The organism is Glycomyces sp. NPDC046736 (genome assembly GCF_040645615.1).
In the GTDB taxonomy this organism is placed as follows: Bacteria; Actinomycetota; Actinomycetes; order Mycobacteriales; family Micromonosporaceae; genus Glycomyces.
In genome coordinates this window covers 225,528-337,752 of record NZ_JBEYYO010000001.1, presented here as the reverse complement: position 1 = coordinate 337,752, position 112,225 = coordinate 225,528, and the positions used below count along the sequence as shown (strand labels likewise).

Below are 112,225 nucleotides of genomic sequence, written 5' to 3'. Positions count from 1 at the left end.
GCTGTGGGGCGGGCTGCTTCTGGGCGTCTGGGGTGTGGGGCTCGTCGGTGCGGGCGTCTTCGAGTCGGACCCGGTGAGCGGCTACCCGCCGGGGACCTCCGACCTGATCGAATACACCATGGTCGGGGCCTTGCACGACTTGTTCTCGGTGCTCGGGTTCGCCGCGCTCATCGGGGCGAGCGTGGTCCTCGGCGTCCGTTTCGTTCGGATCTCGTGGGTGTGGGCGGTCTGCTCCTTCGTCACCGCCGCGGCCTTCGCGGTGCTGATCCATCTGGCGAGCCTCGGGTTCGCCCAGACCGAAGCCTTCGCGCCCTATGGCGGGCTCTATCAGCGGGCGGCGCTCCTCGTCGGCTTCGCGTGGATGACGGCGTTGGCACTGTCGCTTGCGGGCGGGCGTCTCGAATCGAGTGGGCGTTCTTTCGAATGAGACATTCAATCGTCTCGAGGCACTGACGCATCGAGATCCGCATATCCCGCTGGATAATTACCATGCATGCGTTCTGCGACCTCACACCCCATACGACATCGATCAACGCTGATAACTTCCCCACTCGTACGCGTGCGATCGGGGATTGTGAGCCATCCACTGGCCGCGACTATTCGCATCTGAATGATTCTGCTTTACGGTTGATGCTCCGAACCGCGATTTTCGGCGAGGACGTGCTCGCCCCTCGATCCGCAGTTCTGTGCAGTCCCCGACAACCCTGATGCGGGAGCCCGACTCATGTCGAAAATCGTCACCGCCGTCTTCGGCGCCGTCTGCGTCCTCGTGCTGGCCCTCTCGGTCTCGGGCCAGGCGAGCGCGAACGGCACCTCGAACGCCACTTCCTCCGCCAGCGTCGGCGGCCTGCACGAGTGCGTCGTCGACGACGCCGCGGCCCTGCGGTCCGCCGTCGTCGGGGCCACCGGCTGGAACGACACGCAGGTCGCGAACACCACGGACGTGTACATGGCGGCCGCCGAGCGGGGCCTGGGCGACCGGGCCGCGATCATCGGCCTCATGGCCGCGCGGACCGAGTCGCGGATGTACAACTACGCGGACAAGAGCGTCGACGGGTCCCTGTACTACTCGTACGACCGGGTCGGGAACGGCGACGACGCCGTCGGCATCTTCCGGCAGGCGCCCGGCGACGAATGGGGCACCGTAGGCGAGCTCATGAACCCGGGGCGGGCCGCCGGGAAGTTCTACGACCGGCTCGTCGCGGTCGACGGCTGGCAGACCATGGACCCCGGCGAGGCCGCGCAAGCCGCGCTCGGCGCCGACTCCCCGGCCGCCTACTCGCGGTTCCAGGGAACCGCCGAGCAGCTCGTGGCGGCCTTCGACGCGCACGTGACCTGCACGCCGGTCCTCGGCGAGTGGGTGGACCCGCTGCCCGCCGGCGACCTCTGGGGCGGCTACCGCACCCCCGACCGCCCCGGCCACGACGGGATCGACATCGGCGCCGAGAAGGGCGCAGAGATCCTCGCCGCCGCCGCGGGCACCGTCGTCCGCTCGAAGTGCAACGCCTCGCTCGACGGCGAGCCGTACTCGTGCGACGTCGACGGCTCGCCCGAAGTCTTGGGCTGCGGCTGGTACGTCGACATCGAGCACCCCGACGACTCCGTGACCCGCTACTGCCACATGATGTCCCAACCGCTCGTCAAGGTCGGCGACACCGTCGCCGCGGGCCAGCTCATCGGCTACGTCGGCAGCTCCGGAAACTCCGGAGCCCCGCACCTCCACTTCCAAACCCACACCGGCGGCGCCCCCGCCGAATCGGGCAACGCCACCGAGCCCTTGGAGTTCATGGCAAAGCACTCGGTGGTCATCGACTGACCCAGCCTCCAGCCGGGCCGTCAGGTGAGGCCTTCGCGGTCAGGAAGCAGGTCAAAGCCCCACAGCACCATCGATCTGCTCGCGGAGCAGGTCGGCGTGACCGTTGTGCCGGGCGTACTCCTCCAGCAGGTGCAGCAGCACCCATCGCAACGAAACCGGCCCCTCACCGGGCTCGTGACCGATGGCATCGAGATCCGGGGCCTCGGCGGCGAACCGCTCGGCGAACGCCACCTCGGCACGCCAGGCCTGCCATGCCCGCGCCACCGACTCGAGATCGGCCACCGCCTCATCGAACGCCCCGTCCGCAGACGAGAACAACGGCGGCGCCTCCTCCCCCGCCATCACCCGCCGGAACCAGAACCGCTCGGTCTCGGCCGCATGGCGCAAGAGCCCCAACAACGACAACGCCGACCGCCCCACGGCACGACGAGCAAGCGCTTCGGCGTCCAGTCCGCTGCACTTCAACTCCAGAGTGTCGCGATGCCACCCCAAGAACGCCGCCAACGTAGTGCGCTCATCCGCCAGCGGAGGCCGCTGGACACGCTGGTCGCGACCCTGCTCAATAGACATATCACTCGACATCGGGCCACCATAGACGACGGCCCCGACATCTCCGCAGATCTGATTGCGCGTGGCTCCCCAATGCGACTTCGGCCGTCAGGCGAGTCCTTCGCGGTCAGGCCGAGGGTGGGAGGCTTGTTCCTTGGGCTTGGACCACTTGCCATCTGCCCTGGTCGAATACCCAGGTGCGGGTGTAGAGCATCTCCGCTTCGAACGGTGCGCCGCCCGCGAGGCCGGCGAGTTTGATTCGGGCTCGGGTGGCTCCCGTCGAGCCGAACTGGCGGGCGGATCCCTGGACTTGCTCCAGGCTCGTCAGTCGAAGCTGCCCGGAAGCGTGCGACTCGAGGTCTTGCGACCTGTCGTACTCGGCCCCGTCGGGAGCGACGTACACGACGTCAGGGTGCAGCAATGCTTCCAGCGCAGCGACATCGCTCGCCAGTTGCGCGCGTTGGAGTTCAGCCTCGGCGGCCACAAGTGAGTCTTCTACAGGTTGATTCATCACCAACCATCGTCTCACGCCACACCCGGGCGATTCCGCCACGCCCGGCGGTCAGTAGACGTCGCGGACGTAGCGCTTCTCGGCCGCGAGGCGCTTGACGTAGGCCGCGGCGGCGTCGGCGTCGAGTCCTCCGTGGACGGCCACGATGTCGCGCAGGGTGCGGTCGACGTCCTTGGCCATCCGAGCGGCGTCGCCGCACACGTAAAAGTGGGCGCCGTTCTCCAGCCACGACCACAGGTGGTGGCCGTGCTCCCTCATCCGGTCCTGGACGTAGACCTTGTCGCGCTGGTCGCGGGAGAAGGCCGTGTCGAGGCGGCGCAGCACCCCGTCCTCGCGCATCGCTTCGAGCTCGGTGCGGTAGTAGAAGTCGGTGGACCGGCGCTGCTCGCCGAAGAACAGCCAGTTCGCGCCCCGGTCGCCCCTGGCGCGGCGGTCGTGGAGGAAACCGTAGAACGGGGCGATCCCGGTCCCGGGGCCGACCATGATCGCCGGGGCCGCGGGGTCGGCCGGGGGTTTGAAATGCGGCGCGGACTGGACTCTGACCGGGACGAGCGTGCCGGGATCGGCATCGGCGAGATACGCCGAGCACACCCCGCCCCGGGCGATCCCCGAAGGACTCTCATAGCGCAGCACCGAGACCGTCAGCGACACGGTGTTGGGATCGGTGCGCGGGCTGGAGGAGATCGAATACTGGCGTGCCCGAAGGGGTTTGAGCACATCGGCCCAGGCTTGGGCGGTCGCCTCGACGGGGTGCTCGCCGATGAGGTCGGCGGCCTGCCGGTTCCAGGACCACTGGGCGAGCTCGCCGTCGTTGTCGGGGCGCAGCAGTTTGTGGAGGCGGCGGTCTGCGGTCCGGTCGGCGACGAAGCGGAGCAGGTCCGTGGAGATGCGGGCGATGTCGAGGTGCTCGGTCAGAGCCTCGGCGAACGCGACCGTGCCCGGGCCGTCGAGCGTGACGGGAGCAGCGGGGTCGATGCCGGTGCGCGCCAGCCATTCCTCGACGAGGGCGGGCGCGTTCACCGGACGCACGGCGAGCGCGTCGCCGACCTCGTACGTCAGAGGCGTGTCGGACAGGTCGAAGGTGAACCGCCGGACCTCCTTGGCCGCGCCCGGCAGGCTCAGGAGCTGGTTGCCGACGAGCGGAGCGGGCACCGGCTTCGCCGAGGCCACGGCCCGAGGAGCGGCGGGCGCGGCGCTTCGCGAGGACACCGAAGCTTCGGGGACGGCGACGGTCGAGCCGATGTGGGCACCGATCGCGGCCGTCTTGACGGAGGCGCCCGTGGCGTCGGAGCGGGTTTCGGCGAGCGCGCTGAGCACCTGGTCGAGCCAGGCGGCGGCGGTGGTCTCGTACTCGGGCTCGCAGTCGGCGCGCGGGGCGATCCTGGTCGCGCCCAGGGCTTCGAGGCGCTGATCGAGGCGGCGGCCGTGGCCGCAGAAGTCGTCATAGGACGAATCGCCGAAGGCCAGCACCGAGTAGCGCAGGCCCTCAAGGCCTTCGGCGGCGCTGATGCCCTCCCAGAACCCGGCGCCGTTGTCGGGGGCGTCGCCGTCGCCGAACGTGCTGGTGACGAGCAGGACCTCCCCGGCCCCGGAGAGGGCGGCCGGGTCGGCTTCATCCATGCCGCGCAAGGCGACACGGTGCCCGGCGGCGGTGAGCCGCTGCGCGGTCTCGGCCGCGAAGCCCTCGGCGTTCCCGGTCTGGGAGGCCCACAGCACCAGCACGTCCCGACCCGGATTCGGCTCCGCGCCTTCGGCGGGCGCGGCGACACGCTCGCGAGAGAAGTGGCCTCCCAGCAGCCCGTCGACCCACAGCGCCTGCGCGGGACGCAGCGGGGCCGAGGGCGGCAGGACCGGGACGCCGAGGTCGCCGGGAGCGATGCCGGCCAGGAAGCCCGAGAGGTAGATCCGCTCGCGCTCATCGAGTTCGGGAGGCGGCGTGTCGGCGATGCCGAGGGCCGAGGCCAGTGATCCAGGCTGGTCCCCTATGGACTTCTCGGCGGGTACTGGGGTCGTGACGACTACCGTGGCGGCCGACTTGGCCAGTGCCACCGCGCAGACCTTGAACTCGGGCTGGAAGGAGAGCGGGTCGACGGCGTCCGAGGTGACGGCGTTGACGCTCAGATACTCGCCGAACAGGTCGTTCCAGTGGAACGGCGCAAAGCAGCAGCCCGGCTGGACCCGGTCAGTGACCACAGCGGGCAGGATCGCCTTGCCGCGCCGCGAGGCGACCTCGACCGCGTCCCCTTCGGCGATGCCAAGGCGCCCAGCGTCATCGGGGTGGACCTCGACGAACGGACCGGGGTTGAGCCGGTTGAGCTTGGCGACCTTCCCGGTCTTGGTCAGCGTGTGCCACTGATGCTGGACGCGGCCGGTATTGAGGGTGAACGGATAGTCGTCGTCGGGCATCTCGGCGGCGTCGAGGTGCGGGCGCGGAAAGAACACCGCTTTGCCTGTGGGCGTGGGGAACACCGGGCGGCCGCCCGAGTCGAGGTAGCGGATCGGGTTGCGCGCCGGGCCGTCCGGGGCCGCGGGCCACTGCACCGGGCCCTCCTCGCGCAGCCGCTCGTAGGTGGCCCCGCGGACGTCCCACCCGGTGTGCGGGTTGTAGGCGCGCTTGAGCTCTTCGAAGACGTCCTCGGCGCTGGCGTAGTCGAATCCGTTGTAGCCCATGGCGGTCGCGACGCGGGCGATGATCCGCCAGTCGGCCTCGGCCTCACCCGGTGGGTCGGCGGCGGGCCGGGCGAGGGTCAGGCTCCGTTCGGAGTTGATCATGACGCCTTCGGCTTCGGTCCACAATGCTCCGGGGAGGACGATGTCGGCGTAGGCGTTGGTCTCGGTGTCGGTGAAGACGTCCTGGGTCACCACGAACTCGGCGGTCTCCAGCCCGGCGATGACGGTCTTGCGGTTGGCGACCGAGGCGACCGGGTTGGTGCAGACGACCCAGCAGGCCTTGATCTTCCCGGCGGCCATGTCCTCGAACATCGCGACGGTGCCGCGCCCGACGCCGTCGGCGCGGATCGTCCCCGCCTCCAGTTCCCACAGGTCCTCGATGAACGCCCGGTCCGCGTCGGCGAGCACGGACCTCTGGCCGGGCAGGCCCGGGCCCATGTAGCCCATCTCCCTGCCCCCCATGGCGTTCGGCTGCCCCGTCAGCGAGAACGGCCCTGACCCGGGTTTGCAGATCGCGCCCGTGGCGAGGTGGAGGTTGACCAGGGCGTTGGTGTTCCAGGTGCCGTGCGTGGACTGGTTCAGGCCCATCGTCCAGCACGACATCCACGCACCCGCCTCGCCGATCCACGCGGCCGCCGTGCGCAGGTCGGCCTCGGCGATCCCGGTGAGCTCGGCGACGCGGCCCGGGGTGTATTCGGCGAGGAAGTCCGGCATGCCGTCCCAGCCGGTGGTGTGGGCGGCGATGAACGCCTCGTCGATGTCGCCGTTCTCGACCAGGAGGTGGAGCAGGCCGTTGAGGAGGGCGAGGTCGGTGCCGGGCCCCACGGGCAGGAACAGGTCGGCCTTGTCGGCGGTGGCGGTGCGGCGCGGGTCGGCGACGATGAGCTTCGCCCCGGCCTTGACGCGTTCCATCATGCGCAGGAACAGGATCGGGTGGCAGTCGGCCATGTTCGAGCCGATCACGAAGAACACGTCCGCATGGTCGAAGTCGTCGTAGGACCCGGGCGGGCCGTCGGCGCCGAGCGAGAGCTTGTAGCCGGTCCCGGCGCTGGCCATGCACAGGCGCGAGTTCGACTCGATCTGGTTGGTGCCGACGTAGCCCTTGGTGAGCTTGTTGGCCAAGTACTGGGCTTCGAGGCTCATCTGACCGGAGACGTAGAGCGCGAACGCGTCGGGGCCGTGCTCGTCGATGATCGCGCGGAACCGCGCCGCGGTCTCGGCGATCGCCTCGTCGAGCGAGGCCGGGATCGGTTCGGCGCCACGCTCGGGCCGGATCAGCGCGGTCGCGAGGCGCCCGGGGGCGGCGAGCATGTCCGCGGTCGTGGCGCCCTTGGTGCACAACCGGCCCCGGTTCGCCGGGTGCAACTTGTCGCCCGACGCCTTGGCCACGCTCCGCAGACCGCTTGGGTCGCGGGCGATGTCCAGGACCATCCCGCACCCGACCCCGCAGTACGAACACGCCGTCCGCACCCGCGAGTCCTCGACTCCCGCGCCGCCTGCCGCCATAGCGCTCCCTCCACCAGAACCGGTCGGCCTCGACCGTAGGCCGGGTCTGTGACGGACTCATGTCGCAGAAATCGGCGCCATGTTTCACGGCGCTCACCCGGACCCGCGACAGGCGTGAAGAGCCTAAATAGCTCGCATTCGAGTTATATCTCTAGATAAGTGAGAAGCGGTCGGGAGCGCACTTCGCCGGCGCGTGAGGAGGCCGTGGCGAGGCGCGAGGAGCCAGGCGAGCAGGAACAGGCCGGTGATGACCAGGACGATCAGACCTCCGGCGGCCAGGTCGTAGTAGAAGGACAGGTACAGGCCCGCGACGGCGCCGAACATCGCGACCGCCGCGCCGACCGCGATCATGGTGCCGAGGCGGTCGGTGAGGAAGCGGGCCGCGGCCGAGGGCGTCACCAGCAGTGCGAGCACGAGGATGTTGCCCACGGCCTGGAGCGAGACCACGATCGCCGCGGTGACCATGACGTAGAGGACGATGTCGAGCGCCAGAACCGGGAGCCCCGAGGCGCGGGCGGTCTCGCGGTCGAGGCTGACCGCGATGAGCGGGCGGCGCAGCAGGAACGTCACCGCGACCAGCGCGGCCCCGACGATCGCGACGGTGAGCACATCGCCGTCACCGAGGGCGAGGATCTGTCCGAACAGGAACGAGGCGAGGTCGCCGGTGTAGGAGTCCTGGGTCGAGACGATGACGATGCCCAGGCCGAACGCGGCGGCCCAGAACACGCCGATCACCGTGTCCTCCTTGAGCCTGCGGGTCTGGCTGATGAGGACGATCGCCAGCGCCGTGGCGATTCCGGCGACCGCGCCGGACAGGGTCAGGTTGATGTGGAGCACGAAGCCGATCGCCACGCCCGGGAACACGGCGTGCGCGACCGCGTCGCCGATGAAGGCCATGCCGCGCAGCACCACGAAGGCGCCCACCACGACGCAGACGACCGCGGCCATCACCGCGACCGCGAAGGCCCGCTGCATGAACAGGTGCGACCAGGGCTCGGCCAGCCATTCGATCATCGGGCGTCCGTTCCGGCCAGGAGGGCCTTGAGTTCACCGGAGGCGGCCACGCCGAAGGCGCGCAGCCACAGGTCGGGGTCGGACAGCTCGGCGGGCGGGCCGTCGGCGACGACGGTGCGGTTGAGCAGGCACAGGCGCGAACAGGTCGAGCGAGCCTGCGCGAGGTCGTGGGTGGTCATCAGGACCGCGGTGCCTTCGGCGGCGAGGCGGACCAGGAGTTCGGTGAGCAGTTCCTGGGTCGGGACGTCGACGCCGGTGAAGGGCTCGTCGAGCAGCAGCAGTCCGGGTTCGCGGACCAGGGCCCTGGCGACCAGGACGCGTTGGCGCTGGCCGCCGGAGAGCTCCCCCACGGGCCGGTGCGCGAGATCGGCGAGGCCGACGCGGTCGAGCGCGGCCCCGGCGGCGTCGCGGTCGGCCCGGCGGGTGCCCGGGCCTCGGCGAAGCTTGCGGGCCGTCGCTTGGAAGGGCCATCGGGTGCTGTTGCGGGCGTTGAGGACCGCTCCGTGCACGGTGATCGGGAAGTCCCAGGTGAACTCGTGCTTCTGGGGGACGTAGCCGGGCCTGCCGGGGCCGGTCGCGATCGTGCCGCCATCGGGTTTGACCAGTCCGAGGACCGCTCGCAGGAGTGTGGTCTTGCCGGCCCCGTTGGGGCCGATGAGGCCTACCGTCTCGCCTGCGGCGACCGCCAGGTCGACGCGGTCGAGGACGGGTCGGCCGCCGAGCGAGACGGTGAGCGTTTCGGCGCGCAGGGCGTCAGTTCCCATCGGCGTCTCCGGAGGCGTTGCGGCGCTTGCGGGTGGCGAACATGATGGTCGCGCCGACGACGACGGCGATCGCGGCGGCGCCCAGGCCCCACAGGAGCCAGCCGGTGCCGGTGGTGGGGAGGAAGCCGCCGTCGTCGCCGCCGTTGTCGGTGTCCTTGCCTGCGCTGCCGCCCTCGCCGTGGCAGGCGTCGCCGGGGTCGGTCGCGTCGCCGACGGCGAGCTGCACGTTCTTGGTGTCGGTCACGGTCTCGCCGTCGCCGGTGGTGGCGGTGAACTCGACGGTGAGCAGGTAGACGCCCGGTTCGGAGAACGTCCAGTTGCCGTGGGCGTGGGTGTTGCGGGGGACGCTGACGGTCTGCGGCAGCGCCGCCGAGGAGTCGAAGAGGACTTCGGCTCCGCCGAAGGTGTTGGAGAGGAAGAGGGTGAACTCGCCGGGGCCGTCGACGGCGGTGAGGTTCCAGTCCACTGAGCCGGGAACGGCGTCGATCACGGACTTGTCCTGCGTGTTCCAGCCGGGCCACACGATGCCCGCGGCCTGTACCTGCGGGAGCAGGTAGATCTCGTCGCCGGGCGCGCCGAGGAAGTCGTAGCCCTCGGGGATCGGGAACAGCGACGCATCGGGGACGGTGAGGACCACGTCTTCGAGGTCGCGCCAGACCGATTCGGAGGCGGTATCGTCGCGGAGCTGCGCGGTCCAGGTGCCGTCCGCGAAGCGGGGGCCGATGTCGATGTGGCCCTCGGCGATGGTCGTGCAGGAGGTGTCGGCCTGGGCGGAGCCGTTGCGGTCAGCTGGGTCGGCTATGGCCTGGGCCTCTTCGACGGTGGCGGGTGCGGCGGTGAGCGTGTAGGTCGCGGTGGTCGAGGACGCGGCCTGGCCACGGGTGGTGGCGACCGAGGCGTGGCCGACGTTCTCGCGAGCGGCGAGTTCGATCGTGTACCGGCCGGGCTCGTCCACGGCGAGGACCACGGCGGCGGTGGTCCCGGCCGGGATCGCGAACGACTCGTCGTCCTCGGTGGAGGCGAGCGGTTCGGCCAGGCCGGGGCCGGTGAACGTGTACAGCCAGGCGTCGCCGGGGCCTTCGGTCTTATCGAGCGCCAACGTCAGGTCGGTGTCGGCGGCGGAGGCGTCGAGCGTGGGGAAGTTCCCCTCGGCGTCGGCGCCCGCGATCCAGACCAGGTCGCCCGCCTCGCCGAGGAACGCGAAGTCCTCCCGGTCGGGCACGAGCGAGGGGACGGTCGCGAGCGTCGCGGGGCCGTCTATCGCGACGCCGGTCCCGGTGGTGTCGAACTCGGCGATGCCTTCGGGCGCTTGGGCTTGCGCGGCCGCGGCGGGCAGTAGGGCCGCCGCGAGCGCGGCGATCAGGGTCAGGTGTTTTCTCATCGGTCTCCTCCAAGGCAGCGGCTCAGCTCGGAGGCGTTCTGCCGCATCATGTCGATATAGGTCGGGGCGTCTTGGGGCAGGGCGTCGCCGTGCAGGGTGCAGACCTGGACGCCGAGGTCGTCGGCGACCTGGCGCAGCACGGAGGCGCGGGCGTGCAGGTTGGGTTCGACGAACACGGCGGGGACGTCGAGGTCGGCGATGGTCGCGGTCAGTTGCTCGACCTGGCGGGCGCTGGGTTCGGCGGCGGGGTTGGGCACCACGAATCCGGCGATCTGCATGTCGTAAGCGTCGGCGAGGTAGCCGAAGGCGTCGTGGGTGGTGATCAATTGGCGGTGCTCCTCGGGGATGGCGTCGATCGCGGCGGCCACCTCGGCGTCGAGGTCGTCGAGTTCGGCGAGGTAGGCGTCCCGGTGCTGCTCGTAGGTCTCGCGGCCGCCCGGGTCGAGCTCGACGAGGGCGTCGGTGATGACCTGCACGTAGGCCTTGGTGTTGGTGACGGACTGCCACACGTGGGGGTCGATCTCACCGTGGACGTGCTTGCCGAGGACGGCCTGCGGGAGCTGGTAGACGTCGTCGCCCGCCTCGCCGAGGAACGCGAACAGGTCGCCGTCGGGGATCTGCTCGACGGCCTTGGTGGGCACGTCGATCACCACGTCGGCGGCGGCGAGTTCGCCGCGGTCGTCGTCGCGGGCGAAGAACTCCCCGGTGTCGAGGTCGGCGGTGAGGTCGACGTGGCCGCCGTCGATGACCGTGGCCCCGGGCCGGACCTCGCGCGGGTTGACGCCGACGGCGAAGGTGAAGGTCCCGGTGCCCTCCTCGGTGACCGCCCCGGCGTCGGTGAGGGTCGCGGCCATGTCCAGGGTGTACACACCGGGTTCGCTGAAGGTCCAGTTGACGTGCGTGTGCGCGTTGGGCGGCAACGTGATCGCGTCCTCATCCGAGAGGCCGTCGGCGGTGTTCCAGTAGATCTCGGGGGTCCCGAAGGCGTCGGTGAGGAACATCGAGGCCTGGCCGGGACCTGAGTAGCCGGTCAGGTGCACGTCGATCTCGGCGGCGCGGTCCCGGGTCTGGCCGCGGACGCCGAAGCCGAGCCACACGGTGTCGAGGGTGATGTTCTCGACCAACGGGAGCAGCTTGGCGCCGTAGGGTTCGGCGTTCTCGGCGAGGGCGATGTTCGGGGAGCCTTCGGGGACGTTGGTGTCGAAGAGCTTGATGAGCGGGTGGTCTTCGAGGAGGAGGTGGTTGGTGAAGGCGAGGTCGGCTCCGGCGACGGTGGCGGCGTCCCTCGGGCTCGGCTCGTAGGAATGCGGGTCGCCGCCGGGCGGCACGATCGTCTCGACGTGGACCCGGCCTGCGCCGATCTCCTCGACCCAGTTCTTGATCAGTTCGGTGGAGACGACGACTTGGACGCCTCCCGAGTCGGCTCCGGCGCCGGTGCACCCGGCCAGCAGCGCGGCCGCGGTGACGGCGGTCAGGGTCAGCTTCATTCGGAGGTCTCCTTCGATGGCTCGGGTTCGTCGACGACGGGCTTCGGCTTGGCGTTCGCCTTGCGGCGCTTGCGGAGCTTCGCCCAGACGAGGACGAGGAGTCCGAGCGCGATGAGGACGGCCGCCTGCGGCCAGGGCGGCGCCCACAGGGTCTCCTCGTGGCTGGAGGAGGGGATGCGGGACTCGGCGTCGGCGGGGTCGACGGCTTCGGGCCTGACCAGGAGTTCGGCGTCCAGGCGCAGCAGGGGCCAGAGCCGGTCGACTTCGGCGGTGCCCTCGAAGCGGTCGCCGGGGAGGATCTGCGGGAGCTCGGCGACCACGACCTCGCGTTCGAGCAGCCCGAACGGTCCGGAGAAGCGGGCGATGAGCTGGCCCCCGAGCCTGACGTTCCCGGTGTTCTCGACCTCGTAGTCGAAGGTCGCCGATCCAGGCGAGGCCGGGTTCGGCTCGTAGTGGTAGGTCAGGTGGTCGATGTCGGGTGTGAGCGCGGGATCGAGTTCGCCGGAGACGCGCAGGTGCACGCGGGCGCCGACGCGGCGCTCCACGAGGACGGCGTCACCGGTGGCGTCGGTCGACTCCTCGGTGAGGGCCGCGACGATGCCGCCGACGTGGTCGCCGGGGGTCGCGTCGGCGGGGACGTGGAGCGCGAACGGCACGTCGAGGCGGGTCTGCGGGGCGATGGTGAGGACCTGCTCGTTAAACCCGATCCACGACCCGACGTCGACGCTCTCCTGATCGGACGCGAGCAGGTCGAACGCCCCGGACTCGCTGGTGAAGGCGTCGGAAGCGTACAGCCGCAGCGTGATCGGCTCGGTCCCGAAGTTGGAGACCCCGACGAAGTCGACGAGGCTCTGGCCGGGGTCGAGGGCGTAGTCGAAGGCGGCTCGGCCGTCGGGCCCGTCCTGACTGGACGGACCTACGCCCCAGGTGGCCGGGGCCTGGTCCTGCGCGGTCGCGGGAGCGGCGATGGCGAGCGCGGCGACGAAGGTAAGGGCGAGGAGCGCGCGGACTGCGGATCGTGAGGACATGCGGCTTCGGGGGTCTCTCGGTTCGGGGCGGGCGGCCCGGGGAGTGATCGGGCCGCCCGCCGGTGGGGTGGGACTAGCCGACGTCGAAGGTGTAGACCACCTCCGCGGAGGCGACCGCGCCGTCGACGGCGTGGGTGGCGCTCGCCTGGAAGGTGAGCTCGTAGACGCCCGGTTCGGTGAAGACCCAGGTCGGGTGGTGGTGCGACTCGGTGACGGCGGTGCCTGAGGCGTCGCACGCCGGATCGGTGTGGAACCGGGTCGCGCCGGTGGTCGCGTCGTAGACCGCGACGTTCCCGCCGGCCGGGGTGACGGCGTCGGTGAGTTCGACCTGGAGGGCGCCGCCGAAGTCGGCGAGGTCGAGGTCCTCGGTGCTCCACCCGGCCCACAGGAGACCGGCGGTCTCGGTGCGCGGGATGACCCAGTTGTCGCCCGCGTCGAACCGGCACTCGGTGGCGCTCGGGCGGTTCACCAGATGTCCGGAGTGGACGTCGAAGACCACGTCGGCGGGGTCGTGGACGGTGTTCCCTTCGTGGACTTCGATGACGATCGCGTTCGCGTCGTCGTCGTAGGAGAACGCTAGGGCGTCGACGTGCCCCGAACCGATGGTCGCGGCGTGGGCCTGGCCCGCGAAGGCGAGGGCCGCGACGGCGCCGAGTGCGGCGCCCGCTTTGATCACGTTGGCGCGCATGGTCAGCACGCCACGTAGAACCAGTAGTCGACCTCGCCGGTCGAGACCGTCTGGTTCGTGCTCTCCAGCACGCCCTCGGCTTCGACAGTGAGCTTGTACCAGCCGCCGGCCTCGCCGAAGGCCCAGTTCAGGTGGCCGTGGCTTCCCGCGCCGACCTCCCAGGAGCCGGGGCCTTCGGCGGAGTCGAAGAGGACGGTCGGGTCGCCGAGGTCGTCCACGGTGTACAGGTCCGCCTCGCCCCAGGCGTCGTGGACGGTGATGGTGAGCGTGTCGTCGACGAACGCGCCGGTCGGGACCTCTTCGGTGGCCCAGCCCGCGAACAGGAGGCCTTCGACGTTGGTGTCGGGGAGGATCCAGACGTCGTCGCCCTCCTCGCCGAGGAAGTCGTATCCGGCGGGGACCGTGGTCTTGGCAGCGGGGTTGACCCGCAGGACCGTCGAGCCGGGGTCGTGCTCGGCGTCGTTCTCGTCGTCGTGGATGTGGAGGTCGAGCTCGCCGTCCTCGTAGGCGACGCCGAACACGTCGACGTGGCCTTCGTCGACGATGTCGAACGAGGTGTCCTGCGCGGCGGCGGGAGTGGCGACGGCCAGCGCCGCTGCCGCGGCGACGAGCGCCGGGAGGCCGGATCGTTTCAGGAGGGTTCGCATGGGTGTGGTCCTTTCAGGAGATGGACTTTCGGAGGTTCAGATCGCGGTGAAGGTGACCAGCGCGGTGTAGGTGCCGGACTCGATGTCGGTGGGCAGGCCGAGGACCAGGTCCGCGCCGAGCACGGCGGTGCCGTTGCCCGAGCCGGAGGGGGCGGAGGCGAGGAGCTGGGAGGTGGCCAGGCCGGGCCCGCCGTCGAGGAGCCCGGTGACCGCGGGGCCGGGGACGACCGCTTGGGATTCACTCGCGGAGGTGAGGCTCGGGGTCCAGCCCAGGTGCGAGCCGGAGTGCTCGTGGTCGCCGGAGCTGAATGAGGAAACTTGGCCGACTGCGTTCCAGCCTGGGTCGGCCGAGCGGGTGTCGGTGACGGTGACCGGGCGGAGTTCGCCTGCGGCGGTCCAGCGGGTCGCGTCGGGGCTGAGGGCCATCGCCGGGAGCGTGACGGTGCGGTCGGCGGGGTCGACGCTGAGGACGAGGCCGCCCGTGTCGGTGTCGACCTCGGCGGTGATGGTCTGGGTGTGCTCCAGGATCGGGTCGGGGACCGGATCGGGAGCGGGGAGTTCGCCGACGACGAACAGGTAGTCGCGGGGCTTGGACTCGATCGGGGCGCCGCCTGCGGTGGTGGCGGTGGCTTGCCAGGTGAGGCGGTAGACGCCCGGTTCGCTGAAGTACCAGTTGATGTGCGCGTGGGTGCGCGATCGGGTGGTGATCGCCTGCGGCAGCGGGTCCTGCGAGTCGATCTTGACGTCGACGTCGCCGAAGTCGTCCACGGTGAGCATCACAAGGTCGCCGGGTCCGGCGTAGTCGGTGAGGGTCAGGTCAAGGGCATTGCCTTCGAGGGCGCCGTTCGGCACGCCGTTGGTGTCCCAACCCGCGAAGAGCACGCCCCGCTTCTGGACGTCGGGCAGGTGCCAGCGCGTGTCGCCGGGCGAGCCGACCTCGCTGTAGCCGGGGTTCGCGAAGTGGTCGCTCAGGACGGTTTCCGACTCCGGCGCGGCGTGGAAGACCACGTCATCGGGGTCGCGGACCACGGCGGCCGGGGAGTGGAGGCGGGTGTCGTCCTTGGTGCGCAGGTCGAGTTCGCCGTCTTCGAGGGCGGGCGCGAGGACGTCGACGTGGCCTTGGTCGAGGACGAGGCGGCCTTCGAGGTCGGACTCGTCGGGCAGGTCGGGGTCGCCGGGATCGGGATCGGGGTCGGTCGGTTCGCCCACGTGCCAGTGGTAGTCGACCTCCTCGGTCGCGATCGGAGTGCCGTCGGCGAGGGTGCCGCTGACCTTCCAGGTGAGGGTGTACGCGCCTTCGGCGGTGAAGGCCCAGTAGGAGTGGACGTGCGCGGGGACGTTGACTGCGATCGCGTCGGGCAGCCCGTCACGAGTGGAGGCGTAGAGCGTCGGCTGGCCGAAGCTGGAGAGCGACCACAGGATCACCTCGCCGGGACCGGCGACCTCGACGAGTTCCATCGAGAGGGCGTCGTGCTGGAACTGCCCCCGGGCGAGCGGTTCGGTGCTCCAGCCGGGCCACAGCAGGTCGGGGTCCTGAGTGAGCGGCAGCATCCACATCGGATCGCCCGCTTCGCCGAGGAAGCTCCACGCCTCCCCTGCGGGGATGGGGAACTCGGCTTCGGGGAGCACCTGGAGCAGCACGTCGTCGGGATCGCGGTACCGGGTCGCGGCACCGGTGTCGTCCTTGACGCGCAGGTCGAGGCGGTCGCCGTCCATGTAGACCTGCATGGCGTCCACATGTCCGACCGACAGCACGGTCCGATCCGACGCGGGCGCGGCGGCGACCGCCGAAGGCCAAGCCAACTGCAACAAGAACACGGCGGCGACCAGCGCCGACCGCTTGCGGGCGGGTGTCATCAGGATCCTCGTCAGCTCGGGGGCGAGACGATCTCATGATAACGACAATCATTGTCATTAACTAGACCCAACGATCCCCGGCCCCGAGTGAGCTTGAATACCAACAAGATGCGCATATGCAGACATGAACATGCGCCACTAGAACGGCGCCGCGACTGGCCCCGCAGTCGGCCCTAGCTCAGTGCTCGGTTCAGCCGACCCACAGGAACAGGAGGGCGAGGCTGGCGGCGGCGCCCGCGAAGCAGGCCGCGGCCGCTTTCGGACTCGGATCGGCCGTCCCGGAGGTGCGGCCGCCGAGGACCGATCGGAGCTGCTCGCGCAATTCCTCGTTGAACGCCAGGCCGGCGGCGAGGATCAACGCCGAAGGCAGCGCGTAGACCAGGGTGTATCCGATGAGGACGACCACGGCGACCGAGGTCGCCGTATCAGCGTCGATGAGCCGTTCGACGGCCAGGACCATCGGGAACGCGTTGGGCAGGTCGCCGATCGTGGCGAGCGCGCCGAACGGGACCGCGCTCCAGGCGTTCACCCACGGCGGCAGCGCATACCCTTTGCGCCGGCGAGGCCTGAGCCTGCGCACGCCCATCACCACCAGGGCCACCGCGAGGCCGACACACAGCGCGCGCCGCAGCCACAGCGTCAACCCGTCGAGCACCGAGTCGACGACCGACAGTCCGAAGTAGAACATCAGCGCGAAGGCCAGGAACGACACGGCCGCCCCGAGCATGAACGCCCACCCGGTCGGCGCGGGTCGCTTCGCGCCCAACAGGATCACGACGACGATCCAGATCATGGCGGCGTTGACCGAATCGAGCAGCGCCAGACCCGTCAGTCCCCACAGCAGACCACCCGTCACGAGGCACCGACACGCGCTCCGAGGCTGCCCCCGAGTCGTCCCATGCGCACCCCTCCCCGACCTGCGAGCACAGCGGCCGCGTCAGCGGCGACCGGCACCGCCCGACCGCACAGTACCCGCCCCGACCGATCCGCGAACCGCGACCTTGGCGGACCGACGAGGCCCGCCCGAGCAGCGCCGCGACGCTAGGATCAGACATCCATAATGCAGGCCCGCCTCGCGTTCATGTTGCGTCGCTCGGCGATCGCGAAGCCCCGTCTGAAAGCTGCATCCATGTCCGCACCCCTCTCGTCCACCCGCAGAACGACCGTGGAGACGACGGCGATCGTCAGCGCCGTCGCGGCCGTCTTCGCGGCTTCAACGGCCTTCCTGTTCTCCTCCAGAGGCAGCCCCCTGTGGATCGGCTTCGCCGTCGGCGCCCTGCTCGCAGCGGGCATCGGCTGGATCCTGTGGCGACGGGTCCGCTCCTACATCTGCGTTCTCAGGTACCGGAGCCGCATCCGCGGCAACCGCTACATGAACACCGTGATGCTGCTCGGGGCGGTCTCGCGCGCGCTCCCCGACCTCACGCTCGAGGACGTGTACGTCGACGTGGCGCTCCGCAACGACGAGACCGACGGCGAAGGCCAGAAGGTGTACGGCTGGTCGCCGGGACGCCCGGGCGAACGGGCCACGCTCGACGACTTCCTCCTCCGCGGCGACGGCCTTCAGTTCGCGATCTACGGCATGCCGGGCTCGGGCAAGTCCACCCTGCTCAGATCCACCGCCATGCGCATGTCGCGGACGATCCGGCCCCGAGCTCCGATCCCCATCCTCGTGGTCCTCGCCCATCACACCGGCCAGATCGTGGAGGACCCCGACATCGACCTCGCCGAGATCGCCGCCGGAGCGCGCTGGCTCAACCGCGACGACGTCCCCGCCCACGAGGTGCGACGATGGCTGTCCAATGGCCGCTGCGTGATCATGCTCGACGGCCTCGACGAGGTCCCCGAACGGCACCGCCCCGCGATCATGCTCTGGGCCGAGCAGCAGCACGGCGGCTACCAGGATTGCAGCCTGGTCGTCACCTCCCGGGAGCTGGGATTCGAATCGGCGAGATTCGACGCGGCCGACCTGGTGCTGGAGGTCTGCCCGCTGACGCGGGACCAGATCGACCTCTTCGTGGCGAACTGCTACCGCGCCTTCCAGAAGGGAGGCGAGCTGACCGAATCGGCGGCCAAGGTCGAGTCATCCGCGCTCCTGGCGGGACTGAGGGCCGATCCGGCGCTCTACGACCTCGCGAGCACTCCGCTGATGCTGCAACTCATGGTGTTCGTCCACCGCAACAGCGACGACGGCCTGCCCGCGAGCCGCGGGGAGCTGTACGAGCGCATGGTGCAGATGCTGCTACACGAAAGACGCAGCAGGGTCAAGCTCTCCACTCCGTCAAGCCGGCTGGAGCTGGGGCCCAAACTCCGGATCGTGCAGCGCCTCGCATTCGAGATGATGCTCGGCCAATCGGTGCAGTTCGATCCCCTCCCTCTGATCAGGAAACTGCTCGACGAGTTCGACGTGGAGGTGTCGGCTCAGGAGATGCTCCGCGACCTCCGCGAGAACGGGCTGCTCTCCCGGGTGGAGTCGAACTCGGAGACGTACACGTTCGCCCACTTGTCGTTCCAGGAGTACCTGGCGGCGAAGGAGATCCGAGAACAAGGGAAGGTCGGGACGCTGCTCGACCGCATCGGTCAGCGCTGGTGGCGTAATACGGCGCTGTTCTGGGCGAGCGCTTACGATCCGAACCCGCTGATCGAGGCGTGCGCGGAGGCCGGCACCGCGGAGGCCTGGTCGCTCGCGATCGAGCTTCGGAACGAGGCCGAACTCGGAGGGGGCGATATCGACCCGCGGCTGACCGATCGCATCGCAGCGTTCCTGGCCGCGGAACATCCGGTCGACAGCGAGGAACACCAGGTCGCCTGCACCGAAGCCATCAGGCTGAACCTGGGCGACGTCGAATTCTCCAGTGCCGGAACGATCTGCGTCAAGCCGGTGGGCGGCGACCTCTACCGGATGTTCGCCAGAGAGGAGCTGGCCAGGGGATTCCATTCCTCGTCGCATCGCTTCGGGCCCGGCGGCGAGGTCATGGGGCTGTGGCCTTCGGAAGTGAACTCGTTCATCAAATGGCTCTCGCAATTCGAGCACCATGGTTTCAGCTACCAACTGCCTCAGGTCGACACGCGCAAGCAGCTGGAGAACCTCGCCGAGATCCGCCGACTGGAGACAGGGAGCATCAGCTCCTTCTGGGCGATCTGGCACGGACAGGTGCGTCCGTGGAACCTCGATGAAAAATGGATCAAGGGATACCGTCTGTCCGAACAGGAGCTGGACCTCTGGCTCCGCGCAGACTGGCGATTCATGATGAGCCGCTTCGATCTGACCGGACCGCATGAACCGGCCCGTGCCGCCGCGCGGCAGATCAGGAGCGCCTGCGGCGCCCTGAAGGACATCACCGACTGGTACCGGAACCGAGTCGGAAGCACCACACTGCCCAGGGATTCCACTTCACCCTCCGCGAAGGCGCTCGCGGCCTACCGCGCGCACGTCGACTCGTTCACCGGAGTCGTCGACGAGCTGCACAGTTTCGCCGGTGCCGAGTCCGTCAACCTCCTGGCGATGCTGCGACTCATGAACTCGAACCGCAACCCCCCCGAGCCGTGGCCCTGCTGAGGTCCCCGCGTTCCCCGCGGCGGCCGTCAAGGAGCAGTTCACCCGGCTGAAGGACGCGGTTCGAGCAGCGGTGCAGGTCTCGTTCCGCCTGCACCGCGACTGCTATAGCGACAACGGCAACGCCCCGGGATTCCTCGGCACCGCCGGGGCGCTCCTGCTCGCCTGCCGACTTCCGGCCGACGGCACACCGACGGCGTACAAGCTTCCCAGGCGACTGGCCAACGCAGTCGAGGCGCCATTCCTGTCCGTATTCCCTCACGAGCTTCCGGGACTGCTGGACCAGGTTGTCCAAATCCATGGGGCAGACGCGAAGGCCCACCGCCTTCGCCCTCGCCGACTGATCGCCGACATGCTCACCGAAATGCGGCAGCCACTCGCCGACTTGGCCTCACGCCGAGTCGCCGTCGACCTGGAGATGCTCGCTTCAATGCGGATCGCGCTGTACGCAGTCGCGATCTGGAGCGAAGCCGATCTAAACGATTCCCTATGGACCTGCGTAACAGGTCTGGCCGTGATCGAAGCGCGCCATCGCGGCAGGCTCGACATGGACGAGAAAATCGTACTGGTAAGGGAAGACCCGGGCTGAGCACTGCAAGGCCGTGACGGGGCCGTGACGGACCCGACGTGGACATCCCTTCCGGCGAGGCCACAAAAGAGCGCATCACGGCCACGTCGACCGCGGTGATCGGGCCGTCGGTGTCGAGGGTGAAGCCGGACACGGTCTCGTGTCGGGCTTTGAGCTCGGCCCAGATCGCCGCCTCGGTCCAGTCCTCGGGCCGGGTGTCGGGCAGGACCTGGAGGTAGAAGCGGCTGACGGTGTCCGAGCGCATCGAATGCAGCGAGAAGCCGCGCTCGGGGCCGGTAGGCGATCGCGCGGGCGATGGCCACGCGCCGCTGCATCCCGCCGGAGAGCTGCCAGGGGTAGGAGCGGGCGAAGCCGGAGAGGTCGACCATGTCGAGCGCCTCGGCCACGCGCCGGGCCCGTTCGGAGCGCGACAGGACCAGGCGCCGCAGCGGCAGGTCCACATTGGCGCTCACGCGCATCCACGGGAAGAGACTGCGGCCGTACTCCTGGAAAACCACGGCGATGTGCTCAGGCGGTCCCGACACCTTCACGCCGTCGACCAGGGCCTCGCCGCGGGTGGGCTCCAGGAGCCCGGCCACGCAGCGCAGCACCGCTTCGAGCCCACGCCGGTCGCGGTCGGCGCGCGCGGGGCCGACCAGCTGCCCGGGTCGTTGATGTTCGACGTGGTCGAGTGCGAGGGCAGGCCCGTCTCCCATCAAGGCGCCTCAACGGTCAGGAGTCGGCCGTTGGCCAGGCGTATTCGGTGATCGGCGCCCGCGGCGTCCTCGAGGTCGTGGGTGGCGAGCACGACCGTCACACCTCGTGCACGCTCCTCGGCCAGCAGGGCCGAGATCTGCGCTTTGGCCTCGTCGTCCAACCCGGTAGCCGGTTCGTCCAACAGGAGCAGGTCCGACTGCTGTGCGAGCCCTTGAGCCAAGAGGACGCGCTGTCGCTGCCCCCCGGAGAGGGTGCTCAGTCGACGATCGGCGAGGGCGGCGACGCCGAGTCGTTCCATGCACCGCCGGACGATGGAGCGGTCGTCCCCAGTGAGGCGGCGCCATGCCCCTCGATGCGCCCACCGTCCCATGGCCACGACCTGCCAGACGGTGATGGGCAGCGCGTCAGGGACCTCGCTGCGCTGGACCACCAGCGAGGCGCGGCTCGCATGAGTCCGGCGCACCGACCCCGTCGACGGAGGGTGAACGCCGGAAAGGACGCCGAGCAGCGTGGACTTCCCCGATCCGTTGTGGCCCGTCACGGCCGTCACCTGTTGCGCTGGAATCGAAGCGGTCAGTCGGTGCAGGACGGTCGCGGCGCCGTGGCGGGCGCTCACCTCATTCAGCTCGATGGCGTTCGGCATGTCGGGGATCACTCTCAGGGCCGTTGTTAAATGAAAACGATTATCATTATAGTTCCTGCCATGGAATGGTTGACCGATCCCTTCGAGGTCGGCTTCGTGGCACGGGCGCTATGGGGCGGGCTACTCGTCTCCGTGATCTGCGGACTGGCGGGCACCTGGGTCGTGCTGCGCGGCATGGCCTTCATGAGCGACGCGATGGCGCACGGCATGCTGCCGGGCGTCGCGATCGCCTCGCTGCTCGGCGGCAGTCTCCTGCTTGGCGCCGCACTCAGCTCGGTCGCGATGGCCCTCGGCGTCACGGCGCTCGCTCGCACCTCTCGGCTCTCCCAGGACACCGGGATCGGGCTGCTGTTCGTCGGCATGCTCTCGACTGGCGTCATCATCGTGTCCCATTCCCGGTCCTTCGCCGTCGACCTCACCGGGTTCCTGTTCGGCGACGTGCTGGCGGTCCGCGGCACCGACCTCCTGGTCCTGGCCGGGGCGCTGGCTCTCGCGCTGCTGCTCACGATCGCCTTCCACCGTTCCTTCGTGGCTCTGGCGTTCGACCGGCGCAAAGCCGCGACACTCGAGCTGCGGCCCCGCCTGGCCCACGGGCTGATGGTGTCGCTGCTGACCCTGGCGATCGTGGTCTCCTTCCACGTCGTGGGCACGCTGCTGGTCTTCGGCCTGCTGATCGCTCCACCTGCGGCCATGGCGCTGTGGGCCGACCGCATCCCGGCGATCATGATCGGCGCCTCCGTGCTCGGCGGCATCGCCACCGTCTGCGGACTGCTCATCTCCTGGCATCTCGGGACGGCCGCCGGCGCGATCATCGCCGCGTTCGCCGTCGCCTGCTTCTTCGTCTCGGTACTGGCCACGCTGGTGCGCGATCGACTCCGTGTCACCGCAACGCCTTTGAAAGGACACTGAATGCAGATGGGAACGAGGGCGGTCGCCGCGACCGCTGTATGCGCGCTGCTGGCGAGCTGCTCCAGCGGCAGCGGCACACCTCGCGCCGAGGACGAGCCCACCCCGCACGGGTACGTCGAGGGCGCCGAGGAGACCGCCGAAGCACAATGGCGCCTCGTCATCGCCGAGGCCGCGACGGGGGCGGTCCACCTCTTCGACCCGGTGACCGAGGAATCGACTCAGGTCGCCACCGTCGACGGTGCGCTGTCGGCGGGGACCGACGGCCGCTTCGTCTACATCGGCGGCGACTCCGGAACCCAGATCATCGACAGCGGCGTCTGGACCGTCGACCACGGCGACCACGTGCACTACTACAAGGCCGAACCCAGATCGGTCGGCGCGATCGAAGGCACCGGATTCGCACCGGTCGGCGACCCGGCCGTCACGGTCCTCAACTCCGAGCGCGAAGTGCTGCCGCTCGACCGCGGCGCACTCGAAGACGGAGAGGTCTCACCGACCGGTGAGCTTCGGGCGCAGGCGGCCCTCGCATACGACCAGCGCTTGCTGGCCGTCGTCGACGGCGCGGTCCAGGTCCTGGGCCGCGACGGGACCTTCGAGTCCGAGCTGGCCGAGCCGTGCCCGGACCCGCAGGCCGCGACCGTCACCAGGCGCGGCGCCGTGTTCGCCTGCCGGGACGGCGCACTGCTGATCAGCGGTGAGGACGACCTGACCGCGGAGGCCGTCCCCTACCCCGAAGGGGGTGTCGAGGGCGGCTTCCACCACCGCCCCGGCACCGCGATGCTGGCCGCCCGCAACCGGACCGGCGACGTCCTGGTACTGGACCTCGAGGAACGGCGGTGGCGGGAGCTCGATGCGCAGAACGCGGTCGCGGTGAGCGCAACCGGCGAGGACTCCCCCGTCCTGGTGCTCACCGAGGACGGCGCGCTCCACTCCTTCGACCCCGCCACCGGTGCCGAGCTCGCCCGGATCGAGCTGACGACCGTCGCTGAGAGCGCCTCGCCGACGATCCAGGTCGACACCGCTCGCGCATATGTCAACGACCCTGACGGCAACGCGGTCTACGAGATCGACTACCGCGACGACCTGCGCCTGGCGCGCACCTTCGATCTCGACTTCCAGCCCGACCTCATGGTGGAGACCGGATGGTAGCCGGGTTCAAGCGACGCGCACTGGTGTCGCTGCCGCTGATCGCCGCGGCCGGTCTGTCCGGCTGCGCCGCATTCGGTTCCGACCGGTCCGGCATCGTCGTCACCACGAACATCCTGGGCGACCTCACACGGAACGTCGTCGGCGACCAAGCCGAGGTCACCGTGCTGATGGGATCGGACGCCGACCCCCATTCCTTCGGCGTCTCCGCGCAGCAGGCGGCCTCACTCGAAGGGGCCGAGCTGCTGGTGCACAACGGACTCGGGCTGGAGGAGGGCGTCTTCAGCCATGTCGAGGCGGCCGTGGCGTCCGGAGTGCCCGATCTGGCCGTCGGCGAGCACGTCGACCCGATCGACTACACCGCCGACGAGTCGGCCGGGCGACCCGATCCGCACTTCTGGACCGACCCCGTGCGAGTCGGCGACGCCGTCGACCTCATCGCCGACCAGGTGATCGAGCACGTCGAAGGCGTCGATGCGGCGCAAGTCCGCGCCAACGCCGACGCGTACCGGAAGCAGATCGACGACCTGCACGAGTTCGCCACCGAGCAGTTCGGCACGATTCCCCAGGAGCATCGCAAGCTCGTCACCGACCACCACGTCTTCGGGTATCTGGCGCAGCGCTACGACTTCGAGATCATCGGCGCGGTCATCCCCAGCGGCACCACACTCGCCTCACCCAGCGGATCCGATCTGAAGGACCTGGCCGACGCCGTCGCCGAATCCGGTGTCCCCGTGGTCTTCGCCGACGCCTCGCAGCCGGACCGACTGGTCCAGGCCATGGCCGAAGAGGCCGATGTGCGCATCGAGATCGTCCCGCTGTTCACCGAATCGCTCACCGGACCCGGCGGGGGTGCCGGGACCTACCTGGAGATGGCCCGGAGCAATACCGAGGCCATCACCGCAGGCCTCGGCGCGGCATGATCCGTCCGCGCCGTGCGAATCCCGTTCAACGACAAGAGAAGGCAATGCGCATGAGAATTCGTACCCTGGCGGTGCCCCCGCTCCTGGCCGGCGGGCTCCTGCTCGCGGGCTGCTCGGCCCCTGCCGAAGAAACCGCTGAGGAGCAGCCGATCGAAGTGGCCGACGCCGTCGTCGTCACCTATGACGGCGGCATCTACGTCCTCGACGGCACCACCCTCGAAGTGATGGCGGACCTCCCCCTGGAGGGCTTCAACCGCCTCAACCCCGCCGGAGACGGACGGCACGTCCTGGTCTCGACCGCAGACGGCTTCAGGGTCATGGACGCGGTCTCAGCCGAACTGACCGATGCCGAGTTCGCCGCTCCCAAGCCCGGTCACGCGGTCAACCACGCCGGTGTCACCGCGCTGTTCGCGGACGGCACCGGGGAGGTCACCGTCTTCGACCCCGACGACCTGGGCGACGGACTGCCGGAGGCCGAGACCTACACGACAGAGCAGCCGCACCACGGCGTGGCCGTGCAGCTCGAGAACGGCGAACTGCTGGTGACCCTCGGCGACGAGGAGACCCGCTCGGGCATCGCGGTGCTCGACGCCGACCGCAATGAGGTCACCCGCAGTGAGGAGTGCCCCGGCGTGCACGGCGAATCGGCCGCGCTCGACGAGGCGATCGTCGTCGGCTGCGAGGACGGCGTGCTGATCTACCGAGACGGCGCCATCACCAAGGTCGACAGCCCCGACGAGTACGGCCGCATCGGCAACACGCGCGGGCACGATGATTCCCCCTTCATCCTCGGCGACTACAAGGTCGACCCCGACGCCGAGCTCGAACGCCCCGAGCGGGTGTCCATCATCGACACTCAAACCGGCGAGCTCCGGCTGCTGGATCTGGGCACCAGCTACAGCTTCCGGTCCCTGGCTCGCGGTCCGGAGGGCGAAGGCCTGCTGCTGGGGACCGACGGGGCGCTCCACGTCATCGACATGGAGCAGGCCACGGTGGTCGAGTCCTTCCCGGTGGTCGAGGCATGGGAGGAACCGCTCGAATGGCAGGAGGCCCGCCCCTCCGTGTTCGTCCGCGGCGACACCGCTTTCGTGAACGATCCGATCGCCTCGAAGATCTACGCGGTCAACGTCGCGACCGGTGAGGTCACCGCAGCTACCGATCTGCCGAACCCGGCCAACGAGATGACCGGCGTCTGAGCGACGCCGACCCACTTTCGGCCGCCGCAGGCCCGGTCGGGCCTGCGGCGGCCCCTGAAATCCGATCTACGTCTCATGACGGAACCACGAAAGCGGCTCCCCGCGTACCACGATCACGACGCTCGTCCCGGCCCGCGCCAACGCCCCGGCGATGCCCGAACTGGCAGGCGTCTCCGCAGTCTGGTCGCTACGCGGTTACGCGCTCTTCGGTCGGCTGCTCGGATGGCTTGCGTTTCCTGAGGAGGACGAGGCCGTAGACCAACAGCGGCAGGCCGACCAAGAGCAGCGGGATGATCGAAGTCGCCTCGTCGCCGGTCCCGGAGCCGTCCCCAGAGGAGGGCCCGAACCAGATCCCGTTGGCGTCGACGAGCGCGTGCAAGACGATGCCGAGCCAGATGGTGTTCGTCCGCAGCAGCAAGGCCGCGAACCCCACGCCGAAACCGAACGCGTAGCCGACCTGGACCAGCGTGGTGCCCAGTTCGGCTCCGTTGAAGAGGTTGATGAGATGGGCGAGGCCGAACATCAGCGATGAAACCATGACCGCCATGAGGACGCCGTTCGGTCGCGATCGCCACGCCACCAGCAACGGCAAGAGCACAAGACCGCGAGTGAGCACCTCTTCGAAGAAGCCGACGAGGAACACGTTCGGGACCGCGATGCTCAACCACTTCGCGTCGAACTCGAACTGCGACTGCTGTGCCTGAAGCATGAAGAGCACGACGATCATCAGGGCGGGGAACCACGCGAGTTTGAGCGTGCCCCGGGCGAGGGGCCCGGCGAGGCCGACGGTCCGCCACCACCCCAGGGCCAGCACGATCGCGAGGACCAGCAGGGCCGCGAGCCCTTCACCGATCAGGTCCCTGGCCTCCCGCGCGTACACGGACCCGCCGATGCCGGAGAGCAGCAGGCGGGGCACGAACTGCTGGAACGCGAACACGAACGCGAGCAGGACGAGGGCCGACCACACCGGGTGCCGGAATACGACCTCGGCCCATCTCGGTGTGCTCGCGCCCCGAACGATCTCGGCCCGCGATTCGGCCATGCGTCCACTCAGATAGTCCGTGTCCATAGTGTCGGATGGTAGACAACCACGGACCGGGAGGAGACCACTCGAGCACATCCCGAGGAGCTCCACGCAAGGTCGAACGTCGACGCAGGACCACCACCGGCGGGCACGACGCCCACCCGAGTGAGGAAAGCCGAGGCGGCGGGCAGGCCGCCGCCTCGGCCGAGTCGATCAGAGCGCGCGGATGTTCGCGGCCTGCATGCCCTTCTGGCCGCGTTCGACGTCGAACTCGACGTGCTGGTCTTCCTCGAGGTTCCGGTGACCGGAACCGCTGATCGCCGAGAAGTGCGCGAACACGTCCGCCGACCCGTCGTCGGGGGCGATGAAACCGAAGCCCTTGTCAGCGTTGAACCATTTCACGACGCCAGTGGCCATGTCGTGTCTCCTTCATTTTCATTGTGATTGACCGCGATGCGGTCGAGGAGCGCCGGCGGTGCCGACGCGATGGTCATGGTGATCGGGTGAGCGAACCTGCGAGAGGTTCGACGGACGCGATCAACTCCAACTCCAGCACCACGGACGCGTCCTGGAGCGATTCATGGACACCGAGCGCCTGCGCGCACGGACCGTGCAGCGAGTAGCGGCTGTCGGCGACCGACGCGTAGCCGGCGAACTCGCCGTCCATTGTGGCGGCGTATAGGTCGTCCGCGGCTCGCTTCCACAGGATTCGGCCTTGTGAAGCGGTATGTGGTGAAGTTGAAGAGATGTCTACCTGATTCGTTGAGTGTTGAAACGTCGCTCCGTCATGGAGCAGATGACGTTGAGAATGCTCGAAACATGTCGAACATATGAAAATCGTCAGGGCGAACTGGTCGCATGCGACGATCAAGTTCAGTTGCGGTCGAAGAGCGGCGAAATCAGCCGCTGAGATTCAGCGTACACCAATGCTCAGGCCGCGAAGCCGTCGGTGCGGCGGTCCCAGGCCCGGTGTGCGGCGATCGCTTCGGCGAAGTCGTCGAGGAACGCGTCGGGGACGTCGCCGCCGTCGGCGGCCGCGGTGATCACCCCGGAAGCGGCGGGGTCGATCCGCGCGGTCTCCAGCAGCTCGGTCCCCGTACCGAACGCGGCGATCGCCTTGCCGTGCTTGAAGGCCTCGGCCACGAAATGGACGGCGCCCCCGTCGCGGCTCAGGGCCTCGACGCTGTCGGTCCCGGCGGGGACGGCGACGGCGTCGTAGAGAACCGAGGCCATCGTGGGGAGGGCGCGGTCGACCATGACGTCCTCGCCGCTCGCGGACCGGACGGTGCCGTCGGTCAGGCCGATGACCTCGGGGACCGCGCCGCGGCGGTGCAGGTCGGCGACGAGGCGGGTCAAGCCCGTACCGTCCACGCCGTCCGCGGCGAGGATCGCGACCTTGCGGGTCGCGACCGACCGCACCGGGTCGGTGAGCTGCGACAGCGCCGGGGAGGTGGGTCCTTCCGGTTGCGCGCCTTCGGTGGGTTCGGGCACGCCGACGCCCGCGGCGACTCGCTGTGCGAGCTCCAGGTCCACGAGGCGGATCTGGTCGACGACGCGGGCGCGGATGTCCTTGTCGGTGACCTTGCCCAGCTCGAACCGGAACGCGTCCACGATGTGCTCGGCCTCCACAGGGGTCATCGAGTGCCAGAACAGCGCGGCCTGGCTGTAGAAGTCCTTGAACGACTCCGAGCGCTCCCTGATCTTGGCGCCCTCGACCTTCTCCTCGTAATGGCGGTATGAGCGCTCCGCGCCCGGCGCGGGGCTGTCGCCGGAGATCGAGTTCTTGTTGTACGAGGTCTCGGAGGTGTGGATGCGGTGCTGGCCGTAGCCGTCGCGCTGGTCGTTGTGGACCTCGGCGACCGGCCGGTTGACCGGCAGGTGCGCGAAGTTCGGGCCGCCCAGGCGGATGAGCTGCGTGTCCAGATAGGAGAAGTTGCGGGCCTGGAGCAGCGGGTCGTTGGTGAAGTCGATGCCCGGCACCACGTTCGCGGTGTGGAACGCGACCTGCTCGGTCTCGGCGAAGAAGTTGTCCGGGTTGCGGTTGAGCGTGAGCTTCCCGACCGGGCGCACCGGGACCTGCTCCTCGGGGATGAGCTTGGTCGCGTCGAGCAGGTCGAAATCGAACGCCTCCTCGTCCGCTTCGGGCACGAGCTGGACGCCGAGTTCCCATTCGGGGAAGTCCCCGGCCTCGATCGCGTCCCACAGGTCGCGGCGGTTGAAGTCAGGGTCCGCGCCGGAGACCTTCTGGACCTCGTCCCACACCAGCGAATGCGTCCCGAGCGCGGGAGTCCAGTGGAACTTCACGAACGTGCCGTGCCCGGCCGAATCCACCAGGCGGAACGTGTGGACGCCGAAGCCCTGCATCATGCGGTAGGAGCGCGGCAGGGCGCGGTCGGACATGAGCCACATGATCGCGTGGAGCGTCTCGGGCTGGAGCGACACGAAGTCCCAAAGCGTGTCGTGCGCCGAAGCGGCCTGCGGGATCTCGTTCCTCGGTTCGGGCTTGACCGCGTGCACGAAGTCGGGGAACTTCGCGCCGTCCTGGATGAAGAACACCGGGAAGTTGTTGCCGACCAGGTCGTAGTTGCCTTCCGCGGTGTAGAACTTGGTCGCGAAGCCGCGCACGTCCCGCGGCGTGTCCGCCGAGCCCCTCGAACCGGCGACGGTCGAGAACCTCACGAACACCGGCGTCTCCTCAGCCGGGTCGGTCAGGAACGACGCGGTGGTGAACTCCCCCAGCCAGTCCTCGTACGGGCGGAAGACGCCGTACGCGCCCGCGCCGCGCGCGTGCACCACGCGCTCAGGGATGCGCTCGTGGTCGAAGTGGGTGATCTTCTCCCTGACGTGGAAGTCCTCCATCAAGGTCGGGCCCCGGCCGCCGGCCTTGAGCGAGTCGTCCGTGTGATCGACCCGCACCCCCTGCTGGGTGGTCAGCGCCTCGTCGGCGTCGACGACCCGGTCGCGGTCGAGCTGCTCGTCCTTGCGGTCGCGTGCGGCCTCACCGGTCATGACGATCCCCCTTCGTCGTTTCCCCCACAGGTACCTACCCGCGGCGGGCGATGTTAAACAGCGGTCACCGGGCCGCCGCGGGTAGGTACCTGAGCGGGTCGGGTGTTTGACCTGGTCGTTTCGGGGAATTACGCATTCGTGTGGCGAATCGTGATCAGTGTGGCCTGTGGGCTCGCGGTCTGCTGGGCGGCCGCCGGGTGCGGGACCGGCCAGCGCGGCGAGGAGGCCGAAGCGGCCGCGGACGCGTTCGTGACGGCGCTCGCCGAGGGCGACGGCGCGGCGGCGTGCGGTCTGTTGTCGCCGGACGCCGCGGAGCAGCTGGCCGCCGAGGAGGGGAAGCCCTGCGAGGCGGCGGTCCTCGAGCAGGGCCTGCCGACGGATTCGGCCGAGGAGACGGACGTGTGGGGGGACCGGGCCCAGGTGCGGACCGGTGGCGACGTGCTGTTCCTCGTGGAGCTGGCCGAAGGTTGGAAGGTGGTCGCCGCGGGGTGCGCGCCGCAGGGTGAACGGCCGTACGAATGCGAGGTGGAGGGCTGATGAGACGGGTGATGTTCACTGTGTATCTGGCGTTCACCGCGGTCGGGCTCGGGTACGCGATCGTCGTCGGTCTGCTGCGGCTCTGAGGAGATGACGATGCGGAAGGCATTGCGTGACAACGGGTTGAGCATCTGCTTCGGGCTGCTGTTCCTCGCGGCGCTGGTAGGGCAGGCGTTCGCGGGGCGGGCCGACTACAACGACCGGCAGCTGGTCGAGGGTGGGGCGCCCGCTTCGCTGGTGCAATATGTGGCGTCGGGCGACTTCGCGGTGGACCTCGCCGAGAACTGGCAGTCGGAGTACCTCCAGTTCTTCCTGTACGTGTTCGCGACGGTGTGGCTGGTGCAGCGCGGCTCGCCTGAGTCGAAGCTGGTCGGCAAGACCGGGACCGAGTCCGACGAGGAGCAGAAGGTCGGCCGGTACGCCACCGAGGACTCGCCGGAGTGGGCGAGGGCCGGAGGCTGGCGGACGGCGGTGTTCGCGCGGTCGCTCGGGGCGGTGATGGGCGCGCTGTTCATGCTGTCGTGGCTGGCGCAGTCGGTGGCCGGGCGCTCGGCGTACAACGCCGACCGGCTCGCGCAGCTCCAGGATCCGTTGAGTTGGACCGGGTACGTCGGCAGCGCCGATTTCTGGAACCGGACGCTCCAGAACTGGCAGTCGGAGTTCCTCGCCATCGGCACGATCGTCGTCGTCAGCGTCTACCTGCGCCAGAGGGGCTCTCCCGAGTCCAAGCCCGTCGGCGATCCGCACGACACGACCCAGGACACCGGCTGAAGGCCGGTGCCCCGGGGCGGGTCGGTGGCTCGCCGGGCTCGGCCGCTGCCGCGCCTGGCCGGGAGCGTCAGCCGGGCATGGTCTCGCCTCCGAGCGGGGCGAGGACTTCGCCGGTGTAGAACGAGGAGAGCCGGTTCGACGCGAAGAACACGTAGGACGGTGCGATCTCGTCGGGGTCGGCGGCGCGGCCCATCGGCGTGTGCTCGCCGAAACCCTCCACATGCGCTTCCGAGAGCGTGGAGGGGATCAGCGGCGTCCACACCGGTCCGGGCGCGACGCAGTTGACGCGGATCTTCCGGTCGGCGAGGGCTTGGGCCATCGAGTAGGTCCAGGCGATGACCGCGCCCTTGGTCGCTGAGTAGTCGATGAGGGTCTTGTTGCCGCGCAGGCCGTTCACCGACGCGGTGTTGATGATCGCGTCGCCGTCTCCCAGGTGGGCCAGGGCCGCGGCGGTGACGCGGAAGTAGGCGTGCATGTTCACCTCGAACGTGTGCGTCCACTGCTCGTCGGTGATCTCCTCGGGCCGGTCGACCGGTGTCTGGGTCGCGAGGTTGTTGACCAGCAGGTCCAGGCCCGAGAGCGCTTCGACGGTGCCCTCGACGGCCCGCCGGCACTGTTCGGCTGCGGCGAGGTCGCCCGGCAGGAGCGCGCAGGTGCGGCCCTCGGCCTCGACCAGCTTGGCGGTTTCGCGGGCGTCGTCGTGCTCTTCCAGATAGGCGATCGCCACGTCGGCGCCCTCCTTCGCGAACGCGACGGCCACGGCGCGGCCGATCCCGGAGTCGCCGCCGGTGACGAGCGCCTTGCGGCCCTTGAGCAGGCCGCGCCCTTCATAGCCCTCCATGGCGTCCCGCGGGCGGGGCCGCATCTTGTCGGTCCGTCCGGGCGGTTCCTGCTGTTGCGCGGGCTTGCCCATCGCGTCGTCCCCCTTCACGCGTGATGTCGGCCCTTCAGGGCCCGTGGGTGTGCGGGTACCCGGGGCCGGAGCCGGTAACCGCGCGCCCTGCGCATACCCGGCCGTGCAGCGGGTAGGCCCAGATGGGGTCCGCGGGCTCGCGGCCCGAATCGTTCACGGAGGGGGAAGGCGATGAAGGCCGTGGTGTGGCATGGGGTCGGGGACATCCGATTGGACGAGGTGCCCGATCCGGCGATCCGGGAGCCGTCCGACGCGATCGTGCGGATCACGCGCAGCGCGATATGCGGGACGGACCTGCACATGGTGCGCGGAACGATGCCGGACATGGTCTCCGGCACCGTCCTCGGCCACGAGGCCGTCGGCGTGGTCGAGGAGGTCGGCGCGGGGGTGCGCGGCTTCCGGCCCGGGGACCGGGTGGTGGTGCCTTCGACCGTGGGATGCGGGACCTGCTCGTACTGCCGGGCCGGGTACTACGCGCAGTGCGACAACGCGAACCCGAACGGGCCCGCCGCGGGCACGTGCTTCTTCGGCGGACCGAAGTCGACAGGGCCGGTGGACGGACTCCAGGCCGAGTACGCGCGGGTCCCGTACGCGTCGACAGGCCTGGTCCCGATCCCCGACGAGGTGAGCGACGACCAGGCGATCCTGCTCTCGGACATCTTCCCGACCGCGTGGTTCGGGGCGAAGCTCGCCGAGGTGGGGCGGGGCGACACGGTCCTGGTGCTCGGCGCGGGTGTGGTCGGCCAGTTCGCCGTCGAGTCGGCGAAGCGGCAGGGCGCGGGGCGCGTGCTCGTCGTCGACGGGATCGACTCGCGTCTGGAGAAGGCGCGGGAGCAGCACGCCGAGGTCATCGACTTCAACCGGGAGGACCCGGTCGCGGCCGTCAAGGACCTGACCGGTGGCATCGGCGTGGACCGGGTGATCGAGGCGGTCGGGGTGGACGCGGAGCGGCCCGCGGACGGGCCCGCGGTCGTGTCCGAGGACGAAGCGGCACAGTTCGACCGCGAACGCGACGAGGCCGCGCCGGACGCGGCGCCCGACGGCGATCAATGGGTGCCCGGCGACGCCCCGAGCCTGGCACTGCGGTGGGCGGTCGACGCGGTCGCCAAGGCCGGGAGCATCGGCGTCATCGGGGTGTACCCGGCCGGGTTCGACCGCTTCCCGATCGGCGACGCGATGAACCGGAACCTGACGCTCAAGATGGGCAACTGCAACCACCGGCGCTACATCCCCGGGCTGCTGCGCCTGGTCGCGACCGGCACGATCGACCCGACCGCGTTCATCACGCAACACGAACCGCCCTCGGCGGCGATCGACGCCTACGAGACGTTCGACCGCCGCGAGGACGGCTGGCTCAAGACGGTCCTCGACGTAGCGTGAAACGCCCGCGCAGGGCGTCCGCCACGGGGCGGACGCCCTTCACTCGGGTTTCACGGCGTCCTTCAGCTCGGATTTGTCCATGCTGGACGCGCCGCTGACGTTCATGTTGCGGGCCTGGAGTTCGAGCTCCTCGCGGCTCGCGTGGCCGGGCTGGTCGCCCAAGTGCTGCGCGCGGCTGGCGGCGAAGGCTTCGCCGAGTTTGGCGCGTCTGGCGTCGTCGAGCCCGGTCTTCATTCCGGGCAGGACCGTGGACTCCTCCTCTTCGACGTGGTGCGTGACCGCGTCGACGAGTTCCTTGAGCGCCTTGTCGAACTCCGGTGACTCGGGGTCGGCGCCGTTGAGTCGCACCAGGAGTTCCTCCGCCTGCTCGTGCTCCTCCTGGGAGTGCGCGACCTCGTCGGTCTCGCCTGCCTCGGACTTGGCGACCGGGTACACCTCGGCCTCTTCGGCGCGGCTGTGCGCGGTCAGCAGCGCCGAGAGCACCGGCGTCAGTAGCGGCCGGTGCTCCGGGTGCGTCTTGAGTTCGTCGAACAGCCGTTCCACCTCGCGGTGGTCGGCCATGATCAGGTCCACTACGTCGCCGCTCATGTCCTCGTCCTCTCCTTCGGCGTCAACTGACCTGCGGGATACCCCGGCTCGGGAACCTCATGCATCACAGGGCGCGCAGCAGACGCCGCAGGGCGGCTAGGAGCGCGCCTTGCAGCTCGGCCCCTTCCGCGCCCGGTTCTACTCGGGCGGACGAGAGCCTCATGGTCCTCGACCAGGTCGAGTGCGAGGTCCTCGAAGCCGACAGAGTCCGCGCTCGGCTCTTGCGGAGGCGGTTCAGCCGGCGGTGCAGGTCACTGCTGGGGTTGCGGCGGAGCCGGTGCCTACGAATCCCCAGGCTTCGACGGTCTGTCCGGCGCGGACGGTGGCGTTCCAGCCGTCGTCGGCGGCGGTGACGGTCGTTCCGGAGGTGGAGACGACGGCGTTCCAGTGGCTGCTGATGCCCTGGCCGCCGGGCCAGGTCCAGGTGAGGGTCCAGCCGTTGACGGTGTCGCTTCCCGCGGTGATGAGCAGGGCGCCCTGCCAGCCGGAGCCCCAGTCGTTGACGATGTCGATCTCGGCCGTGCAGCCGGACCCGGTCGGCGGCGGGCCGGTCGTCTCCTCCGGGGGCGTCGTCTCACCGGGCGACTCGGGGTCGAACCGGTTGAAGAAGTCCCAGGTCTCGCCCGGGAGCCACGAGTCCGCGCCGTCGCCTGAGGCCCCGTCCCGCGGGGCCTGGATGTGGCCCTCGTCGAACGAGGCCCACACGACCGGGTGGTCCGCCGAGCATCCGGCGAACTCGGTGGTGATGTGCGTCCGGCTGCCCGACGGGGGCGCGGGCGTGCTCTGGGCGGTGCAGCCGTTGTTGGCGACGAACCTGTCGCGCTGGGAGATCCCGTCGGTGAAGTTGTCGGTGGTGCCGTGCGCCGCGAACACCGCGACGGGCGCGGTGCCGCCGTCGCACCCGCTGACGAACCCGGGCGAGCCGTAGGGCGCGATGGCGCGGAACACGTCCGGGCGCGAGCACGCGAGCGAGTAGCTCATGGCGCCGCCGTAACTGAAGCCCAGGGAGAACCGCTGGCTCGTGTCGACGCACAGGCCGCCCTCGACGAGCGCGAGCATGGCGTCGACGAACGCGATGTCCTCGCCGCCGTTGTTGGCCCAGGCGTTGTCCAGGCCCTGCGGGGCGACGAAGATGGTCGAGTCGCCCGCGAGTCGCTTGAGGCCGTAGTAGGCGTAGGTGCCCGACTCGACCGCTTGACCGGTGGCGACGTCCTGAGCGGTGCCGCCCCACCAGTGGAAGCCGAAGACGAGTCGGTGGGGACGGTCGCGGTCGTAGCCGGAGGGGACGTCGAGGATGAAGCTGCGGCTCGTGCCGCCGCTCTGGATGGTGTGGTTGCCGCTGGTCAGGGTGGGGTTCTGGCCGCATCCGGCGGTGGCCGACGCCTGTGCCGAGGAGACGGACGGGTCGGCGGCGGCGGTCAGCGTGCCCGCGGCGAAGAGCGCCGTCAGGGCCGCCGCGACCAGCGCGAATCGTGCGCCTGTTCGCAAGGGCTTCATGTCGAGATGCCTTTCGTACGGTGTTCGGGAGGGTGTGAGGGCATCCCCGTGATCGAAATTTTCAGATGAATTACCGAAACTTAAGATAACCCAATTATAGATGAATGTCTATATGACGCGATCACGACCTCGAGGACGTGGAGGGCGCAGGCGCCACTCGCTCGGGGCGGACCGAATATCGCCCGAGTAGACGCATTGACATCAGTGGACACGGTAACTACGCTCTGGAAATTATCGGAAGTACTCCCGAAATTTTCGCCAGCCATGCTCATGTGAGCGCGCACATAGGCGGATCTTTCGCGGAATACGGACACTCTCAAGGAGGAGAGACATGTCGGATGTGTTCGGGCGGACGCCCGTCGGCGCGACTCGCCGGAAATTCATCGGAATCTCGGTCGCCACGTCAGGTGCGATCGCGCTCGCGGCGTGCAGCGGTGACGACGACGGCGGGGAGGTGGACCTCGACGCGCAGTCGAAGGGCGCGATGGACGACTTCGCCGCGGACGAGCAGTTCACCGCCACCGAGGCGTTCAACCTCTCGCTGCTGTGGACGGAGTGGCCCGAGCTCCCCATCACCGACTCGTGGAGGTTCTTCGACGAGATCGAGGAGCGCACCAATGTGAAACTGGAGATCACGACCATCCCGTTCAGCGACGCGGTGGAGAAGCGCAGTCTGCTCATCAGCGCGGGCGACGCCCCCACGGTCATCCCGCTCATCTACACCGGCGACGAGACCTCCTTCGTCTCCTCTGGAGCGATCCTCCCGATCAGCGACTATGTCGAGCACATGCCGAACTTCCAGAAGTACGTGCAGGAATGGGACCTCGCCGACATGATCGAGAACCTCAAGCAGGCGGACGGCAAGTACTACATGCTGCCCGGCCTCCAGGAGGTCTCGGTGCCGGTCTTCACCCTCGTCGTGCGCAAGGACGTCTTCGAGTCGGTCGCGGGCGGCATCCCCCAGACCTGGGACGAGATGCGCGAGGCCCTCGTCAAGATCAAGGCGGCGTACCCCGACTCCCACCCCCTCGCCGACGGCTTCGAGGCCCAGTCGATGCTCAACTACGCCGCGCACGCCTTCGGCGCGCAGGCGGGCTGGGGTTTCGGCACCGGCATGATGGACGACGGCTCCGGCAAGCTTCAGTACACCGCCGTGTCCGCGGGCTACAAGGAGATGGTCGAGTACTTCCGCGGGCTCGTCGCGGACGGCCTGGTCGACACCGAGTCGTTCACCGCGGCGAACGACGGGAGCGGCGGCGGCAGCGTCGCGGAGAAGTTCGCGAACGAGACCGTGTTCGCCGCCTCCGGTTCGGCCGGGACCGCGATCGAGTTCGCGCAGGGCCTGAACGAGACGGTCGGCCCGGGCAACTTCGAGATCCTCCAGATCGCCCCGCCCGGCGGACCGGCGGGCCAGGTGTGCGAGCCGCGCAACTTCTGGAACGGGTTCATGCTCAACGCCGAGGTCGCCGACTCCGAGTACTTCCTCGCCACCTTGCAGTTCCTCGACTGGATCTACTACAACCCCGAGGCCCGCGAACTCATGCGCTGGGGCGTGCTCGACGAGACCTACACCAAGGACGCGGACGGCACGATCACGATCAAGCCCGAGTACTCCCTCGACGACTATGAGATCAACCCCGACGGCGAGACCGACATCCAGGAGGACCTGGGCTGGTCGAACCCGGTGTTCGCCGACTCGACCGAATCGCGCGCGCTCAAGGAGTCCTACAACACCCCGACCTTCGTGGAGTACATCGATTCGGTGCTCGCCACGCGGACCCCGCGCGACCCGAACCCGCCCGCGCCGCTCGACGAGCTGGAACTCGAACAGGCCTCGCTTCTGGCGACGCCGATCAAGGACACCGTGGACACCAACACGCTGCGGTTCATCCTGGGCGAGCGCGACATCGCCGAATGGGACGACTACGTGTCCGAGCTCGAAGCCCAGGGCCTCGCCACCTACGTGGACCTCAACAACGCCGCCCGCGAACGCTTCGAGGAGGAGAACTCCTGATCCGCGCCGGGGCAGCGGCCCCGACGCGGACGGGAGGGAGTACGACATGCCCCTCACACAAGACGAGCATTCCCAGCGGCCGGTGACCCGCGGGCCGTCCGAGGCCACCGCCTCCGACGCGCCCGCCAGCGCCCCCGCGACGGCGCCGCGCCGGCTCTCCAGACGGAAGCGGCAGACCTGGCGGGAGGCCCTCCGGCGCGACTGGCAGCTCTACAGTCTCGCCCTGATCCCGCTGATCTACCTGGCGATCTTCAAGTACGGCCCGATGATCGGGAACGTCATCGCGTTCCGCCGCTTCCGCCCCGGCGGGAGCGTCTTCGGCGACGAGTGGGTCGGCCTGCGCTACATCGAGATGTTCGTCAACGACCCGACCTTCTGGAAGGTGTTCACGAACACGGCGATCCTGGGCGGGCTGACCCTCCTCATCGGCTTCCCGCTCCCGATCATCCTGGCGCTCATGCTCAACGAGGTGCGCAAGAAGCACTTCAAGAAGATCGTGCAGTCGATCTCCTATCTGCCGCACTTCCTGTCCGTGGTCATCGTGGCGGGCATGATCCTGCAACTGCTGTCATTGCAGGGCACGGTCAACCAGCTCGTCGAGGCGTTCGGCGGCGAGGGGATCCCGTTCATCCAGCGGGCCGAGTGGTTCCGCACGATCTACGTCGGCTCGGAGGTGTGGCAGACCGTCGGCTGGGGCACGATCCTCTACCTGGCGGCGCTCACCACGGTCGACGACTCCCTCTACGAGGCCGCGCGGATCGACGGCGCGGGACGGTGGCGGCAGACCTGGCACGTCACGCTGCCCGGCATCCGCCCGATGATGGTCACGCTGCTGATCCTCAACATCGGGACGTTCCTCAACGTCGGCTTCGAGAAGGTGCTCCTGCTGTACAACCCGCTGACCTACGAGACGGCCGACGTCATCTCGACCTATCTCTACCGGGTCGGCCTGGTGTCGAACAATCTCAGCTACGCGGCGGCGATCGGCCTGTTCCAGGCCGTGATCGGCCTCGTGATGGTGCTCTCCGCGAACCTGATCTCGCGGCGGATGGTGGGGACGAGCCTGTGGTAGACGTGATCTCGAAGAACATGGCCGAGCCGAAGGGCCGGGCGCCGCGGCGGACGCTGGAGTCCACCGGGATGCGCGTCTTCGGCGCCGTCAACGCGACCCTGCTCGTGCTGCTGTGCCTGGTGATGCTGTATCCGTTCATCACGGTGCTCGCCCAGTCGTTCAGCTCGCCGGGGGCGATCAGGGCGGGTCAGGTGAGCTTCTGGCCCGTGGGCTTCAACGTGGACACCTACGGCGCGGTCATGTCGAACGGCGCCTTCTGGCGCAACTACGGCAACACCGTGCTGTACACCGTGGTCGGAACCGTCATCGCCATGTCCCTCACCACGACCTACGCGTTCGTGCTGTCGAAGAAGCACCTCAAGGGCCGCAACGCCCTCATCGGGATCGCCGTGTTCACGATGTTCTTCAACGGCGGCCTCGTGCCGAACTACGTGCTCATCTCCTCGCTCGGCATGAAGAACACCATGTGGGCGATCGTGCTCCCGGGGGCGATCTCGATCTTCAACCTCCTGGTCATGAAGGCGTTCTTCGAGAACCTGCCGAAGGAGCTGGAGGAGGCCGCGCAGATCGACGGCCTCGGCTGGTACGGCATCTTCGGCCGGATCGTGCTGCCGCTGTCGAAGGCGGTCATCGCGACCATGGTGCTGTTCTACTCGGTCGCGTTCTGGAACGACTGGTTCGCGGCGTTCCTCTACCTCGACAAGAGCGAGCTGTTCCCCGTCACCCTGTTCCTGCGCAACCTCATCGCAGGGGCGTCCACGACCACCTCGGAGGGCGCGGCGGCGGCGGGCTCGACCACCGCCCTGGTCGCCACGAACATCCAAGCGGTGACCATGATCCTCACCGTCATCCCCATCCTCTGCGTCTATCCCTTCGTGCAGCGCTACTTCGTGTCGGGCATCATGCTGGGATCGGTCAAGGGATGAACGGGACCGGATCGAGTCGAAGGGAAAGCACCGAACACGCCGACGAGATCGGCCCGGGGGTGCTCTCCCGCGCGAGCGCCGCGATCTACCGGTGCCTCGTCCTCGGGCTGTTCCTCGCGGTCGCGGGCCTGCCGACGCTGGTCCTGTGGACGCTGCTGGCCCCGGAACCGGCGAACGTGCTCCTCTTCGTCGCCGCGCTCCTCCCGGTCGCGCCCGCGCTCGCCGCCGCGCTGTACGCGCAGCGGGCGTGGGCGGCCGAGCCCGACCTGAGCCCGGCGCGGCCGCTGCTGCGCGGGCTCCGGTTGAACTTGCGGGACACGCTGGCGTGGTGGATTCCGGTGCTCGCGTTGACGACGGTGCTCGCCGTGAACGTGCTGTTCGCGGAGGCGGTGGCCGGTGGCGGGGTCCTGCGGCCGGTGAGCGCGGTGCTGCTCGTGGTGCTCGCCGTGTGGTCAGGGCACCTGCTGGCGGTGACCTCGTTCTTCTCGTTCCGCTTCCGCGACGTGCTCCGCGTGGCCGCGGCGGAGTGCTTCCTCTCGTGGAAGTCCTCGCTCGGCGTCCTCTCGCTCCTCGTCGTCGCGGCCGCCGTGGTCGCGGTGGGCTCCGAGGCGGTGCTGCTCCTCTTCGGATGGGCGTTCGCGCTCTCGTTGTGGCTGGTCGTGCGCCCGGTCGCCGCGGACATCACCGCGCGGTTCACGCGCTCGGACTGACAGCGCGAATCCGTCTCGCTCAGGCCGAGGGGACCGGGCCGGTCGAGCCGCGGACGCTGAGCGTCGTCGCCAACTGAAGGTGCTGGAAGGCGGGCTGGATGCCGTCGGCCATGCCGAGCACGGTCTCGACGGCCATGCGCCCCATGCCCGCGAGCGGCTGGCGCACAGAGGTCAGGCTCGGCGTCGTCCACTCCGTCTGCGGCGTGTCGTCGAAACCGGTGATCGACAGTTCGCCGGGGACGCCGACGCCGAGTTCCTTCGCGGCGGACAGGACGCCGATGGCGATCTCGTCGTTGCCCGCGACGACGGCGGTCGGCCGCTCCTGGAGCGAGAGGAGTTCGCGGCCGTGCCGGTACCCCGCCTCGACGGCGAACGCGTCGTGGCGGATCAGCGCCCGATCCGGGGTGAGGCCGGTGGCGTCGAGCGCGGCCTGGTATCCGTGGAAGCGCTCGGCGGAGGGGGCGGAGTTGAGCGGGCCGCCGATCCAGGCGATCCGGCGGTGGCCGAAGCCGATCACGTGCGCGGTCGCCGAGCGTCCGCCCTCCCAGTTGGTGGAGCCGATGCTGACGACGCGGGCGTCCCTCGTGTCGATCGGGTCGATGGTCGCCATCGGCATCTCCAGTTCCTTCGCGGCGTCGAGCACCGAGTCGGGAACGGCCACGGCGAGTTCGATGACGCCGACGGCCCCCGCGGCCTGAAGCCCCGCGAGCCAGGAGTAGGCGGTCTCGGGCCCGGCGCCGATCGCCTGGTCGGGCGGGAGCCGGAGGACGAGTTCGGTCTCGGCGGCCGCGGCGGCGTCGAGGATGCCCTGGAGGACCGTTCCGGCGTAGCGCGACTCGACGTAGTCGAGCACCGTGACCAGGGTCCGGTCCCGCTTCCGCTCGGGTCGTTCGGTCGTGGACCGGTAGCCGAGCTCGTTGATGACACGGAGCACGCGGTCCCTCGTCCCGGCCGCCACGTCGCTGCGTCCGTTCAGGACCTTCGAAGCGGTGGCCAGCGAGACCCCGGCCGCCCGCGCGACATCGGTCAAGGTGGCTCTCCGGGGCTGGGCTCGCCGATTCATCACGTTCCCTTCAATATTTTCGAAATATTTTCGATCATATCACGATCGACAAGGCCGCCAGGTTGAGGAAAAGTCAGCACTTCACAGCCATGATTGACAGTGATTGTGATGGCCGGTACCGTGAATTTCGATCGAATAAGTTTCGAAACCTTTTCGAAACTCCGACAATGCTCCCCGCCATTCCTCATAAAGCGAAGTGAGACCATGACAGGCATACGCGCCTCCGCGTCCCGAATCCGCATCGACGGCGAGTCCCGCGAGGAGCGCGCGCTGCCGCACCTGTGGTCCGAATGCGTCGGCGCAGGACGGGCGAACGAGGCGCTTCGGGCGGACTGGCAGCGGCAGTTCGCCGAGGCGGTCGACCTCCTCGGGTTCCGCTACCTGCGCTTCCACGGCCTCTTCCACGACGACATGTTCGTCTACCGGGAGAGCGACGGCGGCGGCTTCGGCCCGAACACGCCCCTGCCCGCGCCAGTGCACACGTTCAGCTACGTGGACAAGGTCTTCGACTTCATCCTCGAATGCGGCGTGCGCCCGTTCGTGGAGCTCGGCTTCATGCCGCGCGAGCTGGCGACGGTCACCGAGACGCTGTTCTGGTGGGGCGCGCACGGCAGCCCGCCCAAGGACATGGACCGCTGGACGGAACTGGTAGCGAAGACGATCGAGCATTGGATCGACCGCTACGGCCGCGCCGAGGTGCGCCAATGGCGCTTCGAGGTGTGGAACGAGCCGAACCTGGTGCCCCACTTCTGGACCGGGACGAAGACGGAGTACTTCGAGCTCTACGCGCGCACCGTCGAGGCCGTCAAGCGCATCGACCCCGAACTCAAGGTCGGCGGCCCCTCCACGAGCGTCTTCGTGCCCGACGACCGCTACGAGGGCGAATACGAGGACCGCTCCAAGACGCACGCGACCGCGGCCGCGCCCGACGTGGACGCGCTCGACTGGCGTCCGGTGTGGATCGAGGAGTTCCTGGCCTGGTGCGCCGAACGGGAGGTCCCGGTCGACTTCGTCTCGACCCACCTCTACCCGACCGACTACGCGTTCGGCGCCGACGGCACCGGCGTGCAGCTCTCCCGGTACGCAGACGCGACCTTCGACGACCTGACCCTCCTGCGGAAGCTCCTGGCCGACAGCGCCTACCCCGAAGCGGAAGTCCACATCACCGAGTGGTCCTCCTCGCCGTCCTCCCGCGACCGGATGCACGACACCCTGTTCGCGGCCACCTTCATCACCCGCTCGTACCTGCGATGCGCCGCGCTCGCCGACTCGGTCTCCTACTGGGCCTTCACCGACGTCTTCGAAGAGGGCGGCGCGGGCATCGGGCCCTTCCACGGCGGCTTCGGCCTGGTGAACGAGAACGGCATCCACAAGCCGACGTTCCACGCGATGCGGATGCTCGAACGGCTCGGCGACCGGCTGCTCCTGACCACGCCCCACGGGGTCGTGTCCCGCGACAGCCGCACCTCGGCGGTGTCGGCCGTGTTCTTCAACTACCCGGACGAGATGGGCGCGAAGGCGATCGGCTCGGCGAACTCGTACCCCCAGACGCGCGCGCTGGCCGAGAAGGGCCCGGGCCGCAGGATCGGGCACGCGATCGAGGGCCTCGCGCCGGGCACCGTGTTCCTCGTCGAGATCCTGGACTGGGAGCACGGCAACGTCGCGGAGGCCTGGTACGAGCTGGGCAGTCCGATCAACCCCACCCGGGAGGAGAACCGCCACCTGGGCACCGTCGCGGACGCGCTGCTGCGGTACACGCTGATCGTGCCCGAGTCCGGCGTGCTCGAACTCGACGTCGATCTCCCACCGTGGGCCGTGATGTCCTTGCGGCAGAGCACATGAGGATTACGGGGGTGTTCGCGGGCGAGTCCGCGAACACCTCCGCTCCTCAACCGCCGCTGCCGCAGTCGGGCGTGGGGTTCGTGTGGGTGATGAGCCCGAGTCGGTAAGGGAGCTGCGAGTACTCTCCGCCGGAGTTCGGGTCGCGCCCCTGGTAGAGGTACTCCAGGTTGCACGGGTCGATCGCCATGGTCTGGTCGCCGTCGGTGCGCACCAGTTCGCCGTGGCTGATGTCATCGGTCCAGGCACCGCCGGGGAAGGCGACATTGCTGGACCGTGCGAACGGGTTGGACTCGGTGTCCGCCAGCGGGGTCCACTGCGAGAAGTTCGCGTCCAGACGGTCGGAGGTCCAGGACCGGAAGTAGCGGGCGCCGTCGGAGCCGATGGCCTCGATGAGGAGCAGGTACTCGTCGGTGTCGCCGATCTTGTAGACGTTGGTGGCCTCGAACAGGCTGTTGTCCGGGGCCTCCATGAACAGCTCGACGTCGCCGAAGCCGTTCGGGAACGCCGCCACCGTGGTCTGGGCCCGGTAGAACTGCTGCTTGTCGTTGTTGAAGTACAGGTAGCAGTGCACCTCGTCGCACGCGACCCAGTAGTCGACCACATAGGAGGAGGTGCCGTCGGCGATCCCGTGCGAGCTCATGAAGTTCTGCGCGGGAGAGGCCGTCTGCGGCTCCGAGGGGTGGTCGATGGTGGAGAAGGACGGCAGGCCGGTCTGGTAGACCAGGTACCACTGGTCGCCGGGCGCGAAGTAGAACACCTGCGGGGCGGCGCGGTAGCCGCCGCCGATGGCGGTCTGGGACAAGTGGTACTGGGGAGCCTGCCCGGCCTGGGACCAGTCGGCGAAGCCGCCGAAGTAGGTCATCGACCAGCCCCCGTCGGTGTCGGCGGTGGTGGCGTACACGTGGTACTGCCCGTCGACCTGGACCACCGACGGGTCCTTGACCGACACCAGGGTTCGCCCCGGCGCGGTCTGCTGGGGTTCGACGAGCACTCCGCTGGACTCCCATTGGAAGGCCGAGGGCAAGGGGTCGGCCTGTGCCGGGGAGGTCGCGGTGAGCGTGGCCGCCACGAGAGCGGCCGCGAACGCGGTCGCCAGCCAGGCGATCCGCGATCGGGTTGTCGTTGGTCGCATCGTGCTTCCTTCCGATGGTGGACGCGAAGGCCTGTTATCGCTAACAGCCTTGCGAGACGCTGAACATTTCCGCCGCCCCGCCGAAAACACGGGGCCGCAGCCTCAGGATAGACACGGGACAATAGGCATGTAAATATCTCGATGTATGCCAACTAATTTCTTCCACCGGCTCCGGTCGCCGGAGTCGGTCGGGTTCCCGCGGTCTACCGTCCGGGGAAGGCCGGAGGGGCGGTGCTCCCCCGGACGATGAGCTCGGTGGCGAGCTCGACGCGCTGCCGCGGCAGCGGTTCGCTGCGGGCCAGCGCGAGGAGCATGTCCGCGGCGGCCGCCGCCATCTCCCGCAGCGGCTGGCGGACGGTGGTGAGCGGGGGGATGCACCATTCGGCGGCGGGCAGGTCGTCGTAGCCGACCACGCTCAGGTCCTCAGGGACGCGCAGTCCGACCTCGGCCGCGGCCTGGTACACGCCCAGGGCCTCGCCGTCGTTGCCGGTGACGATCGCGGTCGGCGGCTCTTCGAGGCGCAGCAGCTCGCGGGTGTGGTGCCTGCCGTCGGCGATCTGGTAGTCGCCGATGCGGATCAGGGCCGGGTCCACCGGTGCCTTCGCCAGGTCCATGGCGGCCCGGAAGCCGTCGAGCCGGGCCCGGGCCGACAGGACGTGCTCGGGTCCGGTGATCACCGCGATGCGGCGGTGGCCGAGTGCCAGCAGATGGCGAGTGGCGGTGAGTCCGCCGTTCCAGTTGTTGGCGCCCACGGCCGCCGAGGCCGTATCGAGGTCGCCCGCGGGATCGACGAGCACGAGCGGGATGTCGCGGCTCCGGAGCTGTTCGCGCTGTTCGGCGGTGAGCTCGGTGAACACCGCGATGACGCCGGTGGGGCGGCGGGCGAGCACGTCCTCCACCCAGCCGGGCCCGGGAACGTGGCGGCCTTCGAGTTCGGAGACGACGACCCCGAGTCGGTGCCGCCGGGCCACTTGCTCGACGCCGTTGATGATCTCGATCCCGTACAGGCCGCGCAGCTCGTGGAAGACGACCTCCAGCAGCGGGGCCGCCTTGCCCTGGCGCTTCTGGCGCCGGTAGCCGTAGCGCCGGATGATGTCCTCGACCAGCTCGCGGGTCTCCGCCGCGACGTTGTCGCGCCCGTTGACCACCTTGGAGACCGTCGCGACCGAGACGCCCGCGCGATCGGCGATCTGCGCGATGGTCAGCGGCGTGCCGTCGATGCCCGAGGAAGCGCTTTCGTCAACCGAGGTCATTCGGGCATCGTAGCGTTCCGATGCGCGATCGTTTCGTCCAGTGGTGGCAGAAGCGGTGGCCTACTTGACGGGAGATCGATCCCTACCTATAGTCCGAACGAGCGAAACTTTCTAAGATTTCTCTGAAATTTTCAAGCGGGAATGGAGTGCCGATGTCAGGCGCAAGACGTGAAGTCCTGGCGACGGCGGCGGGCGCCTCCGTCCTCCGCTCGGCTCCGGACGAGCCGTTCCCCGTCGGCGTGCGCGAGTTCGCCTGGAGCCGCGGGGACCGCAGCCTCGTGACCCGCGTCTTCTACCCGTCGCGGGGTTCGCTTGACAGTGCGCCGAGGCCCGACGCACCGATCGCGGACGGCGCGTTCCCCGTCGTCGCCTGGAGCCACGGCCGGGGCGGCAATCCGGAGAGCTACGGGACGCACGTCCTCCCGTTGGCGCGGGCCGGATTCATCGTCGCGGCCCCGGTCTTCCCCACTACCGCCACCGGCACCGAGGGCAAGGTCGAGGACGTCTACAACGGCAGCCAGTCGCGCGACGTCTCCGAGGTCATCACCCGCACCCTGGCGCTCAATGGGGGCGGCGACATGTTCGCCGGGCACCTGGACACCGCCAACGGCGTCGGGGCCGCCGGGCACTCATTGGGCGGCATGACCACGCACGGGCTCCTCACCTCCTGGCCCGACGCCCGGATCACGGCCGCGATCGCGCACGCCGCGGTCGACATGGGCGCCCCTGCCGCCGAAGTCGCCGCGAAGGTCCTGTTCGTCCACGGCGACCAGGACCCGATCTGCGACTACCGCCTGGCGCGGCGGGCCTATGGGGCGCTCCCCGCCTCGAAGGCGTTCATGACCCACTCCGGCCAGGGCCACGACGAGTTCATCTGGAACGGCCCGACCTACCCCCAGACCGTCGAGACCAGTCTCGACTGGATGCGCTGGAGCCTCTACGGCGACACCGCCGCCCGAGACCGCCTCCCCACCGACGCCACCGGCGGCGGCATCGTCTGGGAATCCGAACTGGAATGAGAAGCCCGCCCGGACAGAGTTGATGTGGTGGCACAGGAGTCTGTCGTCTGGGTTCGCGGTCGGCTTTGTGAAGTGGCCCGCTGCGCGGTTGCGCGTCCTGGGGCAGGTCTTTAGGTTGGGGGGCATGAATGATGCACTCCGGATCGCGACCATCACGCCCGACAACGTCGACCTGGCCTGCCAGATCAAGGTCAAGCCCGAGCAGGAGGATTTCGTGGCCCCGGTCGCGGTGTCGCTGGCCGAGGCTTACGCGTCCCCGCAGGCGGCGTGGCCGCGTCTGGTGTACGTCGGTGACGAACCAGCGGCATTCGTGATGGGCGGGTTCGACCCGGATGCCGAGATCGAGTTCTTCCGCTGCGGGATCTGGCGGCTCAACGTCAGTGCTCGGCATCAGCGGGGCGGCCTCGGTCGTTTCGCGGTCGAGGCCGTGCTCGACGAGGCCCGGCGGCGCGGCTCGAAACGGGCCACGGTGATGTGGAAGACCGGCGCGGCCGGCCCCGAGGGCTTCTACCGCAGGATGGGGTTCGAGCTGACCGGTCAGGAATTCGCCGGGCAAGTGGTCGGAGCCATCGACCTGAACTAATCGAAACCCCCAGGCTGCCGGGGCACATACGATCTCGCCTGCGCTTCAGGCATAACGACTCCAGGCCAGAGACATAGTCTCTGGCCTGGAGTAACGGTCGGGCTGACAGGACTTGAACCTGCGACCCCTTGACCCCCAGTCAAGTGCGCTACCAAGCTGCGCCACAGCCCGTTTTTTGCCTCGTTGTCCGTGGCGGTGACAACTTTAGCGTATGGGTTCGGATGGTGGGGAGGGGAGGTCGGTGGTGTGAGACTGCCCGCTGGTGGCGGTTATTTCTTGGGCTTCTTGCGGGGTTCGCGTGGTTTGACCACCAGTTCGATCGGGGTGCCGCGGAAGCCGAAGTCCTCTCGGAGGCGGCGTTGGATGAACTTGAGGTACTGCTTGTCGAACGGCGCGTTGGTGAAGAGGATGAAGCGCGGCGGCTCGGCGGCGGCCTGGGTCGCGTAGATGACCTTCGGGGCCTTGCCCGAGCGCGTCGGGTGCGGCGTGGCGGCCTGGAGGGCGCTGATCCACTGGTTGAGCTCGCCGGTGCTGATGCGCTGGCCCCAGCCTTCGAGGGCCTCGCGCAGCGAGCGGGCGATCTTCTCCACGGCGCGGCCGGTCTCAGCCGAGACGTTCACCCGCGGGGCCCACGCGACCTGCGCGAGCTCGCGGTCGATCTCCTTCTCCAGGTAGTACCGGCGGTCCTCGTCGACCAGGTCCCACTTGTTGTAGGCGATGACGACGGCCCGGCCCGACTCGGTGACCTGGGTCAGCACCCGCTGGTCCTGCTCACTGATGGGCTCCGAGGCGTCCAGCAGCACCAGCGCAACCTCGGCGGCCTCCAGCGCGGACTCGGTGCGCAGGGCCGCGTAGTACTCGGTCCCGGACGCGAACTTGACGCGCTTGCGCAGACCCGCAGTGTCGACCAGGATCCAGTCCTCGCCGTCGATCTCCACGAGCGAGTCGACCGGGTCGACGGTGGTGCCCGCGACGTTGTCGACCACCGCGCGCGGCTCCCCCGCGATGCGGTTGAGCAGGCTCGACTTGCCGACGTTGGGGCGGCCCACGAGCGCCACACGGCGCGGCCCGCGCTCCTTGAGCTTCCCGGTGGGCACCTCGGGGAAGGCCCACACGATCTTGTCGAGCAGGTCCCCGGAGTTGCGGCCGTGGAGGGCCGAGATCGGGAACGGCTCGCCGAGGCCGAGACTCCACAGCTCGTGGATCTCGGCTTCCTGACGTTCGGAGTCGACCTTGTTGGCGACCAACAGGACCGGCTTCTTGGTCGAACGCAGGATGCGCACCGCGGCCTCGTCGGCGTCGGTCGGGCCCACGCGGGCGTCGACCACGAACACGATGACGTCGGCGGTGCGCATGGCCAGCTCGGCCTGCACCGCGATGGACTTGGCCATGCCTTCGGCGTCGGGGTCCCAGCCACCGGTGTCGACCAAGCTGAAGTCGCGCCCGGCCCATTCGGCGTCGTAGGCGACGCGGTCGCGGGTCACGCCCGGTTCGTCCTGGACGACCGCGGCGCGGCGGCCCAGGATGCGGTTGACCAGGGTCGACTTGCCCACGTTGGGGCGGCCGACCACGGCCACCGTCGGGACCGCGCCGCGCTCGTCAGCGCCGCCCCAGCCGGCGCTGTCGTTCACGACGGTGCTGTCGTCGAAACCGGCACCGTCGAGTTCGGCCGAGGCCGCTTCGTCACTCATCAATGTCCCTGTTGCTCAGCAAGGCCAGGATCTTGGCCACTACCTCCACGATCGGCAGTGCCGTGGAGTCGATAACGACGGCCCCCTCGGGGGCCTCCAGGGGTTTGGTGGTCTTCGAGTCGGCGGTGTCGCGGCGCTCGATGTCCTGCTTCGTGGCCTGGGCGTCGGCGCCGATCTCGGCCGCGCGGCGCTTGGCGCGCTCGACCGGGTCGGCGGTGAGGTAGACCTTGACGTCGGCGTCCGGGGCCACGACCTCGACGATGTCGCGGCCTTCGACCACGATGCCGCCCTTGGCCTCTCGGATGATGCGCTGCTGCTCACCGATGAGGAACTTGCGGACGGTCTTGTTGCCGGCGACCGCCGAGACGGCCTTGGTGACGTCGTCGCCGCGGATCGCCAGGTCGGCGTCCTCGCCGTCGACGCGGGTGAAGGGGTCCTCCGGGGAGGTGCCGAATTCGAGCTTGGCGGCCTTGACGGCCTTGGTGACCTGCGCGGTCTGGGTGGGGTCGACCCCGGCGTTGAGGACGGCCAGGGTCGCGGCGCGGTACATCGAGCCGGTGTCGAGGTAGGCCGAGTCGATCGCGGTCGCGAGTGTCTTGGACACGGTCGACTTGCCGGCCCCCGAGGGGCCGTCGATGGCGACGACCGGTCCGCTCTTCTGGTCAGGCACTATCGCGCTCCGTTCTTCAACTGCAAACCTCGCAAACCTACATCATGCCTTGTCGCGGGTCCTCCACGGCGAACGCCCGGGCAGTCGTGACTTGGATCTTCCTCGATGTTCTAGCGCTCGACGACCCGCGCGCCCATCGGCCACAGCGCCAGCGGGATCATCTTCCAGTTGGCGACCGCCAGCGGCAGGCCGATGATCGTGATCGCCTGGAGGAACCCGGTCACCAGGTGCGTGAGGGCCAGTTCCCACCCGAAGAGGATGAGCCACAGGATGTTCCCCAGGAGGGAGAAGCATCCGGCCGTGCGGTCGTAGACGACCGTCCGGCCGAACGGCCACAGCACGTACCCCGCCAGCCGCATGTTCGCGATGCCGAACGGGATCGTCACGATGAAGACGCAGAACAGCAGCCCGGCGAGGAAGTAGCCGATCGCGAGCCACAGCCCGGCCAGCACGAACCAGATGATGTTCAGAATGGTTGACATGCCGAAACCCTAACCGGCGCATGCCGGTCCCGTCGGTACAGCAGGCTGGCGGAAATCCCTAGAGCCCGACCTCGCGGAAGAGTTCGCCGATCTCGTTGGGCGAGAGGCGGCGGATCGTCCCCGGTTTGAGGTTGCGGAGCTTGACCGGGCCGATCTCGGTGCGCACCAGGCGCGAGACGTGGTGCCCGACCTCGTCCATGAGCCGCCTCACAATGTGCTTGCGGCCCTCGTGGATCGTGATCTCGATCAACGACTGCCCGGCGTGCTCGTCGATGATCTTGAGCTTGTCGGCCTTCGCGGGGCCGTCTTCGAGCTCGACGCCGGCCAGCAGCTTGTTCCAGGTGGCGCGGTCCATGATCCCTGAGACCTGGGCGCGGTAGACCTTCGGCAGGCCGTGCGAGGGGTGCATGATGCGGTTCGCCAGCTCGCCGTCGTTGGTGAGCAGCAGCAGGCCCTCGGAGTCGGTGTCGAGCCGCCCGACGTGGAAGACCCGCTGGTCGATGCCCTTGGTGAACTCGGCGAGCGAGGGACGGCCCTCGTCGTCCTCCATCGTCGAGACGATCCCGCGGGGCTTGTTGATCGCGAAGTACACGGTGTCGACGTCGGTCACGATCCGCTTGCCGGAGACGTGGATGACATCGGTCGGTTGCACCCGCTGGCCCAGGCGGGCGAGTTCGCCGTTCACCTTGACCTTGCCGCGGGAGATCAGGTCTTCGGCGTTGCGGCGGGAGGCGATCCCGGCCTGCGACAGCACTTTTTGCAGGCGAATGCCCTCAGCGTCAGCGTTGTTCATCTTCCTCGATATCCGTCACGTCGTCGGGCAGGAACGGGGCCAGCTCAGGGAGCTGTTCGACCGAGTCCAGACCGATCTTCTCCAAGAACAGCGTGGTGGTGCGGTAGAGCGTCGCCGTCGAGTCCGGGTCGGTCCCGCACTCCTCGACCAGGCCGCGCGCCAGCAGCGTGCGCATGACGCCGTCGCAGTTGACCCCCCGGATGGCCGAGATGCGGCCGCGGGTGACCGGCTGGCGGTAGGCCACCACGGCGAGCGTCTCCAAGGCCGCCTTGGTGAGGCGGGCGGAGGCGCCGTCGGTGACGAATCGCTCCACGTAGCGGGCGAAATCGGCCCGCGTGTAGAAGCGCCAGCCGCCGGCTTGGCGACGCAGATCGAATCCGCGTCCGTCACCAGTGTATTCGGCGCTCAAACGGCCGAGCGTCTCGCGCACCTGTGAGCGTGGCCGCTCCAACACCGCGGACAGGAACTCCTCGGAGAGCGGCTCCTCGGCGATCATGAGGATCGCTTCGAGAACCGCGCCGAGATCGACGTCCTCGGGGACGGGGCTGGAGGCCTGGACCGGCTCGGGTTCGGGCTCGGCCTGGGCCGGGACGTCGGCCACCGCGCGGGCGTACTCGTCGGTGACGTCGACCGGCTCGTCGGCGGGCGTGTCCGACCGGGCTTGCCCGCCGTCCTCGTGGCGCTGCCAGGGCGGGCGCCACTCGGCGACCTCGTCGGGGCTCAAGTGCTCATGCATTCGTGGGTTCCTCCCCCGGTTCCGGTGCGCCCGCGTACTCGTCGACCTCGATCTCGGTGGCGGTCATGCCGCCGAGCCAGCGCACCGTCAGCTCGCCGAGGGCCTGCATCTGCTCGAACCCGACCAAGGCCTCCCGGTAGAGCTCCAGGAGCGCGAGGAACCTGGCCACGACTTCGAGATGGGACTCGCAGTCGGAGGTCAGGGCCCGGAAGGTCGCGGTCTGGACGCGTTGGAGGCGGCGAGAGAGGATCACGGCGTGCTCGCGCACCGAGACGCGCTGCATGTGGATGTGTCCGGTGCCGACGGTCGGGGGCGGTTTCGGCTTCATCGCCTTGCCCGCCAAGGCGGCCAGGGCTTCGGGGGTGAGGTCGAGGACGAGTTCGGGGAGGAGGCCCTTGAAGCGGTCTTCGAGGCCGACGTTGCGGGCGACGCGGGTCGAGGCGGCGTCGGCGAGCCCGGCGAGGGCCCCGGCGGCCTCCTTGTAGGCCTTGTACTGGAGGAGGCGGGCGAAGAGGAGGTCGCGGGCTTCGAGCAGCGCGAGGTCCTCCTCGTCGTCGACGACCGTGCCGGGCAGGAGCCGCGCGGTCTTGAGGTCGAGGAGGGTCGCGGCGATGAGCAGGAACTCGGAGGTCTCCTCCAGGTTCCAGGCCTCGTCGAGGCCGGTGACGTAGGCGATGAACTCGGAGGCGACCTGGTGGAGGGCGACCTCGGTGACGTCGAGCTTGTGCTTGCCGATGAGTTGCAGCAGCAGGTCGAAGGGGCCCTCGAAGTTGGCGAGCCGGACGCGGAAGCCGCTCTCGGCCTCCTCCGGTGCGCCCTCCCGCTGGGTCGGGAGTTGGGTCGGCTGCTGGTCGGTCACGCACGCCAGCTTAGACGGGCCTTCGGGGCACTACCGGGTGAACTCGGGGTTTATGGGGAGACACGGACTGGGGCCGAACGCGATCGGGGCTACTTATCTGTCGCCGCAATGAGTTCGCGTGCGAGCTGGCGGTAGGCGCGGGCGCCGGAGGAGGCCGGGGCCCACGTGGTGATCGGCTCGCCGGCGACGGTGGTCTCGGGGAAGCGCACCGTGCGGGTGATGACGGTGGAGAAGACCTTGTCGCCGAAGGCTTCCACGACGCGCTGGAGGACCTGGCGCGAGTGGGTGGTGCGCGAGTCGTACATCGTGGCGAGGATGCCGTCGAGTTCGAGGTCGTAGTTGAGGCGCTCGCGGACCTTGTCGACGGTGTCGAGGAGGAGGGCCACCCCGCGCAGGGAGAAGAATTCGCACTCAAGGGGGACGAGGACCGAGTGCGCGGCGGTGAGCGCGTTGATCGTCAAGAGCCCCAGCGAAGGCTGGCAGTCGATGAGAACGTAGTCGAAGTCGGGGATCACCGGGCGCAGGACGCGGGCGAGGGTCTGCTCGCGGGCGACCTCGTTGACCAACTGGATCTCGGCGGCCGAGAGGTCGATGTTGGCCGGGAGGAGGCGCAGGCCGGCCACGTTGGTCTTGACCATGACGTCGTCGATGTCGACGTCCTCTTGCATGAGGAGGTTGTAGACGGTCAGGTCGAGGGTGTGGGGGTTGGTGCCGAAGCCGACCGACAGGGCCCCTTGGGGGTCGAAGTCGACCAGGAGGACCTTGCGGCCGTATTCGGCAAGGGCCGCACCGAGGTTGATGGTCGTGGTGGTCTTCCCCACGCCGCCCTTCTGGTTGGCCATGGCGATGACGCGCGCGGGGCCGTGGCGCTCCAGGGGCTGGGGCTGGGGGATGTCGCGTTTGCCGGTGTAGGACTCGGGGTCGGGCGATGAGAGGTCGCTGTCACCGTCGGCGGGAGGCGCCTGCGCGGCGCCCCGCAAGGCCGCCCACTTGTCATTGCTGTCCACACTGCTCATCTCTTCGCGCCTCCGGGTGCGAGGTCGACACCGGGTGCCGGGCGTCTCACCATTGCCTGTCATAGCGACTGTACGTCAGTGTATCGAGGCTGTCGACGGCTTGGGAGACTCCGAGGCACCCGGTGTGGGATCGCCCGCTGTGCGCTGAGGGCCGTTCGCCCTCAAGGGACGTCAGTGCTCGGCGAGCACCTGCGCGATCGGCTTGAGCGGCAGGTGATGCGTGATCGCGACCGGTTCGTTGACGACCTGTCCGGCGTAGGTGTTCAGGCCGCCGGCGAGGGCCGGGTCGGCCTTGAGCGCGTCGGCCCAGCCGAGGTTGGCGAGCTTCATGACGTACGGCAGGGTCGCGTTGGTGAGCGCGTACGTGGAGGTGTTCGGGACCGCGCCGGGCATGTTGGCCACGCAGTAGAACAGCTTGCCGCCGTGGGTGAACGTGGGGTCGTCGTGGGTGGTGGGCTTGGAGTGCGCGAAGCAGCCGCCCTGGTCGATCGCGATGTCCACCAGGACCGCGCCGGGCTTCATCTCGTCGAGCACTTCGTCGTCGACCACGGTGGGGGCCTTGGCGCCCGGGACGAGGACCGCGCCGATGACGAGGTCGGCCTCGCGGCACGCGCGCTTGACCTCGAAGCGGTTGGAGACGATGGTGCGCAGGCGGCCCTGGTACTGGTCGTCGGCGGCGTGGAGCTTGTCGATGTTGAGGTCGAGGAGCTCGACGTCGGCCCGCATGCCGACCGCGATCGCGGCGGCGTTCATGCCGGAGACCCCGGCTCCGATGATGACCACGCGCGCGGGCGCGGTCCCGGGGACGCCGCCCATGAGGGTGCCGCGGCCCCCTTCGGGGCGCTGGAGGCAGTACGCGCCGGCCTGGACGGCCAGGCGGCCCGCGACCTCGCTCATGGGGGCGAGCAGCGGCAGGCGGCCGTCGGCGGTCTGCACGGTCTCGTAGGCGATGGCGGTGACCTGGCGCTCCAGGAGGGCGTCGGTGCACTCGGCGCTGGCGGCCAGGTGGAGGTAGGTGAAGAGGGTCTGGCCCGGGCGCATCCGGTGGAACTCGGCGTGGATGGGCTCTTTGACCTTGAGGACGAGATCGCCTGCGTCCCAGGTGGCGTCGGCGTCGGGGCGGATGTTGGCCCCGGCCGCGCGGTAGTCGTCGTCGGTGATGGCCGAGCCGAGACCGGCGCCGGTCTCGATGAAGACGTCGTGGCCGGCGGCCACGAGTTCGTGGACCCCGGCGGGGGTGAGGGCGACGCGGTACTCGTTGTTCTTGATCTCGCGGGGGACGGCGACTTTCACGTTGCGGGTTCCTTCCGAAGCGTTGTGCCTGCTCGGGGCCGGTCGGCATCCCGCACGGGCAGTCTAGGACGCAGTTCGCCCGAATGCCCGCATTTGCGTTGCGGTACAGCGTTGCGCGGCCTCGTGAGCCTGGCTTCGGACGGCGTCGTCGCGCCGATCGTAACGTCAGGCCCGCCGCTCGGGGAAGCGGCGGGCCTCACTTTTTCGGGGCTTACCTGCGTTCGAGGTGGAACCGGGCCAGGTTGAGGGCGAGCGCGCACACGCCGTTGCGGATCTCACCGTCGGCGACGGCGGCGAGGGCCTTGTCCAGGTCCCACCACACGAGCTCGATGTGGGTCTCCTCGTCGGTGCGCTCGTGGCGCTCGGACTCGGGGACCGGCGAGAGCCCGGTGGCGAGGAAGTAGTGGATGAGCTCGGTGGAGATGCCAGGAGTGGTGAAGAACTCGCCGAGCTTGACGAGCTCGGCGGCGTTGAGGTCGACCTCTTCGGCGAGCTCGCGGCGCGCGGCCACGGCCGGGTCCTCCCCCTCGATGTCTCGCAGGCCCGCAGGGAACTCCCACATGAGCTCGCGGGGCGGGACGCGGTACTGGCGGATGAGGCCCACGCGGCCCTGGTCGTCGAGCGGGACGGCCACGACGGCCCCGCAGTGGTCCATGTACTCGCGGCGGGCGGTGCCGCCGCCGGGCATCGCGATGGTCTCGGCCTTCAGGTCGTAGCACCAGCCGTGGTGGAGGTTCTCGCTGTCGAGGACTCGGTAGTCATGCACGGCGACCACATTAACGCGCTTGGGATCAGGACTCTCCGGACTCGGCTTTGAGGCGGGCGAGGATCGCGTCCACGACGTCCTGGGAGGGCAGGGGGAGACCGGAGAGGGCCGAGAGGAAGAGGCCGTCGCCGACCAGGCGCACGATCTCGGCGGTGACGGGGTCGGCGATCGACTCCTTGAGGGCCTCGGACCAGCCGTTGAATATGAAGACCAGGTCGTCCTTGGCCTGGTCGGAGAGCTCGTCGGTGCCGCGGAGGGCGGTGAACAGGGCCCAGAGGGCGGCCTCGGACTCGGCCGATTCGAGCTGGGAGGCGCGGATGAAGGCCTCGACGACGCCGGTGCGGCGGGCCTCGGCGAGGCGGGCCTCCTCGAGGGCGCGGAAGCGGCTCGCGAGGCCGTCGTAGAGGTCGGGCTTGGACTTGAAGTGGTAGAGCAGGCCGCCTTTGGAGACCCCGGCCTCGGCCGCGACCTTCTCCAGCGTCACGCCCGAGCTGCCCTCGTCGACGAGGATGCGCTGGAGTGCGTTGAGAATCCGATCACGCGTGCTGAGTTCGTCCTTGGCCATGTGCCCTCCCGCTTGCTACTATACCGTCTGGACGGTACAGTGCCTTGCCCTGAACCGTCGTCTCGATCACAAGCTTCGCCGAACCGCCCCAGGTGCCTACCTGCGGGCCGCCGATTCGCGGCGGCCTGCGGCCCGCGAGCTTCCCGAAGGAGGAACCATGACGACGACACTGCCGCAGACGGCCGAGCCGCGCCCGCGCTTCACCGCGAAGCAGGGCTGGGCTCTGGCGGTGCTGGTACTGCCGGTGCTGCTCATCTCCATCGACATGACAGTGCTCGGCTTCGCCGTGCCGTTCCTGTCCGAGGACCTCTCGCCGACCAGCTCGCAGCTGTTGTGGATCGTCGACGTGTACGGGTTCGTGCTCGCCGACCTGCTGGTCACGATGGGCTCCCTCGGCGACCGGTTCGGGCGCCGCAAGCTGCTCGTCATCGGCTCGGCCGCGTTCGCCGCCGCGAGCGTGCTCGCCGCGTACGCGCCGACCGCCGAGACCCTGATCCTCGCGCGGGCGCTGCTCGGCGTGGCCGGAGCGACCCTCATGCCGACCACGCTCGGCCTCATGCGGAACCTGTTCACCGACGGCCGCCAGCGCAAGTTCGCGATCGCGATCTGGGCATCCGGGTTCTCGGCCGGTGCGGCCGCCGGGCCGATCGTGGGCGGCTGGCTGCTGGAGCACTTCTGGTGGGGCTCGGTGTTCCTCATGGCCGCGCCGGTCTCGCTCGCGGTGATGGTGGCCGCGCCGCTGCTGCTGCCGGAGTCGAAGGACCCGAACCCGGGGCCGCTCGACCTGCTCAGCGTCGCGATGTCGTTCCTGGCGATGTTCCCGTTCGTGTACGGGGTCAAGACGGTCGCCGAGCACGGCGTGTCGCTTGCGGCTCTGGTCGCGATCGGGTTCGGCGTGGCGATGGCGGTGCTGTTCGTGCGGCGCCAGCGCAGCCTCGAGCACCCGCTGCTGGATCTGCGGCTGTTCGGGATCCGGCGGTTCTCCGCGTCGCTGGCCACGAACTTCACGATCGTGTTCGCGATGATCTCGTCGCTGTTCCTTCTGACGCAGTACCTGCAACTGGTGCTGGGGTTCTCCCCCATGCAGGCGGGGCTGCTGCTACTGCCGGAGATGTCGATCTCGGTGGTCGCGGGCCTGTTCGCGGTGCGGCTGTCGGAGCGGATCGGCATGGCGCGCACCATCGTCGGCGGCCTGGTCTTCGTGATCTGCGGGTTCTCGGCGATGGCGTTCGTGGGCGTGCACGAAGGCGCTCTGGTGGTCGTGGGCGCTTCGACGCTCATCGGGGCCGGTGCCGGTCTGGCGCAGACGGTCACGAACGACGCGATCCTGGCGGCGGCTCCGGCCGACCGCGCCGGTTCGGCCTCGGCGATCTCCGAGACCGCGTACGAGCTGGGCGGCGCGATGGGCGTAGCGCTGCTCGGGTCGCTGGCGACCGGTATCTACCGCTCCGAGCTCGGGGACGCCCCCGACGCGGCGTCCGAGACGCTCGGCGAGGCGGTCCACGTGGCCAAGACGCTCCCGGCCGAGGCCGGGGACGCACTGCTGGAGACGGCGCGCACCGCGTTCACCGACGGCGTCCGCATCACCTCGGTGGTGGCCGCGGGCCTGGTCCTGATCGCCACGATCGCGGTGGGCAGGGCCTTGCGCACCAAGCGCTGACAGGCGAACGAAACAGGGGCGGGACTCGTTCGAGTCCCGCCCTTCTTCTTGTACGGAGTCCAGATTGCGAGACGACGAATCGGTCACAATGCCGTGATCAGTCTTCAAAGGATTCCCCGATGTGGATTGACATAGCCAGGGCCTGGGAGAACGTGATACCTTCTCCAGCGAATCCAGCCCCGGATTCTCACCCCTCGCCTTGCCCCTCGCTCTGCAATGGAGCGACCCCTTTGAAAGGACCCAGTGTGAACTGGTATCTCGCCGTGCTCAAAAACTATGTCGGATTCTCCGGCCGCGCCCGCCGGAAGGAGTACTGGATGTTCGTGCTCTTCCACTTCATCGCGCTGATGGTCCTCTACATCCCCTTCGCCGTGACGCAGGAACCCGTGTTCATGACGCTTTACTTCGTCTACGCGCTCGCGGTCATCCTGCCCGCGCTCGCCGTGTCCGTGCGCCGTCTGCACGACACCGGCCGGTCCGGATGGATGTACCTGATCAATTTCATCCCGCTCGCCGGCCCCATCATCCTCATCGTGCTGCTCGCTCAAGAGGGCCACTACGGCTCGAACGCGCACGGCGAGGATCCCAGAGAGGCTTAAGAACACGAACAAGGGCGGGACTCGCTTGAGTCCCGCCCTTTCGTCGTGTTCGGTTATGCCGCTTCGATGTCGAGGCGTTCGTCGGCTTGGCGGCGCAGGGCCGCCTGGACGAGGCCCGCGAAGAGCGGGTGGGGGCGGGTCGGGCGGGACTTGAGCTCGGGGTGGGCCTGGGTCGCCACGTAGTACGGGTGGATCTCGCGGTCGAGCTCGATGAACTCCACGAGGCGGCCGTCGGGCGAGAGGCCCGAGATCACGAAACCGGCCTTGGCGAGTTCGTCGCGGTAGGCGTTGTTGACCTCGTAGCGGTGACGGTGGCGCTCGTTGACCTCGGTGGCACCGTAGGCCTCCGCGGCCAGGGACCCTTCGGCGAGCTTCGCCGGGTAGGTGCCCAGGCGCATCGTGCCGCCCATGTCGCCGCGCCCGGCCACGATGTCGGTCTGGTCGGCCATCGTGGAGATGACCAGGTGCTCGGCGTCCTTGTCGAACTCCTCGGAGTCGGCGCCGACGAGACCGGAGATCTCCCGCAGGCCCTCGATCGCCATGCACTGCATGCCCAGACACAGCCCGAGCGTGGGCACCTGCCGCGAGCGGGCCCACCTGAGCGCCTGGATCTTGCCGGGGACGCCCCGGTCGCCGAACCCGCCGGGGATGACCACCGCGTCGACGCCCGCGAGGGACTTCGCGGTGGCCTCGGCGCTGCCGCACTCGTCAGAGATCACCCAGCGGACCTGGACCTTGGCGTAGTTCGAGAACCCGGCCGCGTGCAGGGCCTCGACCACGGACTTGTACGCGTCGGGCAGCTCGACGTACTTGCCCACGATCGCGACCTCGACGGTGGCCTTCGGGTGGTGGACGCGGTCGAGCAGGTCGTCCCACGCGGTCCAGTCGACGTCCTTGAACGGCAGGTCGAGCTTGCGGACCACATAGGCGTCCAAGCCCTCGGTGTGGAGGGTCTTGGGGATCTCGTAGATCGACTTCGAGTCGGGGGCCGAGACCACCGCGGCGTCGTCCACGTCGCAGAACCCCGCGATCTTCGACTTCAGTCCGTCGGGCAGCGGTCGGTCGGAGCGGCACACGATCGCGTCGGGCTGGATGCCGATGCTGCGCAGCTGCGCCACCGAGTGCTGGGTCGGCTTGGTCTTCATCTCCGAGGACGCGGCCAGGTACGGCACGAGCGAGACGTGGAGGAAGAAGCAGTTGTCGCGGCCGATGTCGTGGCGGTACTGGCGGATCGCCTCCAGGAACGGCAGCGACTCGATGTCGCCGACCGTGCCGCCGACCTCGGTGATCACCACGTCGGGGACCCGCCCGGTCTCGGGGTCGGGGTCGGCCATCGCCGCGAGGCGGGCCTTGATCTCGTTGGTGATGTGCGGAATGACCTGGACGGTCGCGCCGAGGTAGTCGCCGCGGCGCTCCTTGGCGATGACGTCGGAGTAGACCTGCCCGGTGGTCACGTTGGCGTGCTTGGACAGGTTCCGGTCGAGGAACCGCTCGTAGTTGCCGATGTCGAGGTCGGTCTCGCCGCCGTCGTCGGTGACGAAGACCTCGCCGTGCTCGTACGGGTTCATCGTGCCGGGGTCGACGTTGAGATAAGGGTCGATCTTCTGCATCACCACGTACAGGCCGCGCGCGGTCAGCAGGTTCCCGAGACTGGCGGCGGTCATGCCCTTGCCGAGGGCAGAGGTGACCCCACCGGTGACGAAGAGGTGCTTCGTGTTGCGAGACTGACCATTAGCAGCGCTGGCCAAAGCGAACTCCCGTGGTAATCGTGTCGATCGAGCGGCTGCTTCCAGCCGCCGGTGGATCGCATCATCCACGGGATTCCACACTAACACTTTCCTCGCCGTTTTCCTCATCGACCCACGACGGTGCGTCGACGATCATGTCCGAGTACTGGCCGTCCTTGACGTGCGCGCGGGCCAGGACCCGGTGACTCATGATGACCGCCAAGGGAACCATGACCGCCAGCGCGGCCCCGAGGCTCATCAGGCCCTTGCCGAGGAGGAGGCCCGCGGCGGCCGAGCCGACGATCGCGGCGGCGAACGCGCCGCGCAGCGGCGGGTAGAGGCCCCAGGCGCGCCGCAGGCCGCCTCCGGGGCGCAGGAGCACCAGCCAGCAGTACGCGCCGGCCATGACGGTGAGGACGCTCAGGGGCGAGGTGAAGATCGCGACGATGTTGGAGCCGAGCCCGGAGGCGATGACGCCGTTGGTGTCGCCGAGGATGTCGCCGAGGAACGCGCCGAGCTGGCCGCGTTCGGCCACCGGGCGCTGGTAGTCGATCCAGGACAGGCCGAGCAGGACCGCGGCGCCGGCGAGGCCGGACCACACGAAGCGGGAGAAGGTGATCCAGCCGCCGGTGGCCAGCGCGGAGGCGAGGCAGATGCCGATGATGATGGCGACCGAGGCGGGCACGGAGTCGCCGAGGAACCCGGCCGAGACCACGAGCACGCCGAGGACGCCGATGCCGGCCATGACCGGGGACTGGTAGCCGCGCGGGAGCCGCCAGGCGGCGACGGCGGCGAGGAGCCACAGGGAGGCGATGAACATGCCGGTGGCGACGGGCCCGAGCTCGTTGGAGGCGGAGTCGGCCACGGTGTAGTCGCCGAGGAGGGTCCCCAGGGGGTCTTCGGTGTGGATGAGCATCGCCAGGACGGTGACGATGATGCCGAACGCGGAGACGCTGACCATGAGGCTCGCGGGGCCGTGGCGTCCGGGCAGGAAGATCGCGACGAACGCGCACACGACGGCGATCCCCAGGGCGGTCAGGGGGCCGACGAGGCCGGGGCTGGAGGCCGACCACCAGCCGAAGAAGTCGGCGAGGAGCGCGGCGCCCACGAAGAGGGCGCAGACGAGGGCCGTGATGATGTTCAGGCGCATCAGCCACAGCGGCGGGGGTTTGACGCCGGGCTGTCCGGCGCTGCGCAGGAGGTGCAGGAGCGGCCAGGCCACGAAGGTGAGGGCGAGGAACAGGAGCACCTGGAGCCACTGAGTGGCGGGGGCGGCGACGGCCGCGGCGATGAGGCGGGTGTCGGTGTCGTCGAAGACCGCTTGGCGTTCTTCGTAGGACAGCGCGTCGTCGGTGACACCGGCGGCGGTGCCGGTGGCCGTGTCGGGCGGGGGCGCGCCGAGGAGGGTCAGGACGGTCGCGGTGAGATCGGTCAGCCGCAGGTAGCCGGGGCGTTCGGCGGGCAGGTCGATGAGGTTGTGGCCGTCCTGGTCCGCGAAGTTGGCGACGGCGGCGAGGAGGCGGTTGGGCTCTTCGACCTGGCCGATGCCGGTGACGATGAGGGCCGAGTTCTCGCCGCGGGCGGCCTGGAGGGACCCGACGGTCTCGTCGAGTCGGTCGAGGGCCGAGGCGCGCAGTTGCGGGTCGATAGGCAGGACGCCGCCGTCGACCACGGTGAGGGGGCATTCGGCGAGGGTCTCGGGGAGGTCGTCGGCGGCCGGGAACGCGGGGCGGTAGTCGCCGACGCGGCCGACCGAGTTGGCGGTGGCGTAGGCCGCGCCGGGGCCGATCGCGGTGGCGCAGGAGGTGCCCGCGGCGAGCATTCCCAGTTCGGCGCCCTGTTCGAGGTTGCGGTTGAGGGCCACGAGGTCGGCCATGTCGTCGACGGTGGCCGAGTCCTCGTCGTCGGTGATCTGGTCGCCGTCGACCTCGCCGCAGTCGGAGGCGTCACCGTAGGGGGCCGCGACGGCGGGCGCTCCGGCGGAGAAGGTGAGCCATCCGTCGAACGTGCATGTGAAGTTGCGGCCGGAGTCGGTGTTGAGCTCGGCGAGCGCGCCGTTGCGGGCCAGTTCGGTGAGGTTGGGGGTGGTCGCGGCGTCGATGTCGGTCCAGGACAGGCCCCCGACGCCGAGGACGACGACCGAGTCGACGGTCCCGGGGACGGTCTCCTCGCGTTCGTCGGGGAGCAGTTGGAACGCGGCGAGCGCGGCCAGGACCGCGACGAGGACCCATGCGGCGATCGGGCCCCGGTTGTCGGCGAGACTGCGGGCGATCGTCTTGCGGGCCTTGCGGGTCAGGCGCCCGGCATCGAGTTGTCGCGACACGGCGGGATTAACGTCCTGTCAGTTCCAGGTAGAGCGCGTCGAGCGCGTCGAGCATCTGGGCCTCGTCGGGCCAGGTGGCGGCCTTGGCGAGTCCCGCTTCGGCGTACGAGGCGAGGCGGTCCGAATCGGTGAGGAGGTCGCGCACGGCCCGGTCGAGGGCGTCCACGTCGCCGACCTCGAACAGGACCGCGGCGTCGCCGACGAGTTCGGGGATGCCGCCGGTGCGGGTGGCGACGAGCGGGACCCCGGCCTGGAGGACCTCCTGGGCGAAGAGCTGGCGGGCCTCCCACTGGCTGGTGACGACCGCGAGGTCGGCGGCGGCGAGGAGGTCGGCCACGTCGGTGCGGTGGCCGAGGAGGCGCACGTCGGCGCCGGAGGCGTCGATGAGGCCTTGGAGGCGCAGGCGCTCGGGTCCGTCCCCGGCGATCGCCACGACCGGCGCGGGGTCGAGGTCCTTCCAGCGGGTCGCGGCCGCGATGAGCGTGTCGTAGTCCTTCTGGACGTGGAGGCGGCCCACCGAGAGCAGGAGCGGGCGGTCGCCGATGCCGAGCTCGGCCCGGATCGACTCGGAGTCGCCCGCGGCCCGGCGGGGCGGGGCGGCGACGGGCGCGAGGCGCGCGTCGCGGGCCCCGAGGTCGACCAGGTGCTCGTGGAGGTCGGAGGAGGCCGCGAGGGCCACGTCCACGCCGCGGGCGAGGCGCTTCTCGATCTCGTCGGAGACGCGGCGCTTGACGCCTGAGGTGATGAGCTGGTTGTGCCAGGTGGTGATGAGCGCGGCCCCGGTCGGGCGGGCCGCGAGCGCGGTGATCCCGGCGGTGAGGCCGTGGGCGTGGACGAGGTCGACGCCCCTTCCGGTGATGCCGCGCAGGGCGCTTCGGGCGGCCCACCAGGCCAGCGGCAGTTCGGGCGAGGGCTTCGCGGTGATCGGGGCAGGCGCGAAGCGGGCCCCTTTGGCGCGGAAGCCGAAGCGCTCTTCGGTCTCGGGCGGGCCGACCACCAGGACGGCGTCGCCGCGCTCGACCAGGCCCGCCGCGACGGAGGCGACGTGGGTGCCGATGCCTCCGGTGGAGGGGCCCAGCACGAGTGCGATGCGCCGGTGCCTCAAGGAACTGCGACTCACTGGTCTGCTCCACTCTGTGTGTCAGGGCTGCCGTCGTCGTCCGACGACCGTATTCTGCCAGCGCGCCGCAGCACGGGGCGCACGACGCCGGACCCGCCGATGAGCGCGCCGAGTCCGAGGTAGATCACCGCGATGGCCGCGCCGACCACGACGCCTTGGAAGAGGGCCTGGTAGATGGTGTCGGCGTGTCCCCAAAGCGCGATGAGTTCGCGTCCGGCGAGGACCGCGCCGATGGACGCGAGGATCGTGGCGAGCGCGGCGCGTGGAACGCCGGAGAGGCTGGCCGCGCCGGTGTGGCGGGCGATCGCGGCGGTGAGGGCGAGACCGATGACGGTCATGCCGATCGACCAGGCGATCGCGAGCGCGAGGGTGCGGTCGGCGAGGGGCATGACTTCGGAGAGGACGATCGCGGCGACCGCGCCCGCCGCCCAGCCGATCGAGGTCGCTCCGGCGGCGTACTTGTTGCGGCCCACGGCGTAGAGGCCGCGAGAGTAGATCGCGAACAGGGAGTAGCCGAAGAGACCGAAGGCGAGTCCGGCGAGCGTGGCTTCGAGCTGGGGCTGCGCGTTCGCGGCGCTGCCGGAGGCGACCGAGGCGAGGACCGTGCCGATGGGTTCGGCGAGTCCGGCGAGCGCGGCGACGCCGAGGCCCGACAGCAGGAGGACCGCGCGGCCGGTCTGGGAGAGGCGGCGCTGGTAGCGGTCGTGCTCGCCGAGGGAGAACGATTCGGCGAGGATCGGGTAGGCGGCGGTCGCGAGGGGTACGGCGAGGATCGCCCAGGGCAGCAGGAAGAACGTCTGGGAGACGGTGAAGACCACGACCGTGCCGTCGTCGCCCGCGTTGTTGGCCAGACGCAGGAGCAGCGCCTGGCAGAGCTGCTGCGCGCCGACGGTGATGGCTCCGGCGATCGCGAGGGACTTGAGGTTGGCGGCGACGTGGGTGTCCAGGCGCCAGGCCGGTCGCAGGCGCAGGCCGAGGCCGCGGAGGGGGAAGATGAGGCATCCGGCGAGGACTGCGACGCCGAGGGTGGTGCCGAGGCCCAGGAGCAGGATGTCCGCCTGCGAGACCTGTTCGGCGGCGCTTTCGCGGCCGGAGAGGACGCCGTAGACGACGTAGATGCCGGCCATGACGACGCTCGACAGGAGCGGGGCGAGCGCGGGCCAGGCGAAGCGCCGGTGTGACTGGAGGACACCGGTGAGCACGATCGCGACGCCGTACAGCGGGAGCTGCGGGGCGAACAGGACGAGCAGTTCGGTGCCGACGTCGATCGTGGTCGGGGTGATCCTGGGGCCGGAGATGAGCAGGCCCACGATCGGTCGCGCGAAGAGGGCGATGGCGAGCCCGACGGGGACCAGGAGCGTCAGTGACCAGGTCAGGAGGGCCGAGGCGATGCGGCTGACCTGCTCGGGCTCGTGCCGGGCGAGCGGGGCGGCCAGGAGCGGGATCACGAGCGCGGCAAGCGCTCCCCCGGCCACGAGCTCGAAGACGATGTTGGGGATGCTGTTGGCCGTCTGGTAGGCGGCGCCCAGGGTGCCGATGCCGATCGCCCACGTGAACACCATCGTGCGGCCGAAACCGGCCAGGCGGGAGGCGACGGTGATCGCACCGATGACCGAGGCGGCACGACCGACTTCGCGTCGGGTCTCGGTCAAGACTTCGTCCGACCCAGCTCGTCCAGCTCGCGCAGTACCGGCGTCTCGGCGATGACCTTGGTGAAGCTGACCTTCTCGGACGCGGCGATGAGGGCCGCGACGCCCGCGAGGGCCACGTGGCGGCCGATCATGCCGGTGCGGGCGATGTAGGAGAGGCCGAGCAGGGCCCCGAGGGCGTTCGCGCCGCCGTCGCCGAGCATGGTCTTGCCTTCGAGGTCCTCGCCCATCGCGGCGCCCGCGGCGGCCGAGACGGCCAGGGCGGTGTTCGCTCCCCCGGCGGCGGTGTGCCTGCGGGACTTCGGCCCCGGCGGGCGCGACAGGGGCGCGGAGGCGATGGTGACGACCTTGAGGGCGCGTCCGGGGCGCAGGTCGAACAGGTTGATCACGTTGGCGGCACCGGCGATCACGCCGCCGCCGACGCCCACGTTCCACACCCGGCGGGCCAGGGAGCGCCGCTCGTCGGTGAGCTCGCCGTTGGCGAGGTCGACCAGGGCCGCCGAGGCGATCCCGGCCGCGGAGATGCCGAAGATCTTGACCAGGCCCGCCGAGACGCGGCCCTTGAGGAGCGCGCCGACGTGGCCTTTGAAGCCCTTGGCCTTCTCGCCTTTGGTGTCGGCCATGTCGTCGTAGAGGCCGACCGCGCCGGAGGTGAGACCGGTGGTGGCGGCCGCGACGGCGTAGGCCGGGGAGTTCGCGCCGAGTACGGAGGCGGCGGTGGCGCCGACCGTGACGCCCGGGCCTTCGGCCAGGCTCACGGTGTCGCCCTTGTGGTTGACCCGTTCCAGATCGGCGGCCCATTTGGAGCGTCGAACGGCCCCGATCGCAGCGATCGTGCCGCCCGCCGCGAGGCCTCCGAGGAACGCCCGCCCGACGGTTCGCGTTAGCTGGCTCATGGGCACGATACTAAGCGGGAGCGGGAAGGAGTCCGGAAACGCCCTCCCCGGTACCGAGGTGGTCCACCTTGCCGGTGGCCATGAAATCGGCGAGCGAGACGACCGCGGCGATCTGCCCCTGCGGGCTGGAGACGTTGTCGACCGTCGAGACGGTGTTGTTGTCTTCGCTGCGCAGCGCGTTGATCGGGTTGCCGTCACCGGTGGAGGTGGTGGCGGCGTAGACCGTGGGCGCGTCGACCGCGAACACGTCGGCGACGGTGACCACGCCCTCGTTGCGGCTCTCGGCGTCGGAGTCGGTCGAGCCGGGCCCGGCGAGGATGAGCACGCCGTCGGCCACGCCGGTCGGCTCGGTCTCGACGGTGAGCAGCGAGGCCGCGTTGAGACCCGAGGTGACGACGGTGATGTCGCCCGCGGGGATCTCGACGGGGACGCCGCCGGCCTTGCCGGTGGTCACGGCGGCGAGGACGTAGCTCATGGACTCGATGTCGTCGTAGGTGACCGGCAGCTGCACGGTCTCGGGGGTGACGGTCTCGGTGAGGTCGCCGAGCTCGTCGCCGCGGTTGGGGTCGAAGAAGTCGTCGAGGATCGAGACGCGCCCCGAGACCGTCGCGCCCGCGTAGCCGAGCATCTCGACCGCGCCGTCCACGACCTGCGTGTCGGCCCCGGGAAGGGCCACCACCAGGATGTTCTTGTCCGCGAGCTTCCCGGCGAGGTAGGACGGGGCGATCTCGGCGGCGAAGGCCTGGTCGTCGTTGAGGTCGGCTTCGAGCTGGCTCAGTTCGGCGCGGTACTGGTCGTTGGAGTCGCGCAGGGACTGGATGTTGCTCTGCATGACCTCCATGGCGGGGCCGTTGAGGGCGGCCGTGCCGAGGATGAGCCCGACGGTGAGGGCGAGGAACACCGCGGTGAGGCTCACCAGGTGGTAGCGGAAGTTGATCACGAGAACAGCCTCTGGATCTGGAAGAACAGGCCGTCCCACCAGTCGGCGATCACGTCGACGAACGAGCGTCCGACGGTGGAGATGGCGACGGCGGTGGCCATGGCGGCGAGGGCGGAGACGATGAGCAGGAGCAGGGCGGAGATGGACATGTCCTGGCGGTAGAGCCGCGAGACGCCCTTGGCGTCCACGAGCTTGCCGCCGACGCGCAGGCGGGTCAGGAACGTGGAGGCCATGCCCCCACGGCCCTTGTCGAGGAACTCGACCATCGTGACGTGGGTGCCGACGGCGCAGATGAGCTCGGCGCCCTTCTCGTCGGCCATGAGCATCGCGATGTCCTCGGAGGTGGCGGCCGCCGGGAAGGGGATGGCCGGGACCCCGAGCTTGTCCATGCGCTCCATGCCGGGGGCGCGCCCGTCTGCGTAGGCGTGGACCACGATCTCGGCGCCGCAGCGCAGCGCGTCGTCGGAGACCGAGTCCATGTCGCCGACGATCATGTCGGGCGTGTACCCGGCTTCGAGCAGCGCGTCCGCGCCGCCGTCGACGCCCACGAGGACCGGCTTGAACTCGCGGATGTAGGGCCGCAGGACGTCGATGTCCTCTTTGTAGTTGTAGCCGCGGATCACGATGAGCGCGTGGCGGCCGTTGAAGGAGGTCTTGACCTCGGGGACGCCGACCCCGTCGAGCAGGAGGTCCCGCTCGCGCTTGAGGTACTCCATCGTGTTGGCCGCGAAGGCCTCCAACTGGACCGACAGGCCCTCTTTGGCGGCCTCCATGTCGGCGGCGACCGAGTCCTCGGTCTGGACCGTGCCCGAGGCGATCAGCTTGTCGCCCAGGTAGATCTCACCGCCGTCGACGGTGACGGTCTTGCCTTCGCGCACGTTGTCGAAGATCTGCTCGCCGACGCCGTCGATGAGTACGATCCCGGCCTTGACCAGGACCTCGGGGCCGAGGTTCGGGTAGCGGCCGGAGATCGACTTGGCGACGTTGACGACCACGGCCACGTCGGTGCCGACGAGAGTGTCGGCCGCGACCCGGTCGAGGTCGACGTGGTCGATGATCGCGACGTCCCCGGGTTCGAGCCGACCGCACAGCCGCTTCGTCCGACGATCGAGACGGGCGGTGCCGACCAGCCGCCCTTCGGCGGAGTCGCCCTCCGGGCTCCGCCCGGGCAAACGCAAGCTAGGTACACGCATCGTGCATCATCATGCCATCCGATCGCACGCGGCGAGACGACGCCGCGCCGCTTCTCCCCCGAATGGGCTCAGACCCTACGACTTCATCTTCGCAGCTTCGGCCAGGAGTTCCTCGGCGTGGGCGACGCCCAGGTGGGAGTCGGGCATGCCCGCGAGCATGCGAGCAAGCTCACGTGCCCTCGCGGCGTCGTCGACCACGCGCACGCCCGAGACCGTGACCGCGCCCGAGGTGTCCTTGGAGACGACCAGATGGCGGTTGGCGAACGCGGCGACCTGCGGCAGGTGGGTGACCACCAGGACCTGGTGGCGGCGCGCGAGCTTGGCGAGGCAGCGGCCGATCTCGATGGCCGCGCCGCCGCCGACCCCGGCGTCGACCTCGTCGAACACCAGGACGGGGGGCCCGCCGATCTCGGCGAACACCACTTCGATGGCGAGCATCACACGCGACAGTTCACCGCCCGAAGCGCCCTTGTGGAGGGCCGCGGGGGCCGAACCGGGGTGCGGGCGCAGGAGGAGCTCGACCTCGTCGGTGCCTTCCTCGGTGGCGCCGGAGGGGACGTCGTCCACGACGAGGTCGACGCCGCCGCGCCCGGCCGGGCGCGGCTCGACCGCGGCGACCACCTCGGCGTGGGGCATCGCCAGGCCCTTGAGCTCGGTGGACACCGACGCGGAGAAGCGCTCGGCCACCGCGCGCCTCGACGCCCGCAGCTGCGAGGCGAGCTCGGCCGCGCGGGCGGTGAGGTCTGCGTGGCGGGCCTCCAGCTCGCTCACGCGCTCGTCGGACACGTCGAGCTCGCCGAGGCGCTTCTGCGCGTTCTCGGCCCACGCCAGGACGCCGGGGAGGTCCTCGGCGTACTTGCGGTACAAGGTCTTCAGGGCGGCCTGACGCTGGTAGATCTCCTCCAGGCGCCTCGGGTCGGCCGCGAGGTCGTCGAGGTAGGCCGAGAGGTCCACGGCCGCTTCGGCGAGCAGCGCGCCGGCCTCGGCGAGGCGCTCGGCGAACTCGGCGAGCTTGGGGTCCGAATGCGCGTCGTGCTCCAGCGCGCGGGCCGCGGTGCCGACCGTGTCGGCCGCGCCCCCGTCGCCGGTGCTGGGGTCGCCGGTGATCGCGCCGTGGGCGGTGGCGGCGGCCAGACGCAGGGCCTCGGAGTTCTCCAGGCGGCGGGCCTCTTCGGCCAGCTCGGCGTCCTCGCCGTCTTGGGGATCGACCGCGGAGATCTCTTCGAGCCCGAGGCGGAGCATGTCCGCTTCGCGGGCCATCTCGCGGGCGCTGCCGCGCAGGCGCGCGAGTTCGGTTGCGCACGAACCGAGTTCGGCGAAGACGGCGCGGTAGGCGTCGAGGAGCTTGCCGTGATCGGCCCCGGCGAAGCGGTCGAGCGCGGCGCGCTGCTCGGCCGGTTGCAGCAGGCGCATCTGGTCGGACTGGCCGTGGACCGAGATGGCGAGCTCGCCGAGCTCGGACAGGACGCCCACGGGCGCCGAGCGCCCGCCGACCCAGGCCTTCGAGCGGCCTTCCGACGAGACCGAGCGGGCGAGCAGCAGCTCCCCGTCCTCCAAGTCGGCTCCGGCCTCGATGGCGCGTTCACGCAGTTCGAGCGCGGCCTCGCCCACACTGAGGCGGCCCTCCACGAGGGCGCGGTCCGCACCGAGGGGGGCACGGGAGGCACGACCGCCGAACAGCAACCCCAGACCGGCCACGACCATGGTCTTACCGGCGCCGGTCTCACCGGTGATGCAGGTCAGGCCGGGGTCGAGCGGCAAGGTGGCGTCAGCGATCACGCCCAGGTTCTGGATGCGAAGCTCCTCCAACACGCTTCAGAGCCTATCCCCTGCCGCCGACACTCGCCGGTGCGGAACCGATCAGATCCGGCCGTGACGCCAACCGTCAACGGGCAGAGAGAGTTTCGACACCAGACGCGAGGCGAACGACTGACTCGACATGCGCACCAGGCGCACCGGACGCTCCGAACGCCGGATCGTAACGGTGTCGCCGGCGGTGAGGCGGGTGATCTCCTTGCCGTCGGCGATGAGCGCGCCTTCGGTGCCGACCGATTCGACCCCGATGCGGATCTCCGAAGAGGAGTGGACGACCATCGGCTTCGCGAACAGCGCGTGGGCGTTCATGGGGACGACCACCAGGGCGTCCACATCAGGCCAGACCACCGGGCCGCCCGCCGACATCGCGTGCGCGGTGGAGCCGGTCGGGGACGCGACCACCACGCCGTCGGAGCCGTAGCGGGAGATGCGGGTGCCGTCGATCTCGATGAAGACCTCCAGCATCCGCGCCGGTTCGGCCTTCTCCACCGCGATGTCGTTGAAGGCCCACGAGCGGTGCCGCTCGCCGTCGGTGCCGGTGGCCTCCACCGAGAGCGCGGTGCGCTCCTCGACGGTGTAGTCGCCCGCGAGCAGGCGCGAGACCACGGTCTCCAGTTCGCCGGTCTCGGCCTCGGCGAGGAAGCCGACCTTGCCGAAGTTGACGCCCAGGAGCGGCACGTCGGCTTCGGCGGCCATCTTGGCCGAGCGGAGCACCGTGCCGTCGCCGCCGAGGGCCAGGACCAGGTCGGCGGTGGCGCTGGTGGTCTCGTCGACCACCAGGAGCGCGTCGGGGCGCAGCAGGGAGCGGATCTCGCCGCTGAGGATGCGCACGAGGACGCCCGCTTCGCGGAGCGCGGCGGCGAGCTTCTCGGCGAGTTCGGCCACATCGTCGCGGAGCGGGTGCGTCACGATCACGACGCGTTCCGGCTTCTGCTGCGGGCTCACTCGCTCTCCTTCGGCCACGGTGACAGGGCCTCGAACTGTACCCCTCCGCCGTTCAGCGCTCGCAGGCTTCGTCCACCGCCGCACGGGAGATCGGTGTCACGTCACCGGTCTCCATCCGGCAGAAGAACTCGACGTTGCCCTTCGGGCCGGGCAGGGGGCTGGCGGTGACGGCGGTCGTGGTCCAGCCCAGGCGTCCGGCGGCCTCGACCACGTTCCAGACCGCGTCGGCGCGGCGGGCCGGGTCGGTGACGACCCCGCCGGGGCCGACCTGGCCCTTGCCGACCTCGAACTGGGGCTTGACCATCGGGAGCATCACGCCGCCGGGCCGGGTGCAGGCGGCCAGCGCGGGCAGGACGAGTTCGAGGGAGATGAAGGAGAGGTCGCCGACGGTGAGGTCGACTTGGCCTCCGAGCTGCTCGGGGGTGAGGTGGCGGACGTTGGTGCGGTCGTGGACGACGACGCGGTCGTCGGTCTGGAGTTTCCAGGCGAGCTGGCCGTAGCCGACGTCGACGGCGAGGACCTGGGCCGCGCCGCGGCGCAGCAGGACGTCGGTGAAGCCGCCGGTGGAGGCTCCGGCGTCGAGGACGCGCAGGCCCCCGGGGTCGATGCCGAACGCGTCGAGGGCGCCGATGAGCTTGTGGGCGCCGCGGGAGACATAGTCGTCGACGTCGCCGACGAGGCGGATCGAGTCGTCGCCGGTGACGCTGGTGGCGGCCTTGGTGGCGGGGATGCCGCGGAGGTGGATGCGTCCGGCGGCGATGAGTTCGCGGGCGTGCTCGCGGGAGCGGGCGATCTTGCGGCGCACGAGTTCGGCGTCGAGTCGGTAGCGCGTCGGCATGGCGCGGGCTTTCTACTCAGGCGTCGTCGACGTTGCTGAGGATCTCGGACAGGCGCTGCTGGACGCCTTCGAAGATGTGCACGTGGTCGGTGACGGGCAGGTCGGAGAGCGATTCGAGGGCGCCGAGGGCGGCCTCGATGTCGGCTTCGACGTCGTCGGTGTCGGTGGTGGGCCGCAGGCGGGCCGCGAGGGCTCCTGGGTTGGGCTGGTCGGTCATGCGTCCTCTTCGTCGCTGCTGGCTGTCCTGGTCGACTGCGGGGCGGCGGCGCGGGCCTCGGCTTCGGCGAGGCGGATGCGCAGTTCGCGGATCTGGTCCTCGGAGTGTTCGAGCCGGAGGTTGAGGTCGTCGAGGTCGGCCTGGGTGGCGAGGCCGGCGCGGGCGAGCCCGGTCTCGAACTCGGCGCGGATGAGGCGGCCGATGTCGGTGACGGTGCGCGAGCCGTGGCCGCGGAGGCCTTCGGTGCCGGTGCGGAGGTCCTCGCGGACCTTCCCGGCGAATTCGCGGGCGCGGCGGGCGGGGTCGCCGGCGAGGTCGCGGAACGACGCGAAGTAGGCGCGTGCGCTGTCGGTCATGGCGGTCCCACTCCTTCCGAGAGGTGCCTGTTTCGAGGGACGGTGTCTCTTGACGTCAACGGTACTGCCAAGCTACCGGTGACCGGTCGCGCCCATCGGGACTTACCGGCCGGTAACATACTGTCGGGCGCACCGCCGCGCCCAGCCGATCGAACAGGAGGGCCCATATGGCTACCGTCGACGAATGCCGGACCGCTTTGGAGCAGTTCGCCGAGAATCTGGCCTCGAATCCGAAGTCGGTGAAGAAGCTCACCGGGTTCCAGCGCACGCTCGCGGCCGACATCACCGACCTGAACGTGTCCTTCAACGGGCAGTTCGACAAGGGCAAGCTGATCGACATCGTGGACGGGGACAACCCGGACGCCCAGATCCGCATGATCGTGGCCGGGGACGACCTCGTGAAGCTCGTCGCGGGCGAGCTCGACTTCATGAAGGCCTTCACCTCCGGGCAGGTCAAGATCAAGGCGAACATGATGGACCTGATGAAACTCCGCGGGGTGCTCTAGCGCTTCGCGACGCGAGCGGACATCGGTTCGGGCTGCGTCCCTTGGGTATGGAGCCGCTCGTTGGGTGCGCGGGCGCGGGCCGTTGGGCCCGCCCCGCGCGGAATCGCCAAGTGGCCGGGAAGTGAACGGGTTCTGGACGAGCGAATGCGTCCCGGTCGGGCGCAACAGCATTCGGGCCACGTTGTAATCTTCTGCCCATCTGGGAAGCGCTGACGAATGCTTCCAGCTCAGAGAACTATCGGGAGGACCTTATGGCCACTGTTGACGAAGTCCGCAACGTGTTGGAGAAGCTGGCCGGCAAGGTCGCCAAGAAGTCCGGCGACTTCGACCTCGCAGACGACTTCGAACGCACGCTGGCTGTTGAGATCACCGACCTGGGCCAGGCGTTCAACGCCAAGCTCTCCGGTGGCAAGCTGACCGACCTGCTCGACGGCGACGCCGCCGACGCCGAGGTCCGCATCCTGGTCGCCTCCGACGACCTGATCGCCCTGTCGAAGAAGGAACTCAAGCCCGCCAAGGCGTTCCTGACCGGCAAGATCAAGGTCAAGGCCTCCGTGAAGGACCTCGCGAAGCTGCGCAAGGCCCTCAAGGTCGACTGAATCTTCGGCCGCACGCCCGTCGCGGCCGATGGGAGCAAACGAGCCCGGACTGCGGCAGTCCGGGCTTTTCGTTTGCGCTGGAGTGAAAGCGGGTCAGTCGGCGAGCAGTCGCTTCGCGGCGTCGCCGTCCGGGACGGGGGCCAGCGTCGCGTCGCGGCCGGTCGTGTCGGCTGCGGCCCAACTGAGTTCGCACAGCGCGCGCCAGGCGTCGAGGTCGTCGCCGTCGCCGCCGAGGCGGATCTCGTCGCCTTCCAAGGTGGCCGTCCAGCCGCCGCACTCGACGTAGTCGACCGCGTCGTTCCAGGAGAGCTCAGGATGCGGTTCGGTCAGGGCCGCAAGGCTCCAGCCGAGGTGCGTCGGGCGCTGCTCGGGCGGGAGCGCGAGGGCCTGGCGCGGCGAGACCACTCCGGTGAACACGAGCAGCGAGTCGAGCCCGACCTTGTTCGCGCCCTCGATGTCGGAGTCGGGACGGTCGCCGACCATGATCGCCCGGCCGCCGCTCTTGCGCGCCAACGCGGCCCGGTAGATCGGCGGCTGCGGCTTCCCGGCCACCAGGTGCGGGCCGTGGCCGAGCGCGGTCGCGACCGCGCCGACCATCGCGCCCGTGCCGGGCAGCGGACCGTCCGGAGTGGGCAGTGTGGCGTCCACATTGGTGGAGGCCCAGACCGCGCCGGTGCGCACCGCGATCGTGACGTCGGCGAGGTCGCGCCACGTGGTGGCGTAGGTGAGGCCGAACGCCACGCCTTGGGCCGCAACCGGATCGGTGGTGGCCACGAGGCCCTGGGCCTCGACGGCGTCGCGCAGCGCGTCGGAACCGGCCACCAGCACCGCGGCGCCTTGGTCGAGGCGCTCGCGCAGGCCTTCCGCGACCACTTGCGCCGAGGTCAGGACCTCGCTCGCCTGGGCGGGGATGTCCATGCCGCGCAACGCGTCGGCCACGGTCTCGGGGCTGCGGGACGCGTTGTTCGTGACGAACACCGGATCGCAGTCGAGCCCCGGAAGGGCCGCGATGGTCGCGGCCGCTTCCGGGATCGGCTCGTGGAGCAGGTAGACGACTCCGTCGAGGTCCAGCAGCGCCAGGTCATAGGCGCGGGCGAGAGCCTCAGGGGCGCCTTTCAGTCGGGTCATCGGACTCCTCAGCGTCAGGGTTCGCTTCGTCCTTCGATGAGGACACGTCGTTCACGGGCGCAGTCTTGGCGGCCGCAGTCGCATCCCGCTCGTCGTCGTTGACGGGGGCTTCGGACTCGTCGTCCTCTTCGTCGTCGGTGTCGAGGTCGTCCTCGTCATCGTCGAAGTCGTCTTCGTCGGAGTCGTCGTTCTCTTCGAACTCGTCGTCGTCCTCGAAGTCGTCCTCGTCGTCCAGGTCTTCGTCGTCGTCATCGTCGTCTTCGCGGTCGTCTTCATCCGCGTAGTCGTCGTCTTCGTCGTCGAAGTCCTCGTCCGAGTCCTCGTCATCCTCTTCGTCGTCTTCGAAGTCGTCGTCCTCGTCGAACTCCTCGATGGCGATGCCTTCGAGTTCGAGGAGGCGCTCGGCCGCGCCGGTCTCGCCTGCCTCGTCGGCGGCGACGGCCTTCGAGAGCCATTCGCGCGCTTCGTCTTCGAGGCCGTCGGCCAGGAGGCCCTCGGCGTAGGCGTAGCGGAGGCGGGCGACCCAGGGCTCGGACTTCGGCGAGTTGAGCGCGCCGACCTTGAGCATCGCGGTGGCGGCCTCGCCCATGCCCATGTCGCGGCGGGCGCCGGAGGCGACGATGAGCAGCTCGACGCGCACCTCGGGGTCGACGCTCTCGTCGCTGCCATACTCACGGTAGATGTCGATCGCGCGCTCGGGGTGCCCGAGGGCGCGCTCGCAGTCGGCGATGAGGGCCACGTGGTCGTGCGTGCCGCCGAGCCGCTGCGCGGCCCGGAGCTCGTTCACGGCCAGCTGCCACTCCTCGGCGCCGTACGCGGCCACACCGGTGACCTCGCGGACCACGGCCACGCGGGAGGCCTTGCGGCGCGCGTAGCGGGCCTGTTCGAGGGCGCCTTCGACGTCGTCCTCGGCGAGCAGCGCGGCGGCGGCGATGAGGCGGTTGCCCACGGCCTCGGCGAGCTGCTTGTTCAGGCTGCGCAGCCCGGCCTTGGTCTCCTTGTCGAGCTGGTCGAAGCCGTACTCGACGCCTTCGGGCAGGTCCGGGGCCGCGTCGGTCTCGCCGAGGCGGATCGGGCCCTCGTGGCCGGCCTCGCGCTCTTCGAGCGGACGCAGGTTGTCCTTGCCGCGGCGTTCCCGGCCGTCACGGCCGAGGCGGTCGTCGCCGCGGTCGTCACGACGCGGACCGCGGTCATCGCGGCGGGGGCCCCGGTCGTCGCGGTTATAGCCACCGCGACCTCGGTCATCGCCATCGCGACGCGGGCGGTCGTAGCCGCCGCGGTCGTTGTCCCGGCGGGGCCGGTCTTCGCGGTTCTCGAAACGGCGGGGCCGGTCGTCATCGCGGCGCGGACCGCGATCGCGGTCCTCGAAGCGGCGCGGGCCACGGTCGTCGCCGTCGCGACGGGGGCGGTCATCGCGGTTGAAGCCGCCGCGATTGCCACGGTCGCCGTCGAAACGACGCGGACCCCGGTCATCGCGGTTGTAACCACCGCGACCTCGGTCGCCGCCATCGCGGTTGTACCCGCCGCGGCCACCTCGGTCGTCACGGTTGCCTTCGAAGCGGCGGGGGCCGCGGTCGTCGCGGTTGTAGCCACCACGGCCCCGGTCGTCGCCGTCACGGCGCGGGCGGTCGTCACGGTTGAAGCCGCCGCGATTGCCCCGGTCACCGTCGAAACGACGCGGACCCCGGTCATCGCGGTTGTACCCGCCTCGGCCGCCGCGGTCGTCGCGGTTGTAGCCGCCGCGACCTCGGTCATCGCCGTCACGGCGCGGGCGGTCGTCGCGGTTGTAACCACCGCGTCCCCGGTCATCGCCACCGCGCCCGCGATCGTCACGGTTGTACCCGCCACGGCCCCGGTCGTCGCCGTCACGGCGCGGGCGGTCGTCACGGTTATAGCCACCACGGCCGCCCCGGTCGTCGCGGTTGTACCCGCCGCGACCGCGGTCGTCACGGTTATATCCGCCGCGACCTCGATCGTCGCCGTCACGGCGCGGGCGGTCATCGCGGTTGTAACCACCGCGCCCACGGTCGTCACGGTTGTACCCGCCACGGCCGCGATCGTCGCGGTTGTAGCCGCCTCGGTCGTCGCGGTTGCCCTCGTAGCGGCGCGGCCGGTCGTCCCGGTCGTCGCCTCGCCTCGGGCGATCGTCGCGGCCCTCGCTGCGACCGTAGCCGCCTCGGTCCGAACGGTCGCCGTAGCCGCCGCCCTCGCGACGGCCGTAGCCGCCTCGTCGGTCTTCTCCACCCTTGCGGGCGCGGCCGTCTTCAGCCACGAGCTTCTCCCCCTCTGTTCACCGCGACAAAACCAATCAAGTGTAGGCCTCAGCCGATGAGCTCGACCCCGGCGACGGTCTTCTTGCCGCGCCGGATCACTCCGTATTTGCCGTGAAGCAGGTCAGAGGGGTTGATAACGGCCGCCGCGTCGGTCACGCGGACGTTGTTCAAGTACGCGCCGCCCTCCTTGGCGGCGCGGCGGGCCTCGCCGAGGCTCGCGACCACACCGGACTCCTTCATGGCCTCGGCCACGGTCACCTCGGGCTTGTGGAGCCCGGCCAGACCGGCCTCCACGAGCGCGGCGCGCAGCGTGGGCTCGGGCAGGTCGGCGAGCTCGCCGCGGCCGAACAGCGCCTGCGACGCGGCGATCACGTGCCCGGTCTCCTCCTCACCGTGAAGGAGCGAGGTGAGCTCCTCGGCGAGGGCCTTCTGCGCCAGGCGCGCGGCGGGCTTCTCGGCGGTGGCCCGCTCCAGCTCCTCGATCTCCTCGTGGGACTTGAACGAGAAGTACTTGAGGTAGCGCACCACGTCGGCGTCCCCGGCGTTGACCCAGAACTGGTAGAACGCGTACGGGCTGGTCAGCTCCGGGTCGAGCCAGACCGCGCCGCCCTCGGTCTTGCCGAACTTGGTGCCGTCGGCCTTGGTCACCAGCGGGGTCACGAACGCGTGCACGTGCTCGGCCGCGCGGCGGCGGATGTAGTCCACCCCGGCGGTGATGTTGCCCCACTGGTCCGACCCTCCGAACTGGAGGGTGCAGCCGTGGCGGCGGTGCAGCTCGAAGTAGTCGTGCGACTGGAGCAGCTGGTAGGAGAACTCGGTGAAGGAGATCCCGGAGTCCAAGCGGGCCTTGACGACCTCGCGGGCGAGCATCTTCGAGATCGGGAAGTGCTTGCCCACGTCGCGCAGGAAGTCGACCACCCCGAGCTCGGAGGTCCAGTCGAGGTTGTTCACCGGCACCGCGCCGTTGTCGCCGTCGTAGGTGACGAACGGGGCGACCTGCGCGCGGATCTTCTCGACCCACCCGGCCACGACCTCGGGCGGGTTGATGCTGCGCTCCCCGGCCTCCTTCGGGTCGCCGATCTGGCCGGTCGCGCCCCCGACGAGCAGCAGCGGCCGCAGCCCGGCGCGCTGGAGGCGGCGGGCGGTGAGCACCTGCATCAGGTGGCCCACGTGCAGGCTCACCGCCGTGGGGTCGAAGCCCACATAGAACGTGACCTGCCCGGCGTCGACGTGCTCACGGAGCGCGTCGATGCCGGTCGAGTCCTGGATGAGGCCGCGCCATGCGAAATCGTCGAGAATATGCACCCTGTCATTGTGCCTTAGGAGGCGAAACGCTTTTCGGCACGCGCGGACGGCGTGGCCCCGGTCAAGCCTCCGTGAGGGTGCCCGTGCCGCCCAGTGCCAGCGCGGCCTCGACCTGGACGCGGAACTCCTCGGCCGCGGCGGTCTTGGCGGCCTGCTTGGTGGAGCCGCGGCCTTCGGCGGTGAGGGCCTCGCCGGTCTGGCGCACGCGGGCCCCAGGGCGGCAGGTGAAGACGCGCTCGTGGGAGGGGCCGTCGACCTGGAACTCCCATTTCAGGCCCGTCAGGACGCCGCGGGCGGCGTAGATCTGGACGGCCTCGACCGGGTTGACGGCCGCGTCCACCAGGAGCTTGCGGGGGCCTTCGACGCGGGGCGTGGCGGGCACGTCGGCGGAGGGGTCGGGCAGGCCCGCGAGGCGGGCCACGAGGGCGAGGGCGGCCTGGTTGCGGGCGTCTTTCTTGTTGCGTTGCAGGCGTTTGGGGGATTCGACGGTCTCGTCGGCGTAGGTGATGGCGACCTTCGCGGAGAAGAGGGGGCCTTCGTAGGCGGGTTCGGGTTCGACGGTCCAGTGGACGTTGGTCTCGTTGCTGACCGGGCCGCCGAGGCGGTCTTGGAGGTAGACGTTGACGATCGACTGGGCCTGCTGGGGTTCGCGGGCGAGGCGGCGGTTCATGCGTTCGCGCAGCGGCTGGAGGTCGCCTTGGCCGTAGAGGTAGACGGTGGCGAACTCGCGGAGGAGGAGTTCGCGGGAGTGGAAGCGCCGTTCGGTCTCGGCGGCGAGCCCTGGGGGGAGGTCGGCGCGGTCGACGGCGAACTGGAGGACGCGGGCGAACTGCTTGTAGGGCAGTTCGGAGAAGTCTCCTGTGGCGGCCTGCTTGGCGGTCTCCTCGGCGGCGCGGCGTTTGAAGTACTCGGCCTTGGCGTGGCGTTCGGCTTCGACGGTGTCGTTGACGTGGGCGGCGATGCCTTCGAGGTCGTCGAAGGAGTACGGGCTGGGGTGGCCGAGGGCCGCGGCGAGGAGGATGCGCTGGGTGACCAGGTCGGGGTAGCGGCGGATGGGGCTGGTGGCGTGGGTGTAGACGGGCAGTTGGAGGCCGTGGTGGCCGTGGACGGTGGGTCCGTATACGGCGGCGCGGGCGACCATGCGCATGCGGGAGCGGAGCATCTCGAAGGCCGCGCCGTCTCCGGCGGCGGCGATGGAGTCGAGTTCGCCGCGCAGTTCGGCGGGGTCGCCGGCGACGGCGGCGAGGCGGTGGTTGCGGAAGAGGATCGGGAGGTCCTCGCGCACGGCCCAGGCCGCGATCTGCGCGTTGGCGGCGATCATGAACTCCTGCACGATGATGTAGCCGGAGTTGCGCATCGAGGTGTCGAGGCGGACGAGCTGGCCTTCCTCGTTGGTGGCGAAGCCCGAGAGGAGGTCGTAGAAGGCGAGGGCACCGGCGTTGCGGCGCGCGGCGAGCATGGTCTGGGCGAAGCGCAGGGCCAGCGCGAGGGTGCCGTGGAGGGGGTGTGCGGGGTCGCCTGAGGCGGTGGCGGCTTCGGCGTGGGTGAGGATCCAGGAGGTGGTGAGGCGGCCGGGACCGAGGTCGAGGGAGCGGACGTTCCCGGCGGCGTCGATGTTGAGGTGGACGGCGAAGGTGGCGTTGTCGCGTCCGGGGGTGAGCGTGGCTTCGTCCACGAGCGGGGCGGGGAGCATGTGCCGGGTGTGCTCGGCTCGGTACTGGGTGTGGACGCGGCGGTGGGCCTCGGTGTCGGCGCGGCCACCGGTGGTGACGTGGTCGGCGACGCGGGCGATGTGGATCCAGACGTCGAAGCCGTCGCCGTCGGGCTCGATCCAGATGGCGTCGTCGCGGTCCACGGTGGTCGCGGCGTCGATCATGATGCCGGTCTCGGCGGGGTGGTGCACGGGCAACTGCGCTCCTTCGAGGTCCAGCCGCCATGGTAACCGCCCGCACACCCGCTGCGCGCGAACGCATGGGGCCCGGGTGTCCGCGATGTGAACACCCGGGCCCTCATTCGTCAGGGTCGCAGGTCCCAGGTCTGGAGTCGGCCGCACATGCCCCAGCGGGGGACGGCGTCCCCGGCGTCGGACACGTGGGCGTCGCACAGATGGGTCGCGTCGGCGTTCGCGAGGGCGTCGAGGTGCGCTCCGGTGGCGTCGGCTTGGGCCTTGGGTCCGTCGGCCCAGAGCTTCCGCCAGGCTTCGGTGCGGCCTGCGACGAGGCGGGCGGCCTTGTCCCACAGCGGTCGCATCGCGCTCGGGCCTTCGGTCTCGACGCGTTCGCGCAGGGCGAGGTAGCCCTCGACGGCGAGGTCGCGGCGGGTGCGGGCGGCGTCGCCGCGCTGGTCCTCGGTGAGGTCCGGTGCGGCGGGTGCGCCCGCGGCGGCGGCGTAGGCCTCGGGGTCGTCGAGGATCGCCTCAGGGAAGGTGATCACGGCGTCCCCGGCTTCGGGGATGCCCGCGTTCTGCATGACCACGACGAGCTGGAGGTCCCCCGAGCCGTTGACGAGGCGGTGGACGGTCCCGGGGGTGAACCATAGGACGGTGCCGCGCGCGAGGTCGTGGCGCTGGTAGCCGTCGGCCGAGAGGGTCTCGACCGCGCCGGTGCCTCCTACGACCACATAGCCTTCGGTGGAGGCGGTGTGGAGGTGCGGGGAGCCTCCGGCCTGGCCGTCGGCGGTGGGCCAGTCGTAGACCGAGAGCAGGGAGACGGCGGTGCCGCCGGGGAATCCGCTCACGCGCCCGCCAGTTTGTCCAGCTCGGTGGCGGCGAGCGCGGCGGTCTTGGCGGCGCCTTCGATGCCGGTGTCGCCGTTGATGATCGCGACGGCGTGGCGCAGGGTCACGGTGTCGCCGGGGGCCATCGGCAGTTCGGTGTCGAAGAACGGCGCGGGGCAGACCGCGGCGAACGGGGTGGAGCGCACGAACCATTTGACGGGCGCGCCGGGGTTGGCCGGGTGGTCGGTGAAGACCAGGGTGGAGGCGGCGTCGACCGAGTCGTGGGTGCCGCGGAAGGCCATCCAGTCGCCGCGGACGCCCATGAGCTCGTCGCCGCCTTCGCCGTCGGCGGTGTAGACGCGCCCTTCGGTGAAGGAGCGGGGTCCGCGCCAGAAGAAGCCGCCGTAGCCGGCGTTCTCGCGGCCTTCGGTGGTGGGGCTGCCCATGACCACGGTGTCGCCGGAGTCGTTGGTGAACGCGGTGGAGAAGGAGAGCACCCAGGTGTCGTCGGCCAGGACGGTCACGGCGAAGGCGCGGGTCTCGGAGAAGAAGTGGCGGCCGTCCTCGGTGATCCAGTCGAGGCGTTCGGTGGCGCGCACGCCGTCCTCATCGGCGGTGAGCTCGGTGAACTCGCGGTGGACCATCGCGCCGTCGTTCTTCTCGTCGACGTAGCCGAGGTCGCGGCGGTAGGTGCGTCCGCCCCAGAAGTTCTCGGGTCCGGCGTTGGGGAGCGAGAGGGCGATGCCCTTGTGCCACACGTGGTCGTGGGGCCGGTAGAGGCTCACCTGGTTGCCCGCGAGGTCGCGCAGCGGCTCGAAGTAGGGCCGGGGGGACTCGAACTGGTCGTTGTCGGGACGGTAGACGTACCGCAGGATCTGGAGGTCGCCCTTGGTGATCGAGAGGGCGGTGCCGTCGTCGGCGAGTTGCAGCGTCATCGGTGTTCTCTCCACTCGGGTAGTCGGTGAGGTCGTCACTTGAGGTCGGGCCACGGGGTGCCGGAGCCGTTCATGCGCTGGTAGAACGGTGAGGTCGGGTCGATCTCGCCGGCGCGGACGCGGGTGCCGGTGAACGCGGAGGCGTAGATCGCGGCTAGCAGTTCGAGGGTGCGGCGGGATTCGGCGAGCGGGACGGGCGGCTCGGCTCCGCCGTCGAGGGCGTCGGCGATGCGGGCGAACTGGGCGCCGTGGCCGGAGGCGCGGCCGCGGGGCTCGGCGGCCCAGGCCCGGTCGACCTCTTCGGCGGCCGACTCGATCGGGTGCACGGTCCAGTTGTCGTCGCCGTAGCCGTAGAGGTGGTCCAGTTCCACGGTGGCCGTGTCGAAGTCGAGGCGGATCTGGGAGACCTCGCGCGGGGAGAGCAGCGAGTTGGTGATGACGACGGACGCGCCGGACTCGAGGGTGACGATCGCGTGCGAGACGTCCTCGGTGTTGGTGGTGCGGCGGTGGCGGTGCGCGGTGGCGACCACTTCGGCCCAGGGGCCCACGATCGACAGGAGCGTGTCGATCTGGTGGATGCCGTGGCCCATGGTGGGGCCGCCGCCTTCGGATTCCCAGCGGCCGCGCCAGTCGACCGCGAAGTACTCCTCGGGCCGGAACCAGAGGGTGTCGCATTTGGCCACGGCGAGGCGGCCGAGGACGCCGGAGGCCATCATGTTGCGCACGCGTTCGGCCGCGGAGCCGAAGCGGTGCTGCGAGATGACCGCGAAGTCGCCCTTCGAGGCCGCCGAGGCGGCGGCGATGCGGTCGAACTCCTCCAGGCTGAGGGCCGGAGGCTTCTCGCACACGACGCCGACGCCCGCTTCGAGGGCCGCGATGGCGCCGGGGGCGTGGAGCACGGGCGGGGTGCACAGGTCGACCAGGTCGAGCTCCTCGTTCGCGAGGAGGTCTTCGATCGAGGTGTAGCCGCGGGCGACGCCGAACTTGTCCTTGAACGATTCGAGCCGCGAGGCGTCGGGGTCGACCGCCGCCACCAGCTCGATCCGGTCGGGGACGTGCTTGCGCAGCTCGTCCGCGTGGAGGTGGGCGATGCCGCCGGTGCCGACGATGGCGAGGCGGTGGGTGGAGGACACGGTGGACTCCTTCGGAGCGGAGGATTTGTAAGCGGTTTCCAGCGTCTCGGGCCATACTAACCGACCCGCTAGCCGAGTGTGATCTGCGTCCGAGTCGTCAGCGCACGGGTGCCCGGTTCGAGGCAGCGCGGCTCGGTGACCTGCACCGTCACCGCCGATTCGGTGTCGGCGGCCGAGCGGGCGAGTCGCAGTTCGAGCGCGCCGGACTCCACGACCCAGCTCCCGTCCGCGCCGACGAACGCGGCCATGCAGGCCGGCATCGCGAAGCGGACCTCGCCGCTTCGGCCCGGTTCGAGCCAGAGGCGCGCGAAGCCGACCAGGCGCTGCACGGGCCGGACCGTGGTCGCCACAGGATCGTGCAGGTAGAGCTGCACGACCTCGGTCCCGGGGCGGTCCCCGGCGTTGGTGATTCGGACGGCGACCTCGACGGTGCCTTCGGGGCCCACTTCGGGGCCCGAGACGAGCTCGGCCGGGGCCCAGTCGAAGCGGGTGTAGGAGCGGCCGTGGCCGAACGCGTACGCGGCGGTCGGGTCGACCGTGGAGACCGAGGAGCGGCGGGCCAGTGAGGGTGCGAGGTAGGTCGCGGGAGGTGAATCGGGGCGGGCCGGGACGCTCGCGGGCAGGCGGCCTTCGGGTTCGGACGCTCCGGTGAGGACCGCGCTGATCGCGCTCGCGCCCTCCTGTCCGGGCAGGAAGGCCTGCACGATGGCAGCGGCCCGCTCGGGGGCGGTGCCGAGGGCGTAGGGGCGGCCCGAGATCACCACGACCACGACCGGGGTGCCGGAGTCGAGGACCGCTTCGAGGAGCTCGGGCTGGCGGCCCGGCAGGGCGTGGCTGGGGGCGTCGCAGCCTTCGCCGGAGGTGCCGCGCCCGAACAGGCCCGAGCGGTCGCCGACGGCGATGATCGCGAGGTCGGCGGCGGCGGCGGCGTTCGCGGCCTGGGCGATCTCGGCGTCGGTCGCTTCGAGGACGGTGCCTCCGGCGACGTGCTCGATGAGGGAGCCCGCGAGGTCGGCTTTGAGGCGTTCGGCGAGGGTCGCGATGGACACGCCCATGTCGACGTGCGGGTAGGGGTCGTCGGCGTCGATCGCGTCGGCGTCGTTGCGGCCGTGGTGGTTGGGGAACGCGTAGCAGCCGAGCATGACGGCCTTGTCGTCGGCGACGGGCCCGACGAGCGCGACCTTGGCGGGGGCGGCGAGCGGGAGCGTGCCGTCGTTGGCGAGCAGCACGATGGACTTGCGGGCGATCTCGGCGGCCAGAGCGCGGTTCTCGGGCGGGTCGAGGTCGACCTCGGTCGGGGCTTCGGGGAGCTCGTCGAGCAGGCCCAGGCCGATCTTCTGGGTCAGGACGCGTTCGACGGCGCGGTCGATCACGTCCTCCTCGATCTGCCCGGCGGCCACGGCGGACAGCAGCGGGGCGCCGTAGCAGTCCATGTTGGGCAGTTCGACGTCCACGCCTCCGGCGAGGGCGAGCACGGCGGCGTCGGAGCGGTCGGCGGCGATGCCGTGGAGGGAGTTGAGGAAGTTGACGCCGAAGTAGTCGGCCACCACGGTGCCCTCGAAGCCCCACTCGTCGCGCAGGACGCCTTGGAGGAGGCGGGGGTCGGCGTGGGCGGGGACGCCGTCGTGGGCCGCGTAGGAGGCCATGACCGATTGGGCGCGGCCGATGCGCACCGCCATCTCGAAGGGGGTCAGGTAGGTCTCGGCGAACTGGCGCGGTCCCATGTAGACGGGCCCGAAGTTGCGGGCGGCGTGGGAGGCGGAGTACCCGGCGAAGTGCTTGAGGGTGGCCACGATCCCTGCGTCCTGGAGGCCCGCGACGTAGGCGGTGGCGAGCGAGCCGTTGAGATAGGGGTCCTCCCCCATGGTCTCTTCGGTTCGGCCCCAGCGGGAGTCGGCCACGACGTCGAGGACCGGGGCGAGGCCCTGGTGGACGCCCACGCCGCGCATGGAGGCGCCGATGCGGCGGGCCATCTCGCCGATGAGGTCGGGGTCGAAGGTCGCGCCCCAGGCGAGGGCGGTGGGGAAGATCGTGGCGCCGTGGGCCATGAAGCCGGTCAGGCACTCCTCGTGGGCGAGCGCGGCGATGCCGAAGCGGCTGGAGGAGCGGATGCGGCGCTGGAGCGCGGCGAGGCGGGCGGCCCCTTCGGCGGCGTCCACGCGGGCCGAGCCGAACGGGCGGGTGAGCTGGCCGAGACCGTGGGCGGCGGCCTCGATGCCGGTGGCGCTGCCGGCCTGTTCGCTCTGATGGGGGGCCATGTCCCCGGCGTCGGCGTCGACCCCGAGCCACAGGCTCGACAGCTGCGCGCACTTCTCTTCGAGGGTCATCCGCTTGACCAGACCGGCGGCGCGCTCGGCTGCCTCCGCGGGGGTGTCGGTGTGCATGCTGCTCCACTCAAGCGGCCCGCCGGAGCAGAAGCGGGCCGATAGTTTCCGAGAATTATCTGATCGTTTTCGATACAGGTTTGCACACCATAACATTGATGACCGTCCACATCTAGCGTCAATTTTTCGGTGGGATGCGTTTGCCAAGGTGATGGAAGAAGGCGGGTTCTTCGAAACTTTCGGACGGAATCCGGGAGCCCGGACCGGCGGCTATAGGATGTCCGCACTACCGTTGGGTAGTGCACCCCTGCGACCGAGGCTCGCGGTGCGACGGACCGAAGCAGCAGGAGGACCCTTGAGCGAAGCCGAACACGGGCGCATCACGATCCGCGCCATCGCCGACGAGGCGGGCGTCAGCGTGCCCACGGTCTCGCGGGTCATCAACGGCCGCTCGGACGTCGCCCCCGAGACCCGCAAGCGCGTCGAGGAGCTGCTCAACGAGCGCGGGTACCAGCGGCGCCGCTCCACCCGCACGACCAGCCGCGCGCGCCTGGTCGACCTGGTGTTCAACGAGCTCGACAGCCCGTGGGCCGTCGAGATCATCCGCGGGGTCGAGGACGCGGCCCACGCGGCGGGCGTCGGCACGGTCGTCTCGGCGGTCCACCGCCGCCGGGCCTCCACCGAGCAGTGGCTCGACAACCTGCGTACCAGGGCCTCCGACGGCGTGATCCTGGTGATCTCGCAGCTCGCGTCGCCGATCCTGGAGCAGCTGCGGCACCTCGGGGTGCCGCTGGTCGTGCTCGACCCCTCGGGCGGGCCGACGATGGACGCCCCGGCGATCGGGGCCACGAACTGGGCCGGGGGCCTCGCGGCCACCGAGCACCTGATCTCGCTGGGACACCGGCGGATCGGGTTCATCCACGGCCCCAAGCAGGTGCTGTGCTCGCGGGCGCGCTTCGACGGTTACCGGGCCGCACTGGAGTCGGCCGGTCTCGCCTTCGACTCCGGCCTGGTCTTCGACGGGGACTTCTACCACCAGTCGGGCTTCGACGCCGCCGCGGCGCTCATGGCGCTGCCCGAGCCGCCCACCGCGATCTTCGCGTCCTCGGACCAGATGGCCTTCGGCGCGTACGAGGCGATCCGCCAAGCGGGCCTGCGCATCCCCGAGCACGTGAGCGTCGTCGGCTTCGACGACCTCCCCGAGTCGCGCTGGACCTCGCCGCCGCTGACGACGGTGCGCCAACCACTCGCCGAGATGGGAGCCCTCGCGGCCCGCACGGTCCTGGAGATGGCCTCGGGCAACGAGATCGACTCGCCGCGCCTGGAACTGGCAACGGAACTGGTGGTCCGGGAGTCCACAGCGGCCTACGACCCGAAGTGAAGCGAGCCTGATTCACTGTCGGACCCTCGACGTAGTTTGGTTGACGAGGGGGCCTTTGTTTGGGACATTTCGTAAATGTCGGACATGCGAAGAAAGAACCTCGCGTCTGACACGCCCGAAGGCCCCCGCGAGCCCCGCGTCGCGCCCTCAGGCGTTCGGGGCCACCTCGGTGCCCGCTCCCCGCTTGCGGGGCTTGACGGTCTCCCTGACCGCCTCCGGAGCCGAATCGAGGCCGAGTGGGACCAGGCCGCAGTCGGCGATGAGGGCGAGGTCGTCCTTGGCGGCCTGGCCCTCGCTGGTCAGGTAGTCCCCCAGGAAGATCGAGTTGACGATCTGGAGCGCGATCGCCTGCGCCTGCCGCAGGTGGACCTCGCGGCCGGCGGCGAGGCGGACCTCCGCGGCCGGGTTGGCGAGGCGGACCATCGCCAGGATGCGCAGGCACCGCTGCGGCGTCAGGTCCCAGCGGCCTTCGAGCGGCGTGCCGTCGAAGGGCAGCAGGAAGTTCACCGGGATCGAGTCCACCCCGAGGTCCCGCAGGCCCAGGGCCACCGAGACCAGGTCCGCGTCGGCCTCGCCCATCCCCGCGATCAGGCCCGAGCACGGCGACAGGCCCGCCCCCTGCGCGGCGTTGACGGTGTCGACGCGGTCGGCGAACGTGTGCGTCGAGCAGATCTCCGCGTACGTGTCCTCAGAGGTGTTCAGGTTGTGGTTGTACGCGTCGGCGCCGAGCTCGGCCAGCCGGTCGGCCTGGCCGCCCTTGAGCAGCCCCAGGCACGCGCAGACCTCGACCCCGGGCGCGGCGTTCTTGACCGCGGCGATGGTCTTGCCGACCCGCTCCACGTCCATGTCGGTCGGACCGCGGCCGGAGGAGACCAGACACACCCGCGAGGCCCCGCCCGCGACCCCGGCGGCGGCCTGCTCGGCGGCCTGCTCGGGGGTCAGCCACGTGTACTTGAGCACGTCGGCCTTCGAGCCCAGGCGCTGCGAGCAGTAGCCGCAGTCCTCGGGGCACAGCCCGCTCTTGAGGTTCACGAGGTAGTTGAGCTTCACGGTGTTCCCGAAGTGCCGGAAGCGAAGCCGCGCGGCCGCGGCCACCACGTCCATCAGCTCGGCGTCGGTACTGGCCAGGACCGCTTCGAGGTCGGCTGCGGCCGGTGCGGACCCGGCGTCGGCGGCGTCGGAGAGTCGGCCGAGGGCCTCGTTCACAGCTGGCATGGCGCGATCTTGCCACAGGGGCCACAGGAGCGTTTTTTCGGCCGGTTCGGCATTCACTGACCGGTATCGCCTTCCGAAGTCATACTCGGGCCGGAGCGTCGCGAACCGCCTACACTTGCTACAGTGGGTGGTCGGTGCTGCGATGAACGCGGCGGGCTGGTGGAGATCCCCCCTGCGCGCGTTGCGAATGACGAACCGCCCGAACCATCCGGAGAGAATCAACCGTGCCGATCGCACCTGGACAGCCGGCGTTGATCGCCGTCGCCGTCGCGACCCTCTGGGCCCAGCCCTCCGCCCCGGGCCCCGAGGACCGCCTCGCGCTGGGCTCCCCCTCCGCCATCCGCGAATGGGTCGCCCGGCTCACCAACGACACCCGCGCGAACGGCCTCAAAGGACGCGTGCGGACCCAATGCCTCCTCGGCACCCGCGTCGAGGTCGACAAGATCGAAGACGGCTGGGCCGAGGTCCGCTGCCCCGCGCAGCAGACCGGGGGCTGGCTGCCGGTCGACCAGCTCGCGCACCCGGCCGAGAGCGACAACAGCGGCGCCGAGCACCTGGTGAGCGCCACGGCGACGGCCGTGCGCGACGAACCCGGCGGCGACGTGTCGATCCCGGGGGTCACGCTCGGCACGCGCCTGCGCGTGGTCGGCAAGCCCTACCGGGGCTGGGTCCCCGTGGCCCTGCCCGGGCCGCGCCAGCCCGGCTGGGTCCCCCAGCGCGACCTGGCAGCCGAGCCCGCCACCGAACCGGGCACCCCGTCCACGGCGCTCATCGCCGCCGGACTCGACGCGGTCAAGCTCGCCCACCAGCTCCTGGAGATCCCGTACCTGCACGGCGGCGTCAGCGCCTACGGGCTCGACGCGGCCGGGCTGATCTGGATCGTCTACCGCCAGTTGGGGATCGACGTGCCGCGCTTCGGCGACGCGCTCGTCGAGGCGGGCGAGGCCGTCGAGTTCGACCAGCTGCACCCGGGCGACCTGGTGTTCCTCGACCACGGCGGCGACCCGCGCACGCCCGCGATCCTGGCCGAACGCAGCCAGAGCGACCTGCCCGAGGTGATCCTGTCCTCGGCGGTGTACGGCAAGGTCGTGGTCGAGCCGATCAAGGACTCCGAACTGGCCAGGATCAAGACCTGCCGGAGGATCACCCTCAAGGCCTAGCGACGCGAAGACGGCCCGCCCCTCACCAGGGGCGGGCCGTTTCTCGTGGTCTAGAGCTTGTCGGCTCCGGTGCTGGCCGGGACGTGCTGCTCCTTCTCGGCCTCGGCGAAGAGCTCGCGCCAGGTCTTGCCGTCGCGGCGCAGGAGGATCCCGTTGGTGACGATCACCGCGGTGAGCACGCCGGCGATGACGCCCAGCGAGAGCGGCGTGGGGATCTCGGGGATCGACTCGATGTGCTCGCCGCCGTTGATGAACGGCAGCTGGTTCTCGTGCAGGCCGTGCAGCACGAGCTTGACCCCGATCCAGCCGAGGATCGCGGCCAGGCCCAGCGAGAGGAACCGCAGCGACTTCAGCAGGGCCGCCAGCAGGAAGTACAGCTGCCGCAGGCCCATCAGGGCGAAGATCGTGGCGGTGAAGACCAGGTACGGCTCCTGCGTCAGGCCGAAGATCGCCGGGATCGAGTCCAGTGCGAACAGGATGTCGGTCGAGCCGATCGCGAGCATCGCCAGCAGCAGCGGGGTCACGAACTTGACGCCGTCGATGCGGGTGGTCAGGCGTCCGCCGTCGTAGTCGGGGGCCACACGCAGCCTCGACTCGGCGAAGCGCATGAAGCCGTTCTGCGGCACCTCCTCGCCCGGGCCGCCCTTCTCACGCAGCTGGCCCCACGCGGTCCAGATGAGGATCGCGCCGAAGATGAGGAAGACCCAGCTGAAGCGCTCGATGAGCACCGAGCCGACCGCGATGAACCCGCCGCGCAGCACGATCGACAGCACGATGCCGACCAGCAGCACCCGCGACTGGAGCTTGTCGGGGACGCGGAACGCCTGGATGATCAGGAGGAACACGAAGAGGTTGTCCACCGAGAGCGCCAGCTCGGTGAGGTAGCCGGCGTAGAACTGCCCGCCGAACGTGGGCCCTTCGGTGACGAAGATGAGCGCGCCGAACGCCAATGCCGCGCCGACGTAGACGCCGGCCCAGGTGGCCGACTCCTTGGTGGAGAGTTTGTGGGGGTTGCGGACCGCCATGATGAGGTCGAACACGACCACGGAGGCGAGTCCCGCCATGGTCAGCACCCAAGCCCAGGCCGGGAGTTCCAATGTGTTGCCTTCCTTGCTTCGAAGGGTCACATGGTCTCTCCCGATCCTCTCGGACCAGCGTCACCGGGGACCGATCACGGTTCCGTGCATTGACGACGACGCTAACAGCGCTGGACGCTGCGGGATACTCCCCATCTACCTGATTCTGAACAGACCGTCTAATTCTGCCTGCCAGAATCCGACTTGTCATCCGTCTGATATGTGACATCACTCTCGAGGTCACGGCAGGTGCATCGAGGCCGTCTTCCATTGTGACAGGCTCGCCGCATGGTTCTCGAAGTCGCTGAAATCAAGATCACCCCCGGGCAGGAAGAGGCCTTCAAGGAGGCGTACCGCTCCGCCCGCGAGTTCGTGCGGGTCTCCCCCGGGCTGCGTTCGATGCGCATGACCCAGGGCGTGGAGAACCCGAGCCGCTTCGTGCTCGTGATCGAATGGGACTCCGTCGAGGCCCACGAGCAGGGCTTCCGCGAGACCGACCGGTTCCCCAAGTGGCGCGAGGCGATCGGCCCGCACTTCAGCGAGCCCCCGTTCGTGGAGCACTTCGAGGACGTGGACTAGCGCGGCCCCGGTACCGCCGAGCCTGGGCCGCGGTGAACCCCTACGTGACCTGGTCGATGTCGCGCAACTCGCGCTTGAGGTCGGCGATCTCGTCGCGGTAGGCCGCGGCCAGTTCGAAGCGGAGTTCCCTTGCGGCGGCGAGCATCTGCTCGTTGCGGTCGTCGATTTGCTGGAGGATCTCGGAGCGGACCTTGCCCGCGCCCTTGGCGTCCTTGGACTTGCCGCGCGCCGGTCGCTCGGATTCCACGAGCTTCGCGGTCTCGGCCGCCGAGTCGTACAGGTCCTCCATGATGTCGCCGATGCGCTTGCGCAGCGGCTGCGGGTCGATGCCGTTGGCCTGGTTGTAGGCCACCTGCTTCTCGCGGCGGCGGTCGGTCTCGTCCAGCGCGGCCTTCATCGAGTCGGTGACGTTGTCGGCGTACATGAGCACCGTGCCCGACACGTTGCGGGCCGCGCGGCCGATCGTCTGGATCAGCGAGGTCGCCGAGCGCAGGAAGCCCTCCTTGTCGGCGTCGAGGATCGCCACGAGCGAGACCTCGGGCAGGTCGAGGCCCTCGCGGAGCAGGTTGATGCCCACGAGCACGTCGTAGTCGCCGCGGCGCAGTTCGCCGAGCAGCTCCACGCGGCGCAGCGTCTCGACCTCGGAGTGCAGGTAGCGGACCCGGATGCCGTTGTCGAGGAAGTAGTCGGTGAGGTCCTCGGCCATCTTCTTGGTGAGGGTGGTGACCAGGACCCGCTCGTCCTTGGCGGCCCGCTCGCGGATCTCGTGCATGAGGTCGTCGATCTGGCCCTTGGTGGGCCGGATCTCCACGTGCGGGTCGACCAGGCCGGTGGGGCGGATGACCTGCTCGACGAACTGGCCGCCGGACTGCGCGAGCTCCCACTTGCCGGGCGTGGCCGAGAGGTACACGGTCTGGCCCACCCTCTCGCGGAACTCGTCGAAGCGCAGCGGCCGGTTGTCCTGGGCGCTGGGCAGGCGGAACCCGTGGTCGACCAGGTTGCGCTTGCGCGAGGCGTCGCCCTCGGACATCGCCCCGATCTGCGGCACGGTCTGGTGCGACTCGTCGAGGATCGTGACGAAGTCGGAGGGGAAGTAGTCCAGCAGCGTGTGCGGCGGAGTGCCCGGGGCGCGGCCGTCGATGTGGCGCGAGTAGTTCTCGATGCCGTTGCAGGTGCCGGTCTGCTTCATGTTCTCCAGGTCGAACACGGTGCGCATGCGCAGGCGCTGGGCCTCCAGGAGCTTCCCCTGGGACTCCAGCTCGGCGAGGCGCTCCTCCAGCTCGGCCTCGATGGTGGCGATCGCGCGGGTCATGCGCTCGTTGCCGGTGGCGTAGTGCGAGCCGGGGAAGATGAGCACCCGGTCGACCTCGCGGATCACGTCGCCGGTGATCGGGTGCAGGTAGTAGAGCCGGTCGATCTCGTCGCCGAACATCTCGATGCGGATCGCCAGCTCCTCGTAGGCCGGGATGATCTCGATCGTGTCGCCGCGGACCCGGAAGGTGCCGCGGGTGAAGGCGATGTCGTTGCGGCTGTACTGGACGTCCACGAGGCGGCGCAGCAGCTTGTCGCGGTCCCACTCCTGGCCCACGGCGACCTCGGTGGCCTGCTCGAGGTATTCGGCGGGCGTGGCGAGCCCGTAGATGGCCGAGACGGTGGCGACCACGACCACGTCGCGGCGGGTGAGCAGCGAGTACGTGGCGCGGTGGCGCAGCCGCTCGACCTCCTCGTTGATCGAGGCGTCCTTCTCGATGTACGTATCGGTCTGGGCCACGTAGGCCTCGGGCTGGTAGTAGTCGTAGTAGGAGACGTAGTACTCGACCGCGTTGTTGGGCAGCAGCTCGCGGAACTCCTTGGCCAGCTGCGCCGCGAGGGTCTTGTTGTGGGCCATCACCAGCGCGGGGCGCTGGAGCTGCTCGATGAGCCACGCGGAGGTGGCGGACTTGCCGGTGCCGGTGGCGCCGAGCAGCACCACGTCGCGCTCGTCACGGCCGATGCGCTCGGTCAGGTCCTTGATCGCCGTGGGCTGGTCGCCCGACGGCCGGTACTCGCTGACGACCTCAAAGCGCCCCTCGGCGCGGGGAATATCGAATGCCACGGCCCTACCGTAGCTCTGGGGTACGACATGGCCCGGCGGCGGCGGTGACTTTTCGGGCGCCGACTCGTTTGACCCTCGTGAGCTCCACTACCTCAATCTCCGGGAAATCGGCCCTCATGTGGGTCATGGCCATCATCGTCGCGATCGCCCTGGCCGGGTGGTTCGCGGTCTCGTGCGGCGCGGACCGCCCCGGGGCCGAGCGACCCGTCAGCGAGGAGGAGGCCGCGCTGCTGGCCGGGATGCGCCACCGCAACGCCGGCGCCGACCCGGTCGCGCTGCGCATGAGCCTGCCGGTCGACGGCGAGCAGGTCACCGTCGACGCCTACCTCGACTGGCGGGCCCCGATGCTGTACGCGCGGGTGCCCGACGGCGAGGGGCACCGCCTGGTCCAGGCCATACCGGGCCTGGTGGCCTCGCACGCCGACGACGAGCTGGCGTTCGGCGACGTCACGGTCCCCGAAGGGGACTGGACCACGCGGCAGATGCTCTCGGGCGCGGCCACCCCGCTGGACACCGCGTTCGACATCCTCGCGTCCTCGCTGTTCACCCTGACGGCGGACACCGCCGACGACCCGGCGGTGCTGGCCGAGAAGGCCACGTGGCGCGAGGAGGGGGTCATCGACGGCGAGCCGGTGGACTCGTTCCGGGCCCCGATCATGGTCGAGGCCGAGGGTCAGACCGGTCCGACCCCGGAGGCGCTGTATTCGCTGGACGAGCAGGGTGACCTGCGGCGGTTCCAGGTCAACACGGGTGCGGAGAGCCTGTCGGCGGCGGACTTCCTGCGCGAGGCGAAGTTCGACGCTACCGAGCTGGTGCCGATCGACGTGCTCGGCGGGCCCGCGATCGACCCGGTGCCGGTGGACGAGGACCTGGCCGGGACGTTGGCGCAGGTGCGGGCCGAGAACTGGTCGCAGACCGCCGAGGTCGAGCTGGCGGTGCCCGGTGAGGACGGCGGGGTGGCCACGGCGTTCGGGTCGGTCGACTGGCGCACGATGACGGCGTACCTGCACGTCACGGACGCGGCCGGGCAGCGGCTGCTGCTGGCGCGGCCGGGCGGGTTCGCGGTGCGCGAGGCCGATTCGGACGAGTTGCCCGAGGTGCCGCCCACGGAGGGCTGGGAAACGCACGCGCTCACCGACGAGGACGCCTCGGAGAGCTTCGGGTCGGTCGAGACGCTCGCGTACCGGCTGCTGGAGATGAGCGCCGAGGAGGCCGACGACGAGGCGGCGATCCTGGAGCAGGGCACGCTGCTGCGCGTGGACGGGAACGACGAGGAGCCGGTGTACGTGGTCGAGTACCCGGTGGCCGGTGACGCCGACGCCGCGGCGGGCGAGTCCGCGTACCGGTACCACGTGGGCGGTGACCGGCTGCGCGAAGTGGAGATGATGACGTACTTCGGGGTCGCCAGCGCCGAGGTCGACTACGAGGACTTCGCGATGGTCGCGATCCCGTGGGAGGTCGGCGAGAAGATCGGCTGACAGAGACGGTGCGGGGCCCGGCCGATTCGGCCGGGCCCCGCCCGTCTCTGTCAGCAGACCGGCGCGTGCCAGTTCGTCTCGGCGGCCCAGCGGTTCGCGCGGGGCCAGCCCTCGTGGTCGAACCAGGGCTCCTTGCGTTCGGCGTAGTCGGTCGCCGAGTCGGCCTTCGCGGCGAGCACGCCCTTGGCCTGGGCGTAGTCGGCGCGGGCGGCCGCATCGGCGCGCAGCCAGTCGCGGAACATCAGCGCGAACCGCTGTCCGGGGCTGTCGATCGAGCGGAAGTGGATCTGGGCGATGTTGCCGGGGTCGGCGTAGCCATAGAAGCGCTTCTCCCAGTCGTCCACGTTCGGGTACTCGGGTTTGGGCGAGTCGAACAGGATGCGCCCGAAGAACCCGGCGTCGCCGAGCGCCTCGGCGAACGCGTCCACGATGTGCAGGGACACCACGGTGACCTGGATGTCGATGACGTCCTTCGCGGGGAGCCCGGCCACGGCCGTGGAGCCGACGTGGTCGATGCGGACGGCGCTGGGGCCCATGACGCGGCGCAGGCGCGCGGCCAGGTGCTCGAAGCGGTGCGGCCAGGCCGGGTCGGACTCGACGAACTGGAGTTTCTCGGGCCGGATCTCGGCCCGCTCCAGGCGCAGGTTCTCGGCGAACGGGAGGATGCGTTCCTTCCACAGCATCGCCACGTGGCGTTCGAGTTCGTGGAGGTCGTCCCGGTTGTCGAGGACGAGGTCGCAGACCTCGCGCCGCTCGGCGTCGGAGGCCTGGGCGTCGATGCGGCGCAGGGCGTCCTCGCGGGACAGGCCGCGCGCGGCGAGCCGTTCGAGCCGCAGCTCGCGCGGGGCCTCGACGGCGATGTTGAGATGGAATCCGGGCGCCTGGCCGGTCTCGGCCAGGAGCGGGATGTCTTGGACGACTATGGCGTCCTCGGGCAGGTTCTCGGTGATCTCTCGGGCACGGGCTCGGACGCGCGGGTGCACGATCGCCTCCAGTTCGGCCCGCGCGGGGGCCGAGTCGAAGACGAGCGATGCGAGCGCGGCGCGGTCGAGCGAGCCGTCTGCGGTGAGCACTACGGGACCGAAGCGGGAGACCACCGCGGCGAGGCCCTCGGTATCAGGGGCCACCACCTCGCGGGACAGGGCGTCAGCGTCGATGACGCTCGCCCCGAGCTCTGACAGCTTCGCTGCGACCGTGCTCTTACCGGCTCCGATGCCACCGGTCAATGCGACTTTAAGCACAGATAAAACACTACCCGCCCCAGGCGAACGGCCTGGGACGGGCAGTGGTCTGTCAGTTTAAAGAGTGACAGGTTTAGTTTCCGGCGAGCTTCTCGCGCAGAGCCGCGAGCGCCTCGTCAGTGGCCAGCGTGCCCTGGGGCTCGGCCGGCGCGGACTTCTTCGACTCGGAGGTCGTCTTCTTGGCCCCGCCCTTGTCGCCCTTGGGGGCGGCTTCGCCCTCGGCGGGCTTGGCGGGAGCCTCGGTGATGACGCGCTCGGCGATCTGCTTGCCGTGCTCCTCCCAGCGGGTGCGGGCCTCGGCGTACTGCCGCTCCCACTCCTCGCGGGCCTCGTCGAAGCCCTCCATCCACTCGCCGGTCTCGGAGTCGAAACCGTCCGGGTAGATGTAGTTGCCCTGGTCGTCGTACTGCGCGGCCATGCCGTACAGCGTCGGGTCGAACTGCTCCTCGTTCTCGACGAAGGCCTCGTTGGCCTGCTTGAGCGAGAGCGAGATCCGGCGGCGGTCCAGGTCGATGTCGATGACCTTGACCATGGCGTCGGAGCCGACCTTGACGACCTGCTCGGGCACCTCCACGTGGCGCTCGGCCAGCTCAGAGATGTGCACCAGGCCCTCGATGCCGTCCTCGACGCGCACGAACGCGCCGAAGGGGACGAGCTTGGTGACCTTGCCCGGCACGATCTGACCGATCGCGTGGGTGCGGGCGAACTGGCGCCACGGGTCTTCCTGGGTCGCCTTCAGCGACAGGGAGACGCGCTCGCGGTCCAGGTCCACCTCGAGGACCTCGACCTCGACCGGCTGACCGACCTCGACGACCTCGGACGGGTGGTCGATGTGCTTCCAAGACAGCTCGGAGACGTGGACCAGGCCGTCGACCCCACCGAGGTCGACGAACGCGCCGAAGTTGACGATCGAGGAGACCGTGCCCTTGCGGACCTGGCCCTTCGCCAGCTGGTGCAGGAACTCGGTGCGGACCTCGGACTGGGTCTGCTCCAGCCAGGCGCGACGCGACAGGACCACGTTGTTGCGGTTCTTGTCGAGCTCGATGATCTTGGCTTCGAGCTCACGGCCCACGTACGGCTGGAGGTCGCGCACACGACGCATCTCGACCAGCGACGCGGGCAGGAAGCCGCGCAGGCCGATGTCGAGGATGAGACCGCCCTTGACCACTTCGATGACCGAGCCGCGGACGACGCCGTCCTCTTCCTTGATCTTCTCGATGGTGCCCCAGGCGCGCTCGTACTGGGCGCGCTTCTTCGAGAGGATCAGACGGCCTTCCTTGTCCTCCTTCTGGAGGACGAGGGCCTCGACGTGGTCGCCCACAGAGACGACGTCTTCGGGATCCACGTCGTGCTTGATCGACAGCTCGCGCGAGGGGATGACGCCCTCGGTCTTGTAGCCGATGTCGAGCAGGACTTCATCCCGATCGACCTTGACGACGGTACCTTCGACGATATCGCCGTCATTGAAGTATTTGATGGTCGCGTCGATCGCGGCGAGGAGTTCCTCGTCCGAAAAAGTCTCTTCGACCGTGCTGTTCTCAGCGTTGCTCGAGGTGGCCTCGATGCTGCTCGTCATGTGGGCTGGTGCTCCGGATACGTAAGAATCGTGGGCTCGCACCCGCGCCCTCGCAAGACGCGAATACTCGCAGTTCGTTCCCGGGCCGCCTTCGCCGCTGGCATGCGTCCTGCTCCATTCTGAGGACGCGGACATGCCCAGGCCAGTCCAGATTACCGTGCGCGATAATCCCGCGCCAGTCCGGGCCGGACCTCGTGTCCACCGACACCGGACGAGGGGGCGGCCGCCGGGCCCGCGCCGCGGGGGGCGGGCCCGGAGGTGAGATCGCGCACGGTCAGTGCGCGGCCGCTTCCCAGGAGTCGCCGAACCCGGCCGAGACGGTGAGCGGCACGTCGAGCCGCGCGGCGCCCGACATCTGCTCGCGCACGAGCGCTTCGAGCCGGTCGGCCTCGCCGGGCGCGACCTCGCAGACGAGTTCGTCGTGGACCTGGAGCAGGACCCGCGAGGCGAGCCCGGACTCGCGCAGGGCGCGGTCGACGCCGAGCATCGCGGTCTTCATGATGTCGGCGGCGCTGCCCTGGATGGGGGCGTTGAGCGCGGCCCGCTCGGCCATCTCGCGGCGCTGGCGGTTGTCGGAGGTGAGGTCGGGGAAGTACCGGCGGCGGCCCATGATGGTCTCGGTGTAGCCGGTCTTGCGGGCCTCCTCGACCACCCGGTGCAGGTAGTCGCGGACCTTCCCGAAGCGGTCGAAGTAGTCGTTCGAGAGCTGCTGGGCCTCTTCGGTGGAGATCGCCAGCTGCTGGCTGAGCCCGTAGGTGGACAGGCCGTAGGCCAGGCCGTAGGACATGGCCTTGATCTTGCGGCGGTGCTCGGCGGTGACCTCGCCGGGGGCCACGGAGAAGACCTTCGCGGCCACGGCCCGGTGGATGTCCTCGCCTTGGACGAACGCGTCGATCAGGCCCTCGTCGCCGGTCAGGCTGGCCATGATGCGCATCTCGATCTGGCTGTAGTCGATCGTCATGAGCGACTCGTAGCCCTCGGAGACGACGAACCCGGCGCGGATGTCGCGCCCGGCCTCGGAGCGGACCGGGATGTTCTGGAGGTTCGGGTCCGAGGACGAGAGGCGGCCGGTGGCGGCCACGGTCTGGTGGAACGTGGTGTGGATGCGCCCGTCGGTCTGGATCGTGGCCCGCAGCGTGGCCACGATCTGCTTGAGCTTCTCCACGTCGCGGAAGCGCAGCAGTTGCTCCAGCAGCGGGTGCCCGGTCTTGGCGAACAGCTGCCCGAGCGCCTCGGCGTTCGTGGTATACCCGGTCTTGGTGCGCTTGGTCTTGGGCATCCCCAGCTCGTCGAAGAGGATCTCCTGGAGCTGCTTGGGCGAGCCGACGTTGAACGGGCGGCCCACGATCTCGTGGGCGCGGTCGGTGGCCTCCTTGGACTGCGCGGCGAACGAGGCCTCGATGTCGGCGAAGTGCCCTTCATCGGCGGCGATCCCCAGGATCTCCATGCGGGCCAGGACCCCGACCAGCGGGTACTCCATCTCGTCGGCCAGGCGCAGCTGCTCGCGCTGCTTCAGGCGATGGGCCTGCTCGACGGCGAGCTCCCCGATGGCCGCGGCGGCGGCCGCGTCGGACTCCAGGCGCGAGGAGCGGTCGGACATGGCCGCGTCCAGGCCCACCAGAGCGCCGTCGTCGGCGGGCGACTCAGGGGTGTCGAGCTCGCGGCCCAGGAACTGCATCGCGAGGTCGCCGAGCGCGTACGAGCGCTGCTCGGGCTTGAGGAGGTAGGCCGCGATCACCGTGTCGGCCTTGAGGCCGGCGACCTCGGGCCAGCCCGCGGCGTCGGCGCCCCACAGGAACGCCTTCGCGTCGTGCACGATCTTGCCGCGGGCGGGGTCGGCGAGCCAGTCGGCCCAGGCCCGCTCGTCCACGGCGTCGAGCTGCGCGGGCTCGAACCAGAGCGCCTCGCCGCCTTCGGCGAGCGCGATCGAGTCGAAGGAGCCCGCGCCGGAGAGGAAGGTGCCCGAGAACGCGAGCGCCACGTCACCGGTGTGGGCGTCGAGCCAGGCGGCCAGGCCGCCTGGGACGAGCGCGGCGGCTTCGACGTTGGCGACCTCGGCGGCGGGAGCGGCCACCGCGCCGACGGCCTTCTGGGCGAGGCCTGCGTTGAGGCGCTCGCCGAGGGCGCGGAACTGGAGGGCGTCGAAGAGGCGGTTGGTCTCGGCGACCGACCAGCCCTCCCAGGCGAGGTCGGGCACGTCGCGGTCGAGTTCGAGGTCGCGCACGAGGTTGTTGAGGCGGTGGTTGCGCAGCACGTCGTCGAGGTGGTCGCGCAGGCTCTGCCCGGCCTTGCCGGTGAGCTCGTCGGCCTTGGCGACCAGGCCGTCGATCGAGCCGTACTTGGCGATCCACTTGGCGGCGGTCTTGGGGCCCACGCCGGGGACGCCGGGGAGGTTATCGGCCTTCTCCCCCACCAGCGCGGCGAGGTCCCGGTAGCGCTCGGGGGTGACGCCGTACTTCTCCTCCACGGCGGCCGGGTTGTAGCGGGCGAGTTCGGTGACGCCCTTGACCGGGTAGAGGAGGGTCACCGAGTCGTTGACGAGCTGGATCGCGTCCCGGTCCCCCGAGGAGATGAGGGTCGCGAGCCCGGCGGCCTCGGCCCGGGTGGCGAGGGTGGCGATGATGTCGTCGGCCTCGTAGTTCTCCTTGGTGAGCCAAGGGATCCCGAACGCGTCGAGGAGTTCCTGGATGATCGGGATCTGGCCCTTGAACTCCTCGGGGGTCTCGCCGCGGCCGTCCTTGTAGGCGGCGTACTCCTCGGTGCGGAAGGAGCGGCGGGAGACGTCGAAGGCGACCGCGACGTGCGAGGGCTCCTCGGCCTTGAGCAGGTTGATGAGCATCGACGCGAAGCCGTAGACGGCGTTCGTGACTTGGCCGTCGTCGGTGGCGAACTTCTCGGCGGGAAGCGCGAAGAAGGCGCGGAAGGCCATGGAATGGCCGTCGATCAGGAGCAGGCGCGATTCGGAAGCGGTCACGCCCCCGAGCCTATCGAGTGCGTGTGACAAACCCGGGGACGGCGTGGCCCGGGGACGCGGAACGGCCCGCGGCCTGGGGGCCGCGGGCCGTTCGAGTACCGGGTTCGCCTATTCGGCTTCCTGGGCTTCCTTCTGCTCCGCTTCGGCGATGACGCGCTCGGCGACGGCGCGCATTGAGAGGCGGTGGTCCATCGCGGCGCGCTGGATCCAGCGGAACGCGTCCGGCTCGGGCATCCCGTACTGGGTCATGAGCAGGCCCTTGGCGCGGTCCACGAGCTTGCGGACCTCGAGCCGCTCGGTGAGGTTCGCGACCTCGTTCTCCAGGGCGGTCATCTCGGCGAAGCGCGTGAGCGAGAGCTCGATGGCGGGCACGAGGTCGGACTTCTGGAAGGGCTTGACGAGGTACGCCATGGCCCCGGCCGACTGGGCCCTGGCGATGAGGTCGCGCTGGCTGAAGGCGGTGAGGATCACGACCGGCGCGATGCGCGCGGACACGATCTTCTCGGCTGCCTGGAGTCCGTCCATGATCGGCATCTGGATATCGCAGATCACCAGGTCGGGCTGGTGCTCTTGGGCGAGGCGGACGGCGGCTTCGCCGTCGGCGGCCTCGGCTACGACCTCATAGCCTTCCTCGGTGAGCATCTCGGCCAGGTCGAGGCGGATGAGCCCCTCGTCTTCGGCGATGAGCACGCGCTTGCGCGGCTCCTCGGCGGCCTTGCTCGTCATGCGGTCCGTACCTTTCATACGCGTCTGGACGGTAGGTAGGGCGTGCGGCGAAACAGGCACACCAGGACGCTAGCTTAGCCGCAGCCGACTGCGTCCGCACCTGCCTATGCCGAGCGTTTCGGACGGCAGGGCCCAAACATCGGCCGCCTCGCCCCAGGGGTACCATATGCACCGACCAGGCCCCAGCGGCCCGGCCACGGCCCGGTATTCCAACTGGCAGAGAAGACGGATTCAAAACCCGTACAGTGTGGGTTCGAATCCCACCCGGGCTACGTCACCAACCCGCACAGCGTCTGGCGCCTGTGCGGGTTTTGATGTTCTCGGGTGCTATGCGCTCGTTGGGGATTCGCCGACGATTCGGGAGGAAGCCATGGCCTTCGACCTTGCGTCCCAGGAGGTTCCGAGCGGTCTGGCCGGGGACGGCTTCGTGCTTCGCCCGATCACGGCCGCCGATGCCGAGATGGACTACGCGGCGGTGATGGAGAGTCGGGAGTACCTGCTCGGCTGGGAGCAGACGGGCTGGCCGGCGGAGGACTTCACGGTCGCCGCCAACCGGGAGGACCTGGTCATGCTGGAGGAGCGCCATGCCGAGGGCCGGGCGTTCACCTATACCGTGACCGACCCGGCCGGGACCGAGTGCCTCGGCTGCGTCTACTTCATGCCGACCGACACTCGCGCGTTCAAGGCCGCGACCATCACTCCGGCAGGCGGGCACCGCTGGGACGACTACCAGGCGGCGATCTACTACTGGGTCCGCAGGCCCCTGCTCGGCACGGCCTTCGACCGGGGCCTGCTCGACACGCTCGGGGAGTGGCTGGCCCGGGACTGGCGGCTCGACGGGCACCTGTTCATGACCAGCGAACTGTTCACACAGCAGGTCGCGCTCATCGCTCGAACCGACCTCGAACTGCGCTTCACGGTCGAGGAGCCCGGAAAGCCGGGCCGCTACCTCGCCTACGGGTAGGCCCTGGACGTCTCCGCATCGGATCGGCTGTCGGCGCGGCTACCTCGCGGGCACTTCATCAGCGGGCCAGAGCAGCGCCTGCGCCACAATGACGCGGGCGCCGTTGAACGTGACCGAGGGGCCTTCATGCAGCCGGTAGCCGAGGTCCAGCGCCTCGCTCACGCGTCGGCAGAACGCCTCGTCGTCCGGTCCGGTCAAGACTCGGTAGCGGGGCAGTCCGTCTGGCGGGGTGCTCATCGTGGTCCTTTCTGGGTCAGCTCGGAGTTGTCGCCTTGTGTGGGAACGGTAGTGGGCGGTCTGGGGCGTTCGGCTCTGAGGACCACTGCGACGGCGAGGAGGACGGCGGCGCCTCCGGCGACGATCGGGACGGTGACGGCCTCGTCGAGGATGAGCCAGCCCAGGAGGACCGCGACCAGGGGGTTGACGTAGGCGTAGGTCGCGACCAGGGAGACCGGAGCGGAGTGGAGGAGCCACACGTACGCGGAGAAGGCCACTACGGAGCCGAAGACCACGAGGTAGGTCCAGGCGATCCAGGAGCTCGCGGCGTAGGTCGAGGGTTCGATGCGCTCCCCGGCGAGCAGGCCCGTGGCGGTGAGGAGCGCTCCGCCGGTGAGCATCTGGTAGACCGCGGTCACGAACGGGTCGCGGGGCAGGCGGAGGCGGGACTGGAACCAGGAGCCGAACGCCCAGGAGACGGAGGAGAACGCGACCAGGGCGATGGTCCAGAACGGGAAGTCGCCGGTGAGGCCGTTGGAGGCCAGGAGCCCGGCGAGGCCGAGGAAGCCGACGGCGGCCCCGGCGACGGCGGCGCGGGAGGGGCGTTCGCCCGAGAGCCTGCGGTAGAGCAGGACCCACAGCGGGACGGCCGCCACGAGCAGGGCCGTCAGGCCTGAAGGGGCTCCGCCGCTCTCGGCGGCGGTGACCGCGCCCTGGCCGAGGACCGGCAGGAGAAGGCCCAGGAGCGCGCTGGACCAGAACTGGACGCGGTCGACCTTGAGGCGCCGCCACCCGCCGCGCAGCGAGAGGATCGCGCCGAGGAGGATCCCGGCAGCGAGGAACCGCGTCCCGGCGGCCACGAGTGGCGGCATGTCCTCGACCATGACCCCGATCCCGAGATAGGTCGAACCCCACACGAGGTACACCACGCCGAGCGCGATTCCGATGAGCAGCATGGGATCACGCTAGCTCGCGAAACGCCCCGACCGCCCGCCTCAGGGACCGGCGTCGAAGCCGCGGGAGACGTCGGGGACGAACCGCTTGAGGGCGCGGGGGCCGACGTCGACGGTGAGGCGGTAGACCACGTTGCCCGAGACGACCACCATGTCGGCCATGCCGCCGAGGTCGAAGGTGCCCGAGACCGGGACGTAGACGCGGGTGTCCGGGGCCGGGAACTGCGACCAGACGACGGCTGCCGAGCGCGGCACCAGCGGTTCGCGGTGCGCGGCAAGGGCGCCTCGGGGAAGGTTCAGGGCCGTGCGGGTGCCGTCGGCCGCGATGTAGAGCGCGCGGCGGCCCTGGACGCGGACGTGGCGGGCGACGTCGCGGAAGCGATTGCCCGGGGTGCGGTCGTCGGGTGCGCGGCCGATGGCCCACAGGTCGTCGGGAGCCCGGCCGTCGGGGAGGTAGATGTCGGTGAGTCGCGCGCCGACTTCGGCGGCGAGGGCCCCGGCGACGGCGGAGCGCAGGTCGGGGTGGAGGAAGGCGCCGGTCATGCCTCGATTGTGTCCGATCCGGCGCCGCTCCCCCGAAGTCAGGCCTCTGACTTCTGGCCGTACTTCTTGTAGAACTTGGCGACGCGGCCTTCGTCGTCGAGAACGCGGCTCTTGCCGGTCCAGAACGGGTGCGAGGCCGAAGAGATCTGCACGTCGATCACCGGATAGGCGCGCCCGTCCTCCCATTCCACGGTCTCAGCCGACGTGGCCGTGGACCGGGTCAGGAACGAGAAATCCGCCCCCCGGTCGCGGAAGACCACGTAGTCGTACTTCGGATGGATGCCCTGCTTCATTTCGGATTCCCTTCGTTGACTTCGAAACAACCGGCGAACGGGTCCTCGTACTCGCGCCACCGCGCGCGGCCCTGCGCGGCCTCGGCGTCGGTGAGGAGGCAGGCGTCGAGGAGGGCCGTGAGCTCGTCGGCCGCGAAGTGCAGGCCCACGAACGCGAGCTGGATCTCCCGGTCGCCGTAGTCGGGGTCCCAGTGCAGGTCGGCGTTGACGCGGCGTTCGGGGCTGGAGTCGTCCCACTCCTCGTCGGGGGTGGCCGCGAGCCAGCGCCCGAGTTCGCCCATGGAGACGCCGCCGCCGCTCGACTCCCAGGCCACGATCGCGTCGGGTTGGGAGGCGAGCCAGAGGTGGCCGCGGCCGCGGAGGGTGCGTTCGGTGATGGTCGAGAGCGCGCGGTGGAAGCGGCCGGGGTGGAAGGGGCGGCGGGCGCGGTAGAGGGCGGCGACGACGCCGCAGTCCGGTTCGGGCTCATGGCATCCGACGGCGTAGCCCTCCAGGCCGCGGCCGTAGGGCTCGGGCCCGTCGGGGTCGAAGCGGCCGCTGCGGCGCAGGCGGGTGGAGAGCCACGCGGGTTCGGCCTCGTCGACCACGAGGTGGCGGGCCCAGGGGTTGAGCCGCTGGAGCAGGACCGCGAGGCGGGCGTGTTCGAAGTCGGGGTCCAGGCCCGGGGCCCAGAGGAGGACGGTGTCGGCGTATTCGATCTGGCGGGCGGCGGTGTCGGCCACGGAGCGGGCGTCGTCGTCGGCGGCGTGGAGGTCGCGGTCGGCGAGGTCCTGGTCGGAGTCGAGGGTGGCCAGCAGGCTCGCCGGGTCGCAGACGGCGACGACGGAGTCGATGCGGACTGCGTCGGTGACGGGCGCGCCGTCGTGGTGGGTCCACGAGCAGGCCGCGGCCACGGTCTCCGGTTCCATGTTGGGCGGGAGGACCAGCACGAGGTCGCTCGCCGGCCTGGTGCGGGCGAGGCGCACGAGTGCCGGGATGAGGTCTTCGCGGACGGTGCAGGAGAGGCAGCCGTGCTCGAGGGCGGTGCGCTCGTCCTCGATGAGGCCGCTGCCGTCGCGCACGGTGCGGCGGACGGTGCCCTCGTCGGCGAGGGCGCCGAGGTCGTAGCCGACGACCAGGAGCGTCGGGTCGGCGCTGGTGAGCAGGTCGGCGGCCGCGTCGGTCGCGTCGGGTGCGAAGCCGGTCATGAGGGTCAGCGCGGGGCGCAGGTCGGCCTGCGGCGGCGCGGCTCCGGGCTGGGCGAGTCGGGACATGGGACCTCCGTTCTTATTGAAAACGATTGTCATTATAATATGAGACTCGAAAGGAGGGCGACAGTGCCCAGAACATGCGATGTGACCGGGGCCGGACCCGGATTCGGCAACAACGTGCCGTGGTCGAAAAAGAAGACCCGCAGGCGGTGGAACGTGAACTTGCAGACGAAGCGGTATTTCCTGGCGAGCGAAGGGCGGCATGTGCGGCTCCGGTTGTCGACCAAGGGGATCAAGATCGTGGACCGCGACGGGGTCGAAGCCGTGGTGGCGCGGATGCGAGCGAGGGGAAGGAAGGTCTGATGGCCTCGAAGAGCACCGACGTTCGGCCGGTGGTGAAGCTGCGGTCGACCGCGGGGACCGGCTACACGTACGTCACCAGGAAGAACCGCAGGAACCACCCCGACCGGATGGTCCTGCGCAAATACGACCCGATCGCGCGGCGGCACGTCGAGTTCAGAGAGGAGCGGTAATGGCCAAGAAGAGCGCGATCGCCAAGCAGCGCAAGCGAAAGGCATTGGCCGACCGTTACCGGGAGCGGCGGGCGGAGCTCAAGCGCCTCATCGCCGCCCCCGGAACCGATCCGCAGGCGCGGGCCGCGGCCGTGGTGCGGCTCCAGCGGCTACCACGGGACTCGTCGGCGGCCCGGCTGCGGAACCGCGACGCCGTGGACGGCCGCCCGAGAGGTTTCAACCGGAAGTTCGGGCTCTCGCGGGTGCGGCTCCGGGAGATGGCGCACCGCGGGGAACTGCCCGGGGTGCGCAAGGCCTCCTGGTAGGTCAGTCGCCGACCTCGGCGAGAAGCCGCGCGTCCTTGACAAGGCTGACGGCCCCTTCGGGAGCCGCGGCAGTGGAGATCCGGAAGCCCTCGCTCTCATAGAGAGCGATGTTCTGGAGGCTCTTCGCGCCGGTGAACAAGAGGATGCGGCCACAGCCGGGCTCGGCGGCCGCTTCGGCGGCGCGGAGCAGCCACCGGCCCAGGCCCCTGCCGCGCTGGTCGGGGACCACGGCGAGGCGGCCGATGTCCCAGGCGTCCTCGACGCGGCGGGTCCGCACCATGCCGAGCAGGCGGCCGTCGAGCCACAGGCCGGTGGTGTGCCACGCCGCGAGCCACTCGCGGACCTCGTCCACCGACTCGTGCAGCGCCGGGATGTCCAAGGAACCGTTGACGATCGCCTCTTCGACCCAGCAGCCGCGCTGGAGGACGGTCACCTCCGGGGCGTCGTCAGGGGTCAGGGTCCGGATGTAGGAGCCCGGAATCGGGCCGGGCCCGCTGCCGGGCCGGGCACGTTCGCGCATGGGACGCAACGCGTTCGCGACCCGGACCAACTCATCGAGCACCGCTATGGCCGCCGCGTCGCGGGCCGGGTCCGGGCGCAGGTGCCCCTCCTCGACCGCGTCGCCTATGCGGATGGCGACGGTGGCCCCGAGGGGCACCATGCGCAGGGTGGTCACGACCTGCTTGGCGTGCTGCACCGCGCGGGTGCCAGCCGAGGTGTTGCCGTAGCTGACGAAGCCGATCGGCTTCCAGGCCCACTCGGCGCTGAGGTAGTCGAGCGCGTTCTTCAAGGTCGCGGGCATGCCGTAGTTGTACTCGGGCGTGAGGGCGATGAACCCGTCCGCCGCGTCCACGATGGTGCTCCAGCGACGGGTGTGCTCGTGGCGGTAGAGCCCTGAGGAGGGATGCTCCTCCTCGTCCAGGAACGGCAGGTTCAGGTCGCCGAGGGCGAGCGGGACGAGTTCGACGTCGAGCTCCGCTGCGCGCGCTGCGACCGCGTCGGTCAACCAGCGGGACACGGCGGGACCGAGCGCGCCGGGGCGGGTGCTGGCGGTCAAGACGATGACGCGAAGTTTTTTCGTTGACATGGAAACGAATGCTACATGCTACGTTGATTACATGTCAACGACTCCCTCGCCGAGGGCCGTCCGCTGGTTGAACCCCGACGAAGAGCGCGCCTGGCGGGCCTTCCGCCGCATCATGGTCGCCGTCCAGACCGGCACCGCGCGCGACCTCGCCGCGATCGGGCTCTCCGAAGCCGACTACGAAGTCCTCAGCACCCTCTCCGAACGCCCCGGCCGCACCAGCACCCTCGGCGAGCAGGCCGACAAGATGGCCTGGTCCAAAAGCCGCCTCTCCCGCCACGCCACCCGCATGGAATCCCGAGGCCTCCTCCACCGAGCCCCCGACCCCACCGACGGCAGAGGCTGCCTGCTCACCCTCACCGACAAGGGAATGAAAACCCTCGAATCCGCGGCCCCGACCCACCTCGAATCGGTGCGAGACCACTTCATCGACCGTCTGGCCCCCGAAGACCTCGCAGCCCTCGAAGCAATTGCGACCCGATTGGGCATCGAAACCGACTGACAGGGATGCTCACGCGCCTACGGGTCCCAGGCCGGGGTCAGCCGCGCACGCCGGGGGCTTGAAGTCGACCTCTGGCGGCAAAGGGTTCCGTTCGCTCACCGCACGGAGCCCGGCTTCGGCCTCGTCGTAGACCATCGCGTCGCACTGCTCGGCGGCGAGGTCGCGTGCGCGCCGGTAATGCGCCGCGGCCGTATCGAAGTCGCGTTCGCGCAGGGCCCGGCGGCCCAGGCGCGACAGGATGCGGGACAGGTCGCTGGTCAGACCGAGGTCTTCGGCGACTCGGAGCGCTTCAGCGTCGAGCGTGGCGCCGTCGCCGCCCCTGGCGTCCGCGGCTCGGCTGAGGAGGTCGAGGGTTTGCAGTGCGCCCCAAGCGTCGCCGAGGTCGTCGAACGCGTCGCGACTGCGCGCGGCCGCGAGCGCGGCCGTTTCGAGGTCGCCCAGGTTCCAGGCGCGGAGGGCGCGCGTGAACTCCAGGGCCGCTTCAAGCCAGGGGTCGCCGTGGGATCGCGGCGGTTCGGCGATCGGGGTTCGGGCGGCGAGGTGGGTGAGCAGCAGGAACCAGTCGGCGCGGGATTCGACCACTGTGGGCATGGGTGCGATCCGCTTGGGGTCCAGGCGCATGCGAAGCGCGGAGGCCCAGGTTTCGGCGCGGGTGCGTTCCGGTGACGGTGCCGCCGTAGCGATCAGCCGCGAGAGTTCGCGTTCGGCTTCAGTGAGGCGGCCGGTGAGGATCCAGAACCAGACGAGCCGGTCGGCGGCCTCCACGCCGCTGTGGTGGCGGAGCGCGGCGCGGAGGTTGTCCGCTTCGGAGCGGAGCACGTCGAGCGCGCGGCGCTGCCCGGAGCCTCGTAGTTCGGGGTCGAGATCGGCTGCCAGGGCGAGGAAATGCGCGGCGTGGCGGTCGGCGGCCTTGGCGGTGCCTCCGGATTCGGCGAGGCGGTCGCGGGCGAACGCGGCCACCGATTCGAGCATTCGGTAGCGCGGCCCGTCGGGGGTGTGGGCGACGGTGAGCAGGGACTGCTCGACCAGGCGGGGCAGTGCGACGAGCACGTCGACACCATCGCCGCCGCAGCAGGCCTCGGCCGCGTCGAGGGTGAGGCCGCCGGGGGCGATGGCCATGCGGGCCAGGAGCAGGCGTTCGGGTTCGGGCAGTTGGTCCCAGCTCCAGGCGATGACCGCTTCGAGTGTGGCGTGGCGTTCGGGAACGCCGCCGGGGGCGGTGCGCAGCAGCCGGAACCGGTCGTCAAGGCGGCGTTCGAGCGCGTCGAGGCCGAAGGCCGGGAGGCGCGCTGCGGCCAGTTCGAGCGCGAGCGGCAGGCCGTCGAGGCGGCGGGCGATCGCCGCGGCGGAGCGCATCTCGTCAGGGGTGTCGCCGATGCGGGCGCCCGCGGCGGCGGCGCGGTCGACGAGCAGTTTCACCGCGCTGTAGCGCTCCAAGTCGAACACCGCGAACGGGGTGCCCGCTGGGGGCGCGGGCAACGAGTCGAGCGCGAGGAGGTGCTCCTCGGGCAGCCGCAGCGCCTCGCGGCTGGTGGCGACCACGCGGAGCCCCTTGGACCAGGACAGGAGCCGCCGGACCAGGGCTCGCGCGGCGGCGGTGAGGTGCTCGCAGTTGTCGAGGACGAGGAGCATGCGGCGTTCCATCAGCCAGGACCCGAGCCGCTCGTCAAGGCGCGCACCGAGATTGCGGCTCGCGCCGGAGGCCGGGTCGTCGCGCACGCCGAGCTGGGCCGCGACTGCGGCGGTGACGGCCGCCGCGTCGGTCCCCGCAGGGAGCCCTGAGAGGTCGACGAACGCCGCGCCGTCGGTCTCGTCGGTGCCGTGTGCGGCCTCCAGGGCCAGGCGGGTCTTGCCGACGCCGCCGGGGCCGGTGACCGTGACGAGTCGGTGGGCGGCCAGGAGCTTCCTGAGCTCGCGGAGCGGTTCGGCGCGGCCTACGAGCTCGGCCACCGGGTCGGGCAGCGGCGCGACCGGAGCGGGCGCGACCGGTTCGGCGGGCCGCAGGAGTTCGACGTGGACGGCCGCGACCTCGGGCCCGGGGTCGGTCCCGAACGCGTCGCGAAGGCGCGCAGCCAGCGCAGCGTGCACTGCCAGGGCCTCGCTCGGGCGACCCGCGCGGGCGAGCGCGCGCATCCACACCGCGTGCAGACTCTCGCGCAGCGGGTGTCGCCAAGCGAGCGCGGCCAGCTCCCCCGCGACGGCCGCGGCGTCGACCTCGACGCGTTCGCGGGCGTGCGTCTCGGTGGCCGCCAGGCGCAGCTCGTCGAGTTCGGCCACCGCAGCGCGGGCGAAGCGGTGGTCGCGGAATTCGCCGTAGGCCTCGCCGCGCCACAGCTCCAGATCTCCGGTGGCGGCGAAGCGTTCGGCGTCCACGAGGTCGGCCGGGACGTCGAGCACGTAGCCCGGGGGCCGCCAGTCGAGCACGGCGCGGGCGTCGAAACCGGCCTCGGTCAGCACTCGGCGCAGTTGCGAGACCTTGGAGCGCAGCACGGTCGGGGCGTTTTGCGGCGCGTCGTCGCCCCACAGGGCCGCGATGAGTCGGTCGGCCGAGACGACCTGCCCGCGGTGTACGAGCAGCACCGCCAGGGCGGCGCGGACCTTGACGCCGGGGACGTCGAGGGCCCGGCCGGTCGCGTCCCACACGGTCACCGGGCCCAGCACTCCGAAACGCATGGGGCAACGCTAGCGACCGATCCGGTGTCGGGCCACCGGCGCGGACCGGAACGCGGCGGCACCCGACCGGAACGATGCCGTAACCCCTCCTCGGCACCGTGGGCGTCGACACCCGGATCGAGGATTGGAACGCCATGAACACCGAAGACATGAAACCGAGGCTGACGGCCCGGCAGTGGACCGTGCTGGGCCTGCTGAGCAGCGTCGCCTTCCTGGTGGTGGTCGACACCGCCACCGTCATCACCGCGTTGCCGTCGATGCGGACCGACCTGGGCTTCAGTCCGGCCGGGCTGCAATGGGTGGTGACCGGATACACGCTCGCCCTGGGAGGGCTGACGATGCTCGGCGGGCGGCTCGCCGACCGGTTCGGACGCCGCCGCGTGTTCCTGACCGGGCTCGGGCTGTTCACCGTGACCTCGTGGCTGTGCGGGATCGCCTGGACCGCCGAGGTCCTGGTGGCCGCGCGGATCGCGCAGGGCGTGGGGGCGGCGCTGGTGATGCCCGCCGCGCTCTCGATCCTCATGGTCAGTTTCGCCGAGGGCCCGGTGCGCAACAAGGCCCTCGGCATGTGGGCCAGCGTGGGCGGGCTCGGCGGGATCGCCGGGTTCGTACTCGGCGGTCCGCTCATCGACGGCCCCGGCTGGGGCTGGATCTTCTTCATCAACATTCCCGTGGGCGTGATCGTGTTCGCGGCGGTGCTGCGGGTGCTCGACCGCGACGGCGCGGCCTCGAGCGGACGCGGCTTCGACGTCGGCGGCGCGGTCACCGCCACTGGCGGGCTCGCGGCGCTCGTGTACGGCATTTCGGCGGTGCCCGAGACCGGCTGGGGCCACCCGACGGTGCTGATCTCGTTGGCGGCGTTCGTGATAGCCGCAGTGGCGTTCGTGCTCATCGAACGGCGCGCGGCCACGCCGCTGGTGCCGCTGCGACTGTTCGCGAACCCAGTGCTGTCGGGCGGGAACCTGGTGCTGCTGCTCATGGGCATGGCCATCAACGGCACCTGGTTCGTGGTGACGCTGTACGTGCAGGGCCTGCTCGGCTACTCCGCGACCGGTTTCGGGCTGCTCATGCTGGCACCGGCGGCGACCAGCGTCATCGGGGCACAGCTCGGTCAGCGCCTGGTGAACCGGTTCTCGCTGGGATCCATGGCGGCGGCCGGGGCCGGGGCGATCGGCGTTGCGGTGGCGCTGCTGCTGCGCGTCACGCCGGACTCGGGTCTGGTGTCGACGGTGCTCGTGCCGGTGCTGGTGATCGGGCTGGCGTTCGGGGTGGGGATCGTGGCGGCTTCGATCGCGGCGCTGGCCGGGGTGCCCGCCGCCGACGCGGGCGCGGCCTCGGGCGTCAAGGAGTCGACGTTCATGATCGGCTCGCCGATCGGGGTGGCGCTGCTGTCGTCGGTGGCGGTGTGGGGCGAGTCGGCCGCGCTCGACGGCGGCGCGGCGGGACCGGACGCGGCGGTGCAGGGCTTCCGGTTGGCGTTCGCGGCGGCGGTGTTGCTGGCGGTGGCGGCGGTCGTGATCGCGTTGACCGCGATGCGGCGCAGGGCGGTCGCGAGCGAAGCGGCTCCGGTCGAGGAGTCCACGGCGGTCGCGTTAGGACTTGGGTCGTGAGCGGCGGTGTCCGGGTCGATGCGTTTCGGCCCGGGGCCGCCGCTTACGCCGTCCATGCGTGGGAGGCGGGTCAGTGGGGGCGGAGGATCGGGGGGTTGAGGTGGGTCGCGGTGCCGCGGTGGAAGAGCCGGGCGGGGCGGCCTGGGTCGCCGTCGGTCAGCGTTTCGGTGGGTTCGACGAAGCCGGTGGCGCCGGTGACCTTGCGGTGGAAGTTGCGGGGGTCGATGCGGGTGCCCCAGACCGCTTCGTAGACGCCGCGGAGGGTGGCGATCGTGAACTCGGGCGGGCAGAACGCGGTGGCCAGGGGGGTGTACTCCAGTTTGGAGCGGGCGCGTTCGACGCCGTCGGCGAGGATGCGGTCGTGGTCGAACGCGAGGCCGCGACGGCCTGCCGGGGCCCACTCGGCGGCGGACGCGTCGGTGCCGGCGACCGGGACGGGCAGGTCGGGCAGGAGCGCGAGGTAGGCCACGGTGACAACGCGGCCGCGCGGATCGCGTTCGGGCGCACCGTAACTGGCGAGCTGTTCGAGATGGCCGCCCGGAGCGTCGAGCCCGGTCTCCTCGGCGAGCTCGCGCCGCGCGGCGGCGGGCAGGTCCTCGTCGGCGTGGACGAAACCGCCGGGCAGGGCCCATTCGCCCAGCTGCGGCTCGATGCCGCGCCGCACCAGGAGCGCGTGCAGCTCACCGTCCCTGACCGTGAGGACCACCAGGTCGACCGTGACCGCGAACACCGGATGAGTCATTATCACCACCTTGACGATAAGGTAGCACGCGGTTTATCGTCAAGATGACGAGAAAAGGAGGCCCCTCATGGCCGATGTGACGAGACTGCTGTTCCTGCGCCACCTTCGCGGCACCCCCACCGTCTGGGTCCACTTCGGAG

General features: G+C 70.0%; 102 protein-coding genes, 2 tRNA genes and 1 pseudogene (2 of these 105 only partly in view). 35 read left to right on the top strand and 70 right to left on the bottom strand.

Features of this window, described 5'->3' with window-relative positions:
* On the top strand, positions 1-427 hold the 3' portion of the coding sequence (locus tag AB0B28_RS01540) for a DUF998 domain-containing protein (RefSeq protein WP_360114649.1). The gene continues 233 nt to the left of window position 1, outside the view; 427 of the gene's 660 nt are visible here — the last part of the coding sequence; its start codon lies beyond the left edge, outside the window; the stop codon is at positions 425-427.
* A 297-nt stretch (positions 428-724) separates the two neighbouring features.
* Positions 725-1,816 (top strand): M23 family metallopeptidase, encoded by a 1,092-nt coding sequence (locus tag AB0B28_RS01535; protein ID WP_360114647.1) that lies wholly within the window; start codon positions 725-727, stop codon positions 1,814-1,816.
* A gap of 51 nt (positions 1,817-1,867) precedes the next feature.
* Here the strand turns inward: AB0B28_RS01535 and AB0B28_RS01530 are convergent, their stop codons facing one another.
* The 12 genes from AB0B28_RS01530 to AB0B28_RS01475 form a co-directional block, all read right to left on the bottom strand.
* Entirely contained in the window at positions 1,868-2,398 is a 531-nt protein-coding gene (locus AB0B28_RS01530; RefSeq protein WP_360114644.1) for a DinB family protein, read from the bottom strand.
* Positions 2,399-2,492: 94 nt separating this feature from the next.
* Positions 2,493-2,876, bottom strand: a complete 384-nt coding sequence (locus tag AB0B28_RS01525) for a nuclear transport factor 2 family protein (protein WP_360114642.1) — start codon at positions 2,874-2,876, stop codon at positions 2,493-2,495.
* A gap of 51 nt (positions 2,877-2,927) precedes the next feature.
* On the bottom strand, positions 2,928-7,052 hold the full coding sequence (locus AB0B28_RS01520) for a bifunctional nitrate reductase/sulfite reductase flavoprotein subunit alpha (protein ID WP_360114639.1): 4,125 nt from the start codon (positions 7,050-7,052) through the stop codon (positions 2,928-2,930).
* Positions 7,053-7,175: 123 nt separating this feature from the next.
* The gene (locus AB0B28_RS01515) at positions 7,176-8,066 is read right to left on the bottom strand and encodes an anchored repeat-type ABC transporter permease subunit (protein WP_360114636.1); all 891 of its coding nucleotides are present in this window, start codon (positions 8,064-8,066) and stop codon (positions 7,176-7,178) included.
* Positions 8,063-8,830: an anchored repeat-type ABC transporter ATP-binding subunit gene (locus AB0B28_RS01510; protein ID WP_360114633.1), complete on the bottom strand. Its 768-nt coding sequence runs from the start codon at positions 8,828-8,830 to the stop codon at positions 8,063-8,065. Before AB0B28_RS01510 ends, AB0B28_RS01515 begins: the two co-directional genes overlap by 4 nt.
* Positions 8,820-10,211, bottom strand: coding sequence for a TIGR03773 family transporter-associated surface protein (locus tag AB0B28_RS01505; protein WP_360114630.1), 1,392 nt, complete (start codon positions 10,209-10,211; stop codon positions 8,820-8,822). Before AB0B28_RS01505 ends, AB0B28_RS01510 begins: the two co-directional genes overlap by 11 nt.
* Entirely contained in the window at positions 10,208-11,698 is a 1,491-nt protein-coding gene (locus AB0B28_RS01500) for an anchored repeat ABC transporter, substrate-binding protein (protein ID WP_360114627.1), read from the bottom strand. Before AB0B28_RS01500 ends, AB0B28_RS01505 begins: the two co-directional genes overlap by 4 nt.
* On the bottom strand, positions 11,695-12,726 hold the full coding sequence (locus AB0B28_RS01495; protein ID WP_360114624.1) for a DUF916 domain-containing protein: 1,032 nt from the start codon (positions 12,724-12,726) through the stop codon (positions 11,695-11,697). The genes AB0B28_RS01500 and AB0B28_RS01495 overlap by 4 nt, the downstream gene beginning before the upstream one ends.
* 73 nt (positions 12,727-12,799) lie before the next feature.
* Positions 12,800-13,414 carry a choice-of-anchor M domain-containing protein gene (locus tag AB0B28_RS01490; protein ID WP_360114621.1) on the bottom strand — a complete coding sequence of 205 codons (615 nt, stop codon included), beginning with the start codon at positions 13,412-13,414 and terminating at the stop codon, positions 12,800-12,802.
* A 2-nt stretch (positions 13,415-13,416) separates the two neighbouring features.
* Positions 13,417-14,061, bottom strand: a complete 645-nt coding sequence (locus AB0B28_RS01485) for a choice-of-anchor M domain-containing protein (protein WP_360114618.1) — start codon at positions 14,059-14,061, stop codon at positions 13,417-13,419.
* A gap of 36 nt (positions 14,062-14,097) precedes the next feature.
* The gene (locus AB0B28_RS01480) at positions 14,098-15,918 is read right to left on the bottom strand and encodes a choice-of-anchor M domain-containing protein (RefSeq protein ID WP_360114615.1); all 1,821 of its coding nucleotides are present in this window, start codon (positions 15,916-15,918) and stop codon (positions 14,098-14,100) included.
* A gap of 190 nt (positions 15,919-16,108) precedes the next feature.
* Entirely contained in the window at positions 16,109-16,774 is a 666-nt protein-coding gene (locus AB0B28_RS01475; RefSeq protein ID WP_360114612.1) for a GAP family protein, read from the bottom strand.
* Positions 16,775-17,047: 273 nt separating this feature from the next.
* Here AB0B28_RS01475 and AB0B28_RS01470 point away from each other — a divergent pair, with 273 nt between their 5' ends.
* Positions 17,048-19,477 (top strand): hypothetical protein, encoded by a 2,430-nt coding sequence (locus AB0B28_RS01470; RefSeq protein ID WP_360114609.1) that lies wholly within the window; start codon positions 17,048-17,050, stop codon positions 19,475-19,477.
* A 70-nt stretch (positions 19,478-19,547) separates the two neighbouring features.
* On the top strand, positions 19,548-20,063 hold the full coding sequence (locus tag AB0B28_RS01465; RefSeq protein WP_360114849.1) for a hypothetical protein: 516 nt from the start codon (positions 19,548-19,550) through the stop codon (positions 20,061-20,063).
* A gap of 269 nt (positions 20,064-20,332) precedes the next feature.
* Here AB0B28_RS01465 and AB0B28_RS01460 read toward each other — a convergent pair.
* Both AB0B28_RS01460 and aztA read right to left on the bottom strand, forming a co-directional pair.
* Positions 20,333-20,653: pseudogene (locus AB0B28_RS01460) on the bottom strand (ATP-binding cassette domain-containing protein); the annotation flags it as partial.
* 104 nt (positions 20,654-20,757) lie between these two features.
* Complete coding sequence (gene aztA, locus AB0B28_RS01455; RefSeq protein ID WP_360114606.1) at positions 20,758-21,402, bottom strand: zinc ABC transporter ATP-binding protein AztA; 645 nt, start codon at positions 21,400-21,402, stop codon at positions 20,758-20,760.
* Positions 21,403-21,462: 60 nt separating this feature from the next.
* Here aztA and aztB point away from each other — a divergent pair, with 60 nt between their 5' ends.
* From aztB to aztD, 4 genes are read left to right on the top strand one after another with little or no spacing between them, the layout of a single operon-like run.
* Entirely contained in the window at positions 21,463-22,311 is an 849-nt protein-coding gene (aztB, locus tag AB0B28_RS01450; RefSeq protein ID WP_360114603.1) for a zinc ABC transporter permease AztB, read from the top strand.
* Positions 22,312-23,460, top strand: a complete 1,149-nt coding sequence (locus tag AB0B28_RS01445) for a hypothetical protein (protein ID WP_360114600.1) — start codon at positions 22,312-22,314, stop codon at positions 23,458-23,460.
* The gene (gene aztC / locus AB0B28_RS01440; RefSeq protein WP_360114597.1) at positions 23,454-24,380 is read left to right on the top strand and encodes a zinc ABC transporter substrate-binding protein AztC; all 927 of its coding nucleotides are present in this window, start codon (positions 23,454-23,456) and stop codon (positions 24,378-24,380) included. Before AB0B28_RS01445 ends, aztC begins: the two co-directional genes overlap by 7 nt.
* 44 nt (positions 24,381-24,424) lie before the next feature.
* Complete coding sequence (aztD, locus tag AB0B28_RS01435) at positions 24,425-25,576, top strand: zinc metallochaperone AztD (RefSeq protein WP_360114594.1); 1,152 nt, start codon at positions 24,425-24,427, stop codon at positions 25,574-25,576.
* Positions 25,577-25,763: 187 nt separating this feature from the next.
* Here the strand turns inward: aztD and AB0B28_RS01430 are convergent, their stop codons facing one another.
* The 4 genes from AB0B28_RS01430 to AB0B28_RS01415 all read right to left on the bottom strand — a co-directional run bounded on the left by AB0B28_RS01430 (position 25,764) and on the right by AB0B28_RS01415 (position 29,609).
* Positions 25,764-26,645, bottom strand: coding sequence for a CPBP family intramembrane glutamic endopeptidase (locus AB0B28_RS01430; protein ID WP_360114591.1), 882 nt, complete (start codon positions 26,643-26,645; stop codon positions 25,764-25,766).
* 168 nt (positions 26,646-26,813) lie between these two features.
* Positions 26,814-27,017 (bottom strand): cold-shock protein, encoded by a 204-nt coding sequence (locus AB0B28_RS01425; protein ID WP_360114588.1) that lies wholly within the window; start codon positions 27,015-27,017, stop codon positions 26,814-26,816.
* Between the two features lie 73 nt (positions 27,018-27,090).
* A complete protein-coding gene (locus tag AB0B28_RS01420; RefSeq protein ID WP_360114585.1) occupies positions 27,091-27,267 on the bottom strand; it encodes a hypothetical protein in 177 nt (58 codons plus the stop codon).
* Between the two features lie 263 nt (positions 27,268-27,530).
* Complete coding sequence (locus AB0B28_RS01415; protein ID WP_360114582.1) at positions 27,531-29,609, bottom strand: catalase; 2,079 nt, start codon at positions 29,607-29,609, stop codon at positions 27,531-27,533.
* 150 nt (positions 29,610-29,759) lie between these two features.
* Here AB0B28_RS01415 and AB0B28_RS01410 point away from each other — a divergent pair, with 150 nt between their 5' ends.
* Positions 29,760-30,146, top strand: coding sequence for a hypothetical protein (locus AB0B28_RS01410; RefSeq protein WP_360114579.1), 387 nt, complete (start codon positions 29,760-29,762; stop codon positions 30,144-30,146).
* 96 nt (positions 30,147-30,242) lie between these two features.
* On the top strand, positions 30,243-30,917 hold the full coding sequence (locus tag AB0B28_RS01405) for a DUF6766 family protein (protein ID WP_360114576.1): 675 nt from the start codon (positions 30,243-30,245) through the stop codon (positions 30,915-30,917).
* A gap of 67 nt (positions 30,918-30,984) precedes the next feature.
* On the opposite strand, the gene AB0B28_RS01400 is transcribed toward AB0B28_RS01405, so the two are convergent.
* Positions 30,985-31,830 (bottom strand): SDR family oxidoreductase, encoded by an 846-nt coding sequence (locus AB0B28_RS01400; protein ID WP_360114842.1) that lies wholly within the window; start codon positions 31,828-31,830, stop codon positions 30,985-30,987.
* A 171-nt stretch (positions 31,831-32,001) separates the two neighbouring features.
* Here AB0B28_RS01400 and AB0B28_RS01395 point away from each other — a divergent pair, with 171 nt between their 5' ends.
* Complete coding sequence (locus AB0B28_RS01395; protein WP_360114574.1) at positions 32,002-33,210, top strand: zinc-dependent alcohol dehydrogenase; 1,209 nt, start codon at positions 32,002-32,004, stop codon at positions 33,208-33,210.
* A gap of 39 nt (positions 33,211-33,249) precedes the next feature.
* Here the strand turns inward: AB0B28_RS01395 and AB0B28_RS01390 are convergent, their stop codons facing one another.
* Complete coding sequence (locus AB0B28_RS01390; RefSeq protein WP_360114571.1) at positions 33,250-33,798, bottom strand: hemerythrin domain-containing protein; 549 nt, start codon at positions 33,796-33,798, stop codon at positions 33,250-33,252.
* 234 nt (positions 33,799-34,032) lie between these two features.
* A complete protein-coding gene (locus tag AB0B28_RS01385) occupies positions 34,033-35,295 on the bottom strand; it encodes a cellulose binding domain-containing protein (RefSeq protein WP_360114568.1) in 1,263 nt (420 codons plus the stop codon).
* 331 nt (positions 35,296-35,626) lie between these two features.
* Here AB0B28_RS01385 and AB0B28_RS01380 point away from each other — a divergent pair, with 331 nt between their 5' ends.
* The 4 genes from AB0B28_RS01380 (at position 35,627) to AB0B28_RS01365 (ending at position 40,017) form a co-directional block, all read left to right on the top strand.
* Positions 35,627-37,309 carry an extracellular solute-binding protein gene (locus AB0B28_RS01380; RefSeq protein WP_360114565.1) on the top strand — a complete coding sequence of 561 codons (1,683 nt, stop codon included), beginning with the start codon at positions 35,627-35,629 and terminating at the stop codon, positions 37,307-37,309.
* Positions 37,310-37,355: 46 nt separating this feature from the next.
* On the top strand, positions 37,356-38,381 hold the full coding sequence (locus tag AB0B28_RS01375; protein ID WP_360114562.1) for an ABC transporter permease subunit: 1,026 nt from the start codon (positions 37,356-37,358) through the stop codon (positions 38,379-38,381).
* A gap of 68 nt (positions 38,382-38,449) precedes the next feature.
* Positions 38,450-39,307, top strand: a complete 858-nt coding sequence (locus AB0B28_RS01370; protein WP_360114839.1) for a carbohydrate ABC transporter permease — start codon at positions 38,450-38,452, stop codon at positions 39,305-39,307.
* Positions 39,304-40,017 carry a glycosyl transferase gene (locus AB0B28_RS01365; RefSeq protein ID WP_360114559.1) on the top strand — a complete coding sequence of 238 codons (714 nt, stop codon included), beginning with the start codon at positions 39,304-39,306 and terminating at the stop codon, positions 40,015-40,017. Before AB0B28_RS01370 ends, AB0B28_RS01365 begins: the two co-directional genes overlap by 4 nt.
* 19 nt (positions 40,018-40,036) lie before the next feature.
* Here the strand turns inward: AB0B28_RS01365 and AB0B28_RS01360 are convergent, their stop codons facing one another.
* Positions 40,037-41,047, bottom strand: coding sequence for a LacI family DNA-binding transcriptional regulator (locus tag AB0B28_RS01360; protein WP_360114556.1), 1,011 nt, complete (start codon positions 41,045-41,047; stop codon positions 40,037-40,039).
* Positions 41,048-41,284: 237 nt separating this feature from the next.
* Between AB0B28_RS01360 and AB0B28_RS01355 the strand changes: the two genes are divergently transcribed.
* Positions 41,285-42,922: a beta-xylosidase gene (locus AB0B28_RS01355; RefSeq protein WP_360114553.1), complete on the top strand. Its 1,638-nt coding sequence runs from the start codon at positions 41,285-41,287 to the stop codon at positions 42,920-42,922.
* A gap of 46 nt (positions 42,923-42,968) precedes the next feature.
* Here the strand turns inward: AB0B28_RS01355 and AB0B28_RS01350 are convergent, their stop codons facing one another.
* Together AB0B28_RS01350 and AB0B28_RS01345 are read right to left on the bottom strand one after the other, a co-directional pair.
* Positions 42,969-44,054, bottom strand: a complete 1,086-nt coding sequence (locus tag AB0B28_RS01350) for a non-reducing end alpha-L-arabinofuranosidase family hydrolase (protein ID WP_360114550.1) — start codon at positions 44,052-44,054, stop codon at positions 42,969-42,971.
* 203 nt (positions 44,055-44,257) lie between these two features.
* On the bottom strand, positions 44,258-45,307 hold the full coding sequence (locus AB0B28_RS01345) for a substrate-binding domain-containing protein (RefSeq protein WP_360114547.1): 1,050 nt from the start codon (positions 45,305-45,307) through the stop codon (positions 44,258-44,260).
* Between the two features lie 152 nt (positions 45,308-45,459).
* On the opposite strand from AB0B28_RS01345, the gene AB0B28_RS01340 reads away from it, so the two are divergent.
* Positions 45,460-46,326, top strand: coding sequence for an alpha/beta hydrolase (locus AB0B28_RS01340; protein WP_360114544.1), 867 nt, complete (start codon positions 45,460-45,462; stop codon positions 46,324-46,326).
* A gap of 124 nt (positions 46,327-46,450) precedes the next feature.
* A complete protein-coding gene (locus tag AB0B28_RS01335) occupies positions 46,451-46,909 on the top strand; it encodes a GNAT family N-acetyltransferase (protein ID WP_360114541.1) in 459 nt (152 codons plus the stop codon).
* 97 nt (positions 46,910-47,006) lie between these two features.
* Here AB0B28_RS01335 and AB0B28_RS01330 read toward each other — a convergent pair.
* The 11 genes from AB0B28_RS01330 to AB0B28_RS01280 form a co-directional block, all read right to left on the bottom strand.
* A tRNA-Pro gene (locus tag AB0B28_RS01330) sits at positions 47,007-47,080 on the bottom strand.
* Between the two features lie 98 nt (positions 47,081-47,178).
* Positions 47,179-48,600 carry a ribosome biogenesis GTPase Der gene (gene der, locus AB0B28_RS01325; protein ID WP_360114538.1) on the bottom strand — a complete coding sequence of 474 codons (1,422 nt, stop codon included), beginning with the start codon at positions 48,598-48,600 and terminating at the stop codon, positions 47,179-47,181.
* Positions 48,593-49,270 carry a (d)CMP kinase gene (gene cmk, locus AB0B28_RS01320; protein ID WP_360114535.1) on the bottom strand — a complete coding sequence of 226 codons (678 nt, stop codon included), beginning with the start codon at positions 49,268-49,270 and terminating at the stop codon, positions 48,593-48,595. Before cmk ends, der begins: the two co-directional genes overlap by 8 nt.
* Before the next feature lie 110 nt (positions 49,271-49,380).
* Positions 49,381-49,752 carry a YccF domain-containing protein gene (locus AB0B28_RS01315; protein ID WP_360114532.1) on the bottom strand — a complete coding sequence of 124 codons (372 nt, stop codon included), beginning with the start codon at positions 49,750-49,752 and terminating at the stop codon, positions 49,381-49,383.
* 58 nt (positions 49,753-49,810) lie between these two features.
* Entirely contained in the window at positions 49,811-50,545 is a 735-nt protein-coding gene (locus tag AB0B28_RS01310; protein ID WP_360114529.1) for a pseudouridine synthase, read from the bottom strand.
* Positions 50,532-51,281 (bottom strand): SMC-Scp complex subunit ScpB, encoded by a 750-nt coding sequence (scpB, locus tag AB0B28_RS01305; RefSeq protein WP_360114526.1) that lies wholly within the window; start codon positions 51,279-51,281, stop codon positions 50,532-50,534. Before scpB ends, AB0B28_RS01310 begins: the two co-directional genes overlap by 14 nt.
* The gene (locus AB0B28_RS01300; RefSeq protein WP_360114523.1) at positions 51,274-52,140 is read right to left on the bottom strand and encodes a ScpA family protein; all 867 of its coding nucleotides are present in this window, start codon (positions 52,138-52,140) and stop codon (positions 51,274-51,276) included. Before AB0B28_RS01300 ends, scpB begins: the two co-directional genes overlap by 8 nt.
* An 89-nt stretch (positions 52,141-52,229) precedes the next feature.
* Positions 52,230-53,156: a ParA family protein gene (locus tag AB0B28_RS01295; protein WP_360114519.1), complete on the bottom strand. Its 927-nt coding sequence runs from the start codon at positions 53,154-53,156 to the stop codon at positions 52,230-52,232.
* A gap of 171 nt (positions 53,157-53,327) precedes the next feature.
* On the bottom strand, positions 53,328-54,449 hold the full coding sequence (ald, locus tag AB0B28_RS01290) for an alanine dehydrogenase (protein WP_360114516.1): 1,122 nt from the start codon (positions 54,447-54,449) through the stop codon (positions 53,328-53,330).
* Between the two features lie 211 nt (positions 54,450-54,660).
* Complete coding sequence (locus AB0B28_RS01285) at positions 54,661-55,215, bottom strand: NUDIX hydrolase (RefSeq protein WP_360114513.1); 555 nt, start codon at positions 55,213-55,215, stop codon at positions 54,661-54,663.
* 25 nt (positions 55,216-55,240) lie between these two features.
* The gene (locus AB0B28_RS01280) at positions 55,241-55,780 is read right to left on the bottom strand and encodes a TetR/AcrR family transcriptional regulator (protein ID WP_360114510.1); all 540 of its coding nucleotides are present in this window, start codon (positions 55,778-55,780) and stop codon (positions 55,241-55,243) included.
* Positions 55,781-55,937: 157 nt separating this feature from the next.
* Here AB0B28_RS01280 and AB0B28_RS01275 point away from each other — a divergent pair, with 157 nt between their 5' ends.
* Both AB0B28_RS01275 and AB0B28_RS01270 read left to right on the top strand, forming a co-directional pair.
* The gene (locus tag AB0B28_RS01275; protein ID WP_360114507.1) at positions 55,938-57,440 is read left to right on the top strand and encodes an MFS transporter; all 1,503 of its coding nucleotides are present in this window, start codon (positions 55,938-55,940) and stop codon (positions 57,438-57,440) included.
* Between the two features lie 245 nt (positions 57,441-57,685).
* The gene (locus AB0B28_RS01270) at positions 57,686-58,039 is read left to right on the top strand and encodes a DUF805 domain-containing protein (protein ID WP_360114504.1); all 354 of its coding nucleotides are present in this window, start codon (positions 57,686-57,688) and stop codon (positions 58,037-58,039) included.
* Between the two features lie 53 nt (positions 58,040-58,092).
* Here AB0B28_RS01270 and AB0B28_RS01265 read toward each other — a convergent pair whose 3' ends face one another.
* The 12 genes from AB0B28_RS01265 to AB0B28_RS01210 all read right to left on the bottom strand — a co-directional run bounded on the left by AB0B28_RS01265 (position 58,093) and on the right by AB0B28_RS01210 (position 72,058).
* A complete protein-coding gene (locus tag AB0B28_RS01265; protein ID WP_360114501.1) occupies positions 58,093-59,787 on the bottom strand; it encodes a CTP synthase in 1,695 nt (564 codons plus the stop codon).
* Between the two features lie 61 nt (positions 59,788-59,848).
* The gene (locus tag AB0B28_RS01260; RefSeq protein ID WP_360114498.1) at positions 59,849-62,089 is read right to left on the bottom strand and encodes a hypothetical protein; all 2,241 of its coding nucleotides are present in this window, start codon (positions 62,087-62,089) and stop codon (positions 59,849-59,851) included.
* Between the two features lie 7 nt (positions 62,090-62,096).
* Positions 62,097-63,209, bottom strand: a complete 1,113-nt coding sequence (locus AB0B28_RS01255; protein WP_360114495.1) for a glycosyltransferase family 4 protein — start codon at positions 63,207-63,209, stop codon at positions 62,097-62,099.
* Positions 63,206-64,861: a lipid II flippase MurJ gene (locus AB0B28_RS01250; protein WP_360114492.1), complete on the bottom strand. Its 1,656-nt coding sequence runs from the start codon at positions 64,859-64,861 to the stop codon at positions 63,206-63,208. The genes AB0B28_RS01255 and AB0B28_RS01250 overlap by 4 nt, the downstream gene beginning before the upstream one ends.
* A complete protein-coding gene (locus AB0B28_RS01245; protein WP_360114489.1) occupies positions 64,858-65,754 on the bottom strand; it encodes a hypothetical protein in 897 nt (298 codons plus the stop codon). The genes AB0B28_RS01250 and AB0B28_RS01245 overlap by 4 nt, the downstream gene beginning before the upstream one ends.
* Positions 65,755-65,764: 10 nt before the next feature.
* The gene (locus tag AB0B28_RS01240) at positions 65,765-66,694 is read right to left on the bottom strand and encodes a copper transporter (RefSeq protein WP_360114486.1); all 930 of its coding nucleotides are present in this window, start codon (positions 66,692-66,694) and stop codon (positions 65,765-65,767) included.
* Positions 66,691-67,887: a putative cytokinetic ring protein SteA gene (gene steA / locus AB0B28_RS01235; protein WP_360114483.1), complete on the bottom strand. Its 1,197-nt coding sequence runs from the start codon at positions 67,885-67,887 to the stop codon at positions 66,691-66,693. Before steA ends, AB0B28_RS01240 begins: the two co-directional genes overlap by 4 nt.
* A gap of 75 nt (positions 67,888-67,962) precedes the next feature.
* Positions 67,963-69,699 (bottom strand): DNA repair protein RecN, encoded by a 1,737-nt coding sequence (gene recN, locus AB0B28_RS01230; protein ID WP_360114480.1) that lies wholly within the window; start codon positions 69,697-69,699, stop codon positions 67,963-67,965.
* A 48-nt stretch (positions 69,700-69,747) separates the two neighbouring features.
* Positions 69,748-70,647, bottom strand: coding sequence for an NAD kinase (locus AB0B28_RS01225; protein WP_360114477.1), 900 nt, complete (start codon positions 70,645-70,647; stop codon positions 69,748-69,750).
* Positions 70,648-70,699: 52 nt separating this feature from the next.
* Entirely contained in the window at positions 70,700-71,485 is a 786-nt protein-coding gene (locus AB0B28_RS01220) for a TlyA family RNA methyltransferase (RefSeq protein ID WP_360114474.1), read from the bottom strand.
* Positions 71,486-71,501: 16 nt separating this feature from the next.
* Positions 71,502-71,702, bottom strand: a complete 201-nt coding sequence (locus AB0B28_RS01215) for a hypothetical protein (protein ID WP_360114471.1) — start codon at positions 71,700-71,702, stop codon at positions 71,502-71,504.
* Positions 71,699-72,058, bottom strand: a complete 360-nt coding sequence (locus AB0B28_RS01210) for a hypothetical protein (RefSeq protein ID WP_360114468.1) — start codon at positions 72,056-72,058, stop codon at positions 71,699-71,701. Before AB0B28_RS01210 ends, AB0B28_RS01215 begins: the two co-directional genes overlap by 4 nt.
* A 167-nt stretch (positions 72,059-72,225) precedes the next feature.
* On the opposite strand from AB0B28_RS01210, the gene AB0B28_RS01205 reads away from it, so the two are divergent.
* Positions 72,226-72,564 carry an SCP2 sterol-binding domain-containing protein gene (locus tag AB0B28_RS01205; RefSeq protein ID WP_360114465.1) on the top strand — a complete coding sequence of 113 codons (339 nt, stop codon included), beginning with the start codon at positions 72,226-72,228 and terminating at the stop codon, positions 72,562-72,564.
* A gap of 251 nt (positions 72,565-72,815) precedes the next feature.
* On the top strand, positions 72,816-73,163 hold the full coding sequence (locus AB0B28_RS01200; RefSeq protein WP_360114462.1) for an SCP2 sterol-binding domain-containing protein: 348 nt from the start codon (positions 72,816-72,818) through the stop codon (positions 73,161-73,163).
* A gap of 93 nt (positions 73,164-73,256) precedes the next feature.
* Here the strand turns inward: AB0B28_RS01200 and AB0B28_RS01195 are convergent, their stop codons facing one another.
* Both AB0B28_RS01195 and AB0B28_RS01190 read right to left on the bottom strand, forming a co-directional pair.
* Positions 73,257-74,291 carry an HAD hydrolase-like protein gene (locus tag AB0B28_RS01195; RefSeq protein WP_360114459.1) on the bottom strand — a complete coding sequence of 345 codons (1,035 nt, stop codon included), beginning with the start codon at positions 74,289-74,291 and terminating at the stop codon, positions 73,257-73,259.
* Positions 74,266-75,240, bottom strand: coding sequence for a Replicase polyprotein 1ab (locus tag AB0B28_RS01190; protein ID WP_360114456.1), 975 nt, complete (start codon positions 75,238-75,240; stop codon positions 74,266-74,268). Before AB0B28_RS01190 ends, AB0B28_RS01195 begins: the two co-directional genes overlap by 26 nt.
* 132 nt (positions 75,241-75,372) lie before the next feature.
* On the opposite strand from AB0B28_RS01190, the gene AB0B28_RS01185 reads away from it, so the two are divergent.
* Positions 75,373-76,623 (top strand): hypothetical protein, encoded by a 1,251-nt coding sequence (locus tag AB0B28_RS01185; protein WP_360114453.1) that lies wholly within the window; start codon positions 75,373-75,375, stop codon positions 76,621-76,623.
* On the opposite strand, the gene tyrS is transcribed toward AB0B28_RS01185, so the two are convergent.
* The 6 genes from tyrS to AB0B28_RS01155 form a co-directional block, all read right to left on the bottom strand.
* On the bottom strand, positions 76,613-77,869 hold the full coding sequence (gene tyrS, locus AB0B28_RS01180) for a tyrosine--tRNA ligase (RefSeq protein ID WP_360114450.1): 1,257 nt from the start codon (positions 77,867-77,869) through the stop codon (positions 76,613-76,615). The genes AB0B28_RS01185 and tyrS overlap by 11 nt on opposite strands.
* A 61-nt stretch (positions 77,870-77,930) precedes the next feature.
* Entirely contained in the window at positions 77,931-79,772 is a 1,842-nt protein-coding gene (locus tag AB0B28_RS01175) for an RNB domain-containing ribonuclease (RefSeq protein WP_360114836.1), read from the bottom strand.
* Between the two features lie 113 nt (positions 79,773-79,885).
* A complete protein-coding gene (locus AB0B28_RS01170) occupies positions 79,886-80,605 on the bottom strand; it encodes a cupin domain-containing protein (RefSeq protein ID WP_360114447.1) in 720 nt (239 codons plus the stop codon).
* Positions 80,602-81,519, bottom strand: coding sequence for a PmoA family protein (locus AB0B28_RS01165; protein WP_360114444.1), 918 nt, complete (start codon positions 81,517-81,519; stop codon positions 80,602-80,604). Before AB0B28_RS01165 ends, AB0B28_RS01170 begins: the two co-directional genes overlap by 4 nt.
* Positions 81,520-81,554: 35 nt before the next feature.
* The gene (locus AB0B28_RS01160; protein WP_360114441.1) at positions 81,555-82,652 is read right to left on the bottom strand and encodes a Gfo/Idh/MocA family oxidoreductase; all 1,098 of its coding nucleotides are present in this window, start codon (positions 82,650-82,652) and stop codon (positions 81,555-81,557) included.
* A gap of 68 nt (positions 82,653-82,720) precedes the next feature.
* Positions 82,721-85,036, bottom strand: a complete 2,316-nt coding sequence (locus AB0B28_RS01155) for a glycoside hydrolase family 3 N-terminal domain-containing protein (protein ID WP_360114438.1) — start codon at positions 85,034-85,036, stop codon at positions 82,721-82,723.
* 295 nt (positions 85,037-85,331) lie between these two features.
* Between AB0B28_RS01155 and AB0B28_RS01150 the strand changes: the two genes are divergently transcribed.
* Positions 85,332-86,357 carry a LacI family DNA-binding transcriptional regulator gene (locus AB0B28_RS01150; RefSeq protein WP_360114435.1) on the top strand — a complete coding sequence of 342 codons (1,026 nt, stop codon included), beginning with the start codon at positions 85,332-85,334 and terminating at the stop codon, positions 86,355-86,357.
* Between the two features lie 147 nt (positions 86,358-86,504).
* Here the strand turns inward: AB0B28_RS01150 and bioB are convergent, their stop codons facing one another.
* A complete protein-coding gene (bioB, locus tag AB0B28_RS01145) occupies positions 86,505-87,572 on the bottom strand; it encodes a biotin synthase BioB (RefSeq protein ID WP_360114432.1) in 1,068 nt (355 codons plus the stop codon).
* Between the two features lie 224 nt (positions 87,573-87,796).
* Here bioB and AB0B28_RS01140 point away from each other — a divergent pair, with 224 nt between their 5' ends.
* The gene (locus tag AB0B28_RS01140) at positions 87,797-88,732 is read left to right on the top strand and encodes an NlpC/P60 family protein (RefSeq protein WP_360114429.1); all 936 of its coding nucleotides are present in this window, start codon (positions 87,797-87,799) and stop codon (positions 88,730-88,732) included.
* Between the two features lie 50 nt (positions 88,733-88,782).
* Here the strand turns inward: AB0B28_RS01140 and AB0B28_RS01135 are convergent, their stop codons facing one another.
* Positions 88,783-89,859 carry a TerC family protein gene (locus AB0B28_RS01135; RefSeq protein WP_360114426.1) on the bottom strand — a complete coding sequence of 359 codons (1,077 nt, stop codon included), beginning with the start codon at positions 89,857-89,859 and terminating at the stop codon, positions 88,783-88,785.
* A 237-nt stretch (positions 89,860-90,096) separates the two neighbouring features.
* Between AB0B28_RS01135 and AB0B28_RS01130 the strand changes: the two genes are divergently transcribed.
* A complete protein-coding gene (locus tag AB0B28_RS01130) occupies positions 90,097-90,387 on the top strand; it encodes an antibiotic biosynthesis monooxygenase family protein (protein ID WP_360114423.1) in 291 nt (96 codons plus the stop codon).
* 40 nt (positions 90,388-90,427) lie between these two features.
* On the opposite strand, the gene uvrB is transcribed toward AB0B28_RS01130, so the two are convergent.
* Positions 90,428-92,482: an excinuclease ABC subunit UvrB gene (gene uvrB, locus AB0B28_RS01125; RefSeq protein WP_360114420.1), complete on the bottom strand. Its 2,055-nt coding sequence runs from the start codon at positions 92,480-92,482 to the stop codon at positions 90,428-90,430.
* Between the two features lie 125 nt (positions 92,483-92,607).
* Here uvrB and AB0B28_RS01120 point away from each other — a divergent pair, with 125 nt between their 5' ends.
* A complete protein-coding gene (locus AB0B28_RS01120; RefSeq protein WP_360114417.1) occupies positions 92,608-93,960 on the top strand; it encodes a hypothetical protein in 1,353 nt (450 codons plus the stop codon).
* Positions 93,961-94,010: 50 nt separating this feature from the next.
* Here AB0B28_RS01120 and coaE read toward each other — a convergent pair whose 3' ends face one another.
* The 4 genes from coaE to AB0B28_RS01100 all read right to left on the bottom strand — a co-directional run bounded on the left by coaE (position 94,011) and on the right by AB0B28_RS01100 (position 100,477).
* Positions 94,011-95,201 (bottom strand): dephospho-CoA kinase, encoded by a 1,191-nt coding sequence (gene coaE / locus AB0B28_RS01115; RefSeq protein WP_360114414.1) that lies wholly within the window; start codon positions 95,199-95,201, stop codon positions 94,011-94,013.
* Between the two features lie 73 nt (positions 95,202-95,274).
* Complete coding sequence (rpsA, locus tag AB0B28_RS01110) at positions 95,275-96,777, bottom strand: 30S ribosomal protein S1 (RefSeq protein ID WP_360114411.1); 1,503 nt, start codon at positions 96,775-96,777, stop codon at positions 95,275-95,277.
* 274 nt (positions 96,778-97,051) lie between these two features.
* Positions 97,052-99,751 carry a DNA polymerase I gene (gene polA / locus AB0B28_RS01105; protein ID WP_360114408.1) on the bottom strand — a complete coding sequence of 900 codons (2,700 nt, stop codon included), beginning with the start codon at positions 99,749-99,751 and terminating at the stop codon, positions 97,052-97,054.
* Positions 99,752-99,859: 108 nt separating this feature from the next.
* Positions 99,860-100,477, bottom strand: coding sequence for a response regulator (locus AB0B28_RS01100; protein WP_360114406.1), 618 nt, complete (start codon positions 100,475-100,477; stop codon positions 99,860-99,862).
* Positions 100,478-100,675: 198 nt separating this feature from the next.
* Here AB0B28_RS01100 and AB0B28_RS01095 point away from each other — a divergent pair.
* Positions 100,676-100,749 (top strand) — tRNA-Leu (locus tag AB0B28_RS01095).
* 98 nt (positions 100,750-100,847) lie between these two features.
* Positions 100,848-101,441: an N-acetyltransferase gene (locus tag AB0B28_RS01090; RefSeq protein ID WP_360114403.1), complete on the top strand. Its 594-nt coding sequence runs from the start codon at positions 100,848-100,850 to the stop codon at positions 101,439-101,441.
* Positions 101,442-101,480: 39 nt separating this feature from the next.
* On the opposite strand, the gene AB0B28_RS01085 is transcribed toward AB0B28_RS01090, so the two are convergent.
* The 5 genes from AB0B28_RS01085 to AB0B28_RS01065 are packed head-to-tail and all read right to left on the bottom strand — an operon-like array spanning position 101,481 to position 104,699.
* Complete coding sequence (locus AB0B28_RS01085; RefSeq protein WP_360114400.1) at positions 101,481-101,678, bottom strand: DUF1737 domain-containing protein; 198 nt, start codon at positions 101,676-101,678, stop codon at positions 101,481-101,483.
* Entirely contained in the window at positions 101,675-102,613 is a 939-nt protein-coding gene (locus AB0B28_RS01080; protein WP_360114397.1) for an EamA family transporter, read from the bottom strand. The genes AB0B28_RS01085 and AB0B28_RS01080 overlap by 4 nt, the downstream gene beginning before the upstream one ends.
* A gap of 39 nt (positions 102,614-102,652) precedes the next feature.
* Positions 102,653-103,153, bottom strand: a complete 501-nt coding sequence (locus AB0B28_RS01075; RefSeq protein ID WP_360114394.1) for a hypothetical protein — start codon at positions 103,151-103,153, stop codon at positions 102,653-102,655.
* A 38-nt stretch (positions 103,154-103,191) separates the two neighbouring features.
* On the bottom strand, positions 103,192-103,446 hold the full coding sequence (locus AB0B28_RS01070; RefSeq protein WP_360114391.1) for a type B 50S ribosomal protein L31: 255 nt from the start codon (positions 103,444-103,446) through the stop codon (positions 103,192-103,194).
* Positions 103,443-104,699, bottom strand: coding sequence for a GTP-binding protein (locus AB0B28_RS01065; RefSeq protein ID WP_360114388.1), 1,257 nt, complete (start codon positions 104,697-104,699; stop codon positions 103,443-103,445). The genes AB0B28_RS01070 and AB0B28_RS01065 overlap by 4 nt, the downstream gene beginning before the upstream one ends.
* Before the next feature lie 63 nt (positions 104,700-104,762).
* Here AB0B28_RS01065 and rpmB point away from each other — a divergent pair, with 63 nt between their 5' ends.
* Genes rpmB through rpsN form a run of 3 tightly spaced genes read left to right on the top strand, consistent with a single transcriptional unit; the run spans position 104,763 to position 105,474 of the window.
* On the top strand, positions 104,763-104,999 hold the full coding sequence (gene rpmB / locus AB0B28_RS01060; protein WP_360114385.1) for a 50S ribosomal protein L28: 237 nt from the start codon (positions 104,763-104,765) through the stop codon (positions 104,997-104,999).
* Complete coding sequence (gene rpmG / locus AB0B28_RS01055; RefSeq protein WP_360114382.1) at positions 104,999-105,169, top strand: 50S ribosomal protein L33; 171 nt, start codon at positions 104,999-105,001, stop codon at positions 105,167-105,169. The genes rpmB and rpmG overlap by 1 nt, the downstream gene beginning before the upstream one ends.
* Positions 105,169-105,474 (top strand): 30S ribosomal protein S14, encoded by a 306-nt coding sequence (rpsN, locus tag AB0B28_RS01050; protein WP_360114379.1) that lies wholly within the window; start codon positions 105,169-105,171, stop codon positions 105,472-105,474. Before rpmG ends, rpsN begins: the two co-directional genes overlap by 1 nt.
* A 1-nt stretch (position 105,475) precedes the next feature.
* Here rpsN and AB0B28_RS01045 read toward each other — a convergent pair whose 3' ends face one another.
* Positions 105,476-106,561 (bottom strand): bifunctional NAD(P)H-dependent oxidoreductase/GNAT family N-acetyltransferase, encoded by a 1,086-nt coding sequence (locus tag AB0B28_RS01045; RefSeq protein ID WP_360114376.1) that lies wholly within the window; start codon positions 106,559-106,561, stop codon positions 105,476-105,478.
* 31 nt (positions 106,562-106,592) lie between these two features.
* Between AB0B28_RS01045 and AB0B28_RS01040 the strand changes: the two genes are divergently transcribed.
* Positions 106,593-107,060 carry a MarR family transcriptional regulator gene (locus AB0B28_RS01040; RefSeq protein WP_360114373.1) on the top strand — a complete coding sequence of 156 codons (468 nt, stop codon included), beginning with the start codon at positions 106,593-106,595 and terminating at the stop codon, positions 107,058-107,060.
* Between the two features lie 9 nt (positions 107,061-107,069).
* Here the strand turns inward: AB0B28_RS01040 and AB0B28_RS01035 are convergent, their stop codons facing one another.
* The gene (locus AB0B28_RS01035; protein WP_360114370.1) at positions 107,070-109,733 is read right to left on the bottom strand and encodes a BTAD domain-containing putative transcriptional regulator; all 2,664 of its coding nucleotides are present in this window, start codon (positions 109,731-109,733) and stop codon (positions 107,070-107,072) included.
* Between the two features lie 134 nt (positions 109,734-109,867).
* Here AB0B28_RS01035 and AB0B28_RS01030 point away from each other — a divergent pair, with 134 nt between their 5' ends.
* Positions 109,868-111,343, top strand: a complete 1,476-nt coding sequence (locus AB0B28_RS01030) for an MFS transporter (RefSeq protein ID WP_360114367.1) — start codon at positions 109,868-109,870, stop codon at positions 111,341-111,343.
* Positions 111,344-111,413: 70 nt separating this feature from the next.
* Here the strand turns inward: AB0B28_RS01030 and AB0B28_RS01025 are convergent, their stop codons facing one another.
* Positions 111,414-112,085 (bottom strand): NUDIX domain-containing protein, encoded by a 672-nt coding sequence (locus AB0B28_RS01025; RefSeq protein ID WP_360114364.1) that lies wholly within the window; start codon positions 112,083-112,085, stop codon positions 111,414-111,416.
* Between the two features lie 67 nt (positions 112,086-112,152).
* Between AB0B28_RS01025 and AB0B28_RS01020 the strand changes: the two genes are divergently transcribed.
* Positions 112,153-112,225, top strand: the 5' end (the start) of a protein-coding gene (locus AB0B28_RS01020; RefSeq protein ID WP_360114361.1) for an SPFH domain-containing protein. It continues 929 nt past the right edge of the window; the window shows 73 of its 1,002 coding nt (coding positions 1-73); its start codon is at positions 112,153-112,155; the stop codon falls past the right edge of the window.

Bases quoted from the DNA above. Each gene is read 5' to 3' on its own strand.
- AB0B28_RS01380 (WP_360114565.1), top strand. From the start codon at position 35,627: ATGTCGGATGTGTTCGGGCGGACGCCCGTCGGCGCGACTCGCCGGAAA.
- AB0B28_RS01090 (WP_360114403.1), top strand. From the start codon at position 100,848: ATGGCCTTCGACCTTGCGTCCCAGGAGGTTCCGAGCGGTCTGGCCGGG.
- AB0B28_RS01120 (WP_360114417.1), top strand. From the start codon at position 92,608: ATGGCCATCATCGTCGCGATCGCCCTGGCCGGGTGGTTCGCGGTCTCG.
- AB0B28_RS01085 (WP_360114400.1), bottom strand. From the start codon at position 101,678: ATGAGCACCCCGCCAGACGGACTGCCCCGCTACCGAGTCTTGACCGGA.
- rpmG (WP_360114382.1), top strand. From the start codon at position 104,999: ATGGCCTCGAAGAGCACCGACGTTCGGCCGGTGGTGAAGCTGCGGTCG.
- aztA (WP_360114606.1), bottom strand. From the start codon at position 21,402: ATGCCGAACGCCATCGAGCTGAATGAGGTGAGCGCCCGCCACGGCGCC.
- AB0B28_RS01470 (WP_360114609.1), top strand. From the start codon at position 17,048: ATGTCCGCACCCCTCTCGTCCACCCGCAGAACGACCGTGGAGACGACG.
- AB0B28_RS01375 (WP_360114562.1), top strand. From the start codon at position 37,356: ATGCCCCTCACACAAGACGAGCATTCCCAGCGGCCGGTGACCCGCGGG.
- der (WP_360114538.1), bottom strand. From the start codon at position 48,600: ATGAGTGACGAAGCGGCCTCGGCCGAACTCGACGGTGCCGGTTTCGAC.
- rpsA (WP_360114411.1), bottom strand. From the start codon at position 96,777: ATGACGAGCAGCATCGAGGCCACCTCGAGCAACGCTGAGAACAGCACG.
- AB0B28_RS01100 (WP_360114406.1), bottom strand. From the start codon at position 100,477: ATGACGAGCAAGGCCGCCGAGGAGCCGCGCAAGCGCGTGCTCATCGCC.
- AB0B28_RS01205 (WP_360114465.1), top strand. From the start codon at position 72,226: ATGGCTACCGTCGACGAATGCCGGACCGCTTTGGAGCAGTTCGCCGAG.
- AB0B28_RS01400 (WP_360114842.1), bottom strand. From the start codon at position 31,830: ATGGGCAAGCCCGCGCAACAGCAGGAACCGCCCGGACGGACCGACAAG.
- AB0B28_RS01280 (WP_360114510.1), bottom strand. From the start codon at position 55,780: ATGGCCAAGGACGAACTCAGCACGCGTGATCGGATTCTCAACGCACTC.
- AB0B28_RS01505 (WP_360114630.1), bottom strand. From the start codon at position 10,211: ATGAGAAAACACCTGACCCTGATCGCCGCGCTCGCGGCGGCCCTACTG.
- AB0B28_RS01390 (WP_360114571.1), bottom strand. From the start codon at position 33,798: ATGAGCGGCGACGTAGTGGACCTGATCATGGCCGACCACCGCGAGGTG.
- AB0B28_RS01385 (WP_360114568.1), bottom strand. From the start codon at position 35,295: ATGAAGCCCTTGCGAACAGGCGCACGATTCGCGCTGGTCGCGGCGGCC.
- aztD (WP_360114594.1), top strand. From the start codon at position 24,425: ATGCGCATGAGAATTCGTACCCTGGCGGTGCCCCCGCTCCTGGCCGGC.
- AB0B28_RS01195 (WP_360114459.1), bottom strand. From the start codon at position 74,291: ATGACCCGACTGAAAGGCGCCCCTGAGGCTCTCGCCCGCGCCTATGAC.
- AB0B28_RS01075 (WP_360114394.1), bottom strand. From the start codon at position 103,153: ATGACCGGCGCCTTCCTCCACCCCGACCTGCGCTCCGCCGTCGCCGGG.
- AB0B28_RS01415 (WP_360114582.1), bottom strand. From the start codon at position 29,609: ATGACCGGTGAGGCCGCACGCGACCGCAAGGACGAGCAGCTCGACCGC.
- scpB (WP_360114526.1), bottom strand. From the start codon at position 51,281: ATGCATGAGCACTTGAGCCCCGACGAGGTCGCCGAGTGGCGCCCGCCC.
- AB0B28_RS01485 (WP_360114618.1), bottom strand. From the start codon at position 14,061: ATGCGAACCCTCCTGAAACGATCCGGCCTCCCGGCGCTCGTCGCCGCG.
- AB0B28_RS01365 (WP_360114559.1), top strand. From the start codon at position 39,304: ATGAACGGGACCGGATCGAGTCGAAGGGAAAGCACCGAACACGCCGAC.
- AB0B28_RS01245 (WP_360114489.1), bottom strand. From the start codon at position 65,754: ATGAGCCAGCTAACGCGAACCGTCGGGCGGGCGTTCCTCGGAGGCCTC.
- bioB (WP_360114432.1), bottom strand. From the start codon at position 87,572: ATGCCAGCTGTGAACGAGGCCCTCGGCCGACTCTCCGACGCCGCCGAC.
- AB0B28_RS01445 (WP_360114600.1), top strand. From the start codon at position 22,312: ATGCAGATGGGAACGAGGGCGGTCGCCGCGACCGCTGTATGCGCGCTG.
- AB0B28_RS01215 (WP_360114471.1), bottom strand. From the start codon at position 71,702: ATGACCGACCAGCCCAACCCAGGAGCCCTCGCGGCCCGCCTGCGGCCC.
- AB0B28_RS01430 (WP_360114591.1), bottom strand. From the start codon at position 26,645: ATGGACACGGACTATCTGAGTGGACGCATGGCCGAATCGCGGGCCGAG.
- AB0B28_RS01350 (WP_360114550.1), bottom strand. From the start codon at position 44,054: ATGCGACCAACGACAACCCGATCGCGGATCGCCTGGCTGGCGACCGCG.
- AB0B28_RS01530 (WP_360114644.1), bottom strand. From the start codon at position 2,398: ATGTCGAGTGATATGTCTATTGAGCAGGGTCGCGACCAGCGTGTCCAG.
- AB0B28_RS01520 (WP_360114639.1), bottom strand. From the start codon at position 7,052: ATGGCGGCAGGCGGCGCGGGAGTCGAGGACTCGCGGGTGCGGACGGCG.
- AB0B28_RS01395 (WP_360114574.1), top strand. From the start codon at position 32,002: ATGAAGGCCGTGGTGTGGCATGGGGTCGGGGACATCCGATTGGACGAG.
- AB0B28_RS01525 (WP_360114642.1), bottom strand. From the start codon at position 2,876: ATGAATCAACCTGTAGAAGACTCACTTGTGGCCGCCGAGGCTGAACTC.
- AB0B28_RS01045 (WP_360114376.1), bottom strand. From the start codon at position 106,561: ATGTCAACGAAAAAACTTCGCGTCATCGTCTTGACCGCCAGCACCCGC.
- AB0B28_RS01130 (WP_360114423.1), top strand. From the start codon at position 90,097: ATGGTTCTCGAAGTCGCTGAAATCAAGATCACCCCCGGGCAGGAAGAG.
- AB0B28_RS01495 (WP_360114624.1), bottom strand. From the start codon at position 12,726: ATGTCCTCACGATCCGCAGTCCGCGCGCTCCTCGCCCTTACCTTCGTC.
- AB0B28_RS01035 (WP_360114370.1), bottom strand. From the start codon at position 109,733: ATGCGTTTCGGAGTGCTGGGCCCGGTGACCGTGTGGGACGCGACCGGC.
- AB0B28_RS01040 (WP_360114373.1), top strand. From the start codon at position 106,593: ATGTCAACGACTCCCTCGCCGAGGGCCGTCCGCTGGTTGAACCCCGAC.
- AB0B28_RS01220 (WP_360114474.1), bottom strand. From the start codon at position 71,485: ATGCCGACGCGCTACCGACTCGACGCCGAACTCGTGCGCCGCAAGATC.
- AB0B28_RS01370 (WP_360114839.1), top strand. From the start codon at position 38,450: ATGCGCGTCTTCGGCGCCGTCAACGCGACCCTGCTCGTGCTGCTGTGC.
- AB0B28_RS01515 (WP_360114636.1), bottom strand. From the start codon at position 8,066: ATGATCGAATGGCTGGCCGAGCCCTGGTCGCACCTGTTCATGCAGCGG.
- AB0B28_RS01080 (WP_360114397.1), bottom strand. From the start codon at position 102,613: ATGCTGCTCATCGGAATCGCGCTCGGCGTGGTGTACCTCGTGTGGGGT.
- AB0B28_RS01480 (WP_360114615.1), bottom strand. From the start codon at position 15,918: ATGACACCCGCCCGCAAGCGGTCGGCGCTGGTCGCCGCCGTGTTCTTG.
- AB0B28_RS01200 (WP_360114462.1), top strand. From the start codon at position 72,816: ATGGCCACTGTTGACGAAGTCCGCAACGTGTTGGAGAAGCTGGCCGGC.
- rpsN (WP_360114379.1), top strand. From the start codon at position 105,169: ATGGCCAAGAAGAGCGCGATCGCCAAGCAGCGCAAGCGAAAGGCATTG.
- aztC (WP_360114597.1), top strand. From the start codon at position 23,454: ATGGTAGCCGGGTTCAAGCGACGCGCACTGGTGTCGCTGCCGCTGATC.
- AB0B28_RS01275 (WP_360114507.1), top strand. From the start codon at position 55,938: ATGACGACGACACTGCCGCAGACGGCCGAGCCGCGCCCGCGCTTCACC.
- AB0B28_RS01025 (WP_360114364.1), bottom strand. From the start codon at position 112,085: ATGACTCATCCGGTGTTCGCGGTCACGGTCGACCTGGTGGTCCTCACG.
- AB0B28_RS01340 (WP_360114544.1), top strand. From the start codon at position 45,460: ATGTCAGGCGCAAGACGTGAAGTCCTGGCGACGGCGGCGGGCGCCTCC.
- AB0B28_RS01310 (WP_360114529.1), bottom strand. From the start codon at position 50,545: ATGAACAACGCTGACGCTGAGGGCATTCGCCTGCAAAAAGTGCTGTCG.
- AB0B28_RS01295 (WP_360114519.1), bottom strand. From the start codon at position 53,156: ATGAGCAGTGTGGACAGCAATGACAAGTGGGCGGCCTTGCGGGGCGCC.
- AB0B28_RS01335 (WP_360114541.1), top strand. From the start codon at position 46,451: ATGAATGATGCACTCCGGATCGCGACCATCACGCCCGACAACGTCGAC.
- AB0B28_RS01315 (WP_360114532.1), bottom strand. From the start codon at position 49,752: ATGTCAACCATTCTGAACATCATCTGGTTCGTGCTGGCCGGGCTGTGG.
- aztB (WP_360114603.1), top strand. From the start codon at position 21,463: ATGGAATGGTTGACCGATCCCTTCGAGGTCGGCTTCGTGGCACGGGCG.
- AB0B28_RS01065 (WP_360114388.1), bottom strand. From the start codon at position 104,699: ATGTCCCGACTCGCCCAGCCCGGAGCCGCGCCGCCGCAGGCCGACCTG.
- AB0B28_RS01405 (WP_360114576.1), top strand. From the start codon at position 30,243: ATGCGGAAGGCATTGCGTGACAACGGGTTGAGCATCTGCTTCGGGCTG.
- AB0B28_RS01070 (WP_360114391.1), bottom strand. From the start codon at position 103,446: ATGAAGCAGGGCATCCATCCGAAGTACGACTACGTGGTCTTCCGCGAC.
- AB0B28_RS01345 (WP_360114547.1), bottom strand. From the start codon at position 45,307: ATGACCTCGGTTGACGAAAGCGCTTCCTCGGGCATCGACGGCACGCCG.
- AB0B28_RS01500 (WP_360114627.1), bottom strand. From the start codon at position 11,698: ATGAAGCTGACCCTGACCGCCGTCACCGCGGCCGCGCTGCTGGCCGGG.
- AB0B28_RS01030 (WP_360114367.1), top strand. From the start codon at position 109,868: ATGAACACCGAAGACATGAAACCGAGGCTGACGGCCCGGCAGTGGACC.
- AB0B28_RS01420 (WP_360114585.1), bottom strand. From the start codon at position 27,267: ATGGACGGCGAGTTCGCCGGCTACGCGTCGGTCGCCGACAGCCGCTAC.
- AB0B28_RS01535 (WP_360114647.1), top strand. From the start codon at position 725: ATGTCGAAAATCGTCACCGCCGTCTTCGGCGCCGTCTGCGTCCTCGTG.
- AB0B28_RS01210 (WP_360114468.1), bottom strand. From the start codon at position 72,058: ATGACCGACAGCGCACGCGCCTACTTCGCGTCGTTCCGCGACCTCGCC.
- AB0B28_RS01425 (WP_360114588.1), bottom strand. From the start codon at position 27,017: ATGGCCACTGGCGTCGTGAAATGGTTCAACGCTGACAAGGGCTTCGGT.
- AB0B28_RS01165 (WP_360114444.1), bottom strand. From the start codon at position 81,519: ATGACGCTGCAACTCGCCGACGACGGCACCGCCCTCTCGATCACCAAG.
- AB0B28_RS01155 (WP_360114438.1), bottom strand. From the start codon at position 85,036: ATGCACACCGACACCCCCGCGGAGGCAGCCGAGCGCGCCGCCGGTCTG.
- steA (WP_360114483.1), bottom strand. From the start codon at position 67,887: ATGCGTGTACCTAGCTTGCGTTTGCCCGGGCGGAGCCCGGAGGGCGAC.
- AB0B28_RS01510 (WP_360114633.1), bottom strand. From the start codon at position 8,830: ATGGGAACTGACGCCCTGCGCGCCGAAACGCTCACCGTCTCGCTCGGC.
- AB0B28_RS01490 (WP_360114621.1), bottom strand. From the start codon at position 13,414: ATGCGCGCCAACGTGATCAAAGCGGGCGCCGCACTCGGCGCCGTCGCG.
- AB0B28_RS01355 (WP_360114553.1), top strand. From the start codon at position 41,285: ATGACAGGCATACGCGCCTCCGCGTCCCGAATCCGCATCGACGGCGAG.